Source organism: Paenibacillus sp. AD87 (genome assembly GCF_001659845.1).
In the GTDB taxonomy this organism is placed as follows: domain Bacteria; phylum Bacillota; class Bacilli; order Paenibacillales; family Paenibacillaceae; genus Paenibacillus; species Paenibacillus marchantiae.
The window spans coordinates 4,367,902-4,483,244 of the sequence record NZ_LXQN01000007.1; the positions used below are offsets into that span (position 1 = coordinate 4,367,902).

Below are 115,343 nucleotides of genomic sequence, written 5' to 3' on the forward strand. Positions count from 1 at the left end.
ATCCGAGGTTAATAATGTATGGCGCATGGACAACGATATCTTCCATTCCGCCCTCTTGCATCGCAAGCTTGCCTTCCTCAATAAACATGGACTCAATAGGCTTGCGACGGGTATTTTGCGGTGCACCCGTATATATCATAAACGAACTGGAACCGTACGAGGACGCTTCCTTCGTTGCACTCAATAATCCCTTGTCCGAAAAGGACACATGGGAGCCGATTTTAAGCATCATTAATCCCCCTTTTTCTGAATTATCCCTTATTCTAACGCGATTATCGAAATAAATCTAGAAATGCGCTATAATTCGGGATATAGGCTATTTTTTACAGCTGTAATTTGGAACATGGGTGGGCGGAATCCGTCTTTCCGTGAAAATCAATAAACCGAGGTGACTCCGCAATGATTTTCGGCTCCTACGCTTGGACGTTGACTAGTAGTTCCCCCAGCAATTGGTTTATGAACACGATCGCATTCTGGACCGTTCTTTTGCTTGGAAGTATGTGTGTTGGCGGATTTTTTATGATGCGCAAGTTTTTGAAAGTGCTTCCGAAGGCAGACGGGAAGTCGAAACTCGATTGGCAGAACCATTGGGTTGAAACCAGCCGTCATTTATGGACAGATGAAGCAAAAGCTTTTCTCGACCAGCTTGTGGAGCCTGTTCCTGGCCCATTTCGAGATATCGCCAAACATTCCATTGCAGCAGAAATCGGAAAAATTGCGTACGAAAATAATGCACCTGAAGTATCCAGAGATCATTGCATTAAAGGATACATTATAGCCACACCGAAGCGGGATAATAAGTTTCTGGTGAAATTTCTGGAGAAGAACCAAATTGACTATTCGCCTTATAAACATTTGATGAATAAATAGAAAATGGAATACAGCCGAACATGTATTAGGCTTACATATTTGCAAACATGCTCCGTCAGGTAAGTCATTCCCAGCAAGGCAGTGCTTACCGCCCGGGGCTGTTTGTCGATCCAATATTACATGTCAGCATAGTCAAAATAACAAGGAGGTCGCCAAGATGAAGATTGCGATTTGCGGAGGTACCGGTTTTGTCGGAGGAGCGCTCGTTGATTACTGGCTTCAGGCAGGCCATCATGTGAAAGTTATTACACGTAAATTGCCGAATTTACATAATCCCAGCCAAAACCTTACTTATATCTCATGGGAAGAGGTAGAGGAACAGCCTCATTTGCTGGAAGGAATGGATGCCTTGGTGAATCTCGCCGGAGAAACGTTGAATCAACGTTGGACAACCAAAGCGAAACTGGAGATCGTTGAATCCAGAGTGACTACAGTAGCGCGCGTAGCCAAATTGATAGATTCGTTGGAACACAAACCGGAGGTTGTCGTACAGGCTTCTGCCATGGCGATCTATGGGACCTCTCCCACAGAAACATTTGATGAGAGTAGTCCTCAAAAATCGGTGAATTTCCCATCCCGCGTTTCTCAACAATGGGAAGTTGCTGCTGATGCCATCAAACATGTGAGACTCGTGAAAATCCGCGTTAGCCTCGTGCTTGGTCATAAAAAAGGTGCCTTTCCATTAATGAAACTGCCTTATATGCTTGGTGTTGGGGGCAGGGTGGGAAGTGGCAAACAGTGGACCAGTTGGATTCATATTATGGATATTGTGCGTTTGATTGATTTCACGATCCAAAATAAAGAAATCTCCGGTCCGGTGAACGCCTCTTCGCCGAACCCAGTTACCAACGATGAATTCGGACGTACGGTAGGCAAAGTGTATCATCGTCCGCACTGGTTCCCTGTACCCGGAATTCTGATCAAAACACTGGTCGGTGAACTCTCTGTCGTGCTGCTTCAGGGACAGCGGGTTATCCCACAAAAAGCGTTGGATCACGGATTTCAGTTCACCTTCCCTACATTAACCGATGCATTGGAAGATCTAAAACACCGGGGTCTATCCGACTGATCGATACGTGTAAACAGACTCAGCCAACGTAAAGGTATCTCCATCTTCCAGTGGATATTCTTTGTACGGAGCAAGAACGTCGCCTTTGAGAATGGTTCCATTCACAGAACCCAAGTCCTTAATAACATAGCCGGATTTGTTCCGGCTCAATTCCACATGAGCACGGGACACACCGGTTGCTGAATCTACCCACTGGACCATGTCCGCCGATCGGCCAATAACAAACGATGCTCCACGGACATCCATCCGTTCATTTTTGTCCCCTGTTGCTGATCTGCGTTCAAGATAAAAAGAAGGTACTACTGAACCTGCTCCTGCAATGCTTCCTCCAGCAACATTTTGCAAGTTTACAGTTGCATCAGCCGCCGCATTGTGACGGATGAGCTCCGATGTTGCATCCACGGCTTCGACAGTATGCTGAACAAAAGGTTCATCAGATACTTCAGATGGTACATGTAGATTTTGAAAGCGAGAATTCCCTGCTACAGATGACCTAGATTCAAAAGAATGCCCCCGTCCTGATTCAGAACTTTGCATATCACCAGAGCTCTGTTGACTCGTGTAACCTTGTCCATAGGTGTTACCTTCTGGTGACATTTCAGATGCATTCCAACGCCAGCTCTCCTGAAACATCTCTTCTTCGCTTTCTTTCTGCTTATCTTTGCCTCTTCCCAAGCCAAAAAAAGCAGATTTCTTATTGGTAGAGCCCTCTTGTAATTCGCCATCTGTATATTCTTCATTCGGCATCTTTTTGCTTAGCAAATTGGATTTCAAATTTTCGAATTTCCCTTTGGTCACCCATGCCCAACCCGCGATCCCAAGCAACCCAGCACTTAATGCTGCAGATAGAATCATTTGTGTCTGCCCTGGTTGTTCCATATAGATGAATCTCCATACCAGCGCCATGGCAATCATACAGCCCAGAATGATATAGGTCGTTTTGGAAGAATCCTGCTTCTTGTCCTTCTCATCCTTTTCCATATCATCGTCCTGTATTGAATCAAACGTTTGGAGCTGTGACGGATTTTCAGCACCTTTCGCTTGCAATGAGGACTCTATCAGTGAACGTCTGCCGGAAAATCCTGAAAAGGGTTTGTTAAGTGGTTTTTCATCCTCCGTTCTAGATATCCTCGGTAGATGATTTGATTTCAACTGCTGCCCAGCTTCGCCATTTCGATCCAACTGACGATACTGATCTTGCCCATTTCTATTGGAAAATAGATCATTTCCCTGCTCTGGAACTGCAGAAAGTGGCATCCCAAATTGACTGTCAATTGTGCCGGATGACCCGCGTGAAGACATAAACGATGCCTGGCTTGAACCACTCTGCTCATCTGCATATAATTCAAGCAAAAGTTCACGCAGTTGTCTGATATCCCATTGTTCACTGTCACATAGTTGAAGGACACGCTGAATTCCTTCGCCCTGAAGTTCCTGAACATGGGCCATTAGCCTAATAACCAGTTCGCGGAATTGCTGAGGGGTCGGATCGACCTCAACTGCATCGATAATCGGGATGTATACCAAACCAAGTTCTCCCAGTTCAAGTGAACCATTAATGAATATGTACTCTTCCTGAATCTGTAGTTGGCGTGAATCCAACATATATTGTCTACATTCCGTAAACGTATCTGCCAGCTGAAACAATAGACCATACAACACACGCAGCTTCATTTTTCCTGATTTCAACATTTGAGGTAACATCTTATATCCCGAAATATCATATTGTAACGTTACATTTCGGTCTACCTCTCGAAAATGAACGGGAAGAAGACGGGGAATTTGATTGGAAGACAACATACCCATCTGTACACGGCTCAGTTCGTCCATTCGCAGCCCTTCCGCTTTCTCCAAAACCATAAATGATCCGCCGTTTCGAATGAAATCTCTCGTTAATCCATACATGCCAATCCTCTCTTTCCATTGCTTAGTTAAGTCATGTAGATATAGGCGCTAATGAATCCCGGCAATACGGCCAGCATAAAAGGAAACTTCAATGTCTTTTCCTGATTGACCAGCTTGAGCGAACCGAGCATGAAGAAACCGGCAAGATTTCCTGCCATCCCGCGAATCCGCTTCGCAGAATCCCTTCTGAACAATAGAATGACTAATCCAATTGCCCCTGCGTACAAAACGGAGTAAATAATAACGTGAACACCAAAGGCCAGTCCTGTCCAAGCTCCAATTCCTCCAAACAATTTCACATCTCCCGCACCCACTGCCCCGATTAGATACATTAGAAATAAGACACCGAACCCCATCGCGAATCCGGCTGCGGAGAACAGAACCCCCTCCCATCCTCCCCAGATAATATGGACCAGCACTCCCGCGACAGTCACTGGTAAAGTTAAACGATTTGGAATTTTCATCGAACGAACATCTGTAACAAAAGCTGCAATCACATAAAGACCACAGGCCAGGTAAAACCACTCCACCTCCACCATCTCCTTCCTTATTTTCTGGAAGCCACATTAAACTCGGTCACCGTCTTGGCACCATCCCCAGTCTCTACAACAAATGTCCATGTGCCTTCCGTTGTACGTGTACCGACAAACCAGTTCCACTCAATCACACCGTTTTCATCGGCAGTCGCCCACCCGATATGCTTGGCTGAACTTTCACCGGACTTGTAAAATATGGTCAAGTTCGCTGTGACTCCGGGCTCAACTTTGACCTTAATTGTTGCATTGTTGCCTATGTATGCTGGCTCCGGCTTGGATAACACGGTTACTGTTCCTGCAGAATCGGCGTCTCCCCCACTACTATTGGAGCCTTCTCCGGTATCTCCGATCCATACCCGTTCTGCCGCAGCCGCTTGAATACGTAAAGATTTCCCTAGAAAGGGGACTTTAACAGGCAATTCATAGCTCAATTCAAGCCGAAAGTAAGGATTCGTTTTATTTTTGAGATCAGGTATGGAAACACCGTTAACATGCACACGCTCTACATCCAGTACAGAAGTATTAATAAAAGGCTCAAGCAGCGGTTTAACGGTAGGATCAAGTACTGTCTCAAGAACGGATGTCTTCACCTCCTGTAACGGTTGTTCACCCCTGGCAGCAGCTGCACGTACCCAATCACTTAGCGGCTCTGGCAGTGAAGAGGCGTACTCTTCGGCCCATTCCGTCAGTGACAACTCCGGTATTTTCCACCCACCCTCCGAGCCTTCACCACCTGCGGAATCAGAGGGGCTGAATACAAGGGAGACCGGATATATTTTCGTGGATAACTGCTTTACTGCCTCTCCTGCCGTGCTCTGCAATGCTGTTGATACCAACGTCATCTGTACGATGTAAATGAGGAACATGACAAAGAACAGGAATACAGGTAAAACCAGTGAGGCTTCCAAAACGATGCTTCCCATTTCCTTTTCTGATGAACCCGTCTTTTTTGGAGAACCTTCTTTTTTTGGAAAACGCACTTTGGAAATAGAATGTATCTGCTCAGTCAGAGACTTTAATCTTTCCAGTCTACGCACTCGTGTAAGTCGACTCTGTAATCGTGCCAATATTTTTTCCTGCAGATGCTGCTTATCCATAATCCCTCCACCGAAACGACCCAGATTACTCAATAGGAATAATCGGCCTTTCGATCAATGAAAAATCGCCCATCCTCTACCTGGTCTGCACTACCCATGAGAGCACCTATACTTCTTGTGACTCCTGGTAAAAACCACAATTTAATACTGCTGCGCATGTTTCCTGAAGCGTATGTCTGCTTCTCATCCGGATTCACGCCGGTATTCAATCGGATCAAAGCCAACATTCTGGACATTTTGCGTTCATTGTTGCTATGCATTAATAGGAACAAACGCAGATGGTCTCTGTATGTAAGCTTGACTTTGATATATTTGGACAATTCCACACTGCCGTCTTTAGCCAGTTTCACCATATCTGCTATAGCGTTTGTAATTCCGTATAAAATTGCAGCAGATAATACAAGTAGTGGATTCCCAAGCTTGCTATTCTCAATTAATCCTTCTGCAGTTCGAATCGCCAGACGCATGCCAAAGATCTCCGCATATGCAGCAGCAATGTTCCCCGAAGGATTATGAAAACCATATACGATGTACTCCAATTCCTGATTTTGCAGTTTGAACACTTCACCAGCATCTCCACTGCCTTCAGTCCAGCCCAACAATTGCCCAAAATCCATGGAATTGAAATACGCCACTGCGTACTCATTCTGAAACAATTCATCACCAAGACTATCTAGTAAATTGGACATCCCGCCGAACAAACTGTCCATTCCGTTCATGGCATCACCACCAGAGTCATACGGATCGCCAGCAATCTCTGCCTTTTTGGCTTCCTCACGGCTCGCTTCGTTAAAAGCGATGTTGGCGTTGTAGTACTCCTCCAGCTGTTTGAAGGCTTCCATGGAGCCGGAGCTCCCCTTTTCGATTTGTGACAATATGCGTTTAACTTCCTTCAACTTCCCTTTGGATTCCTTATCATTCGCTTTGCGCTGGGCATCAGATCCGCGACCGCTCTCCAACAGCTGTTTGCTTTGGAGAATAACATTGGAGGGACCACTTCTTACATAAGTGTCCATGTATCGTTCCGTGACCTGACTAGCCTGTCTAACCGCTGGTTTAATGGAAACACCACTCATTACCGTAACAGTGCGAAGCTGTGTATTAAGCTCCATACTGTCATTTCTGACATTGGTGAAATCCGAATTTTGTGAGCGTACATGTGCATTTAACTGATCAAACAGCGTGTCAGCTCTTACAAGTTCCGAAGCAAGGGAGCGTGTACTCTTGGCTTCACTTCCCGATCCGGTAGACGGAGGGCTCGTCCCAGGCAGCGTTGAGTTGCCTACGTTTTCATAACTGGCATTCTGTGAACGGTTCTCCCCTTCAGCGATTACCCGCTTCATTTCCTCATTGATCTTGCGAGCTTCTTCAATCTCGACTTGGGCTTCCTCCAATTTTGTCTGGTGAGCCTGCAATGCTGGTTGTATGATCGTGCTTATGCCTGTCGCCACATTCCCTACACCTGTCCGATAACGAGCTAGCTCTAGCATGTACTGCTGCTGGTTAAATGGCAGCCCCTCATCCATTTGTTTTTTGTTAAGATAATCCGCATAACGCGCCGCTGCTTCGGCAGCTGTCTCTGGCGTCTCTCTTAACATCTCATCGTAAATGGCAGAGGAAGGCGGATTCATGATCAGTGCAGGCAGACCCTTCAGCTTATCGGCGGATTCCGTCTGATTAGCTATTGCTTCGTCCAGCAATTCCTCACGTTTGTCATACAGTTTTTGCAATTTTTTGAGCAGATCCACGGTATGAGCAGCTTCTTTCATCTCTTCTGACATCGGCTTAAAACGGTTGACCACTTCCAGGGTAAAATCAACCGGCGCACGATATTTCATATCCTCCTGGATCTGGCGATTAAAAATATCGTATCTGCCCAGTTCACGCTCCATGCTTAGTGAAGTCGTATCCCATTGGATATCCAGAATTGGAAACCCATCTTTCACAGCCGAGGGCTTCACACTATCATTCAGCACCTTGGCCATAATGGACTCACCACTGCTGTCACCGTATCCAAATAGACCATACTCCCGCAAGGAAGTATCGTAGGCTGACATCACAGATCTCATCGTTGCATGCGTCATTCGTTCTGCCTGTACTTTGAAAGCAGCAATACGTGCATAATCAATGAAAATGGAAACAAACATAAAGATTCCAGCCAAAATCAAGATCAAGAACACGGTTACGGCTCCAGATTCACCATCTTTTTTTCTGAACAGTGCTTCCTCCTCCTTTCCTCATTTTTTGGTTTTGCCAAAATGCTGTACAACCTGTCCCGCTTCAGCGGCAGTACTGGCTGCGGCTCCGCCCTTGCCTTTAAACTTGGCTGCATAATAACGGACCAGATCCACCGTTCGGATGAATTCCGTCGGCTCTACAACTGCAGATGATCCTTGTGTAAGTACGCTGTTACCTGATTCAAATAAAAAAGAAGGCAGCGGTAAAGAAATTACCTGCTCCAGCTTGGTTGTAACTTTTCGCTGGATCAGCGAGTTCTGATATTCAATTGTCCCGTTCATGCCAGAGGGCATGCCTTGTGCGGCTTGGGACAGCTTCTTTTCCGATAGACTTCCGCCTTCTCCCGCAGGTACAGAAACAATAACCTCATTGTCCGCTCCCGCCCAACCAAACAGTGCTCCGAGCAATCGATCATCGGTCAGTCTCCAGTACAAGTTGTCATGTTCCCCAGCAACAACTTCTCCTGTCATCGCCTGCTTGTGGCTGTTATCCCAGCTGTAGGCGGCACGTTCAGAAGCTGCATACGCATGCTGGTTCAGAAATGTTTTCTGATACATGTACATGGAGAAAAATAAAAGTAACACGAGAATAAACAACACAATAGGGAAGACCAGGGAAGCTTCAACGGTGAAGCTCCCTTCTTCCTTTTTGAATCTACTAACCCGGGAAAAATTCATTACTTTTCGTGTCCACTTTACTAAGGAGGCTCGTAATTAGTTCAGTTATTTGTTTCTTGAATATTAATGCAATAATGATAATAACGCCGATGATCAGAATCAGCTCCAACGTACCAAGCCCATCCTCTTCCTTCCAAAATCCAGTTGCCTTGCTTTTCATCAATTCCAGCATCCCCAATTCCTCCTACATATTCATCATCATAAAAGCAGGTGCCCCGATCATCACCACAATCGAAAAAAAGATCAGTACCATCGGAAACACCAGTTTGGAAGAAGCCTGTTCTCCCTTAGCCCGACTAACGGCCTTGCGTTTCTCCCACAACACATGGGACAGATCCCGCAGCGCCAATACAAAGTCACCTCCCCCTCGTCGGAAATTCAGCAGCACTGTTGTAGTAAAAATCGTTACTTCCTGTACACCACAGCGACGACTGAACTGTTCAAAGGATTGTTGAAACGAGTAACCGTTATTCCAATCCCCGACCGTCTTTCGCAGCTCATTATAGAGGGGGTGATCCCGTTCTCCCTGACTTGCTACACAGTGAATAATGGCACGCTGTACCGTTTCTCCCGCACCAACCAGCAGGACAATCCGGTTCAATAACTCCGGCAGCTCCATGAGTATGTCCTGATCTCTTCGCTGTACTTTAGTGTTAAGATCTTTGTAAAGGGCGAAGGGCAGTGCAACACTGAGTGCCAATCCACCTACCATACCGCCAAGCCCCATGTCCCCAACGAGCGCCAAAAGGCAGCCTACGAGCAACATCAGCCACGAATAAGTCAGCATCTCAGCACAGTAGAGCATCGTTTTCTCTCCACTATGCTGTATGCCATACATTTTCTGAATGGCATGCTGCATACGGAACATGAGCACAGGCAATCTGCGGCCCACCTCGAACTTGTCCAGTAAAAACAAAAAGGGGCCATGCAGCTTCCTCAGACGTATTCCTTCCATATCCAGTTTGCGCAAATGTCGGTAGGTCTGCCCTCGCGTTCGATCAAGCACCAGCCACCCTGCTCCGAGCACCCCTCCGAAAATAACGGGAAGCAGCATCGTGTCAGCTCCTTATACTTTGATATCCATAATGCGTGTAATCCACAAATAACAGCAGGCAAGTAACGCCAATGCCCCGCTGGAGATCATATATCCCATCCCGCTGTATAACGGCTCCATAAAATCCTTGGCCGTAAAGTTTAGAAAAATCAGAAAAATAAATGGAGCGGCAAACATTACTTTGGATTCAAACTTCTTCTGTGCCACCGCTACCATGATGTCCTGCTGAATATCCAGCTTCTCACCAATCACCGCAGAGGTTCGCCTTACCACTTCGACCAGATCTCCACCCGTTCGCTTACAAGTGATGAACACATCGGCAAAGTTTGTGATATCCTCAATTTTGGCCCGATCCGAGAAGTCTTGCAGCGCCTCTTCAATAGGCTGACCATATTCCATACGCGTCCTCAGAATGGTGAATTCACGGATGAGATCTGTATCCGCCTCAGGATTCAGCATGCGCAGATCCTCCACGGATTCCTTAAATCCATTCTCTACCGATTTTCCCGCAGCCAGCGCAGAGGACAACGCGTATAATGCCTGCTTAAAATGTAAACTTAGAGTCATTCTTCTTCGTTCCAGCAGTACTTTTGTCCAGTGTTTTGGTACCCATATACACCCCGCAGCCAATATCAGTCCGGCCAACCACTGATGATAGAACAAAATACCGACACCAAAGAACAACAAACCACTAATCAACATGCAGACAATCCGCTGTCTCCGGGATAGCGTATATACGGTGTAGTCCGTTAACGCCTGTCTGGCCTCACCCAACTTCATCACCTACCAATAAAATCAACTAATTTACGTTGTTATCCGATTCATCTAACTCATCACTATTTAGTTCTATGTACTCGTTCAACCATTCCCCTAGCCCAGCCATCTGAATTTTATCCACTTGTCTCAGCGTTCCAACTTGCATGAGTCCGCCAATAATCTTGCCTTCTTTTTCTTCGATTTCCTGGAAACGAAACAGTGGATTGAGCAGTACTTCTCCGTCCTGCATGCCAATCACTTCACTAATCTCGGTCACCCGACGTGAACGGTCCCGCAGCCGAGATAAATGTACAAAGATATCAATGGCCGAGCTGATCTGCTGCCGGACAACCTCAATGGGAAGATCCGCTCCGCTGAGCACCATGGTCTCCAATCTGCTGATCATATCGGAGATCGTATTGGCGTGACCCGTGGACAACGAGCCATCATGTCCAGTGTTCATGGCCTGCAACATATCCAGTGCTTCTGCTCCCCGCACCTCACCAATGACAATTCGATTTGGACGCATCCGCAAGGACGACTTGATCAGGTCCCTAATAGATATTTGCCCCTTGCCCTCGGTATTGGCATTGCGCGTCTCCAGCGATACCAGATTGGGTACCGTTACAATCTGTAATTCAGCAGAGTCCTCAATCGTGATAATCCGTTCATCCGCAGGGATAAACTGAGATAATGCATTTAGGAAAGTGGTTTTCCCCGACCCGGTTCCCCCGCCAATAAAAATATTGTATTTGCTGCGTACCAACTGCTGCAGCAATTCTGCCGCTTCCTCATGCAGGGCGCCTTTACCAATCAGATCGGACATCTTCATCGGTTCACTTGGGAATTTTCGAATCGTCATAGTGGGACCCTTCAATGCAATCGGAGGCAGCACGATATTGACCCGCGAGCCGTCTTTCAACCGCGCATCCACGATTGGAGAAGACTCATTCACAATCCGGTTCACCCCGGATACAATCATCTGGATAATGTCTTCCAGTCGTTCTCTGGACTCGAACTCCAGCGTGATCTGTCTGACCTCACCTTCCTGCTCAACGAAAATCTCCCGGTGGCTGTTAATCATAATCTCCGTAATCTCGGGATGATCCACCAATGGTTGCAGAATATCCAGCCCTCGAAAGGAGTCAAATAACCGTTGCACCAGCGTATGTCGCTCCCCGGAGGTCAGATCATCCAGTTTCGGATCAGAGAGCACTTTACGCTCAATTCCCTGCCACAGTTCTTCGTCTCCCGCAGACGACGTTAAATCGAGGCCTGCCCTGACCTCGCGACGCATGATCTGAAACTGCTCTTCACGTTCCAGTATCATCTTGGATGAATCCGTCATAGTGACCAACCATCACCCTTCTGGATTCGTCCTGTCTGCTTCAGTTCTTCTTCCCCATCCTGTACAATCATGGCGCATAGTCTCTTCACTTCGCGTTGAAAGATCGGTGAGCTGAGCATCACTTCCTCCTGGCTTAGCTGCTTCCAGGAAGGGATATACGGCAGCACAGCATCCAGATGCAGATCAGGCCTTGGCAAGGCATTGATGACGCTGTCTCGATACTTGTTGACAATGAAACGGGCACGATCCAGTACACTTTCATGCAGATCCGGCATCGTACGTTCCAGATGCTGCATCCATTGGCCCCAGCGGTGCATAGAAGAAATGTCATCCTCAACCAGCCACACGAATGCATCTGCAGCATCGAAAATCCCCTCACTGCGTCCATCCCAACCTGAGTCCCCATCCAGAATGATCACATCATATTGCCCGCAGTCAGCCAAATAACGGATCAGGCTCTTGGTATCTTCACGGGACATTTGCAGCAATTCCTTTCGATTCGATAACGGCCAGAATACATCCGACTTCAGCGCTTCGTGACGAAGCACATATCCGTCAACCCCTTTGGAGGAAGACAGCAATTGTCCTTGTTTGCCTGATTCCTTCCTGCCCACCTTCAAATCGTAAAGCAGACGTGACAGCCCTGTTTCTGCGTCAGCTATACGCTGTCCACTTCTAGACAGACCCTTCTCCAGAAACGGCAACGAGCTATCCAGCGTCTCCAGATTGAGATACAGAACAGCGTAACCTGCAAGCCCCAGTTGCTTCGCCATATGCATCGCCACCGCAGTCTTGCCACTCCCGCCGGAAGCTGATACAACTCCAATAGAAAGCGTCTCCTGTCCTGGACGATGGGCCTTCTTCCGACGCGGCTGCCGACAAGCATTGAGAACAGCGTCGATCAGTGTAGGCAAAGGTTGATACTTCATCAGCCGTTTATCCTCATCCACCTCATCTAATCCTTCACTAAGCATCAGCCATGGAATACCCGAAGTTTCGCCACCGTTACCCAGCCAATTGTTCAGAAACTCCGCTTCCGCAATCACCAGATCCGGCAGTTCCCTGCCTTCCTGTTCATTCATGTGATCCCTGAACGCTTCCCATTGTGAAAAGGCGGTAAATCGTATACCGGAGCCGGACGGCCTGCCTTGTACAAAATCAAGCCAGGCGCTGATATACTCTCTGTCTTTGGAAGCCAGCACTGCCTTAAGAACAATCAATTCTTCTCCCCTCCCTGCAAAAAAAAAGCACAAAAAAGCACCGTCCAATAACCGCAAAAATATGCAGTGTATGGACGGTGCTTCCGTCACGTGCTATGAATGTATGGATAATATAGCATACAATTTCTGGAGGAGCAAGGGATTTATTCAAACGCAAATCATTCAAGAATGATAAGGGGCATCGAACTCAATAATATTGCGGTCAGGATCAAGTACAAAAATCTGTGCAAACCCGGCAACACTATCTGGTCTTGCCTCATATTCAATTCCCTGCTGTTCCAGCCAGGCCAAAGTCTCCTTGTAACTCTTCACCCAGATCGCAAAATGTCCATCTGTTGTATCGATGCCAGCCTCACGAAGCGTATGTCCCTGCGGATGCTGTAATAGATGAAGCTGCTGACTACCAAGGGCATACCAAGTGCCTGTGGAGTTGAAAGGCGGACGTTCAACCTCCTGCATACGGAGCAAACCGGAATAGAATTTCTTCGCAACTTCCAAATCACGTACAGCCAGACTCACATGGTGTATATGTGCATATTCAATCATTTCTTTTGACCTCCTGCCTGAAATAGCCTTCCTTCAACTTCCCATCAACTCTAAATTTAATCGCTTACACGACTATACTATAACACCTTGGACTCTGACCACAACGCATACAAAAAAAGAAAAACACCCCTGATTGAATTCAGCGAACCTGTCGGTTCATACAAATCCATATCAGAAGTGCCATTTCAAGAAGATCCACATCTTTAAGCTACTTTACCAGGTTAACTTCTCATCGGAGAGTTACACCCTCTTATCCTTGCGCTTCTTATTTAGCACTATCCAATGCTTCTTGCGGGATCTTGATCTCTTTCACGCCATTATGGTTAGAGAACGTGCTGGTCATCTTCATGTCCATCGAGATTTTCTGTCCTTCCTGCTCCATATTCATAACCATGTTGACATCCGTACTTGCAGGCAGGTAGGTTACTTTGTTGATCATATATTTCATTTTCATGCTGGTAATATTCATTTGATCAAGCATCGCTTGAGTTTGGGCATCCGATCCATTTTGCTCCATAACCGCTTTGGCCAGTTCCTTCACGTTATCACCGGATACGTCAGCGTTAATGACGTAGTTGTCGTTTTCTTCCGTAATTTTGGTGTCTTCGGCAATCTTTTTGAATTGCTCCAGCTCACCTTCCGGATTCATGCTTGCCTGCATCTGCTCAATCAGTGGTTTCGTTTGTTCGTCAGGAATTTTGACCCACTGGTTCCCCACCTGCGAATAAATCTTATCCGAAGTGATGTACTGCTTCACATTCTGCGCTTCCTGTCCGGACATTTCCATTTTCATCTCCTGATAGATCATCATCGGATCTTTGATGATATCCATCTTCAGTGATGTTTTCACCTGTTGATCCTGGGACTGCTCACCAGCCACCAGTTTCAAATTTTGATCGATATTGGCTTCCGTAGTGAAGCTTTTCATATCTTTAGTAGCTGCATTCGTTTTCTCAATTAACTCGTCCAATGTAGGGATCTTTGTCTCCTGCTCCGCAGTTGTATTCCCCTCGTTAGACGTTTCGTTTCCAGCTGGCGGCGTTGCTGTACTGTTATCTGCATCGCTACTGCAAGCTGTCATGCTTACTGCTAATAATGCCCCAATAATTAATGTAGTCCACTTCTTCAAGTTATTTGCCTCCCAAAATAGAGTTGATCCGTACTCATTACCCAATTATTTCCGTTATTAATCAATCGTCACCGATAAAATATGTCACACTTCAGCCTTTCAAAGGAATCGATCCTTAATTTCAGGTGTAGGCAGCATGCACGCTTCATCTTTACCGAACCAGCGATATCGGTTGCGAGCTACAGTGTTATATATGGCATTTCGAATAAATTTCGGTACAATAATCAACACGTACAATAATGGATAAGGGAATTTCAAACCTTTGGCCAGACGCAGCGCTGCGGTTGAACGTGTATAATATTTTCCATCCTCAATGAGTACAAAAGTATCCATGCTGTCCGTGGACAGATTGCCCTTCTCCAGCAATTTTTTCGCTACATCCGATTGGAGTGATGCAAAATGATATTTCCCCTCAGGGTCACGCTTGATAATCCACTTCGTTAATCCTTGGCAGAAATGACAGACTCCGTCCACAAGCACAATCGGGTGTCCCTGATGCTGATCCGTTTGATTTGCTGTCATAATCGTGGCCTCCTCATGTGTGCTATTAGCATAACTTACCCGTTTTGAGTCATCCCGGTCGCTTTTTTTACATTTTATTTAAGTGTAACGGAAAATAGAAAAAGAGCGCAGGCTCTATGCCCACGCTCGTATCTGTTTTGGCAATTACTCGGCAATTGCCTTTTCCATCCATTGGTCGTCGATCATCTGTTGATGCAGGTCACCAGCCCACTGGTCCATGCATTTGCAAATGAAATCTTTGCGACATACCGGACAAGGTGTTTTCTGTAGACGGCTGATATTGGTCAGCTTCCATTCCGGGGAATGGGAGTAGAATACACGGCATTGTGTACCGTCTACCAATTTCATTTTAAATTCATACAATCCGTCTTCCTTGTTGCCACTAGCTAATTCTAAATTTGCAATACGCGGTCTATAAGACATGGATATCACCTGTTAATTCAAATTTGGTTCATGCAATGACACTTCTTAGTACTAAATCATATTAAAGAAATTTTAGTTCGATGTCAACTCACGCACATTTACCCACCAAATAGAATATCAAGAATGGTACCCACCTGACCCTGTTTTTTCCCTTTCAACACATCCGGATCGAATACTTCTACATATCCACAGGAAGAACAGGCGACGAAGAGATAATGATTGTGCTGAATATCAAACATTTTGCTAAGTCCTGCTCCTGACATGGATACTTCCTTAATATTGCAATCCGTACCCCTGCATTTGGTACATACAAATCGTCGTTCTATCATCTCTTCAATACTCATTGTCGTTCCCCCTTATTCGAATGTATGACTTCAAGCAAGAGTAGATTATGTAAAATAGTACGCTGTTCAACATGCAATCTCCTGCATCTCATCTGTATTATAAAATACAAAACCCTGCCGAAGGCCAGCAGGGTCTTGTACTCGAACATCAGGTATCCAAAGATACCCTGCTCTATATGTTCCCTTTACTCCTACGAGTCAGGTCTTAAACTACATTAAGTACCACATCAATATTGCCGCGTGTTGCTTTGGAGTAAGGACAGAAATCATGTGCCTTGCGAGCAAGATCCTCCGCTTGACTGTGATCCACGCCAGGCATGCTCACATCCAAACGTACAGACAGTTGGAAACCATCATCCGCCGGATCTTTGCCGATGGATACATTACTTGTGACCACCACATTCTCCAATTTCACGCCTGCTTTGCGTGCCACATTGGCAAGAGCACTTTCATAACATGCACCGTATCCCGCTGCAAAGAGCTGCTCAGGATTGGTTCCTTCACCACCGGAGCCTCCAAGTTCTTTTGGCATTTTCAGATCATGCTTGAGTACGCCATCCGAAGAAGCCACAGAACCTGTACGTCCACCTTTAACTGTCGCTGTTGCTGTATATAAAGCTTCCATTAAGAATCTCTCCTTCACCTTTAAGTTTTTTGTTGCCTACAATTCAATTTAAACTTCTGGCTCATTTTGAAACGTTGTTGGTCCTTATTCAGCTTTTACATCTTTATCTTTTTCATGCATTGGGGATGAACACAGGTAATTTATCCAGGGTTGGGTAATATACTAAGGCACAATTCACTCTTCGGTAAATTTTGTCCTCATACACAAAAGTTGCACTAGACAAAAATAATTGAAGTAGTACAATGTAAGTATCAACATAAACGTTTAGACATATGTGAAGTCGTTTAATTACGCTTTTAAGATTTTGGTTTCAATGTTCAAATTTAATCAAAGGAATGACACCGTTCCTCTTCATATAGAATATCAATACTTCAAAGTCGGGTGATTATATTATGAGTAAAAAAAATCCGTTCAATACTCCTTCAAATGAGCCATTGGCTGCGGGTATGGCCCCATCTCTCGGGGAAGCCCACAGCTCCATGAAGGTGCCTCAGAACGCTGCTTGGTGGAAAAAGTTCCTTGCTTTTGTTGGACCAGGTTACCTGGTTGCCGTTGGATATATGGACCCCGGGAACTGGGCAACGGATATTGCTGGTGGTTCACAATTCGGATACACGTTATTATCCGTTATTCTGATTTCAAACCTGATGGCTGTTGTATTACAGTCTCTCGCTGGCAAGCTCGGGATTGTCACAGGACGGGATTTGGCGCAAGCCTGCCGCGAACGATTTAGCATGCCTGTTGTGATCGTGTTATGGATTTTGTGTGAGCTTGCGATTGCAGCCACCGACCTTGCCGAGGTTATTGGTTCAGCCATCGCGCTCAAGCTGCTGTTCAACATCCCCATGTTATACGGCGTCATTATTACCGCTGTCGATGTACTGGTCATTCTTTTGCTGCAAAATAAAGGCTTCCGCGCATTGGAATCCCTCGTAATTGTACTGATGGCTACCATCGCCCTCTGCTTCGGAATTGACCTGTTTCTCGCTAAACCGGATATGGGTGGCGTCATGCATGGTTTCGTACCGAATGTTGAGATTTTGCAAAATCCAGCTATGCTCTACATCGCCATCGGGATTATCGGTGCAACCGTCATGCCCCATAATCTGTATCTGCATTCTTCCATTGTGCAAACCCGTCAGATTGAACAGACGCCCAAAGGGAAAAAAGAAGCGATCCTGTATTCCACCATGGATTCAACCATCGCTTTAACGCTAGCTTTGTTCATCAATGCAGCCATTCTGATTGTGTCTGCTGCCGTGTTTCATAGTGCGGGTATGACCCAGGTCGCGGAAATTACAGATGCTTACCATCTGTTGACACCTCTGCTGGGAACCACCATCGCCAGCATCCTGTTCGGTGTAGCCCTGCTGGCTTCAGGCCAAAACTCAACACTCACAGGCACGTTATCCGGACAGATTGTAATGGAAGGCTTCCTGAACATTCGTATTCCAGCGTGGCTTCGTCGACTGGTTACACGTCTGATCGCTATCATCCCGGCCGTCATCGTAACAGCCATTGCCGGAGAGCACGGAACAGAGGAACTGTTGATTCTTAGCCAGGTTGTGCTGTCTCTGCAGCTACCCTTTGCCGTCATTCCGCTGGTAATGTTTACGAGTGACAAAAAAAGCATGGGGGCTTTTGCCAACAAGCTTTGGCTCAAAATCATCTCCTGGATCATTGCCGGAGTTATCGTTGTCCTGAATGTGTATCTGATTATCCAGACCATTCTGTTGTTCTAGGTTAAACGGGATTACGCCGTATTTTGTCTAACTCAAAAAGGCTGATCAACTCAAGTAACGTACCCCTTGAGACGATCAGCCTTTTATATGTTTGAGCAGCAGCCTAATTATACCGATTAGATCTTAAACACTGCTCTTATTTAGTTGTCTGAATTTTGAGTTACCATTAACAATGGAAGAAGTTCCTCCAGTGATTCAATAGTCCAGTCTGGACGCTCTGCATCCGCAAGCTCCGGCTGGAACCTGCCATAACCCTGCAAAATCCGGATCGTGTGCATACCCAGCTTCTTAGCCGGAATAATATCATTATCAATCCTGTCGCCGATCATGACCGCTTCCTCAGGTTTGCATCCCGCCTGTTTCAACGCTACAGCATACAATTCAGGATCAGGCTTGGACACTCCTTCTTCAGCCGAACAGGCCAGCACATCCACATACTTGCGCAAGCCGTAGCTATCCAGCCGATTTTCCGTCCCCGGACTCTGATTGGCAATGATACCAATCTTATAGTGTTGCGACAACGTCTGGAGAACAGCGTCGGCTGACGCAAAGGGGCGCTCAAGCTCTTTGCGGAACTTCAGCTTCTCCTGTATCTGTTCCCGGTGCCCCTCATCGCTGATAAGGGTACGAATAGCCAATTTCATCGGCCATTGCTCGTAATTTCGGTAAGAGGCGGCAAATATATCTCGCACCGTCTGCATCTCCACCTGATAACCAAGCGCACAAGCTTCACGAACGAACTGACCGATAATATCATCTACCGGCTCCCATTCGTCCACGAGCGTATCCCCCACATCAAAGAACAACCATTGTATTCCACGTACATCCGGCACGCCTATTCCTCCTCGTTAGCCACAGGAAATCCATATCCCTATTTCCCAAACCATAAAAAAGAAGACCCACCAACATGCATGAGTCTCCTCAAGTTTCCGTTTATTTATGATTTCAATTATAACAGGCAGCTGACACTGGATCAATCACAGGAATAGTACTAGCCACTAGCCATTCAGCAGAAACCCAACTTCCCCATTCAAGGAATATACAATACGGTCTGCTCCCATTCCCCGATAGATCCCTTTGGGGTGGCTTTGTTCCGTAATGACACACAAGGACTTGGATGTCCATGAGCGGCAGATCTGCAAATATCGACAGGTCAGGTTAAGGCTATTTTCAAAAATAAAAACATTGCCGACACTACCTTGCGGCAAAAACCATTTCTGAGCTGCAGCCGTGTTCATGCGAATGACATGCTCCACACCGATTCTCCGGAGCCTGCGCTCTTCCCCTGCACTGTTGGTCAGAACGGCAAACGGCATTTTTTTGTACATCAGCAATTTGATAAATTTACGTCCTGCTTCATTTGGAGCAGTCACTAAGATCATCTCTTTATCCATCATTCGTTCCTCCCTTGGCGTGAAAAGACAACAAAAAAGAAGCGTGGGGGACCAAGGCCTCCCGGACGCTTCTTCAATAATCCATAGCAAAAAGACACTATGAACCAGCGTACGGCTTGTTGCCTCTCCCTTTAACGCTTACGAGGTTAGCTGACGGATTCGGGCGCGAGAGTCGCCCTATTTCCGGCTGTCACCGGAAAATTCACCCCATGGATGCCTACTGTCTTGGACAGTTCATCCTGTTGGTTCCCCCGTTTCCCACCCATGAATGAATGGAAACTCAGCGATTAAAACATCGTTCTTTTATAATCATTAATCAGAGCGATATTATCGTTTGTTTCGTTTTTCATGTAAAATTTAATTTAAATTGGAATTACGATATGAATCATACACCCGTGCCATATTGGTGTAAAGTCTGCGCAGATCACCGAATCGACGGATTTTTGCCATTTCACATCAATAATAGCGCTTACAACGCATCCATTCTCTACCCATCTCATCAAAGCTCTCTAATTCTCTCTTTAGCGAAATTCAGGTAGCAAATCAGTCACAGATCATACACGACAGCTTCAAATTGAGTTAAAAAAGCAATATTAATTTTGCATTATTTAATTGTAATCAATATAATAGAAGAAAGAAGAATATGAAATGGAGGCGATTTTCATGTCAGTCTACGACTACAAAGTAAACACCCTTCGCGGTCAGGAAGTTGAAATGTCCAACTATCGTGACAAAGTACTGCTTATCGTGAATACAGCAAGCCAATGCGGCCTCACACCTCAATTCAAAGGTCTGCAAGAGCTTCAGGATAAGTTTAAAGACTCCCCATTCGAAGTTCTTGGTTTTCCAAGCAACCAGTTTGCACAGGAAAAAGGCTCTTCTGATGATATTGCCGAGTTCTGCCAGATGAACTATGGTGTTAGCTTCCCGATGTTTGAGAAGATCGATGTGAATGGTTCAAGCGCTCACCCTCTTTTCCAGCACCTTACCAAAGAAGCGCCAGGCGTACTCGGCTCCAAAGCCATCAAATGGAACTTCACCAAATTCCTTGTGGATCAGAACGGACGTGTTCTGAAACGGTATGCTCCCAAAACAACACCTGATAAAATTGAAGCGGACATCAAAGAATTGCTTAAATAACAAGTAAAGGCCATCCGACCCCAGCAGACAGAATGAGCATGCATTCAGGGGAAACGGGTGACCTTTTTTTGTCTGGCCCATCTGTACTGTAAATAAAACAAAAAAAAGAAGCTTCCCATACGGGAAGCTTCTTTTTTATCGTTCTTATGATGCGGTCGAGAGGACTCGAACCTCCACGGGTATACACCCACTACCCCCTCAAGATAGCGTGTCTGCCATTCCACCACGACCGCATGTCGTAAATAATCGGCAACAAAATTGATTATACCCGGTTCATGTTTAAAAGTAAAGCATTTTTCTTAATATCATTTTAACTGCGCTTTTCCTTCCATAAATCGTATAATCTCGTCATTTTCTCCTACGAAGTGCATATGATTAAATTTAATCCCGTTTGTATACCCGATTAGGCCGATCACTCTACTTTATTTGTATTACCATCCTTCATATCCCTTAGTATAAAGTAACTCATAAAGTTATATAAAATAACACTAAATAGATTTAATATTCAAAAAACAAAGAAACTATTGACAAAAAGCGGATATTTATGTGAATATATATATCATATAATTCGGATTCACAAACATAAAGCGAACCAAAAAGGAGTATAAATGTTATTTAACATAACATTTAACGAACGTAGGAGGCGAAAGATTGTGAACCGTGGGAATAAGCTGCTCGATTATGTCAAACTGCTTGATTCCTCTATCCAGGTCGGAGGGTTCACCCATTCCTTCGGTATGGATGCCCATATCGCTGAAGGTACCATTCGTAGTGTTGAAGATCTCGAATCATTCATGCGCTGTCAATTGCATCCCAGCATCGTGCGTCTGGAAGGTATGGCGATTAAAGGCATATACACCGCCGCAGATCACAAGGACGCATGGCGTACAGCCCTCATCGACAAACTCGTTCATGTCCAGCGCACCCCAGTCAATCTTAGAGAACATGCCTCCATTATGGGCAAACGACTAATTAAGCTAGCTCGCGCACTACACCCCTGGATTGATTTTAGCCATCTCGAACAAACGCTGGCTAAGTATGAATCTGTTGGCTGTCTCCCCACTGTTCACGCCTGGATTAACCACCACCTCGAAATCCCTGTCGAGGAGGCGGTCCTTGGTTATCTGCATTCAGCCATGAGTGCCTGCATAACCGAAGCCTCCAAAGTGATTCCTCTTCATACCGATACAATCCAGGACCTGCTGGTTCGCCTGGCCGCAGATCTGGAGCATGAATGGCATACCGTCAGCGCCTCCGCTGCCGATGGACCGGTACAACCAACCTCAATGTCCATGAAAACATTGTTCCCAAGCTTCCACATGCTTGGAGCAGGGCTTCACGCCTACAGAGCCTAATCTGTCCCCATCCCTTCATAACCCGCCTCCTCACACTGTAAAAATATAAAAAACACGCCGCAACCTCCTGGTCAAGACCCCATTTTGTAGACATTATAAAAAGACCCTAGGCTGCAAACTGGCGTCGGTACTCTACCGGCGTCAGTTTTTTTAGTTTTCGTTGTGGCCGTTTTCGGTTGTAAAAACGGATATATATTTCGATTTTGCTTTGTGCTTCAGCAACCGTTCGGATATGATAAGGATAGAGTCCTTCCGTTTTGAGATGCGAGAAGAAACTCTCCATAGAGGCATTGTCATAACAATTTCCTCGGCGAGACATGCTGATCCGGGCGCCAACCTTTGGCAGCATGTCGTGGTAAGCATGAGACGTGTACTGGAATCCTTGGTCGCTGTGAACGACCAGTCCGGTCATGTCTTTTTGCTTCACAAACGCCTTGCTAAATGTGCGGAGCACCAGTTCATTGTCGTTGCGTTCGCCTATTTCGTAAGCCACAATTTCGTTATTAAACAGATCCTTTATGGCTGAAAGATAAACCCAGCGCTCGCCCACACGATACTGGGTAATGTCGGTTACCCATTTCTGATTTGGCTTTTCCGCACGGAAGTCGCGCTTCAAGAGATTCTCTGCTACACGCTGCGCAGGTGCATACGAGCTGCTGGAGCGTCGTTTACGACGGATTCGAGATTGAATACCGAGCATTTGCATCAGGCGGAGCACCTTTTTGTGATTCATCCAAATCCCTTGATCTTGCCAAAGGAACAACTGGATCTGTCGATAACCATATTTGCCTTCATATCGTTGATACGTTTGAAGCACCTGTTTCTTCGCCTTTGCATCGCGATCAATTCGTTTACGTTTTACATAGGCATAAAACCCACTCCGGGACACGCCAAACACATGGCATAGACTCTGGATATCACCGTAAGCCGCTACTTTTTCCATGATCTGAAATCTCTCTTGTTTGCTTCCTCCTTCCAGATTACCAAGCACTTTTTTAGCAACTCATTCTCCCGTTTCAGGTTTTGCACATAGCGGTCTTGATCCATGTATTCTTTTCGACGACCTCGTTGATCCATCAGTCCGAACTCGCCTTGCTCCCGGTATTTCCGCATCCATCTCTTCATTCGTCCCGGGTCATGAATCCCCAAATGTTCATTAATCTTTCGATAAGTCCATCCTTCAACAATATGTAGACGAATGGCCTCTTTTTTAATTTTCTCCGAATATGTATTAAACTTTTGTCCCTTTATCGCCATAAAAAATGCACCCCCTAGAATTTCATCGGTTAAACCTAGGGGTTTTTCCAATGTCTATTCTAAGGGGTGCACTTCACTCCTTGCTGGCGTGTTTTTTATGTCATTTATTTTGTCTATTTAACGTATTTACGCCATTTAATATCTTAAAATACACTTTTTTACGTCTTTTTTAATTGTTAGATGACGTAAATACGTATATAATAAAACATACAGCTCGCATATCTATATATTTTACACCAAGAATAACCAGCTGAACACTACATTCCAACGAGGGGTGAACCCTTTTGAACAAAAAGAAACCTGTGACTCCTTTCGGATGGGCCATTAAACGACGACTAACCGAACTCCAGGTCGACCAAAAGACATTTTGTGAACAGTATGGCATTCCGCCATATCGTCTGTCCAATCTCATTCACGGTACCCGCAAAGCAACCCGGTTCAGGAACCAGGTCGCAGACATCTTGGAAATTCCAGATGATTTAAGATAAGATTTCTGCCAAGGAGGAGCTCATTTCATGAGATACTTAATATCCGATCTGGAGAGATTATCGTTCCAGTCCATTCAACACCAACTTATCATCGTCGATCACAACTGGATCATTCGAAGCTGCAACACCGCTTGGCAACATGGACTTGGGCAACTGCTTCCCAAACAGAGCGTAACAAGCCCCTCCAGAACAGCACCTGAACCGCCTCATTACCTTCATCTTGTAGAGGGGTGGACATTACGCGAGGAGAAAGCAAAAAATGCGAAGATTGTTCAGGAGTTAAAAAGTATCACTGCACCTTTTAAAGACAGTTATACATACGATATCTCCGTTCAAACCGCTCATAGCGAACAGCGGTGGTTCCGTCTGGAACTCACCCCATTGATTCAGGCCGACCCATCCCTGCTGTCTGATCTTGCACTGATTGCACACACGGATGTTACCGAACAGAAACAGACAGAACGCCAATTGAAGAAGGCTCTGTCTGAAGTGCGTACTTTGCGTGGACTGCTTCCCATCTGCGCTGTCTGCAAACAGATTAAGGATGAACAGGACAGCTGGAACTCTGTTGAAAGTTATTTGGAGAAGCACACCCATGCCGAATTCACTCATGATATCTGCCCGGATTGCATCCGAAGACTATATCCGAAGTACTCCAACATTCTGGACAAGCGCTCCTGAACTCATCCTACGCCATGAACCTTAGCTACACAGACAGATGGTGCTCAAACTGCGACATATCCAGCTCTCGCGGTGCTCCTTGCAGTGCAATTGCCCCTTTGTCCATTACATAGATATAATCTGCAGCACCGCGTACAAAATCAATGCTTTGCTCCACCAGCAAGATGGAGATCTCACCCTTTTCCTTAATTTGCAAAATGACCTGCCGGATGTCCTCTACGATGGAAGGCTGGATACCTTCTGTCGGTTCATCCAGAAGCAATAATCCCGGCCGGGCAGCCAGCGCGCGGGCAAATGCCAACTGCTGTTGCTGCCCACCACTTAGATCACCACCCTGTCGACCATACATCGTGGCAAGCACCGGAAACATCGCCAGCACATCCTCTGGGAACGTCTTTACACTCGCTGCACTTGTCTCCAGACCCAGCAGCAGATTTTCCTTTACTGTTAGCTGCGGGAAGATTTCTCGCCCCTGCGGCACATATCCAATCCCCGACCTGGCCCGTTTGGCCGGATCGTGGGTGGATAATTCCTGACCTTTCCACTGAATACTTCCTTTGCGCGTTTTAAGAAGCCCCATCAACGTCTTCATCAAGGTGGTTTTCCCTACACCATTACGCCCCATCAGGCATACCACCTGACCAGGCTCAACATCCAGATTTACACCGCGCAGCACGTTGCTCTCCCCGTAGCCGGACTCAATTCGTTGCAGCGACAGCATGGTCATCCCTCCTTTTGCCCAGATACACTTCAGCCACTCTCGGATCTTCCTGCACTTCCGCCATCGTACCTTCCTTTAGAAGCTTGCCTTCATGCATCACTGTCACTTTGGCTGCATACTCACGAACAAACTCCATATCATGCTCCACTACCACAACAGACCTTTCTCGCGCAATCTCTTGCAGTAGGCGGCCCGTCTTGTGTGTTTCCTCGTCCGTCATCCCCGCTGCCGGTTCATCCAGCAGCAATACACGGGGTTCCTGCAGGAGCAGCATGCCAATCTCAAGCCACTGCTTTTCCCCATGTGATAGCGCCCCTGCACGTGCGTCCACACGGTCCTGCAGACCAATCTGGAGCGTAATCCGCTCCATGGCCGGACTTATTTTTGAATACCGTTGAATACCCAGAGCCTGTAAAGGAGAACGACGATTCTCCGCAGCCAGCATCAGGTTCTCCTGCACGGTCAGACCAGCAAAGATGGACGGAGCCTGGAACTTGCGCCCTACCCCTTTTCGAACAATCTGGTGCTCCTTCAGACGTGTCAGATCCGTACCATCCGCCATCTTCACTGTACCGGACAAGGGTTTGGTTTTGCCGCAAATCACATCCAGCATCGTTGTTTTCCCCGCACCATTGGGGCCGATCAGAAAATGCAGATCATGTTCATGCAGCTTCAGATTCATACCTTTGACCGCAACAAAACCGCCAAATGCCACCGTAATTTCCTCGGCGACCAGGACTACCGGAACGTCAGTAGACTTTTGGTTTTTCCTGATTGACTGGAACATGCACAACCTCTCCTCTCCGTTTCAGCAAGCGCACCACATGACGATATACACCAACAAGTCCATTCGGCATGAACAAGACCACTGTTACAAAGAGCCCACCAATGACAAACAACCAACCTTCCGGATAAGCTTCACTGATGCCCGTTTTGGCTGCGTTCAGTACCACAGCTCCGATTACCGCACCAATCAGCGTCCCACGCCCGCCCAAGGCAACCCATAATACCATTTCAATTGATGGCACGATCCCCATCATGGAAGGTGAGATGATCCCTACCTGGAGCACAAATAACATACCTGCGATTCCCGCCAACGCTCCGGAAAGGGCGAAAGCCAGCGTCTTGAACCCTGCCGGGTCATAGCCAAGAAAGCGAACCCGATTCTCCCCATCCCGCGCAGCTTCAAGCACCTGACCAAACCTGCTGTTCACAACCCGGCGACAAAGCAGGTAGGCGAGCACCAGAACGGCAAGCGTTATATAGTAGAGAGCAATCGTTGTCCCTGCCGAATGAACGGTAAAACCAAAGATGGCGTTATACCCCGTTATACCGTTGGTCCCTCCCGTCCATTCCTGTTTGCCCACAAATAACGTTACGGTAATGAGGACTAACGCTTGGGTCAGGATTGTAAAATACACACCGGTGATTCGGTTACGGAACGTGAACCACCCCAGGGCAAAGGCCAGCAATGCCGGAAGGGCAATGCCCAGCAATAGCGCCACTGGGAATGACCTGAACGGCTCCCAGAACCACGGCAGACCACTAAGACCACTCCATCCCATAAAGTCTGGAAGTGTTGTACCGCTGGCTTGCAGCTTCAGATACATCGCCATGGCGTACCCACCAAGTCCGAAGAATACACCATGGCCCAGACTAAGCACCCCTCCATATCCCCAGATCAAATCCAGACCGATCGCCAGAATGGCCAGTGCCAGGAATTTCGCCAATAGACTAAGCCGGAATTCCGTGGAAATGAGTGGAGCCAGACACATCATGATCAGGACAACCGCCCAGATGATCTTCATTTTCAGACTACCCGTCTTGAGAAGTGCCGACATCATATAACCCCCTTCTTCGCATTAATCCAGACTCCGAGTCCGTATGGCAACGAGCCCACGCGGCTTCCATTGCAGAAAAGCTACTATACAGACAAATACCAGCACCTTACCGATAGAGGCTGAGGTATACGTTTCGAATAACGTATTGAACATGCCAATTCCAAGCGCACCACACACTGTTCCCACCAGTTTCCCCACACCGCCCAGTACAACCACCATGAACGCATCCACGATATAATACGTCCCCAGCGAAGGGCCAATCGGGCCAATGAGTGTCAATGCACATCCAGCGATGCCGGCAATGCCCGAACCAATCGCAAAGGTCATGCCATCCACCCGCCTGGTGGAAATCCCGAGACAGCCCGCCATGCTTCGATTCTGCATCACGGCCCTCATCCGTCTCCCGGAAGAAGTCCGATAGATGTACAGATACATGCACAGCAGAACAACAGAAACCAGCGCGATAATGAAAAGACGTTTATACGGAAACACAATACCGTCCGCGATGGTCAGACCTCCGTTGAGCCAAGCCGGACTGGATACCCCTACATTTGGCGCCCCAAATATCGTTCGGGCCAATTGTTGCAGCATCATACCTACGCCCCATGTAGCAAGCAGACTGTCGAGCGGCCTCCCATACAGATGCCTGATCAGCACCACTTCCAGCAACCAGCCTATAAGAGCCGTCACACCAAAGGCGATAGGCAGAGCCACAATAAAGTAGACATCGAACCACGCTTGCGGAGCATACGAAATGAACAGGTTTTGCGTCACATATGTAGCGTAAGCGCCGATCATGATCAATTCACCATGAGCCATGTTAATGACATTCATCAATCCAAATGTAACTGCGAGTCCCAATGCAATCAGCAGCAAGATGGAGCTGATGCTTAACCCATTGAACATTTGCAGGACAAACATATCCATCGCCTTTCCCTCCTCATGCTGTGAACATCTGAAATTTTATACAAGACATCAATTTACGTTTCGCATCAACGCTTTACCGTGATGTTGTAAGAGGGTGTGTTGTCTCACCCTCGTCTGTTATTCAGCAGTTCTGACGTGAGATGCCCATGCTATTTGGTACTAAGGGAAGCGCCCCAATCGTACGTTTTCAGATACGGATCAGGTTTGACGGGTGCTCCGGAGTTCCACAATTCCTTGAACTGTCCATCTTCCTGCACTTCACCAATCCGCACCGTTTTGTAGATATGCTGGTTCTCTCCATCCACCGTCACTTTTCCTTCAGGCGCATCGAATTCCAGACCTTTGGCTGCCTCCTTCACTTTTTCAACATCAGTTGATCCGGCTTTTTCCACGGCTGCTTTCCACAGATAAACGGCCACATATCCCGCTTCAATCGGATCGGCCGTCACCCGGTCAGCTCCATATTTTTCTTTATATTTCTCTACAAATGTTTTATTTTCAGGTGTATCTGTCGTTTGATAATAGTTCCACGAAGCCAAATGCCCTTTCAGCACATCCGCACCAATCCCCCGAATTTCTTCCTCCGCCACACTCACTGACAGAGTTGTCAACTGTTCCGAAGAGATCCCGGCATCCTTTAATTGTTTGAAAAAGGCGACATTGCTGTCTCCATTCAGCGTGTTGTATACAATATCCGGCTTGGCAGCCTTGATTTTGCTGATAATCGTACTGTAATCCGTATGTCCCAGCGGTGTATATTCTTCGCCTACGACTTCGCCACCCTCAGCTGCAAGCTGAGCTTTGATGACCTGATTGGCCGTTTTTGGGAAAACATAATCGGAACCAAGCAGATAAAACTTCTTGCCCCTGTTCTCCAGCAACCAGGTTACGGATGGAACGATCTGCTGATTCGTTGTGGCTCCTGTATAAAAAATGTTGGGGGACGATTCCAATCCTTCATATTGCACCGGGTAAAACAACAGACCCTTGTTCTGTTCAAACACTGGCAGCATCGCTTTCCTACTCGCAGAGGTCCATCCACCGAATACAGCGGCTACTTTATCCTGCTGCAGCAACTTTCCAGCCTTCTCCGCAAATGTAGGCCAATCGGAAGCACCGTCCTCGACCACAGGCTCGATCTGTTTACCCAGAACTCCGCCCGCTGCATTGATCTCTTCAATGGCAAGCATCTCCGCATCCTTAACCGACACTTCACTGATTGCCATCGTTCCACTTAGGGAGTGAAGAACACCTACCTTAATCGGTTCTCCGGACGAAGTTGATTCTCCCGCCCCACCAGAGCCCGATGCTTCCGGCGGCGTTCCACCCTCCACACATCCTGTCAACGCAATGACTGCACCGAGCAAAACACTCCATAACTTGACCGTCCTCTTCTTCAATAGCCTACACTCCCTTTTTTTAGTCTATTGACGAACATTAAGGTCATATATGTCCGAAATGTTCGTTGATCCAAATTATGGAGGGTCACACTCACCGTGTCAATAATGCTTACACAATTTTATTTTATGCATACTCATTTCATGCATGCTGCTAATATAATTGGAACCATATTGACAAAGGGTCCACCCTGTGTGAGTATATTTAACATATAACATGATCCATGACGACATAGACTATCTAAGGGAAAGGTCGGATTACCTTGCACTGGACTGAGCAGGAAAAAGAAAAACTCCTGATTACCGTGGCTGCTAACCTCGCCCGCGAACGCAGAGGACGTGGACTTAAACTGAATGTTCCTGAAGCTATCGCATTGTTGACCTCCGAACTCATGGAACGTGCACGCGATGGGATGAGTGTTGCAGAGTTGATGAGATACGGCGGCACGATCCTGACACGCGAAGACTGCATGGAAGGTGTATCCGATATGATTCCTGAGGTACAGGTGGAAGCCACTTTTCCTGACGGAACAAAACTGGTCACTGTCCACGAACCTATACGCTGAGAAAGGCAGGAGAACTCCATGATCCCAGGTGAATATCGCTTAAAACAGGATGATGAGATCGTCTGTCATCCCGATCGCTTAACCGTGCGTCTGATTGTACTGAACCGCGGCGACCGTCCGGTTCAGGTCGGTTCTCACGTTCACTTCTATGAAGTCAATGCTGCGCTGGACTTTGATCGCCTTTCCGCTTTTGGGCACCGCCTGCATATTCCGGCAGGCACCGCTGTTCGTTTTGAACCTGGTGAAGAAAAACCGGTCGAACTCACCACATTTGGTGGCAAACGTCAGATTTATGGATTTAACGGATTAACCGAAGGATCGGCAGATCAGCCACCTGATCCACAGAAACTAGAAACATTTCTGAAGACATTTGCACCCCCTATGCAGGACGGAGGGGACCCTTTATGAAACGAATGAGCCGCGAACAATACGCGTCCATGTTCGGGCCTACAACCGGGGATGCCGTCAGATTGGCGGATACGGAACTATGGGCGGAGATTGAGCATGATTACGCTGTCTATGGGGATGAAAGCAAATTCGGTGGCGGTAAGGTTATTCGTGACGGGATGGGTCAGTCCACATCTGCCCTTCGCAGTGATGGCACACCTGATACCGTCATTACCAACGCCGTCATCATCGATCATTGGGGGATTGTAAAAGCGGACATCGGTATTCGCGATGGCCTCATCTGCGCAATCGGCAAATCCGGCAACCCGGATACGATGGATGGAGTCGATCCCGCGCTGGTTATTGGCGCATCGACCGAAATCATTGCCGGAGAAGGCATGATTGTGACCGCTGGAGGCATTGATACCCATATTCATTTTATTTGTCCACAACAGATTCAAACGGCATTATCTTCAGGAGTAACAACCATGATCGGCGGCGGTACAGGACCTGCAACTGGCACCAAAGCCACCACCTGTACACCCGGAGCCTGGCACATTCACCGGATGCTCGAGTCCGCAGAGGCATTTCCCATGAATATCGGTTATCTAGGTAAAGGCAATAGTTCCAGCACCGCTCCATTAATTGAACAGATTGAAGCCGGTGTCATTGGACTGAAGCTGCATGAAGATTGGGGCACAACGCCAAGCGCTATCGATGCCTGTCTGACCGCAGCCGGAGAACACGATGTTCAAGTAGCCATTCATACCGATACGCTGAACGAGACCGGATTTCTCGAAAATACACTGGCGGCCATTAACGGACGCACAATCCACACCTATCATACGGAAGGTGCTGGCGGCGGACACGCGCCGGATATTATTCGCGCTGCCGGAGAGTCTTACGTCATCCCCTCTTCAACCAACCCAACACGTCCTTACACACGCAATACCGTAGAAGAACATCTCGATATGCTGATGGTTTGTCACCATCTGGACCCGTCCATCCCTGAAGACGTTGCTTTTGCTGATTCGCGGATTCGTCCCGAAACGATCGCGGCCGAAGACATTTTGCATGATCTTGGCGTATTCAGCATCATCAGTTCCGATTCGCAAGCGATGGGCCGGGTTGGCGAAGTCATTATTCGTACCTGGCAAACCGCCGACAAGATGAAAAAGCAGCGAGGCAAGCTCGAACTGACCTCAGGCTCCCCGTCCGATAACGATCGGATCAAAAGGTATGTCGCCAAATATACGATCAATCCAGCTATCGCTCACGGCATAGGCCATCTCGTCGGTTCCGTGGAGGTTGGCAAGTTGGCAGACCTGATCGTTTGGAACCCGGCTTATTTTGGTGTTAAACCCGAGATGGTCATTAAGGGCGGCATGATCACCTTCGCCCAGATGGGTGACCCCAACGCATCGATCCCTACGCCGCAGCCCGTATTCGGCAGACCGATGTTCGGTGCTTACGGCGGTGCACTTACCAAAGGGTCGATCACTTTTGTCTCTCAAGCCGCAGCAGATGCAGGAATCAAGGAGGAGCTAGGTTTGAACAAGCGTGTGGAACCCGTCAAAGGCTGCCGATCAGTGAGCAAAAAGGATATGATCCATAACGATGTCACACCCGTCATTGAAGTTGATCCCGAAACCTATGAGGTACGGGCTGATGGCGAGCTTCTCACCTGTGAGCCCGCAGACGAATTACCGATGGCACAACGCTATTTCATGTTTTGACAAAGGGGGCCACGCATAATGATGCACAGCGGCACGAAGTTACTCCGTTATGTTCAACTGCTGGATTCGGCCCTGCCCATTGGCGGGTTCTCCCACTCGTTCGGTCTGGAGGCATACACTCATGACGGCAGGATACGGACCACCGCCCAGCTTGAACAATTCATTCGCGGCCAGCTTCATTCCAGCCTCGTACGACTCGATGGTCTTGCCATCAAGGGTGTCTACCAAGCCATTGAGCAACAGGATGCCGCCCTTCTAGCCCTTTACGACAAACGTGTACACGCCCAGCGAACCCCCAGGGAACTACGGGAAAGTGGGCACAAGATGGGTAAGCGATTACTCAAACTCGCGAGATCACTATATCCGTGGATGGACTTTTCTCTAATCGATGAAGCCGTACAGGAACACGGTGCATTTTGCGGCATTACAACCATTCAAGGCTACATCAATTATCAGCTGGAAATTGGACTGGACGAAGCCGTCACCGGACATCTGTACACCTCAGTTAATGCTTATGTAAATAGCGCTCTGCGTCTTCTGCCCATCGGGCAAACCGAAGCACAGATGCTTATCCAAAAACTTTTGAATGATATTGATTCTGAATGGTCTCAAATTCGGGATAACGACCCGGAAGACATGCACAGCTTCGGTATTGCCCAGGAAATCTATGCTATGCGGCACGAGAGCCTGCCAGCCCGTCTGTTTATGTCCTAACTACATTAATTCAAAACCAAGGAGGAATTTGTTATGTGTGGAGGAGCTAATCATACGCATCATGCGGAGTGGGAACGTAAGGTATTTGATCGGAGTCGCCCGATGCGAATCGGAATCGGTGGGCCGGTAGGTTCAGGAAAAACGGCCTTAGTAGAGAAGCTGTCCAAGGCATTGCGTACACGCTACAGCCTGGCCGTTATTACCAATGATATTTACACAAAGGAAGATGCCGAGATTTTGCTGCGTCAGAATGCACTCGCACCGGAACGTATTATCGGTGTAGAGACAGGAGGCTGCCCACATACCGCTATTCGCGAGGATGCTTCAATGAATTTTGAAGCCGTTGATGAGTTGATTGAACGCTTCCCGGACTTGCAACTGATCTTTATCGAAAGCGGCGGCGACAATCTCTCTGCTGCATTCAGCCCTGAACTGGCGGACGTATTCATTTACATTATTGATGTGGCTCAAGGGGAAAAACTGCCTCGCAAAGGCGGTCCAGGTATTACACGTTCTGACCTGCTACTGATTAATAAGACCGACCTCGCCCCTTATGTTGGCGCAAGTCTGCAAGTGATGAAGGATGATACTGAACGGGTACGCGAAGGACGGCCTTATGTGATGTCGAACCTGATGAGTGGTGAAGGGGTATCCGAAATCGTCCATTGGCTTGAACATCAATATATGGATGACGATGCTTCCGCTGCGCATCTGCATACCCACACTCATGAGCACGGAACGACTCACAGCCACTAATCCTTCTTCCTCTTCACATGGAGTTGAACATGGACCGAACCGCAGTACCGGAGAGGCCGTGATACGCCGCAGCGAGCTTCGGGCCACTTTCGCCCTCCAAGGCGGGCGCACCGTCATGACCGATCGGTATTATAGCGCCCCTCTGCGTTTCAGTCGATCCTTTCGACCTCCGGGTGGCGGAGATGAATTATGTGTATACACCTCAGACGTCTCTCCAGGCGTGCTGAACGGTGATCATTATCGATCCGAATGGCAATTGGGCCAGAATACTCACTTAATGCTAAGCAGTACATCAGCCACGAGGCTTCATCCAACACCTACTGTTCCGTCATCTGTGAACCATCACTTTCGGCTGGAGCAACGAGCGGTGCTGGAGTACTTCCCTGAATGCGTTATCCCGTTTAAAGGCAGCTCATCATCACTCACCACGACCTTTGAGCTGGGTGAACAAGCAATACTTGCGTATGCGGATATCTGGTCCGCTGGACGGATTCATCGGGGAGAAGTCTTTCAGTTCAAGCGATATCGCAGTCTGACAGAAATCTGGCAAGGGAAGCAATTGGCCGTATGGGATCGCTTCGGGCTCGAACCAGAGTCGGACGATCCAAAATCATCCGCAGCGTTGTTAAACTACACCCATACTGCAGCTTTATGGATGATTGCCCCTGGATTGGGCGCAGCACAGTTGGAGTCCGTACGGTCCATTCTTCCCCCAGATGGTCGCATGCTTGCCGGGGCTAGTTTGCTCGCTACAGGCGGGATTGGTGTTCGTTTGCTCGGAATGGCTGCTTGGGAACTTCAGGAGCAATGCCTTCAGATCTGGAACACCCTTCGCTCCGATCTTTTGGGCAAACCTAGCCTCACATTCCGCAAGTAAAGGCTATACATCTATCAGACTAACAACTTTCGGAATCGCATGTTCATGTTGCAACGAGTTTCAAAGAAAAAAACCTCTGGACCACTCTCCGACGGGTTTTGGATGTGTTCAGAGGTTTTTTTATATACGCAGATAATCCAGTCAAGTCGTAGCTTCCACTAACTTGTACTACAACAGATCGTCTCCTTTGGGCTTATCTTCTCCCTTGTAACGAAAGTCGCCTGAATCTCTGCTTTCCTTGGATTTGCGATAACGGGTAAATTCAATATATTCACTGATAAAAGACTGTTCCACAGTCGATAATTCGCTTTCTTGGCAATTCAATTGCCGCAACACGTCAAAAAAATAATCCTCCCGTTTTTCCCGTACCATCGCCTCCTTGGATGGACGCCCAATCATGAGCCAATCAAGGCTCACATCAAAAAACGAAGCAATCTCAATTAGTTTATTCGTACTCGGAATAGATTTACCGCGTTTCCAGTCACCCAGATTGCCCGTGCTGATCTTCAGCTGTTGGCAGAAAGCCTTCTTGGTCATTCCTCGTTCGGCAATCAGGTGTTCAATTCGCTCATAGATCGACTGCATACAGAACCGCCTTCCAACCGTAATAATCAATACATGTACCTAAATTATACCACAACCTTCCTGAATCCTCAGCCTTTTAATCCCAGGAATACGTTCCGGTATTTCTCATAACACAAAGATAGACTCCCATGAATAATCATGAGAGTCTATCTTATAACGTTTGTTGCTGTGATGCGGTCGAGAGGACTCGAACCTCCACGGGTATACACCCACTACCCCCTCAAGATAGCGTGTCTGCCATTCCACCACGACCGCATATTCAATTGTAAAAATGGTGAGCCATGAAGGGCTCGAACCTTCGACACCCTGATTAAAAGTCAGGTGCTCTACCAACTGAGCTAATGGCTCTTGCTGTAACTTCACCGGATGTGCCATGCGTAACTCTTTTGTTTAGGAGCTATGACTTTTTGAGGATTCCTCATAAGGATTGTACATCCCTGAGGGGGTGAAGATAATGACCCGTAGGGGATTCGAACCCCTGTTACCTCCGTGAAAGGGAGGTGTCTTAACCCCTTGACCAACGGGCCTTGTAAACAAGTTGTCTTTCTTGGCGACAAGAATGAGTATATCATAGGCCAACTTAAATGTGCAACACTTTTTTTCAAACTTTTTTATGCACTCCTTTTCACCCCTTCTTCATGAGGTCAAGAGCATGCTCACGCCTGATTTCTCTTTCACATATTTATCACCGTAATCATCGTAATTTGTAAAATTAGCATCAAAAAACTTAAATACACTTACATTCACTTATAATATTGCAAATATCATTATTATTACTTATAATTAACCTATCAGTTATATACACGGTCAGCTACGTATAAGGAGGCGGCACGTTTGTTTCAGGAAGAACGAATGCAGCTGATTATTGAACATTTGCGTAAACACAATCGCATCTCGGCTGATGATATTGTATCCCTCTTTGACGTATCCCGGGACACAGCACGAAGGGATCTGATCAAGCTCGAAGAACAGGATGCCATTATCCGAACGCGCGGAGGTGCAATTCTCCCCATTCCACCAGATGAGCACCGATCCTATAAAGATCGTTTGCTCCACATTTCCGATGAAAAAAGAGCTATTGGCAAGCTAGCCGCTGCTATCGTCCGCCAAGGCGAACACATTATTCTGGATTCTTCCACTACAGTGCAGACTTGTGCCGAAAATCTAAATGGCAAGTCCTGTACTGTCATCACCAATTCCATTTATTCAGCTGATCTTCTCTCCAATCATACTGCTGTCGAGATTCGTTTGCTGGGCGGCAAAGTCGATAAGGAGCAACGTTATGTCTATGGTACTTCAGTGATTGAAACTCTTTCCCATTATTATGTAGACAAAGCCTTTATCGGCATTGGCGGAATTACGATGGATGGCTTCAGTGCCTCTGAAGAAGAAGGAAAGATCAAGCACAAAATGATGCAGGCTGCAAAACAGGTTATTGTACTCGCTGACCATTCCAAGTTTGATAAGCGTTATGGTTATCGTTTTGCGGACTGGTCACTCGTTGATATGTTAATTACAGATCAATGGCCTTCCCAAGATTGGCGGACTTTTCTAGCCGAGCAACAAGTCGAGATTCTCATTCCTGAACCTACAATTGAAAAGGAGTTGTAACATATGAAATTATTTGCTACCGATTTAGATGGAACCCTATTGAACAGAGATAGTCAGATCAGCCCGGAAAACGCAGCTGCAATCCATAAGGCGCAACAAGAAGGATTGAAGATTACGATTGCTACAGGTCGGGTCTATTCCGACGTATTAACTATAAGCAGCGAAGGCGGAATTAACACACCAGTCATCGGCTCCAACGGAGCTACCATCCACGATGCCAACGGTGAACGCCTATTCCATCTTCCACTTGAGCGTGAAACGGCCGCATCCGTCATGCAGTGGCTGGAGGATCATCATTGCTACTACGAGGCCTCCACACAACAGGGTATTTACGCTCCTATAAGCAGCCACGAGGCGATGCTCGCTGAGATGGATCGCATCCTGGGTTCGAGTCCTGGGGAGGATATTGAACGCCTTATTCGAGCTGTTAAGAAGCACTATGACAAGAAAGACTATCACCGCGTAAACTCCCATCAGGAAATCCCTTCCGAAGCTTACATTTACAATATTATGGCCTTTTCAATGGATCCGGCTCAATTGCAGCAGGGACGCGAATACTTTGCTTCTCGCTCCGATGTAGCCATGGTGGTGTCCTCTGAACACAACTTTGAAATGCAGCATCCTGATGTATCCAAAGGTAACGCCTTAAGCAAACTGGCAGCTCATCTGAACATTTCCATGGAAGATACAGCAGCCATTGGTGATAACTTCAACGATGTATCCATGCTGAAAATGGCAGGACTCGGTATTGCCATGGGCAATGCTGAACCGGAGATTAAGGCGCTTGCCAAGGCTATCTCTTTGACCAATGTGGAGCATGGTGTCGCACATGCCATTCAGTGTGTTCTTGAAGGCAAGCCCGTTTCCCGGCCGGAGACCGTCGTTGAAGGCGGTCAGTAATCGATTGTCGTGATAGCTCGGCATTGCGCGACATAACGAACCAGCGATAGCCTGGGCTCACCTCATATCAACGGATCGAACGTGAGGCACATCCTGTAATAAAACAATTAATTGCTCGGCCCTATATGATCCAGGCAGTTGCAGAGTGAATTCAAGTACAGTCTCCTCCCCGGAGTCTGTGCTTATTTGCTGTTCTGTTTTGAACCCAACCACCGAGATTTTCTCCTGTCCAAGCAAAGCCAAAACGGTTTTGAGGGTGTCCCCTTCCTTTAGCAGTCGAATGGTCAGCGTCTCTGTTCTCGCGGACACCAACCAGCGTGTCGGCCGATGCAGCAGCATCTGTGCCACTACAATAAGCAGCGTTACCCCAGCCCCAGTCCAATACAATCCCGAACCCACAGCCAGTCCCATTCCTGCAGTCGCCCAGATTCCCGCCGCTGTCGTCAATCCCCGGACCGTGTGGCGCTGTGTGAAGATCATCCCGGCTCCAATGAAGCCAACCCCACTGACCACCTGTGCGGCAATCCTGGATGGGTCAAGCGAGAGATTCGCCCAGCCTGCCTGATCCTGAAAGCCATACTTAGATACAATCATCATCAATGCTGCACCCACCGCAACAACAAAGTGTGTACGTATCCCCGCTTCCTTCATTCGGTTCTTGCGCTCATATCCGATCAACACGCCGCATATGCCAGCTATGAGTACACGCATTAAGTATTCCATTTCCATGTTCATCACCCCTCTTATGTATATGCTTACATGTATCTTTCTTTACTATTTACCCAATCCCTGCCTAATAAAATAACCGAATTCTTTGATTACTCGCATGAAACCTTAATGAAGCCTCATATAGACAGAAAGAAGTAGCACCACAACTGGCCCCACTTCATATATTCTGGATTACTTATTGGTAGTCTATGCTATTTCAGAATCCACAAATCACTTCTCTGCCCGAAAACTCTCCCCATACCTTTCTCCAAGTCCATAATAGTGTCGGAAATTATAAATTAAAGGGTTCCACTTCTCTGGGTTAATCTTGTTCAAACCTGAAATCAGTCGGGTATGTGCGTGTACATTCAACGCTTTCACTTCCACAATCGCCATGAAAGGTGTATGTTCGGGAATACGAATGTGTTGTACCGCGGCTTCAATCTGGAGCGGACATTCCTCTATTTTATCCGGCTCAACCTGAACTGAACTTTGGGGTGTCAGTCCAGAGACGGCAAATTTATCATCGCAAAACTCAAATCCCATCCTCCTTTTCTCCTCAGGAACGGGATATATTCCGGTATAACGCCCCAGTCCCTCAACCTGCTCCCACATGGATGCATCCGGCAGATTAATCACACATTCGGGATGACGACTCAGGTTCTCAAAGGCTTTGCCCTGAATACCGACTCCAAGTACCAAGCAGTCTCCAAGTGCCCATGATGAAGAAAGGGGCGACAAGTTTGTCGTTCCATCTTCATTTAACGTGCTCAGCAGCAATACCGGTGTGCCATAGTACAAAATACTTGGATTTATCACCTCGTGCTGTATCAGCTCTCTGTTCAAGCCCAGATGCTTCACCGGTTCAAACTCTTTTTGCGTTCTATCATTGGTATACAATGCTTCTTCCTCCATTCTGTAATCCATCCCTTCCATCTCTTAGGTTGTAATTCATGCATGATTGAATTGTAATACACCAATAGTTAAGGTATCATCGAAGTATGAATACCTATCCGAATATTTCTGTGATTGCATCGTTAATTGCTGATCCCAGTCGTGCTATTTTTTTGGAAGCTTTGTTGGATGGTCGTGCGCTTCCTGCCGGCGAACTTGCATACATGGCGGGTGTTACTCCTCAAACAGCAAGCAGTCATCTCGCCAAGCTGGTCGAAGGCGGGCTGCTCGTCGTTGAACAGCAAGGACGACATCGATACTATCGTCTCGCAGGCAAAGAGGTTGCTTTTCTGATTGAGACGATGGGAAGTATCGCCGCACCAGTACAAGTGAGATCCCTCAAACAGTCCAACCAGCTTCAACATCTAAGCTTTGCTCGAACCTGTTATGGGCATCTTGCCGGAAAATTGGGGATATCGTTGTGTGAAGCTTTATTACGGGAAGGTTATCTCGAAGAACCTGAGGATGAGCAGGCCAAGGATTACCACATTACAGAGAAAGGGGTTCAATGGTTCACTTCTTTTGGAATTATGCTTGAAGGGAAAGCTGGATCACGCCGCGCTGTGGCTCGCAAATGTTTGGATTGGAGTGAACGTCGTCACCATATCTCCGGAGTACTGGGAGACGAACTGGGGCGCCGCTTGTCTGAGCTGGACTGGACCCGCCAGAAGGCAGGCAGCCGTTCAGTTGAAGTCACAGAAGCCGGCAAGAAGGGTTTGTACGAGGTATTGGGCATTTCATTATAGGGACGCAATCGGGCATTCTTTCTTGTACATTGGCAAAATGACGATACATCAAAAATCCCCCTCCTCAGTATCCGTTAAAGGTTACTGAGGAGGGGGATTATGTTTTGTTCAGAACGGAGAGAGAGGGATACTCTCACTTCATTCGAGACTGCGATGTATTGCTTACGAAGCGTATGCTCCGACGAACCTTTAGGGTTCTCATCCCTTATACAGAGAAGTAAATCAGAACGGAGAGAGAGGGATTCGAACCCTCGCACCACTTACGCAGTCTAACCCCTTAGCAGAGGGTCCCCTTATAGCCACTTGGGTATCTCTCCAAGAATGGCTCCCCGAACAGGGCTCGAACCTGTGACAACTCGATTAACAGTCGAGTGCTCTACCAACTGAGCTATCAGGGAATAATAATCTTGAATAACCTAAATTTATCATGATTAATATTCCAAGTCAACATGCCTTCGGTGACTTTCTTTATAAGCTTCAGATACTCCCATAAATGCTCATCAGGGAGCATATTGCATATAGTCTTGTGGTCTTGTGGTAAGAAGTGTTGTTTCCAAAAAACGTTCACCTCAGATGGTATGAATCCCCAACTTGCCGGCACATCGACCACAGCGGTACCGCTTCGGATCAACTTTGCGTTTACGCAAATATTCCGTGCCACAGCTCTTGCACACCAGCTTATAGCGATACGGTAATGGCTTTCTGCCCTTTCCATCCGGAAGGGACTGGCAGAATCGAGAACCGCCCACCTTCTGCAACAAGGCCTTGAATTCAGGGTCTCGGTGTTGGTAGCCGCGTCCACGAATGTGCAGATGGTAGTGACACAGTTCATGCTTGATGATTTTTTCAACCTCTTCCCGCCCATAAGCTTCGAGCTGATGAGGATTAATCTCTATCCGGTGACTCTTGAGCATATAACGCCCACCTGTAGTGGTCAGACGACGGTTAAACAGCGCCTCGTGAGTGAATGGAACCCCGAAATGATCGAGTGACACCTGCTCAATCCATTGCTGCAATTCCTTATTCTCCATCGGTTTTTCCTCCTTTCACACCTCTTGGGCCATTTGTTTTTCCGCCATAATACTTGAATTTTAACCGTTTCGTAGGCTACACTGTCAAGTAGAATGTATGAGGGGAGATTATTACTCGTTATGCCTACAATGCGCTACGTCATCCTGCAGCAGGAACAGCAATTGCAGTTTGTGGAAATGCCTGCCGATTACGCTTATCAACTCAGTGCGCTCAACCTGCGCCTGCACAAAGAAATTGACAAACTTACCGCAGCAGATGTACCTGTTCTGCCTTGGGCAATCGCCGAATGTGACAATCTTGATCTTCTGGACGAGCAACTCTCCGTCATCGGAGGCCTTGATTATATCAATGCGCTTGAACAAAGCTTTGCAGCACTAAGAGAGAGTGAATATCCTTTGATTTCCCTGCTCACTGAGATCCGGGCGCTTCAAGCTCAATTAGAGCAATGGTATGAAGAAGAGATGGAATCATTCTAATCCACCTATGGACTTATTATTAATGCAGGATGGAACCAAAAGCGCATCTCCTAAAAGCGGAGGTTGCGCTTTTTTTCATTTTTTTCAATCCTACATTCATGGGCCCCGCCCCTCATATATCCGTATACATATTGAATTTTCCGTGTTCATCACGGGTTATTCGCACAGTCCAGGCTATTGCCACATATGCTAACGTACAGATGAATTATGCAAGAGGAGGAGATACCCTTGCCTCAATGGCTTTGCAATCAACTGATGCGTGCATTTCACAAAAAGGACAGCAGACAGATCAAGCTGCTGAACGAATGCTGGTTCTTTTACCGAAACAAACCGACAAGTGGCACCCCGCGCAGCGCGGACAGCGAACTCTAAAAATCTGACGCCACTCTCTCCGTCCACTTCAAGCTCTTACTTCTTTCATAAAATCCCTTCGAAGAATACAGTACGGGCAACAGTACTATGATAACTGACAACAAACAGCCTTCCCATTACAGGGAAGGCTGTTCTCCGATCATTGTGTTGGATATTAGGAAGACTGCTTAGAAGAAGCAGGCTTTTTCATCGTGAGGCCGACACGGCCCTTTTTGTTATCCACGTTCATCACCCAAACCGTTACATTATCCCCGACAGATACAACATCCATTGGATGTTTGACGTAACCATTACTCAGCTGTGAGATGTGGACAAGTCCGTCACTCTTGATGCCGATGTCAACAAAAGCACCAAAGTCAATCACGTTACGAACCGTACCTTGCAGCTCCATGCCTTCCACCAAATCATCAATTTTGAGCACATCCGTGCGGAAGATCGGTAGCGGCATTTCCTCACGCGGGTCACGACCCGGACGCTGCAAGCTGTCTAGAATGTCACGCAGTGTAGGTACACCCACATCCAGCTTCACAGCCAGCTGTTCCGGTTGTTGCTCCGACAGGAGAACAGACAGTTCCTTGCTGCCCAGCTTGTCCAGTGCAACCTGAAGCTCCTTAAAGAGCTGGTCAACGACCTTATACGATTCAGGGTGAATTGGTGTGCGATCCAGCGGATTCTCACCTTCGCCAATCCGCATAAAGCCTACGCATTGCTCATAGGTTTTGGCACCCAGACGCGGTACTTTTTGCAACTGGCGACGATTCGTAAACCGGCCGTTCTCTTCCCGGTATTTCACAATATTTTTGGCAATGGTGGCATTTACACCCGCAACATAGGAAAGCAATGAAGGCGAAGCCGTGTTCACATCCACGCCCACATGGTTAACTGCGGATTCCACAACAGCCTTCAGGCTTTCTTCCAATATTTTTTGAGATACGTCATGTTGGTATTGGCCTACACCAATGGCTTTTGGATCGATTTTAACGAGTTCAGCCAGCGGGTCTTGCACCCGACGGGCAATCGAAGCAGCACTTCGCTCAGCAACGTCAAGATCCGGGAATTCTTCCTGCGCCAGCTTGGATGCAGAATATACACTGGCTCCAGCTTCATTGACGATCAGATATACGAGACTTTCGTCCCCGTTCTCCTGAATAATCTCGGCAACAAACTGTTCTGTTTCACGAGATCCCGTACCATTACCGATGACAATCAATCCGATATCATATTGCTTGATCATCCGATGGAAAACCTCAGCAGCTTCACGCTTCTTGTTGTGTGGTGGCGTTGGGTACGTAACAGCCACTTCCAGTAGCTTGCCCGTATCGTCGACCACAGCCAGTTTACAACCGGTACGATAGGCAGGATCGACACCAAGCACACGTTTGCCATGAATCGGCGGCTGAAGCAGGAGATTACGAAGATTAGCCGAGAATACGGATATCGCTTGGTTTTCACCTTTTTCCGTCAGCTCTGCACGAACCTCACGCTCAATCGAAGGGGCAATCAATCGTTTGTATGCATCTTCAATCACAGCACGCAAAACGTCCTGGACCGCAGATGCACCCTTAATGATTTGTCCTTCCATATGACGGTGAGCCGGTTCAGGCTGCACGTCCAGACCCACTTTCAAAATGTTTTCACGTTCACCGCGGTTAATGGCGAGAATACGGTGAGGAGGCATTTTTTTGGCTAATTCACGATAATCATAGTAGTTCTCATATACAGACTCCTGCTCAGCATCCTTCGCTTCCGAAGTCAGCATGCCATGATCGAGCGTATAACGACGAATCCATGCACGAATAGCAGCATCATCTGCAATATTCTCAGCCAAAATGTCTTTGGCTCCCTGAAGTGCAACCTCGGCATCTTCTACCCCAAGTTCAGCATTGATATAACGCGCAGCTTCCTCCAGAGGGTCCCCTTGCTTTGGTTGACCCCAGATCCAGACAGCGAGTGGCTCGAGACCTTTTTCCTTCGCTACACTGGCACGGGTTTTCCGCTTCTGACGAAACGGACGGTACAAGTCCTCCACTTCCTGCAGCTTAACTGCCTGAGTGATAGACTGTTTCAGTTCTCCAGTCAGCTTGCCTTGTTCCTCTATAATACGGATGACTTCCACTTTGCGGTCTTCCAGATTGCGCAAGTAAACGATGCGCTCTTCAATGAGCCGCAGCTGGTTCTCATCCAGCTCTCCAGTCATTTCTTTACGGTAGCGGGCGATAAATGGAATCGTATTGCCTTCGTCCAGAAGCTCCGACGTGGTGCGGACCTGCTTCAAGGACAGTGACAGTTCCTTGGCTACCTGTTTGATGATTCGTTCATGGCGTTCTGCCTTTATTGTTTCTTCATTGGGTTCCAGAACCGTTTCCTGTTCAGACAAATAAATCCCTCTTTCCTTCCTGAATCGTTCAGTTGAAGCTTGTTCAGGGCAGCTTTGCTGCTGTAATCACAGTATCGAACCTGCATTCATGCAGATTCCTCTCCCTTATATTATCACAAAATCCCGTTCAGATTTCCAGCATTCGTCCAGGTTACAAGTTCTTACAATTGAGATTACGTATCAAACCTTCATCTCAGTCATAAGGAAAGACCGAAAAACGTCTTCACGACGTCTCCCGGTCTCCCCTGACAAACACTGCTTTCACGCCAGTTTATTATACCCGTTCGAAGCGGAACATTTCACTCAGATAGTCTCCCGATGCACGGCCTACAGAGATCCCACCATACATCAGCGCATCCCCGGTAAACGTCTCGGAGCCACCTTTCAGGCGGTAATCCGCATCAGGGTCCAGGCCCTTCAGCTTCAGACGTTGGAGCGGTGCATTCGGTTCAGACAGCACACGGAAGTAGAATACAACGGCTTCGCTGCCATCTGGGGCAATAAACATCCATGCCGTTTCATTTCCCTCAAACGGACTTAGCAAGCGCCGGAACGTTCCGTATTGGATGGTTCCCCGAATTTCTTTGTACAGCTCAACCTGAGCCTTCACGATAGCATTCTCTTCCTCTGTGAAACGAGTCAAATCCAACTCGTATCCAAAGTTACCCGACATCGCGACATGTCCACGAATCTCTAGAGAAGTAATTCGGTTGACCTGGTGATTTGGAACCGCTGAGATATGCGACCCCATTGAACTTACCGGATATACCAGGCTTGTACCATACTGAATACGCAGACGGGATATCGCGTCCGTATTATCGCTGGTCCACGTTTGCGGCATGTAATACAGCATACCTGGATCAAAACGGCCGCCACCACCTGAACAGCTCTCGAACAGGATATTCGGGAACCTTGAAGTAATACGTTCCATGACTTCGTACAATCCAAGCATATAACGATGCGCAGTCTCACGCTGTCTGTCTGGTGGAAGCAATGCAGAACCCACTTCCGTCATATTCCGGTTCATGTCCCATTTCACATAAGTGATCGGCGCAGATCCAAGCACATCGCTTAGCATGCGTACAATCTCATCACGCACATCCTGACGGGAGAAATCGAGTACCAATTGTTGACGCCCTTCCGTCCGGCGACGATCCGGCACATGCAGACACCAGTCCGGATGAGCACGGTACAATTCGCTGTCTGGCGAAATCATCTCAGGCTCGAACCATAATCCGAACTGCATGTCCAGACTGGTTACCCGGTTGGCCAAATCATCCAGACCTTGTGGCAGTTTGTTCTTGTCCACAATCCAGTCACCGAGTGACGAGTTATCGCTGTCCCGATGTCCGAACCATCCGTCATCCAGTACGAACAGTTCAATGCCAAGCTTCTTCCCTGCCTGGGCGATCTGCTCAATCTTATCTGCGTTGAAGCCGAAATAGGTCGCTTCCCAGTTGTTGACCAGTACCGGACGCTCTGCATTACGGAACTTGCCACGTGCAAGGCGTTCGCGATACAGATTATGATACGACTGAGACATACCATCGAGACCTGCGTCCGAATAGACCATGACCGTCTCAGGCGTCTGGAATGACTCCTGCGAATCCAGCTTCCAGCTGAACTCAAACGGATTGATTCCAAGCGATACACGAGTGGTGTGAAACTGATCCACTTCTGCCTGTGCAGTAAAGCTGCCGCTATATACAAGACTGAACCCGTAGACTTCACCCTGATCTTCGCCTGTACCCGGTGTCATCAGTGCAATGAACGGGTTCTGCTGGTGACTGCTTGAGCCCCGACGGCTCTCGATGCCTTGCAGGCCGGAAGCAAGAGGTCTGCGAACGATGTCCCGTTCACGCGTCCATGCTCCTGACAATTGCAGCAATTCGTAATCGGCATGTGGGAAATCAACGGAAGAGCTGAGCGCACGTGCAATATTCACCGAGGTAGCGCTCTCATTAATGATACGCATGGAACGCGTAATCGCATTAAAGGCCGTAAAGGCCGTGTAGCTAAGTTCAATCTTGATCCCTGCAACACGGTCCTCCAGCTCAACGATGAGTGTCTCGGCTTCATCGTCGGACTCAACATAAGTTGCAGGCAGTCCGGTAAGCGCTGTCTTTCCTTTGATCAGTCGATGGCCTGTATACGTAAACTCGGAAACGGTTGAACCATTCTCAAGCTCCAATTGGATTGCCGGATTACGGAAATCACTTGTACCATACACCGGCAGTTCTACTGCCAACGTGTCGAAAGAGATCGTCCGATCTTCCGGCACCGGATTTGGGCTGAACGAAGCACGCTCTGTACGCACATGAAGCCAGCTCAGATCGGTATCACGCAGTTTTTTGCCATAATATAAATGTACCAAATATCCCGAAGGCAGGACCTGAAATACATAGCTTGCCTTTTGAGTCTGTAGATGAAATTGAAGCTTCTCCTGATCAATATAAATGCTCATATGTCTCCTCCACCTCTATATATGTCGATTAACGTAAACGGTTTCTCAGGTATCATTATAACGAAAAGCTTCACAATGTTCTACGCTTTCATGAAGCTTTAATCAAAAGAGCGTACCCCAGCCATTAGGCTGTTGTACGCTCTTTTGATTGCTGTCTGAAATTGTGTGTTCCTGCAAGGAACATCCATTGTCTACGGATGGCACGGCAGAACAAAGAAACAACTGCCTGGTGCCTTAAAAATCGATTAAACCCAGGCTGATCTGTAAGGCTTCGTTGACCAGTTTCATGGTCTCCTCGTCCAGATGGGTAATCTTGTCGGTCAGCCTCTGCTTATCAATCGTCCGTATTTGTTCGAGCAAAATAACCGAGTCCCGGTCAAAGCCGTGTGCCGCCGCATCAATCTCCACATGCGTCGGCAGCTTTGCCTTTTGGATCTGGGCGGTGATCGCCGCCACAATACAAGTAGGACTAAACCGGTTGCCGATGTCATTCTGGATGACCAGAACCGGCCTGACTCCACCTTGCTCGGAACCAACAACGGGAGAAAGATCCGCAAAAAAAACGTCACCGCGTTTTACGATCAATGTCTACACCCCGCTAACTAAGCGGTCCAGAGTGCTGTCCGCATCTTCCTCCGCGTGAAAGGCCTCGGATGCCATGGTGAGGTTAATCTTCGCCATCTCCATGTACCCTCGCTGCATCGATTCACGGATGTAACGTTTCTTACGCTCCGTCAAATACAGCTTCATGGCCTGCCTAATCAATTCGCTGCGGTTGGAATTCTCCAGCGCTACGATGCCATCCACTTCTTGCAAAAGATAATCAGGCAAACTGATCATGATCCGCTTGGTGTTCTGCAAGTTGGCCACCTTTCTTCCACCCCCACAAACCTTTCGCCATTGTGAACCAGTATTACGTTTTTCCAGAACTTTTATACAAAGGAATATATATGCCCCGAGTATATCAAGTATGCTGTACTCCATTATAAACACGGGGAACAATATTCGTACAGACCAAACATCTCTTTTCAGGATTTTTCATCCCAGTCATCATTCATAATTCGAGATGCTCCGACAGTTTTCCTTCTGTTCTGAAAAAAAGTTTATTGGTAATAGCGTCCAGTCGAGCTATCAGGATGTCAAAAGAGGGTTGATTCTGGCGACTACTGCTCCATTACGGGTATAAACCCGCGGGATTCGATGCGCCATCATGCAGATCACTTCGTAGGGAATCGTACCGAGCTGAGATGCCACTTCGTCTGCAGTTATGACTGCACCCGATTGGTGGCCGATGAGAACAACCTCTTCGCCGGCTTGAATTTCTTCTGCTTCTGCTGCAAAAGATTGTAGCGACACCATACACTGATCCATGCAGATCGTACCGACGACGGGAACGCGGCGGCCGCGCACAAGTACTTGTGCTTTACCTGACAGCATTCTTGAAAATCCGTCTGCATAGCCTATAGGCAGGGTCGCTATTCGTTCGTTCCCTTGTGTTACATAACGGGTTCCGTAGCTGACACCCCAATGAGGTGGCAGCGTTTTGACCAGAACCGCCTTCGTCTTCAGTGTCAATACCGGGGACAGCTTCACTACCTGATGATTCACCTCTCCCGAAGGATACAATCCGTACAGACTAATGCCCACACGTACCATATCGTAGGACAACTCCGGCGTATCAATGGTAGCGGCGCTGTTCGCCGTATGTATAATCGGGATGACACATCCCTGATCCCGCAGCGCATCAACCACGCCTCGGAACCGTCGATACTGCTCCAGTGTATAGGTCTTGTCTTTTTCATCCGCCTTGGCAAAATGGGTAAACATGCCTTCAAGCATCACCTGCTTCAGCTTGGCTGCTTCCTGAATAAAAGCAACTGCCTCTTCGCCAGGCAACAGGCCAAGTCTGCCCATGCCGCTGTCGATTTTGATGTGAACCTTGAGCTTACGAGAGGATGTGCCCGTCTCCAGATGTTGAATGGCTTCGAGTACTTCCTTACTGAACAGCGTAATGGTTACATCATGTTTCCATGCTTCAGCGATGCCTTCTGGCGGCGTGTAGCCCAATACCAGAATCGGAAGGGTAATTCCGTGTTGTCGCAATTCAAGCGCTTCGTCAAGAAAAGCTACACTTAAGTAATCCACGCCAACTCGTTCCAGTTCTCTGGCCATCTCCACTGCCCCATGTCCATAGGCATTTGCCTTCACACAAGCGAGCAGTTTCTTGCCTTGCGGCAATGTTTCACGGAAAGCGTCTACGTTGTTGCACAAATGATCCAAATTGATTTCCGCTTGGGTCGGCCGATATTGTTCTTGCACGTTAAGTCACCTTCTCTAATCATCTTAATCCGGCTCACGTCAGACTCCATCGTAATGCTCAAGCATGTGACTGTCAAATGAACGGAAGATCTGCAGTCCAAAACACATACAGGAGCGCTATCCTGAAGTCGGGAGCAAACGCGGAATAAGACCCATAAGCCAGACCATGAATGAGATATTCATCTCTCCATAACGTAACTCATCTGCTTATATCGTATTATTTACCCGGTTCCTCCCGCGTAGAAGCGTGTTTTGCATTATTGAGTGCACTGGACCTAATCCTTGCTTATCTTACGCAGGGTCATGGGCTGTTGATACTCATAGCTTCAACCGAAATCAAATTCTGCGAATCATTGCTATAAAACGGAACGAAGACTTGTATATGCAGTAAAGCACCGGAGAATTCATCTCCGATGCTTCTTAGCATTCCTTATGTTAAGACGACTATACTTTCCAAATCATTTCCCTGACTCTTCCTGCATTGAAGTCGCAATCTGTATCATCTCGTTATCTGGCAAATCTGCGCTTGTAATCCTGTACTCCACTCCGTCTGACATCCATGTGAGTGTCTGCAACGCATCTCCACTTATCATTCCGAGGGTGAATCCAAGATCCAGAACACGCGATGGGGCAAGTGATACGGCTCTGTCCTGCGGCCGCGCTTCAAAAATCGTGTAATTATATGTTCCTTCGTAGCGAAGCATAACCGAATAGTCTCCTGATCCTTCCACGATCTGATCGTCTTTCAGCTTAACGCCTTCCGGTGCATAGGTCGGCTGAATAACCCCGAAGCTGCCTGTACCTTCCGGCTCGGCCGATGTCGGTTCTTCGGTTCCTTTCCCACTGGCTGGATCTTCTGAACCTTGCTGCTCGGCGTTATCACTCACACCCGTCTGCCCATCACTAACGGTTCCGCTTGGATTCGATGCAGAACCTTCCTCTGTTGCAGCTTGAGGATTGGTAGTCTCTTTACCCTCCCCAGCAGGAGCCGCGCCTGAGTCAGTACCAACCTTGCCACCATTTTCAGTAGCAGCAGTCATATTACGCTGCATGTCAAACGCGTCTTTCTCAAATTCGGTACCAAATTTAAAGCTATCGAACTTCACATCGACCACCACATTGGCATTCGAGTCGGATACTTCTACCTGTTTTGGAGCGTAATCGCTTTTGTTTAACCATATTTTCTGTCTGACCAATGCATGTGTATTGTAGTTGGCAGCTACATCGAATACATAGCTTTCCTTCTCATCGGCAAACTGGCGGGTCGAATCACCTGTTATGCTGCGGATCAGCGTCTCGTAGAGGTAAACTTGGCCTTGGTTATCCGGCCAGTTACTCTGGAAACGGAAGCTTTTGTTCTGACTCGGTGTCAGGACAAATACGCCCTCATCATTGCGCAGTACAATTTGTGTTACATCCTTTTTGGCATTCGTTAACGCGATACGATAATATGAAGGCTTTTGATGCCATACCTCGACCTTGTACTGCTGCGGCGTATCTCCGGTATGCAGCGTCATAACGCCTGCCCCCTGATAACTTTCCATTTCTCCTACGACTTCGTTCAGATCTTTGACCACGGCTGCCGCATCCTTCTTCCCGCAGGCGGCAAGTAAGGTCGATAAGACCAATACCATGGCAAGCATCCATGATATTCGGCGCATGACATCATCCCCTTTAGCACATGTTTTCACTTCAGGATTGTGCGTACAGCAGAACCCCTACTTGATTAGTACATGTTATGAGGGACTTGTTCGATATATGCGGACTAGTTTGACAAGCATTCCATCAATCAGTGCCGCAATACCCTATCTGGTAACAAAATCAGTCTCGGGTAGGATGTAAAATCCAACCAGATTCTTCATAGTAAATACAGATAACAACCCAACCAATGTAATTACATACCACGATTATGTAGCTTAATTGATGTGCAACTCTATTTTAAATTGGAGGAAAATAATGAACACAACCTACCTTCACTCATTGCTGAATGGATTGGATGATTTTGTGGAAGAGCAGCTTCAACGTTGGAAAGGAGTAGGTGTAGCGGTAGCCGTTATTCACAAGGATGAAGTCATTTTGCAAAAAGGATACGGTTATCGCGATCTGGAATCCAAGCTTGAAGTTACACCCCATACCCTATTCGCGATCGGTTCAAGTACCAAAGCCTTCACAGCATCAACCGCTGCCCTGCTCGTCGATCAGGACATTCTGAAGTGGGACACACCTGTTAGAACGTATTTGAAAGACTTCAAAATGTTCGATCCGGTAGCTACAGAACGCCTGACCATCCGCGATATGCTCTGTCATCGCTCCGGACTTCCAAGGCACGAGATGGCGTGGTATAACTCACCACGGAGCAGAGAAGAACTCGTAAACGCGCTTCAGTACCTGGAGCCTAATGAGGACTTTCGCAACAAGTGGCAATATCAGAACCTGATGTATATGGCCGCTGGTTATCTGGTGGGGCAACTCAAAGGAACTTCATGGGAGAATGTTGTCCAGGAGTCCCTATTTAATCCACTTGGTATGAATTCAAGTGTCTTCTCTGTTGATGAGATGCAGAATCAACCTGACTTCGCCTTCCCTTATATGGATCAAAACGGTGAGAATACGCGGATACCTTTTCGGAAAATAGATGCCGTAGGCCCTGCTGGCTCCATTAACAGCAATCTGGTCGATATGATCGCCTGGGTACAATTTCAGTTGAATCAAGGGCAACAGGGTGGGAATCAACTGATTTCCAAAGAACAGTTGGCTGTTACACACAGCCCGCAAATGGCTTGTGATTCACCATTCCACAGCAAAGAGCTGCCTGTTAGCACGTACGGTCTGGGCTGGATGATTGATTCTTATCGCGGACACGCCATGATCCATCATGGTGGGGCAATCGATGGATTCGCTTCACAGGTCGCCTTTTTACCAGAGGAACAGATCGGTGTTGTAGTCCTTTGCAATACGAATGGGAGCATTCTTCCCTACACGATTTCTTTTAACGTTATTGATCGTTTGCTTGAATTGGAACCAGTAGATTGGAGTGGGAGATTAGCCAAATTAGTGACTGGAGATTCAACTGATTCCGAAGCAGCAACAGACACCATTGAAACACCAACGACTTTAGAAACCTCGGTTGAGGAAAAACCAGTGGAGACACAGGTTCATCCCCATGATCGTCCTATCCATGCGTATGCGGGAAGTTATAATCATCCGGGTTACGGCGAGATCGTTATTCAACAGACGAACGATGGGTTACAGGCCACATTGAATGCCATTGAAATGCCTATGGAATACACTGGAAAAGATACGTTTTCCGTAGAGCTTGTCCTGTTTGGCTTGAAAATCACTTTTACGTTTAAGACGGATGAAGAGGACACCATAAGCTCTCTCTCCATTCCGCTGCTGCTGGAACCAGGTACGAATCCAATTGAATTTATAAAGACACCTTCAGTATAAAAGTATCCCCACCGGCCTATCCCATTGTAGTAATTACACTCTTTACCACAATGGGATATACGCCGGATAACTCGCAGTATCTTCTTCTGTATTTGGACTTCTCTTCACCCACAATCGACGCAGATCAGGCATACCGTATGCTACGACACGGTAATCCTGAAGCGAAACGTGGTGTGCATGTTCTTCCCTGAAGCTGTATGTAGGCAAGAGTAAGGCCTCTTGAATGAGTCGCCCCTCCAACGTCATTAGCGTACGCAACCGCTCAGCACTATCCTGAATCATAACGACGTGTCTGCATTCACGTTCTAGCTCGCTTTTTCGTTCGTCATCCAATGCCATAAGGAACAGCGTATTTTGGAACGTATACATCGTTAATAGACTCAGCGTCACATGCTCATCGAACACTTCACCCGTGTAAATCAAATCATAAGAGGCGAATTCATCATGGTATACGGCATCTACCGGATTACCTAGCGTAACACTCACTTTCAGTCCAATAAGTGCACAACGCTGTGCGAACCAGGCCATGTCTGTCTCCATTTTCTCGCCTTCCTCTACCCACACATTCATGATCTGGCCTGCGTAGCAGCTGCGTTGTAACAGCTCTGAAGCTCTTACGAGAGATAAGTCAGCAGAAAGGGCTGTTGGCTTCGATTCTATTCGTTCAAGTATCTGCTTTTCCTTGGACTTGTCCCGAATCAGGCTATATGCAGCCTGTACACCTGTGTGTGCCAATGCCCCCATCATCTCTTGTGGATCCATCAGTTGCTGAACAGCCTGACGAAAGTATAAATCCTGTTGTGGGCCTTCTTTTCGCATATTAAAAGTCATAAACACACCGCCCTGAACCTCATGTTGAATCAAGCGAGCCAGTCCGTCTGGAAACAAGTCCTGTTTGATCACTGACTCCACTAGACCCGTCTGAGGAAGCTGCCATATTTCAACCCGATCAATAAACGCCCGCCCCCTGAAATAGGAAGGGAACACCTCCAGCACAAGCAGCTTGGGATGATTGCGTGTCAATCGGTAAGGCCCCGTACCAATCGGATGCATCGGGTCAAGCTCCACATCACGGGGTAAGATGGATGCATTCATGCTGCTCATCAGATCCGGGAACATAAAGTTGGGAAACCGCAACACAAAGCGCACCGTTAGCTCGTCGAACGTTTCTATGTGATGAATGGAGCCAAACAGTGACTTGCAAGGGTTCTCCTGATTGGAAAGAATCCGTTCAAACGTATATCTTACGTCCTCTGCATCAAGCATCCTGCCATGGTGAAAGAGTATGCCTTTGTGCAAATAAAAGGTCCACTCCGTTCCTTCAGGGTTGCTCTCCCATGCAACGGCAAGACTCGGTTCACAGACTTGGCGTTCAGCGTTGTACTGCACCAAGCGATCAAATACCTCCGCAACAATTCCAACTTCTCCCCACATGTAAGCCCGGGTCGGGTCCAATGTCTCAAAGGCAGTCTCCTGTGGAATTCGCAGCGTATCAACTCTACCTCGAGCGCCGTGATTGGAACGCAGACCGAACTGGCCTTGTAATCCTTGCATCAATATTTCTCGCATCGAAAACGGCATTGTTGAAGCCAGCATATAGGCCTCCTCCAACTTGTTTCCCTGCAACAGTCGATCAAATCGTTCCTGAACAGCCTGTAACAGAGGATGGCAAAAAACGAGCACAGATGTCTTCCCTCTGCCGCGCTGTGGGCTCCATCTGATCCAGCCATGATCCATAAATTTGTTCATAATCAGATTCATATTGCGCATCGTACAACATAAATGATTAGCCAACTCACCAATTGTTGTATGTATTTCTTCCTCTTCGCCTACATTCGAAAAGGCCATGCGAAGCTGAATATAATGATCCATGACCTCCACAACTATCCCTGCCTTTCCTTCCCCTGCGTAAAATACGAAATTGACTCGTATACTTCTACAGTTTTTCTTCAGGTTTTCCTCCATTATACTCAGGTACATCGACAACACCAGCGGGAAGGAAGAGAACTGCACATGAAATATACTGATTTGCATCGCAACATCAAGATTCGTATCATTACTGATTTTTTTACGGATCTAACTCAGAAATCCATTATTCCTTTTATGGCGATTTATCTGAGTGTCCAGATTGGTGCAGGCTGGGCAGGTATGCTGTTAACCGTTAATATTGTGGCCTCCATGATCGTTGGCTTGGGCGCAGGATACTGGTCTGACCGAGTCGGACGCAAGAAACTGATGGTCATCGCCCAAATATTGCAGGTATTCGCCCTGTTCTGGCTGGCTGCCGCCAACTCCCCGTGGATGGACTCCGTTCCTTTAACTTGTGTCATGTTTCTGCTTAGCAGCATCAGTTCGGGCATCACTGGGCCCATTGCCAATGCCATGATTGTAGACGTGAGTAGTGAGCATGAACGTCAGTATGTGTATGGGCTGCAATATTGGACCACCAATGTTGCCGTTACGATTGGTGCGCTGATGGGCGGGTTATTGTTCGAGTCCTTCCGCTTCATTTTGTTCAGTCTGGTATGCATGGAGAGCTTGGTTACACTATTTATTCTCTTGTTATATATTCACGAAACAATGGATATTAAACACTCGAATCAGCTTGATGCCCCGATTAATAGGAACATACTGAAAACGTATGGCGGTGTATTTAGGGACAAACGTTTTATGGTGTTTTTCACCGCAACAGTGCTGGCTGTCTCTCTGGAATTCCAAATGGATAAATACATCGCCGTTCGTCTGAAAAGTGAATTCAACGCCCAACTGTTCCGTTGGGACATCTCAGGTCTGCAGATGTTCAGTCTGATCATGGCGATTAACACTGTGCTCGTCGTAATCATGGCCATTCCTTTCTCCAAATGGCTGGGGCGTTTCCAGTCCAGATTTATTATGACTGTCGGCATGTGTCTGTACACTACTGGTTTTGCCGTGCTCGCTTTCAGCAATTGGGCCTGGCTGCTTATTACATCCGCTGTACTGCTAACCATCGGTGAGCTCATGTATGCGCCCGTCCGTCAGGTCATGCTTGCTGGCATGATTCCTGAATCCGACCGTGCTGCCTATATGGCTGCAGACGGCATGAGTTATAACGCGGCCGCTCTCCTGGGTAGTCTTGGCCTAACGATGGGGGCCTTTCTGCCTTCCTATGCAATGGCTGGCCTGTATGTATTGATGGGGATCGGTGCTCTCGTATTTTTCCGTCAGTCGCTCCGGACGTCAACGGTTCAAAGTGAACCACGACCCTGTGCAGATGCCTCATAAATTCCAAGCTCCTCTATGCTGGATTTTCTCCTGGTAGTTTTGAGTTCTATTGGAAGTGTATATCACAATCTACTATCTTGAAACTTATCGGGCCAGTAATCAGTAATAACAGGAGAGTCCTATTTACAAAATTTTCTTTTGAAGGAGTGTTTACATGCATTTATCCAATCGAAGCGCCCGCTTCAGGCTCACCTCCATAACGGGGGCGTTCATGGCGTTTGTCCTATCCCTCAGTCTATGGGCACCCGCCGTGCAGGCGGAGACTGCACCTGCTGCGGTCAATGAAAAAGGAAAAGTGACAGCGCTGACAACGGAGTCCGCGACAGCCTTTCTGGATACATTTTTTGATTCCGCCGAAGCGAAAGCACAATATGTTGGTGCTTCCGTAGTCGTTGTCAAAGATGGAAAAGTCGTGGCAGAGAAAGGGTATGGATATTCCGATTTGGAGAGTAAAACGCCCGTTGATCCGAAAAATACCACCTTTCGTATCGCCTCGGTCTCCAAAACATTCACATCAGCCGCTGTCATGCAGCTCGTAGAGCAAGGCAAGGTGGATTTGAAGGCTGATTTCCAGACCTATGTGAAAGGACTGGATTTCGATAATCCTTTTGACAAACCTGTAACGGTAGAGAATCTGCTCACACACACCACCGGATTCGAGATTCGCGACCCGCAGCAGGAAGACATCCATGATGACTTTGACAAAAGTGTATCGATGGAGGATTATGCCAAGTTACATATGCCACCTGTCGTTAGAGAACCTGGTAGCGCATACATGTACGACAACTTCTCCTTCCTGCTGCTTGGCATGATTGTGGAGAATGTGAGCGGCGAGCCGTTTGAATCGTATATGCAGCAGCATATCTTCAAACCTCTCGGTATGGATAACAGCAGTTTCTTGCTGAACGGCAAGTTCAAAAACCAACTTGCAACAGCCTATGATGCGGCCCATAATCCACTCGACCTGTACACCCTTTCCCCAACACCTATGCCTCAAGGCGGCATGCTCTCAACGGCAGAGGATATTGGGAATTTCATGATTGCTTTCCTGAATGATGGCGTGAAGGATAACGAACGTATTTGGAAAGAATCTACGGTAAAAAGCATGGAACAATACCGTTCTTCCATTCATCCGCTGCTCCCCAATACCACTTATGGATTTGAAGCTGCTTTTCAGCTTCCGGGTGCAGGCAGCAGTTCCAAAATTATCACCAAGGCTGGTGACCTAATCGGATTCAGCTCTTATCTCTTCCTTATTCCCGAGCAAAACACAGGTGTCTTCCTTACTTACAACCAAACAGGAGCACTTCGTAATCTCTTCTATCCTGCCTTTATCCAAACGTTCTTCCCGCAATATGCGGAGCCCATCAAGTTCAAGGATTATACACCTCAAACTGCGGATGAGCTGCAACGCTTCGCTGGGCTATACGCGGATCTGCGACTGAGCACCATTGTTAGTTCCCTGAAAGATGACGGCAAAGAACCTGGACAATTGAGCATTTCCGACGTCTTCCTTGGCCCACGTACCCTGATTCAGGTTGAAGATAATCTCTTCAAGGACGAATTAACAGGCCAGTTCACGGCGTTCAAGGAAAATGCTGATGGAACCATCTATATGAAAGAACCTTATCTCAACCCAATGGGTTATGAGAAAAAAGGGAAGAAACCCCAAGGCTTCCGGGATGTCCAGGCGAATAGTCCTTATGCTGAAGCCATCTATGGTTTGCAATCCCTTGGATACTATACCAATGATGCAAGTGAAGCTTTTCAACCCAAAAATGCCGTTACACGGGCTGAATTCATTGAGGATGTCCTTAAAATGAGCGGGCTGAAAGCCAGCAAAACGACGCCACCTGCGGATACCGACTGGGCAACTCACCCTGCTGCCGGTTACATTCAGCTAGGTTATGAATCCGGCATGATCGCCGGTGCGGATGAGAAACAGTTCAAACCGGATCAGGTCATCACACGTCAGGAAGCTATGGTGATGATTTGGAGAACTCTCCAGCTGCAATATCCAAATGAACTGTTCGAGGATGTGAAGCTGGCCGGGCAGACAGATGCCTGGGCTGTGCCTGCGATCCAAATGATGGTCAAGTTGGGCATTCACGGCCCGGAAGTGAAGGTGCTGGAGGATGGGTCGGTTGACTTCCTCTCCCGCAAACCACTGATCCGCCAGGAAGAGGCAGCGATTATGTATAAATTGTTCACGCAGCCAACCGATAAAATCGTAGCTGAGTTGATGGCAAAACAGTCAAAAGCGGAGGCTTCCCCTGAAGACGAAAAACCTGCTGAAGATGCTTCGGCTGCACCTGCAACCGTGAATCCTGAATAACCTGAACACCAGATTGCAATAACAGTATTACTCTCGCACTCATAACATAAAAAATTAAACAGGCTTGTTCGAAGGAGGAGCTTCCTCCCTCTGAACAAGCCTGTTTTGGTTTGTACGCTGACCATTTGTAGCCGGAATGCTCTGCTGTCTTCCTCTTCTCCTATACCTCGCTTAACATGGAAGAGACATGTTGATTGCCATTCCGCTGGTCATATTTGTCTGCGGCCGCTTTGGCATATGCCGCAAAATAGTCGGCCAGTTTACGCAAATCTCCTGGATCTCCTTCATAAGAGAATGAAGCAGGAAGCCGCAATCGGTATCCTGGAGATTCATCAGCCCAGCGGCGCAACAGTTGTGCTGCTCTAGCATAGAACATCATTTTGGCAAACGGATCTTCATGATCCATCGCGAGCACTATACTTTCTTCCAGTACATCGATGCCCTTCGCCGGGTTCGTGCGTGCAAGATAATCCATCTGCTCAGCAAAGCTCTGCACAAAATCATTATGTCCTTTGATCATGCGATAGCCTTTGGCCTGATGTTTGTCAGCTTCCTCAATCTTGCCAAGTCGGTATAGTGGCATCAAAATCTCCGATAAGGTCAGGTGCGGAATTTCGGCACAACTCATTCTCCCTTTCAAAATGGGCTTCGCCGCTTCCAATACCTTCTCATCATCACCTGCCAATAACCAGTAGCGCATGATCTCGTCCTGCTCACAGGCTTCACAATCACTCATAAAGTCACGGTCCATACTTCTGAACTTCGTATAGCTGGTACCCGCCTCCTCCAGATCGCCAAGATCCATGGATATGCGGAATCGATAATACCAATACGAACGTTCACTGTACCCAAATGATTTGAAGCGACGTCCAAAGTCCTCCAGTAGTTCCATCATTTTATCGCGAGACACTTCCGGGAAGCTGGATAGTTCTCCCAAAATCCATTTATACGACCACATTAACGTTTCTTCGTCATAGTGTTCTGGCTGTTGATCAAACTTGCCCAGCTGCCAGGAAAAAGCAATCAGTGCTTTCATCGGATAACCGCAGAATGTCGCGGTCTCGACGATCTCTGAACGTGCTTCGTACGCTTCCTCCTCCATGCCATTCACATCGGCGACTCTTGCCGCTTCCTCTAGCATGCCAAGCTTCGCTGTTCCATTAGGCAGGCCATAGGCCTCATCCATCAAATCCTCAAAATCCATTTCGGTCTTCATCAGGCATCCCCCTTACGATCTGTATTCGCACGTAAACCCCAATCAATAAAACGAACGATGCCCTGATTCAGCACCTCAAGCTCCTGTCGATTCATCGCATAATGCCCCATCATTAATGCATTGACATACAACATCTCAATGGCAATCGGAGTCATTTGGGCATCCGGTGAATTCAGGACCCGCTGAATAATTGGATTGCTGATGTTCAGGTACAGGGTCGAATAACCTGCGGAACTAATGCCGGATGACAATGATCCAAGGACGGAGGAGAATAATTCTGTACTCTCCTCACTTGCTTTTTCCAATGCACGCAGCGTGGAAGACTCCTGCGAGAGCGTGAACAGCACCGGCAAATCGGCTGGCTTGAAGCCCTTGACCTCTGCACGGCAGCGGAAACGTTGCAAAGCAGAATCAGCAAGGCGCAAGGCATCATAATACTGATTTCGTTCAGCCGGCGGCACGTCGGTGAAACTCATGGATAACTCATCCGGCTGCAACCGTTGCGTCTGTACATGCTGCACCACTTGTGGCAGCATTGCCATCAAATCGCTGTCGTAGATGTATCCACCGTTAATGACCAACATCGATTGGGCTGACGCGACATGATGAATCTGACGATACTCATCCACCGTGGTAGTGAAGTACAACGTCTCTCCCTCGCTCATCAACTCGCCCAGTTCCCGATGACCACGTGTACTTTCAAATGGAAGCCAGCGGTGAATCATCGCGTAGAACTCCTGATCCTGCACAGCCAGTGCTTTCATCGACAGCGCATGCAGACGAATCAGCTTTTGCAGCCGTTCTGTCTGGCTCTCAGCCATGTCGGCCAACCCTTTACGAAGGGCATCTCCAAGTTCGGAGCGAACCTCTTCCAGCTTTTCATTTTCATAAAAATGTTCCCGTGAAGCTGTCGGTTGAAGCTCGTCTGTCCAAATAAGGCATTTCACGAAAAAGGCCCAATCCGGCAAAATATTCTCCGCCTTCTCCGAGATTAGCATTCGCTTCAGATACACCCGGTGAGAACGCTTGGCATTCAAATTAACTGCATGCGGAAGAACAAATGCGATGCCTCCTGTACGGCCTGAAGCCGTCGTCAGTGGGATGAAATCCTGAAACTTCTCTCCCAGCAATCGTTCACCAAAAGCCAGCACTTCCGCTCTGCGTCCACGTGCAAGCTCAGGCTCCATCAACCAGATCGGTGACTCGCTATTGACGATATGTTGAACACCGTCACTATGCAAGATGACTGGATAAGGCAGCAGCGCTCCATAATAGAACAAGGCTTCTTTCACATATTCCGTTTCAAAATAATGCGCTGCGTCCGGCGTACAACGCAGATATACTTTTGTTCCAGGAGACAACTGTGTCTCCAATTGCCGAATCGTATACGTTCCATCGGGCTTACCCCGCCACTCCATCGAAGGTCCACCCTTCGCGGATTGCGTCAGCATGACGATTTCATGACTCACCATGAAACAGGACAATAATCCGATTCCGAATCGCCCGATAAACGAAGTCTCTCCATCCAGCAAGGCCTGCTGCCCACGCTTCGAGGATTGACCTATCATCGCAAGAAACTCATGGATATCGGCTTCCGTCAAGCCAATGCCGTTGTCCTCCACCATCATGGTCAACTGCTCACCTGTTCCGGTCAGTTCTACACGTACTTCACCCTGATATCCTGGTTCCGCTTCTGTCCGAGCTGTAATGGCATCAGTCGCATTTTGCATTAATTCACGTAAAAATACTTTAGGGCTACTGTATAGATGGTTCGATAGAATCTGGATCATACCGCTTAGGTTTACCTGAAAGCGATACTCATTGGATGCTGTCATTTCGCTCACCTTCCTCTGGTCCAAACACATCTGATGTTTCCTACTTGGAAGTGTTCATATGATGTGTTAGACGAAATAGTTATGTAATTACAAGAAATGAGGCGTTCCATTGGATGGATACGCCAAGTAACGACGTTAAACCGGCCTTGGCTAACCAAGACCGGCGTTAGATGAATATTCAGGCATTCATGATATGTAAGAGGCCTTAAGTCTAATTACCACGTTATGGATGGCAATGAAACGAGATATTGCATCCTTTTAACCAGAATACATGGTATAGACTACTGTGAAAACAAACCTAAGACCCGATTTCTCCGGACTTTAGGGTGAAGTTGCTGCTCAGATTTGGGACTAAAGACGGAGAATCTTTATTTTCTGACCCTCCATTTGAACGATATTGCTCATCTGGACGTATAATCTCCAAACTCAGATCGGACGGTGAATGTACATGATTGAAGTTCGCAACATTTCTAAGCAATTTAAAGTGCATCAGGCACTGAACGATGTCAGCTTCACGGTTGAACAAGGCAGCGTTACCGGGCTGATTGGTCCCAACGGTTCGGGCAAAACCACCCTGATCCGCATCATGAACGGTGTTCTCGGCGCTTCGGGTGGGCAAGTGAGTATTAACGGCCTCGATCCCTTCCGTGAGACGGAGAACGTACTCGCCATCTGCGGCACATTAACCGAGCAGAGCGGATTGTATGAAAATATGAGCGGGCGTGACAACCTGATCTTTTTCGCTGAAGCTTTCGGTGTAAAACGCGCCAAAGAACGGATTGACGAGCTCGTGGATCTGTTCGAATTGCAGGAATATCAACATCGAAAAGTAGGCACTTACAGCACAGGTATGAAAAAACGCGTAGGTCTAGCACGAGTGCTGCTACACCGCCCCTCCATTCTCTTTCTGGATGAACCAACCAACGGGCTTGACCCGGATGGGATTCAGATGGTCCTCCGAATCATCCGTCGGCTAAATCAGGAGGAACAGATGACGATTCTCGTATCGTCTCACGTGTTATCCCAGCTTTCGGCCGTGTGTGACCGGTATATTTTTATGGAAAAGGGGCGCAAGGTTGAGGAAGGTACGGAGCAGGAGATCGTCAACCGATACCTGACCTCACCCCGAATTGAAGTTGAAGCAACCATTCCGGATGGCTGGCAAACAGTGACAGGGTATACACCGGAGATCGTCTCCGCGAACAAAGCCGTTTTCCAGCTTCAAACTCGTGAAGATATTCCGTTGCTGCTGCGACAATTGACTGAGCGTGGACAAGTCTATCAGGCCCGAATTACGGGCAGCGATCTGGAAAGTATTTATTTTGCCATTAGGGAGGCACATCATCATGAATAACCGACAAGCCATACGTGCACTTGTTCGTAAAGATATTCGAGCTATCACAGCCAGCGTGCAGCTCTGGCTGCCCATGTTGATCGTTCCGCTAGTTATCGGGATCATCATGCCTGGGATACTCATTTGGGCAGCCTCAAGGATGGAACTTGCTTCCCTCGGCAATATGAGTTTCCTGCTTGATACACTGGATAACCTAACCCGTGCCGGGCGGATTCCGCAGCTTGCTTCGATGCCTACGGATAACCATCGTATTGTCTATTACCTGGCCTTGTACATGTTCGCACCCCTGTTTCTCATCATTCCGGTGATGGCATCCAGCATTCTGACGGCCAACAGTTTTGCAGGCGAGAAGGAGCGCAAGACTCTGGAAAGTCTTCTGTTCACTCCGATGAGTATGGATACGTTGTTTAAAGGCAAGGTGTTAGCTGCCCTTATTCCTTCCCTGCTGTTATCCTGGATTACCTTCATTATCTACGGAATCATTGCCAATATCCTGTTGTATCCCATGTTCGGGGCATGGATGTTTCCCAATCTGAACTGGATCATTCTGGTTCTATGGGTTGTTCCAACGTGCAGTCTTGTGGTCATTCTGTTAAATGTACTGATCTCGGCGAAGGTACGTGGATTTCAGGAGGCCTATCAACTCGGAGGACTGGTCGTTCTTCCATTGCTTGCGCTGATTGCTGGTCAGGCGAGCGGCATGCTGCTTATCAGTCCTCTCATGTTAATCCTGGTCGGAGCAGTACTTCTGCTCATCAGTTTCATTTTGCTTCGTCTGGTTACTTTGTGGAACAGTCGTCAACAGCTGGCTGAAAGTCAGATTTAGGCTGAATATGGTTGAATATAACGGCAGAAGATCTGATCTTCTGTCGTTTTTATCTGACTGAGATGTGTAACATATTTTCCATAGTTTACCGATATAACGTAAGGTGATAATGTGTTACTTACATACATAAAAAGAAGGGTGACGATTGATTTATGAACAAATGGTCTACACGTATGCATCGCACGGTTTGCACCTTGCTGCTGTTCACACTGATCACGGCAGCAGTGCTTGGAGGCGGAGCCAATGCTCATGCAGCTTCCCTCAGCCAAACTACGGTATATTATGAGTCCGATGGTGTATTGTACAAAGTATCCGGTGACGGAAGCGGAACTACAGAGGTATTGCTTGATTTTGAAGGAGATGGTCTGTCTGCGGCTGGAACCTATCTCTATTACACTCGTTCCGAGTCTTCCACAACGCTGCTTCGCGTTCCCAATGACGGTTCTAGTGATTCCGCTGAAACGTATGCGACAGATGTATTGAGCTACTTTACGGATAACGGGTTCATCTATTATATGGATTCCAAAGGAACGATCTATCGTGGAAATGGCAATAGCGAAGCTTCCGCTGCCACCAAAATTGCAGACAAAGCAGATACAGATTTCCCGCTGCTCGCCGTAACGAAAGGCCGTGTATATTATAACGGGCTCGTTAATGGAAACCCATGGATCGTTTCTAAGGCATCCAATGGAAGCGGAGCAGTGCAACGAATTGCTGCTGGTGCAGTAGAGAGTCGTTATTTTATGAACGTGGCCAAAAACGAACTGCAATTGATGGTGAACACTGACCCATACGAGCAGTACTACTCTACCAACGCCATTATCATGTACAAGGTAAACTACAATACAGGCAAAGGTACAGCAGTTAATCCCAAAGCAAAACTGGATGTGAACGCTGTTTATGCCGGTGGCTGGGGCAACAATCTGTATGTGTACAACAAAGGCATCAAGCTGGATAGCAACAAGGATTATGATTATTCAACAGGCAAAGCCTTTGCATTAACCACTTCTGGCAAAACACTTCAGATTCATAGTAAGAGCATCCGGGAGGTCAATCCACTGGGTACGGATAAGGTTGTCGTTGTGGATGCAGACAAAAAGGCGTATGCCAAAACCATCGCCGGGAACAAGGTATCCAAATCTGCCAACCTGAATTTGAACAGTGTCACTTTCGTAACTGCTCAGTTGACCAACGGAACACCAACTATTGCATATCTTTCCGGTACAAATGGTCTTTATTCCGTGAGCGCTGCTCTCAAAGTAACCAAGCTTGCTGGAGAGGAATGGTCAACGTTCCAGCTTCATGACGATGTTCCGGGCATGTTCTATATCAACACAAATGATCTCTATCGTCTGTATCATGTGCAAGCCAATGGGACAGGCAAAAAGGTGCTAAGCGACGTTTTCCTGGATGATATCCTGTTGGTCGTGCCAAACTAACCCAAGCATGTGGGTATAGACTTATAGAGACTTATAGCTATCTCAACATTCTAGTTTCAAATAAAGAGGATAACCCTAAAGCCATCACGGCTCTGGGTATCCTCTTTTTTTCATGTCCAAAACTATTTTTCAAAAACATCTTCCATATGAGAATGATAATTGTTATCATTAAGAAAATAAGACAAAAGGATGGTCCGTATGACTGAACAGCTTCCCTTCATTTCTGAAACCTCATCTCTACCGCTCCTCTCTTCCATGTGCCGTGTACGGCGCGGGGAGCATTTCCGTGTGCAAGGCAAGACGGTGTCCCGGCCCATGCTCTGTCTTATTTTACAAGGAGACGGTGTTCTGGTCTTGAACGATACAGTCTATACCGCCGAAGCCAATCAACTGTATGTTCTGAAGCCAGGAACAACGATTGAGGCGGCTGCACGCTCGGCTGTTACGGAGTTCATAATACTTAGCATGGATACGGTATGTTTGCAGCAAGTGCGTGGCCAATGGAAAATGTCCTCCTCTTCTGGTTTCCCGCTGGATTGGGAGACAGGCAGACTAATGGTTCGTCATGACCAACAAGCCAGAGCGCGAGTTGAACAATTGTATGAAGCCTATCGCGGCGTTCACCCCGATCACTTTATCAGTATACATAGCCAGCTGCACGAGCTTTTGCAGTATCTCTCGGAGAACCGGCTTGAAGAAAATTATGAGAAGGTCGATCCGGCGCTTGAACGCAGCATTATGTATATGAAAAGGTTCATGAGTGAAGGTATCAGCATGGATCAACTGGCCAAAATTGCCGGATTGACGCCAAGCTCATATTCCCGCAGTTTCAAGAAAGCCAAGGGCATGTCACCTACCGATTATCTGAATCGCTTACGGATTGACGAGGCCAAAAAACAGCTCAAGCAGGAATCATGTGTACTCAAAGACGTCGCCGTATCTGTTGGCTATGGCAATGAATATTATTTTAGCCGCAAATTCAAACAAACCTTGGGGATCGCACCCAGCCTATATATGAAAAAAGACCAAATTCGCGTGGCTACCGCGTCCAGAATGGAACTTCAAGAGAACCTCTCATCGCTCGGACTACATCCCGTAGCTGCAATGGACGGATTCCATGATCGGGAGCTTGATGAAGTCGAACAGCAGCAGTGGCTAGCTAGACAATTGGAGAAATTACGTCAGGCCAAGCCGGACCTGATTATCGGTGACTTTCATCATAAACCCTTTTACGATAAGCTCAAAAGTATTGCACCTACGGTTATCCTGGATCAGGCCCATGAATGGAAAGAAAATCATGTACGCTTGGCTGAACTGGTCGGACGGGAGCAGCAGGCCTTACAGAATTTCAAACAGCTTGAGCTTCGCAACCTTGATATCGGACTCCGTTTGAAGCATCATTTCGGGCAAGAACGTATTATGCTTATGCAGGTTACGAATCAGTCTATCCGGCTCCAGGAAAATATCGAGCATCCATTGAATCGTCTTATCTACGGTGAACTTGGACTGAACCCTGCACAGATCATATGTACAGACTTAATGACAGATGAGTATGCGGCAGATAGCATCCCCATGCTGGATACGGATCATCTGTTCATGAACCGCGTCTCCAATACTCCTGCCAGTGAGAAACTGCTTCGGCGTATGAAACAAACTACAGCCTGGAATCGATCTCCAGCCGTGTTGAAAGGTAACGTACACGATATATCCGATTGGTCTGTACTATCCTGGACCCCCAGCGGACGCCATCAGATCATGGACGAACTGGAACAGATCGTTCAGCAGCTTGTGACCTTATCACGTGTGGGATTAATCGGCCAATTGTAAAGCATGTGTTTTTCTTCATTATAAATGTACAAGTGCGTAACCCCCCAAGACAAAAGAGCCCTCTCCAATTCGGAAAGGGCCCTTTGCTTTTGCTGTTATTAATGTTCCTTAATCTCTTCCTTCGGAACCAGTTTGTATATTTCTTCATCTTCCATGGTATCAATCAAGCGATCCAGCCATTTGTAGTAGGCCTCTGCTTGAAGCACCTTATGCTTGTCTTCCTTAAGAATGTGAAGAAGTTCAGCATCTGCTTGTTCATCCAGATCAGCAATCAAACGATTCAGTTCATCAACGGATTTGCGCAGTACCTGAAGGTTACTCTCCACGGCTTTTCTCCATTTAATCACAAAATAATCCGTAAACGTCTGATGCCAGTCATACTCCACTTCATATAGGTCTTTCCGGGAGCCTTTGCTCCATACTTTATTCACCATTTTTAGATCCAGCAGTGTACGTACGCCGGTACTCATGCTCGTTTTGCTCATTTCCATTTCCCGGCCCATATCGTCAAGGGTCATAGGTTTGTCTGCAAAAAAAAGCAATCCATATAAGTGTCCCGTGGACAGCGTAACGCCGTAGAGATCCATATTACGCCCAATGGCTTCAATGACGCGTTTACGGATCCTAAGAACGGTTGCCTGCTGTTCCTCTTGTAAATGGTCCAAGCTCATGCTTGCAACCTCCATTCTCAACATTCCCAGTCTCGGCAAAATAATTGCAACTGTTTAAGATCCGGCTTACATGGGAAAGTATCCGGCAGGACATCCTATATGCCAACAGGCTTTAGGTTACCCCATGTATTTCATGGGAGCTTGACCAAGTTGCAAACGCCTACGACTATCTTTTAACCAAAAAAAACTGCTTAGATTCAGCACATTTTCTATTGTAGAAAAAGCGATATCAAATGTAAAGGTGTCTTATTAGCCAGAATAAGGAGAATGACGGAGCATATGGACGGAAAACTTTGTACAGTTTTTACTGTACAAACATTATGTACTGTTTATTCGGTTGCTATACGGGTTAAGTATTGTTAGAATACAAAACGTTACCCAGAAAGACGGGAAGCGAAGCAACGATTACCGGATTTCGTGGCTGGGCGCACAAGTGTATGGGCTTGTGGATGCTGAAAGCCGTTCGAAGTGCACAACACATCAGAAGGGGTGAAAACATGACCATACTTGAAGTAAAAAATGTAAGTAAACTGTTTGGACCCCAAACCGAGCAAGGTCTACAATTACTGGAGCAAGGTTGGGGCAAAGAAAAGTTGGCCAAAGAAAAACAGATAACGGTTGGTGTCAACCGGGTCAACATGGAAATTCAGGAAGGTGAAATTTTCGTCATCATGGGACTGTCCGGAAGTGGTAAGTCTACACTTGTTCGAATGTTCAATCGTCTGATTGAACCTACATCGGGAGAGATTCTTGTCCATGGTAAAGATCTACGTAAGATGAACAAAGAACAATTGCGCGAAGTGCGTCGGAAAACGATCAGCATGGTATTCCAGAAGTTTGCGTTATTCCCGCACCGTACCGTTCTTGATAATGTGGAGTATGGTCTCGAAGTTCAAAAAGTAGATAAAGATGAACGTCGGGAAAAAGCAAAAACGTCGCTTGAACTGGTTGGCCTTAAAGGCTGGGAAGACAAAATGCCGGATGAGCTAAGTGGCGGGATGCAGCAACGTGTAGGTTTGGCCCGTGCGCTGGCGAATGACCCGGAAGTACTGCTAATGGATGAAGCATTCAGTGCACTTGATCCACTGATCCGTCGTGATATGCAGGATGAGCTGATTGAGCTTCAGGATAAAATGAAAAAGACCATTATTTTCATTACCCATGACTTGGACGAAGCGCTGCGCATCGGCGATCGTATTGCCCTCATGAAAGACGGCGCAGTCGTGCAGATCGGTACTCCGGAAGAAATCATGATTCAACCGGCCAACTCATATGTGGCCCGCTTCGTCGAAGACGTGGACTTGTCCAAGGTCCTTACCGCATCTCATGTTATGCGACGTCCTGAAACGATTACGCTTGACCGTGGTCCTCGTGTTGCCCTCGAATTAATGCGCGAACGTGGTATTTCCAACCTGTTTGTCATTGACCGTTCGAAGAAGCTGCTTGGTGTTATAACAGCAGAAGATGCAACCCGCGCGATGCGCGAAAACAAAGTGTTGAACGATATTCTGATTACGGATGGGCCGACTGTAGCGCCTGAAACCCTGATTCATGAATTGTTCGAAATTGTAAGTTCAGCCCATGTGCCGCTCGCTGTTGTTGGCGAAACCGGCCGTCTGCAAGGTGTTATCGTCCGCGGTGCCCTGCTTGGAGCACTAAGCGGTGAAGTTGCAGTAAAGGAGGAACTTGTGAATGATTCCCAAAATACCACTAGCATCGTGGATTGAAGCGATTGTTGACTGGATGAGCACCTCGCTCTCCGGATTATTTAAAGTCATTTCTGTTGTTATTCAGGAGGTTGTCGGATTTTTCTCCGGGCTGTTCATGCTCCCCCATCCGCTCCTGTTTATTGTAATACTTGGTGTATTGGCATATCTTGTTGGCCGAATACCACTGACCCTGTTTACAGTTATCGGTTTCTTGCTCGTAGATAACCTCGGATATTGGTCCCAATCGATGGATACTTTGGGCCTCGTTATTACGTCAGGATTAGTCTCCATTCTGCTTGGTGTTCCCATCGGTATCTGGCTCGCATACAGCAAAACTGCAGCCCGGATTATTACACCATTGCTTGACTTTATGCAGACCATGCCTGCATTTGTCTACTTGCTGCCAGCGGTAACCTTCTTCAGCCTTGGTGTGGTTCCCGGTGTTATCGCGTCCGTTATATTCGCGATTCCACCTACAATTCGCCTGACTCACCTCGGAATTAAGCAGGTATCTGGCGAACTGGTCGAAGCAGCGGATGCTTTTGGTTCTACGTCCATGCAAAAGTTGTTCAAAGTACAGCTTCCACTCGCATTGCCTACCGTAATGTCAGGGATTAACCAAACCATCATGCTGTCGCTGTCCATGGTTGTTATTGCTTCCATGATCGGTGCACAGGGTATTGGTGCGGAAGTCTATCGTGCGGTAACACAGTTGCAGATTGGTAAAGGTTTTGAAGCAGGTCTGGCTGTCGTGGTTCTTGCGATCGTACTTGACCGTTTCACTCAAAATCTGTTTATGCCAGGCCGTAAGAAAAGCTCACGCTTCTCAGCGAAACAAAAAGCCTGGATTACTGCTGCAGCCACATTTGTTGTGCTCGTAGCTGGTTTCTCACAATACTTTGTTGGCGGCAACAGTACTTCTGCCGGCGGTAACAACACTCCAGCGAATGCTGTAGGTGAAGAAGTCAAATATCAGATCATTGGTATTGATCCGGGTGCAGGCATTATGAAATCCGCTGCCAAAGCCATTGAAGATTATCATTTGACGGACTGGACCCTGATTGAAGGATCTGGTGCAGCGATGACTGCCACACTGGACAAAGCCCTTAAAGCGGAAGAACCGATCATTATTACAGGCTGGACTCCACACTGGATGTTCAACAAATATGATCTGAAATATCTGGATGATCCCGAGAAATCTTTCGGTGATGCAGAAGAAATTCACACCATCGCACGTAAAGGATTAAAAGGAGATCACCCAGTTGCTTATGAATTCTTGTCCCGTTTCCAATGGACATCAGATGAAATGGGCGAAATGATGAGTGCCATCCAAAATGGTACATCTCCAGAAGAAGCCGCAAAAGACTACGCTGAGAAACATGCAGACCAGATTGACGAATGGACCAAAGGTCTGACGCCAGTTAACGGTGATGCATTTAAACTTAGCTATGTAGCCTGGGATTCTGAGATTGCGAGTACTAACCTGTTGAAATATGTCATGGAAAGCAAACTTGGCTATAAAGTTAACGCCCTGCAAGTTGAAGCTGGACCTATGTGGACGGGTGTCGCCTCAGGCGACGTAGATGCCTCTCCAGCAGCTTGGCTGCCATTGACTCACGCTGACTACTGGGAACGTTACAAAGACCAGGTGGATGATCTGGGAGCCAACATGACCGGTGTACGCACAGGGCTCGTTGTTCCTGCATACATGACAGACGTTAATTCGATTGCAGATTTGGAAACAGGTGCTTCTTCCTCCACTCCATCGGCGAATGCCAATGTGGGAAATGAAGTGAATCACCAAATTATCGGTATCGATCCAGGTGCCGGAATTATGAAATCCACAGCGAGTGCCATTGAGAAATACGGTTTGTCTGATTGGAAACTGGTTGAAGGTTCAGGAGCCGCAATGACAGCTACGCTGGATAAAGCGGTTAAGAATAAGGAACCGGTTATCGTTACCGGTTGGACACCGCATTGGATGTTCAATGCATATGACCTGAAATACCTGGACGATCCGGAAGGCGTCTACGGTGAAGCAGAACAAATTCATACCATTGCCCGTAAAGGGTTAAAGGAAGACAAACCTGTCGCTTATGAATTCCTGGATCGCTTCTCCTGGACACCTGAGGATATGGGTGAAATCATGGTTGCCATTCAAAACGGAGAAGATCCCCAAAAAGCCGCAGCAGCTTTTGCAGAGAAGCATAGCGACAAAGTGGCTGAATGGACCAAAGGTCTGACTCCGGTGAATGGAGATTCCATTAAACTAAGTTACGTAGCTTGGGACTCCGAGATTGCAAGTACGAACTTGCTGGAGTACATCCTTAAAGAAAAACTGGGTTACAAAGTAACCTCTCTTCAAGTGGAGATCGGTCCAATGTGGACCGGCATTGCCAATGGTGATGTAGATGCAACTCCAGCTGCATGGTTGCCGCTCACCTCTGCAGATTATTTCAACAAATACAAGGATCAGATCGATGATCTCGGTCCAAATATGGACGGTGCCAAAACAGGTCTGGTTGTACCAACCTATATGGACATCAATTCCATTGAAGATTTAAAAGATAATTAAACCAGATTGAGATGGATAAACCTGAATTTGGCAAAAAGACCACCGGAATTTTTTCGGTGGTCTTTTTTAGTGTAACTTTTAATTGATTAGGTAAGCTAATGGGTTAAAGCTATCAGGTGTTTAAAGCTGTGAAACTGAATTATGTACTCAGACTCTACAAATTTCTTTTCTTTTTCTACGCTTACCCAATCAGCAACAATAATACGCCAATGGTAATCAGCACAATACCAAAAATCCCATACACCACTCTTGCACCCTGACGTCCAATGGTTTTCACAAAGAGACCTGCTCTAAAACTCTTCATAAACCAATCCCAATTATTGATTCCACCCAACAAACTGAAAATCCCTGCGGCAATAGCCAATAGTGCGATTAAAACCGGTTGATCTTGCATTTCAACACTCCTTCAATATAATCCTGTCTACTATACCTTCCTCTGGTAAAAATGAACAGTCATTAATTAGTAAAAAAACAGCTTGCAGATGAAGGTCTGCAAGCTGTTCTCATTAGAGTATTGGCTCCCTTTTCATAGGAAGATTGATTAGTCTTATTACTTCGCCTGAAACTCACTCGCTGACATCAACAGGGCTACAACTTCAGCACGAGTTGCTTCAGCGAGCGGGTTAAACATATTCTTGCCTGTACCTTTCACCAGTCCTGCATCATATGCAGCTGCGATATAAGGTACGGCCCATGCAGGTACTTTATTTGCATCTGCAAAGGTTAAAGTGGCATTCGATTTAACTGGAAGTCCGAGCGCTCTTACGAGCATAACCGTCATCTCTACACGGGATACTTTGCCGGGTGCACGGAACGTCTCATCCGTATAGCCACTAATGATCCCTTGTTCTACAGCTTGAGCAATAAAGGATTGTGCCCATGCTGGAATTTTGGAAGCATCCTTAAACGTCAACGCCTTGCTGCTGGCTGGAAGTTCAAATGCTCTTGCCAGCATTACAATGAACTCAGCGCGTGTTGTCGGTGCATTTGGACGGAAATTACCGTCCTGATATCCATTCACAATTCCCCGGGAAATGGCTTGCTCAATGGCAGTTGCTGCCCAGTGATTGCCGATATCTTTCAAAATCACACCCGGATTGGTTGGTGTAGTACCTCCTCCATTCCCATTACCAGGGACGGAAGGTGTTGTAGGCGTGATCGGAGTTGTTGGATCCGTTGGTGTTACAGGTGTGGTTGGTGTCGTTGTACCTCCACCACTATTACCACTGCCCGGATTACTTCCATTATTTCCACCGCCATTACCAGGGTTGCTTCCATTCCCATCACCCGGAAGTGGAGCTCCCTTCAGATCAGTACTGCGTCCTTCTGCTGTCTGGTTTACCGTACCTACGCGGTCCAGATGTTCATGGAAGATTTCATAATCGACCAAATTGAGTTCATAGTACCGATTATCATCCTTCGCTGCTCTCATGGACCGATAGAAGTCTCCACCGTTAGCCATAAACGAGTTCGTCGCTACGATGTAGTATGCGTTTGGATCGATATCCGTGTACGTACCATTAGCATTCTTAATCTGTACTTTGAGTACGCGTTGACCAACTTGGGTCACCGTATTGGATATGGCATCAATTTTCTCTCCCGGCTTCGTGGAATCGTAGTAGAAACGCATGCCTGAAACTTGCGGGAAGCGCCCTTCGCCTGTTTCTACACCGCTCACGCCGTTTTCCAGCGCAGCCGTAATTTCCCTGCCTGTCATTTTTAGCGCAGACAGGTTGTTTCCATTTGGCATCATTTTCAGCAATTGTTCCAGGGTGATGTCTCCCTGCTTGAACGATTCCCGAATGCCTCCACCATTTTGAATGGCGATATATCCTTTAACATTGTTTTCCTTCACAATAGATTTCACTTTCTCTAGCATGCCGTCTGCTACCAGGTTACCGAGATTGGTTTCCTGCTTACGCACACTGCCGCGTTCTCCATCGAGGAATACATTTGTTTTACCGATAACTTCTTTTTTGAACTCAGCCAGAGGTTTCGCATAGGTTGCCAATTTTTTGGCTGCTTCCTTATCATCTGCGTAAACATAATTACCGGTGGCATCCTTCGCATCCAGCTTCAGCAATTTGCCGTTCCATGTTTTCAGTACGCCTGCTTCGTTGAACGTTACATCCAGTTGACCCAGGGAAACGTCATATTCTCCCGTCTGTACGACCAGCGTCGGATCGGTGTGCGTATCTACAACCACCGGTTTGTTCAGAATAGTGTGTGAATGACCACCGACCACGATGTCGATGCCTTCCACCGCTTCCGCAAACTTCAGGTCTTCCGAGTAACCCAAATGCGTCAGCGCGATGATTTTGTTGATGCCTTCATCTTGCAGCATGTTCACTGTCGCCTGCGCACTTGCTTTGAAATCCTTAAACTTCAGATCATCTCCCGGTGATGACAGGGATGCGGTATCCGGTGTCGTCAAGCCAAAGATTCCGACTTTCTCGCCGTTTACTTCCGTGATAATGGCCGGATAGATTTGGGAATTCTCGCCTGGATTTCCGATAGTACTGTTGTACAGGCCGCCCAAACTCGCATCCTTGGTATAGTTAATATTGGCACTCACAAATGGGAATTCCGCTTGTTCAATAAACGCCTTGAGTACACTTGGCCCTTTATCAAACTCGTGGTTTCCGAATGTCATGGCATCGTACCCGATCATGTTCATGAACTCCAGATCCGCCAGACCGTTAAAGAGGTTAAAGTACAATGTACCAGAAAATACGTCCCCTGCATCCAGCACCAGGGTGTTATCATTGCGTGTTTCTTTAATAGCGGTTACGCGGCGCGGGATGTTATCCAGATGCGCGTGTGTATCATTGGTGTGCAATACACGCAGGTTGAAGTCGCCCTCTTCTGAGGTGCTTCCAATGCTTAGCTGGGCAAGCAACGGATCATGGTCGCTGACACGCCCATGTGAATCTTCGAAATCAGCATTCACATGAACCGCTTCGATAGCAGCTGTTTCGGACAGATTTTTGCTCACCAGAATGTGATCCAGTGTCTGAGAGTTTCCGTCATAGATGTAGGAATAACGCTTGTTCTCTGGCAGTTTGTTTACCAGATTGTCCAGTTCATTCCCTTCGATAATATTCAATGTTTTGGAAAACTGAAAGTCATTGAAGTCGCCAAGAACAGCGACATTTACCTCAGGGTCTTTGTTTAGCAGTTCGTTAACAAAACGGTATACAGCAGTTGCCTGTCGTGCACGTTGAATTTCACTACTTCTTGTCGCAGGCTGTATACTTCCGTAAGGCTTCAGATCGCCGCCTTTGGAATTCAGATGATTTGCAATCACAACAACACGTTCTCCGTTGAACTCGAATTCAGCAGCGAGCGGCTTACGCGAGCTTGCAAAAGCATCATTTGTTGGATCAATCCGTCCAGGATTCAGAGACAAGCTCCCGTCCGTTCTCACTTGTATACCCGTTACTGCATCCCCTTTATTTCCTTGTTTCAGGGTTACACTTGACTCATTATATAGGAAGCCTACGCGGATGTTCCCCCCCGGAGCTCCACCATCCTTATTGTTTTCTGGAGCAATATCCGTGTATTTATAGGTAGGACCACCTTTAGATGCAATAGCATCAATCAGGGTTTGGAAACTTGCATCAGCAGCAGTTGTTCCACTGTCTGTAGCTCCATCATTATCTTGTACTTCCATTATGCCAATAATATCCGGATTCTTTAGATTATTGACTACAATTCCACCGATTTTGACAGCTCTCGCTGTATCCTTCTTGCTGAAATTTTCCACATTAAAAGTTGCAATCGTCAACTTACCATCGGCTTGCTGAATCGTCGTTGTTGCTTGCTCAAGCCCGCCGGAAGTGATGACTGGAAGATCCCCCTCCGGATTAACCTTGAAATTGCCGTTGGAATACGTCATAACACCTTTGACGGACTCAGTGAGCTTGTCACCCGTTTTGACCGCCTGAGAGGGCTTTTTGTTAATGAACAATCGTTGCGGATTAAGCGCACTCTCGTAGGATTCTGTACTATCCGCAGTCAGGATAACACCTCCTGCTGGTGTGCGTACCGGATTATTCAAACCATTATCAACGACAACTGCCAGGCCCGGTTCACTGGAATATGGACCGATAATTGTTGCATTATCAAGTTGTACTCTCATGCCTTCCAAACTCTCATAAAAATCGATCGCATCCGTTTCCGGGTTAAACTCCCCGAACTGATCTGAATCAATTACAGTAGGGATGATTCGACCGTTAGTTCCCAGAATCACAGGTTCAGGAAGTTCTTGGTTGTTGTCTTCAACCGTAATAGTTGTTGCAACGATCTCTGTCGTAGACAGCTCAGTCGTCGCTGTTGCATATTCTTTGACTTGACCCGATACCTTCACCTTGTTGCCTACTGTCATTCCATGAGAAGATTTATAGATGAGTATACCTTCGGATGTTTTTACATCGTCATCTTCCATTCCAGGAATCTCCTGTATGTAGAAGGAGCTTGCATTTACAACATAAGTCACAATACCTTCGACATTCTGAACAGCTAAACCATCATACAAAGAGTTATGGGAAGCTCCTTGAATATCATGGATTCTAAGATTGTCCAGTTCATGAAGAACTTTGTAAGTAAAGGTATATACCTCACTTGTATTTCCACCCGATACAGCAATAGCTTTAACATTCGTGTCCTGGTCTACTGTAATCGGAGCACTATACTTTGTGGATGTTTGGGTTGGTTCAGTACCATCAACCGTATAATAGATTTCTGCTCCTGCCGTTGGCGAGGACAATGTCACTGTTGATCCTTTGACAAGACCGCCTGATGGTGCACTGGCTGTAACAGAGAGCAGATTTTCGACAACATCCGATGCTGTACGTGGAATCAGTTCAAGACCATAACTTGTATGATAGGTCATAACCCCTGTCACTTTTTCGTATGTTTTGCCTGTTGCCAGTGCAGTAGGGCTATTTTTGGCATAGATCGTGATCTCTCCACCATCGGCATCTGTCGCATAAAAGGTGGAACTGCTGCTTCTTGTCACTGTAACAGCGTTGACTTCGACAAGCATCCCTTCATAAATGCCACCTGTACCCTTTCCTCCGCCTTCAGCAGGTGTGAAGTCTTTGGATGTCAGTGTAACAGGTTCAGGGATATCTTGTGTTTTATCCAAGACCTTAATATAACCGCCTGGAAATCCGGTCTTGTCCTTCTCTACCTGAAGCAAACCGTTATAGATCGTCAGCGGACCATAAGCTTCGATACGGTCACCTGGCTCCACGGTGGCATCTGTTCCACGAATGACGATTCCTGCTTGATCATCCTGAATGTACAGATTCGCCAGTCCTCCGGATTCTTCGCGATAAGTTACAATTCCTTGTACAGTAACCGGTGTATTCTCAGATTTATTTCGTGCTTCGGAGATTGAAATGGGGGTGTTGTCGACGAGGGTGTAATCTAAACTCGTAACATCACTATTTTCGATCCCCTCTTTGACTGCGTAGGTTTCAATGTGAATTGCATCATTCACTGTAATAGGCACGGTGTAGGGAAGATAATCAGTGTCCGTATTCTGCTTGTAGTATACAGTTGCACCGACTGTGGTTGTTTCCAAGGCCACCTGGGTCCCTGTTGGAACTGCGCCTGAAGCAGGATTGGCTGTGACATTCGCCACTTTGGTTACAGGAGTCTCATCGATCAGTTGGAAGGTTGTTGAAGTGGTACTTTTAATTCCGTTAACAGTAAAATATGTTTCCAATGCAGCACTGTTAATTCGAACTTTTGAATGATATAAGGATGTATTGCTTTGTAGACCAAAAGTGCTGCGAGGAGCAGAAGTGGGTACTTGTACTGGCATCATTTTGCTTACATCTGTTTCATCAGGACGATCCGCCAGTGCAAAATTTGTGTCAGAAGTAAACGGAGGATTTAGCTGAATAGAGGTTCCACTGTTGTAATAACCAACAACATATCCTTCAACAGTCGCTGTAGATTTGTCAGAATTCTTCGCCTGTGCCTGAGCAACCGTTAACGGCTCGTCAGCCGCGGCTACTTTGTTGCTGAACAAACCGGCTGGAATGGCACCTGTAATCAGCAGGACCATGGCTAAGAATAATCTGAACCAACTCTTCACTTGCAGAACATACATCTTTTTCCTACCCCCATGTTTTGAATTTGCAATCATTTGTTCATGAAGCTTGTACATTAGTTCAAATATAAGATAACTGAACTTCTATTATGTGTAAACAATATTCTTTTAAAATGATATAAAATAGAACATAAACATCACAAATTTGATGATTATAAATAAAAATAAGTAGAAAATAGCTACTATACAGCTTTTATATGTCATATTCATGACATTTACATCAATTTTTCTGTGTATAACAGCCTATATTAAGTCATTTAAACTAACATCAAAAGACCCAAATCTCTGTATTCGACATATATTGATAGATATCCCCATAGCCAACTCACCTTAAAGCGATTTTGTTCAAGATCTTTTCACAGCAAAACGATGCGACAGTCAAGATTGACCATCGCATACGTCTCACTCATTTTGACATCCTAAGTTAAGCCATACATTTCAAACTTTGCTATCTCCAGCTTGACGTTTGTCCTACTACAAGCAAAAAGTTATTTCTTCACCGTGCTGTTATACTGTCCAATCTTGTCTGTAATTTGTTTCGCTGCTGCATCCAATACGTCTTGCGGTGTACCTTGTCCATTCAAAACTGTCTCGATCGCTCCTTCGACAATTTGACGGGCTTCGGGAAATACACCCATTACGGCCCCGGATGTTGCTGTCGAATCTGCGGAAGCGTGCAATTGGTCGACTGCTGTCTGGAATTGCGGGTACTTCGCCATATTATCCTTTAATACTTGCTCATCGTAGGCTGCTGTCGTAATAGGGAAATATCCTGTCGCAACACTCCAGTTGGCTTGTACCACAGGGGTAGCCAAGTACTTGATAAACTCCCAAGCGGCTTGCTGTTGAGCCTCGGATTTATTGTTCATGATATACAAGCTTGCGCCACCAACAACGACGCCGCCTTCTTTGGCATCTGCTGGACGTGGCAGGAATCCTGTTCCCAGCTCAAACTTGCCACCAGCACCCTCTACAATTTTGCGCAATCCAGCGGTGGAATCCAGCGTCATACCGATTTGCTGTGCGGTAAACGCAGCGGTCGTATCGTCAGTGCTACGTCCCAGATTGGAGACGGTTTTCTCGTCCATCATCTTTTTCCACCATGTCAAAGTCTTCACACCAGCTTCGGAGTTCAGCATGGATTCAGTCGCTGCACCGGTTCTTCCGTTACCATTGTTTACATAATCTGCATTCTGGTTCGCAAAGAACTGTTCCATAAACCAGCCATAGATGGCCATGGATGCACCTGGTTTACCGTCTTTCGCCAGTGCTTTAGCTGCTTGCTCAAACTCTTCATATGTCTTAGGCGGGTTCTCAGGGTCCAGACCAGCAGCTTTGAACATATCTTTGTTGTAATACAGAATCGGGTTCGATGTGTTGAACGGCATCGCATTTAATTTGCCATCGATGGTGTAATAACGGATGATATTGGGCTCCAATTGGGACAGATCGAACTTATCTTTATCGATAAATTGCTGTACCGGCGTAATCATGCCCGAATCGATCATGAACTTGCTGCCGATCTCGTACACCTGGATAATATCCGGACCACTGTCCGAACCCATGGAAGCTTTGAGTTTGTTCAGGCTCTCATCATATTTCCCTTGATAGATTGCCTTCACCTGAATGTCCGGGTGACTTGCGTTGAAATCGGAAGCGAGTTGATTAATGGCTTTCTCCCCTGCACCCGACATCGAATGCCACCACGTCAGTTGTACCGGTTCAGCAGCTGCAGCATCTGCCTGCGCTCCGCCCGTTGTGCTTGTTGTTTCGGTTTTTCCGCCACAAGCGGACAATACCAGCATAAGTGCAGCCAACATCAATGCAAATGTTCCTCTTTTTTTCAAACGAAACCCGATCATAATCGCTCTCCTTTTTTTTAGGCTCACTTCAAAATAAAACCTTGGAGATGACACGGCGTGGCCGTTACGGGTCCGAATCGTTCTTTCGATCGCTGTTATCCCCGGATTTTATTCAATTCCCTTCAAAGGGGAAAATCCGGGGATAAAGGCGAACGCTTCGCTTCTACAGAATCGATTTCGTTCCCTCTACTACTACCGTGGCATATCTTCTCAACATCTTATTTCAAGAGTGAGCCTTGTTTATTCGCTCCTGGGTATCCAAACGCCAACCTTCCAAATCCTTAAAACAAATCTTAGTACCTTACCCCTTCAGCGCGCCTGCGGCCATACCGCGGACAAGCTGTTTCAAACCAAAAACCAGAAGCAGCAGCGACGGTAAAATAACAAGCGCTGTGCCGGCAAACACCAGATTCCATGCTGTGGATTCCTGGAACTCCAGCATCGAGATCCCGATCTGTACCGTCCTCATCTCTGGAGTATTTGTAACAAGCAGCGGCCACAGATAGGAGTTATACATGCTCAGGAACGAATAGATTGCCAATGTTCCAAGTGCCGGGCGGGACAATGGCAGGACATGGGAAACAAAATACCGGATATGCCCACAGCCATCGATCTTCGCTGCTTCAAACAGTTCCTTGGGCAGCTGCATAAAGAATTGTCTCAGCAGGAATGTACCGAACGCTGTTGCCAGGAACGGAATGGTCAGTCCCTGATACGTATCGAGCCAGCCCCAACTGCGCACCGTCAGATAGTTCGGGATCATGGTGACTTCCCAAGGAATCATCATCGTCGCCACAAACATGCTAAAGATGACGTTCTTGCCCTTAAACTCCATTTTCGCGAATGCATAGGCCGCCATGCTCGCTGTAACAAGCTGACCAAGCATCGTCAGTCCTGCCACCAGGAACGTATTGCCGATAAACGAACCAATCGGAACGATATCGAATACTTCCGTGAAATTGGACAGGTCTATCGATTGCGGGATGATATGAGGCGGATACGCACTGGCATCCTCCGGCGTCATGACCGCCATGAAAAAGGTGTACAGCACCGGATACAGTACAAGTGCCGCACAGATTGTAAGCAACACATACAGCAATGTTTTGGTCCATGGTGTCCTCATTGGTAATGCACTTTCCTTTCCACCCATTTGAACTGAATCAGGGTCAGCAGCATAATGACCGCGAACAGGATAAGCGCCTGCGCACTGCCCGTCCCAAAGCGGAAATTAACAAAGGCTTCCTGATAGATGGAATATACGAATACATTGGTACTGTCCATCGGTCCACCACGGGTTAGAATGTTGATTTGACCAAACGATTGGAACGCACCAATGATCGATACAACGGTGACGAAAAACAGGGTTGGCGACAACAGTGGCATCGAGATTTTGTGAAAAGTAAGCAAAGGACCTGCGCCATCAATCTTCGCGCTCTCATAAATTTCATCCGGGATGCCCTGTAATCCGCTGGATAGAATAATGTAATTGAATCCGAGATTCATCCAAATCGTCATAATGGAGATCGATATTAAAGCCCAATCCGGGCTGGTCAGCCAGGGAATTGGATCGATCCCAACTTTTCCCAATAAATAATTCAGCATGCCCAAGGTCGGATGGAACAGGAACTTCCAGATGACCGCCGATGAACCGACAGACAATACCACGGGCAGAGAGAATACAAACTGGAATATACGCATTCCCTTGAAACGGTTGTGTGTTAATGCCGCTAGAATCAGAGCTGCCAGCATGCCGGTTGGCACGGTAAACAGGACAAATAGCAACGTCACTTTCATGCCTTGCAGGAACAGTCCGGACTGGAATACCGCCTTGAAATTGTCCAGTCCCACATAAGCTGCAATCTGTCCGGTAGGGTCAGTGGAATGCAGACTCAGGTACACCGACTTGAACATCGGATAAAACAGAAACACTGCAAATAAAAGCAGCGATGGTGCCAGGAAACCATAGGCCAGCATATTCTCCCGCATCCGCTGCACACGCAGCGAAGCTGTCCGGCGCTGACTTGTACCCCATACGCGCCGTCTGGCAGCAGGCAAGCCGATCCGGTTGTCAAGCTCACTCATCGGATTTTCTTCCCCCTTGATCTACGCATTCGGTGTGTGAACTTCATCACCCACATCTAGTGTAAAAGCCAACTGTCACAGCAGCATCCGTTCTGAATCAACGCAGCGTTAATCGTGGACAAGCGATTTACCAAACAAGGGATGTTAAATAGACTTCATGACAAGCTCAGCAAACAGCAAAAAAACCGCAAGAACTCCCTTGATTCGGGAACGTTCGTGCGGCTTTATGTGTTAAGGGAAAATGAACAACGATTAGATATCAACTCAATCAATTTAACAGAAAACTGGATATTTAATGTTAACGCAAAATTTCCGGTAGAGAATCCCAAAGAAAATGGATGGCATATAAGCATATGACATACTCTTTTCATGCCATTGGCCAGTGTAGACGAAGCCTTTTAACGATTGAGGTGATACGGCACAGTCGTGACAATCACGTCTTTGTAATTGATCAGATATGCACGGATCATGAAGCTGGTCTGGTTGTGCAGTACATTTTGCCACCAATGCTTGGTGATGAACTGTGGAATTAGAATCGTGATATGGTCCGTCTCGGCCGTTTTCCATTCCACGGTATCAATGAACTTCTTGAGCGGTCCCATAATACTGCGGTATCTTGATTTAATGACAACCAGGCGAACGCCAGGGTTCCACTCTTCCCACTTCTGCTCCATCTTGCGGATGGCTTCATCATCGAACCCGATATACAAGGCAACCACATGATCTGACATCGTCTGGGCGTAAGAGATTGTATTCATGACCACCCTTGTAATGCCAGCCACCGGAATGACGATCGTATTGCCCTTTCTCACCGGTTTCTCCAGCTTGATATCAATCCTCAATTCATCCGCGATGTTACAGTAATGACGGTGAATGCGCATGAACACATAGACGACGAGTGGCAGGAAAATAAAGATAACCCATGTTTGTGTGAACTTGGTGAATATAAAAATCAATGTAATCGACAGTGTCGTCAGCATACCAATCGTATTGACGAGCAGCTTCACACCCCATCCGGATGGTTTGACTTTGATCCAGCGAATCATCATGCCCAGCTGTGACAGGGTAAATGGAATGAACACGCCCACAGCGTAGAGTGGAATCAGGCTTTCCGTATTGCCTTTGAATCCGACAACCAGTAAGGCAGACATCACACTGAGAAAAATAATACCGTTCGAGAAGCCAAGGCGGTCTCCTCTAACCATAAACATATGTGGCATATATTTATCCTTTGCCATCATGAAGGACAGCAGCGGGAAAGCAGAATAGGCCGTATTCGCTGCCAGGAACAGAATCAAGGCCGTTACACCCTGAATAATAAAATACATCGTGCCCCTGCCAAACGTGGCTTCGGCAATCTGGGAAATGACTGTGGCTTTCGGATCAGGCTTCACCCCGTAACCATAAGCAAGTAACGTGATCCCGATAAACATGGCTCCCAGAATACATCCCATAAGCATCAAGGTTCCCGCTGCATTTTTCTCGGCAGGCTGCTTAAAGTTTGGGATCGCATTACTCACCGCCTCAACCCCGGTCAAAGCTGAACACCCCGAGCTGAATGCCTTCAGCAGCAGAAACAAACTCACATGGGACATACTCGTTCCAAATTCAGGGGCAGCAGATTCCATGCCACCAGCGAGAAATTTGATACCCCCGGATATAATCAGAATCGCAATCGAAAAGATAAACAGATATATGGGGATCGCCAATACGGAAGCAGATTCCGTCACCCCTCGCAAATTCATAATGGTCAGAAATACAATCATGATCAGTGCAATAACTATGCTGTAATCATGAAGCATTGGAAAGGCAGATGTAATCGCATCGGTCCCTGCGGACGAACTTACTGCAACAGTCAGAATATAATCGACCAGCAAAGACCCTCCGGCAATCAAGCTCGGAGCCGTACCGAGATTATCCTTGGCTACGATGTACGCGCCGCCTCCTGTTGGATAAGCAAAAATCGTCTGGCGGTAGGAAAAAATTAAAATGACGAGTAATCCCAACACGGCGATAGAAATTGGAACAGAGTACCACAAGGCGGCAAATCCAGCCGCAACGAGCACCAGTAAGATCTGCTCCGTACCGTAGGCAACGGACGATAGTGCATCGGAGGACAGGATGGCAAGTGCCTTCCATTTCCCCAATTTTTCTGCATCCAATTCAGCCGATTTCATAGGCTTGCCTATTAAGATTCTCTTCATTTTGCCAAGCATGATCATAACTTCCTTCCGTCTTTCATCTGTGAAGCATTGTTATTATGCAAAATCGCCGAGCCATTGACAATACGTCATTTCACCCGAATTTCGCCAGCGTGTGATAATGCATTCTACGATTCAATAATCGATAACAAAGCCGCGCTTTATCAGTTTTTTGAACGTTTTTGAACCAAAATGGCGTTTGTTCGCCGAAAAAAAGGAAATGGCCTTCGGTTTAATAAACCAAAGACCATTCATATTAGGCTGTGTTGTAGCTCTTTCTTTTATACGATTTCGATCCGTCAAACTTCTATGCCCAATATACCAGGACGTGGAGTGACACCGAAAGCTTGGGCCAATGTAGCTAGCTGCTCATCCGTAATTCTCTGTCTGATCTCATGACCTGCAACCAGCATATACACCTGAGCCGCTTTCTCAATAGTCTCAATGAGGCCAAAGGCTTCATCAATCGTTGTACCTGTTCCAAAAATCCCATGCTGCGGCCAAATGACCGCATGGTATTCCTTCATTTTCTCAGCCGTTTCCCGTCCAATTTCATTCGATCCAGGCACCATCCACGGAATAATACCAACACCGTCAGGAAATACGACAACGCATTCCGTACACATCTGCCACAGCGTCTTTGTAAATTTCATTTCATCCAACTCATGTATAAAGGTCATCGCCAGCACATTGGTCGCATGGTTGTGCATCACAACCCGGTGTTTCGAGTCGACTTTCAGACGTTCGATATGACTCATAAAATGCGTAGGCAATTCACTCGTTGGGTTCGCTCCCGACTTTAGCCCCCACAGCACTTCCAGCTCCTGTCCATCATTCGATACTCGTAGCAACCCCAGATTGCTCTCCGGATCAGCCAGTACATTTTTGAAATATTTGCCCGAAGCAGTCACAATAAAATACTTGCCTGCCAGCTCATGCATCGAAAATGCTGGTTTGATCTTGCGGATCACATGGTTGATATCGATATATTTGGCAACTTCCTCTTCCCCCAGCAGATAGCTGACATTGCCACCATTGCGTTCATCCCACCCGTTTTTCCACATATGTTGAGTAATCTCCGCCATCTCACGAACAAATGGGATATGGAAGCCCGCAGCCTGCGTTGTTTCATTGGTAAGGGTCACGTTCATTATCATTCTCTCCTCATGATAAAAAATAGAATGCCCATCACGTACATAGTAAGTTCCTTTTTTCACATTCATTATACCTTTGTTTATCTTTATAAGTCAATGATTCACAGATAAAAACACTTCATTTATTTTTGTTTATGTTTGTTTTGTGTTTTTTTTAAAAATAAGCAAAAAAATACCTCACCGGCGTCCGGCGAGGTCAGTCACACATCTATCTAACACGAGAAGGGGTTTACAAGAATTATCTTACCTCTGCTACCTTAATAGAAGCTGAAAATGAAATAAAAAAACGATGAAAACCCCTTTACCAAAAAATTACGGTCACCGCTGCTATCCATCCATTTATGCTATATATTTAAAGACGTTGTGCTGCATTTTGGAACATATTTATTCCTTTTTCAGCAAATAGGACGGGTGCATCAGTCCTGTCGGTTTATAACGCTCGTCCCGTACATACTCAAAGCCCAGCTTGGACAGCAGGTGACGTGACACTTCATTATCCGGATGATGCCCGGCAAACAACGCTTTAGCCTTCAGTTCTCCAAATGCATAGTCAATCACCGCTCGTGCCGCCTCCATGGCGTAGCCCCTGCCCCAATGATCCCGGGTTAGATGAAATCCCAGTTCATATATCTCTTCTTCCGGAGAATACGGGCGCAAGCCGCAGCAACCAACAAACACTTCCGAATCTTTCTCAAAGAGTGGCCAGTATTGCACTCCCACATCTTCTTGCCTTTTTAATTCCTGAGTCAATCTCGCTTCCACTTCATCCTCGCTCAGAAATCCTTTGCTGCTAATCCACTTCGATACCTCATGATCTCCCCATAGAGCGGAAGCCAGAGCACGATCTTCTTCATTCCATGTCGAGAAAACAAGCCGCTCGGTTTCAAGAAACGTTGGTCTTTTCATCGTCCAATACCCTCCTGTTTCACAACATTAGTCTTCACGATGTTCCTAATGTAAATTACTCGAATAGTAACCTATTTAAACAAAAATTTGATCTAAACCTATTATATCACTGGGGTCGCACATACAATTTCTGAGGCTGTTTCTTGATTGAATCGATATGATGCATCCATAAAAAAAAAGAAAAACCTCTGCCGACAACATGTCCGACAGAGGTTCACAAAGCACGCTACATTCATTAGAAATCAGATGTTGCGATTTGAATCGTGCCTGTTGAAGCACCTGACGGAGTAGTCAACAAAGCAGCTACGAGCAGCAAATCAACAGACAACGTAAGGCTGTTGCCAGCAGGGATCAAATACGTGATTACTGGAGCGTTAACACGAGTTACAACCAGGTCTACCGGAAAAGGACCAAAGTTGTTCACCGTGATGCTGGCATTCGTGCCTCCAGCGAGGTTTTCATAATACGATTTACCCACGCTTGCATCTAAAGCATAAAATTGTTGCGGTAAAAGGATGGCCATGGAAATCACCTCCTTTTGCTTTGATACAGTATTCTATGTTTGGAATCTATTAATGTAACGGTAAAATGACCGTGTGATAACGTCCATTTTAATAGAGACGCTAGAATACTAGACACAAAAAAAAAGCCCCGCCAGTCATTAGGCGGAGCTAATTACACAAAACTCATATTCTAAGATTTTTAAGCATACAGCATGAAAAAGTTCAACTCATGCCCCTGTTGTTTGAGGTAATTATACAACTGTGAACGGTGATGGAATACGTGAGTTAGCGTTTCAATCTGCCATTGAGCCTGTAAATGACCGTGCTCCATATAGAAAGCTTTGGTTGAGCGGTTCAACAGATCTTCTTCGTTGAGTGATACAATATAAGCTTTGTAGGCTTCTAAATTGCCCCAAAGTATTGCCTCCAGTTTTTCAATATCCTCGATCCCTGACAGGCTATTCTCTACCACACCAACCTCAGCTTCGCTCTTCTCCTGCATAATGGCAAGGTCCGATGCCGTGATCTGAATAAAATGATGGACCAGTTCCACCAGTGAACGCATATTGTCCTGCGGGCGGTATACCCAATCCTCTGGACGAATCAGGCGGATCAGACTCGCCCCCGTACGTACTCCCGTCTCCAATTCATTGAGCAGATGATCCCGAATTTGCAATGTTCCATTCATATATGATATCTCCTTTACTATTATTCTCACGATCTCAGTATATCTGAAGGGGCAACCGACTTATTGTACAAATCGGACAACCTTTGTTGATGTTCCTTGGCAGCGGTCAGCGGGGTTTCCCCATAAAACTTGCGGAATTGACGAATCAAGTGGGCTTGGTCAAAAAAACCATGATTCAGGGCCAGCGCTACCCCATCCGCCGTATGCCCCTGATGAATACTGCCCAGGACACGATGAAAACGAACCACCTCACTGAATCGCTTCGGACTGATTCCGATCCATTCTGCAAACTTCCGATGCAGCTGGCGTTCACTGACAACTTCTCGCATTGCCAGCTCACTGACGCTCATACGTCCCCCATCGATAAAGATGCGATGCAGCGCGTTTTTCATCAAATCATTCTCGTATGTATTGGTTTGCACGGATAGTGGACTCAGATAGGCATTCATTACCTGCACCCGTTCTTCAAAGATTCTTGTTCCAGCTATCCGCTCCTGAAGCTCATTCAACCTGACTGGCCAACATTCCTCAAGCGGAATTCGCATGTCCGTAAATCCTTCCAATGGCAAACCATGAAAGACGTACGCCCCACCCGGAAAAAAACGTACGCCAAATGTGTAATCTGCGGAAGGACTTACATCGAATGCCTCGGGCACAGCAAATGGATGCGTATAATTGCCACAGTATACATAGGAATGAGCCGAACGGACCGAGTCGTATGTAATCAGCATGTCCGTGCAGCCATCCGGCAATACCCTAGCGGGCACTGATATAGGTTCCTGATCTTGCTCTCCTGTGTGCGGAATAGAACCGGATTCCCAATAACAGGCTACATGAGCCATTAGGGAAATAGAAGGTATTTGTTCAATATAATACGTGTTCCGATCTGTCCCATTCATCTGAATGGGTCTGAACAGCGGATGCAGGCTGTGGTCCATGAACCATCCCTCCGTTACTAGCATTTATGTATTTATCTATCATACCATCAACCGATGAAATGAAGAAAAAAAGTACCCCGCCGGACGATCCGACGGGGCTAGTCACACATCTATTTAACACGAGAAGGGGTTTACAAGACTTATCTTACCCCTGTTACCTTAACGGAATCTGAAATGAAGATGAAAAGAACATCAATTTTTATGGACAACTCCGGAGACATTTATTGCTCCCATGAAGGATTAAGCGCTCTAGCCATGGCACGGATATAATCCTGACTAGCCCGCTGGCTAACTTCCGCATCAGGCACAAATACTTCGAAGCAGTGATAAGCACCGGGATACAGGTGCATTTCGACATCCACTCCCGCTGCCGCAAGGCGTGTCACATATTCAATAGTTTCATCTCGAAACAGATCAAGCTGGCCAATACACGTATACATTGGGGGTAGCCCTGCCAGATTTTCAGCTCTTGCTGGGACAGCGTAAGAAGGCATGTGGTGTTCTTCGGTATCCCCCAATCCCTCCATCTCTCCTCCAAGGTACATACTCCATGCCTCCAGGTTATTCGTCCGATTCCATGTGGCATTTTGTTCCGTAATTTCATGGCTTGAAGCCGAAATATTGCGATCGTCCAGCATCGGGTACAAAGGCATTTGGAAGATCAGGCTCGGCCCACCTTTATCGCGGACCATTTGTGCAAGTGCTGCAGTCAGCCCTCCACCTCCGCTTGCTCCGGCAATTGCGACTCTGGTGAGATCAATGCCGAGCGACTCCGCTTCGTCCGTCATCCATACCAGACCTGCATAGCAGTCATGAAGGGCAGCAGGATAAGGATGCTCAGGAGCCAGGCGATAATCAACCGATACGACTACACAGTGAGCCGCTTGTACAAAGCGCTCACATAACGCATCATCCATATCCGGATGTCCCAGCACATAACCTCCTCCATGAATCCACAGCATCGCCGGCAGCTTATCTCCAGTACGCTCAGACGGTTCATATAGTTTGACCAACATGTCTCCTGCTGCCCCAGCAATAATTCGATTTGTGGTGCGTACGTCGTTCGATTTCACAATTGGTGGGTTCACGAGCATCGCCCGGCTAACCTGCAATGCCCCCTTCAAATTAAAGCCCGGAAACTGTGCTAGTGTATCTCTTAATTCAGGTACCACCCGATCCACAAAACTCATATGCAATTCCTCCTTCAGTGTATGTTCTTTATGCTTTTTGTCCATTCTCAGCTTCCCACTCAGCCAACTCTGTCCGCACTCGAGGTGCCACCTCTGTTCCGAGCAATTCAATCGCTCTCATCACCTGATCATGTGGCATCGTGGCAATCGGTACGTACATCATGAAACGTGTAATGCCCACATTCTTGCGAAGGTGAATGATTTTCCGGGCAACCGTCTCTGGATCACCTACGTACAAAGCACCCTCATGGCTACGTGCAGCATCAAAACTGGCACGACTGTAATGTCCCCATCCGCGTTCCTTGCCAATTTTGTTCATGCCCGCCTGGGTAGAAGGAAAGAACAGATCAGCCGCCAGTTCTGTATTTTCAGCCACAAATCCGAGCGAATGCGACCCTACAGTAAGCTTCGAAGCGTCATGTCCGGCATGTGCCGCTGCCTGCTTGTACAACTGTACAAGGGGGCCAAAATTCCTTTCCGGGCTCCCGCCAATAATAGCCAACGTCAACGGAAGCCCCAGCAATCCTGCACGCACCACCGATTCCTGATTGCCCCCGCTGCCAATCCATATGGGCAAAGGGCTCTGCACAGGCCGTGGATATACGCCCAGATTATGTATTGCAGGTCTGTGCCCACCTCGCCAGTTGACTATTTCGGACTTTTGCAGGTTAAGCAGCAGTTCCAGATGTTCATCGAACAGCTCATCATACTCACCTAGCTCATATCCAAACAAAGGGAATGATTCGGTAAAGGAACCCCGCCCTGCCATAATCTCCGCACGTCCATTCGAAATGCCATCCAGTGTGGCAAAATCCTGAAACACACGTACCGGGTCAGCGGACGAAAGTACCGTTACTGCACTAGTCAGCCGAATACGCTTGGTCATGGATGCAGCTGCGGACAGCACCATCGCAGGGGAAGAAGCCGCATAATCTTTACGATGATGTTCTCCTACGCCAAATACATCCAACCCCACCTGATCGGCAAGCACGATTTCTTCCACCACTTCACGCAATCGCTGTGCATGACTTATGACCTCACCTGTCCGAAGATCGGGTGTTGTCTCCACAAACGAAGTAATTCCTATTTCCATAACTGATTTCTCCTTATTCAAAATTGGACTATCACTACTCGTAAAATAAATTACCGATCGGTATGTTATTTAGGTAGTTAATATATCTCACTGTTTCGCTTAATGTCAATCTATTTATTTTGATTAAATATGTATCTCATTTCTTAAATACATCATCAAAAAGACGTTGGTTTGACAAATTATTGAGAGTTATATATTATATATCATACTGATGAGTACGAAATGTAATTAGCAAAACACGATCTATATGATCCAATACAAAAAAATCTATACTTTAGAAAATATAAGTAACAAGGAGTATTTATTATGGCGAGAACTCGCGAATTTGACGAAGAGAAAGTACTGGATGCAGCGATGCAGCTTTTTTGGGAAAAAGGATATGAGGCCACTTCATTAAGTGATCTGACTTCAAGAATGGGCATCCAAAGACCCAGTATATATTCCACTTTTGGAGATAAAAGAGAACTGTTCGAAACGTCGCTACGGAAATACACCATGGCGCGTGCCGCAGAGATGCGAACCAGATTGGCGGGTATTGCATCGGTAAAAGAGGCTTTCCATACTTTTTTTGCAGAAATCGTGGATGAAGAATACAACGCAGAGCGACTCAGTCGTGGATGCTTTTGCATCAATACGATGGTTGAGCTTGCACCCCATGATGAGAAATTTGAAATCCTCACCCGGGAACATCAGATGTACCTGTCGGTCATCTTTCAGGAAAATATTGAGCGGGGAATGCGATCAGGTGAACTTAACCCTTCCATGGACGCCAAGGCTGTCGCGCAAGCACTCATTGTATCCCTAATTGGACTGACCGTTTTCATGAAGTCCCGTCCCAATCGTTCATTTATAGAAAACTCGATTCGAGTCACACTTTCCTTGCTGGATTAAGTCCAAGTGATGATAAGAAAAAATAGCACTGCTGGCTAAACGCCGGCAGTGCTTCATTCATTTCACTGAAAACTTGACCCTCTGCGATTGGCTGACAAACATAATACCTCATTCGGATTTTCCAAAAGTATATACTTTGGTCAAACGCCCAGTCGTTCGCGTGGGCAATCGCATAGGATGCCGTATAAATGATTTGGGAGGTTTTTTCTTGAATAATTATCAAATGATGCATCCAATGGCTAACTCACATTATGTGCCCCATATGCCCCATAACATTGTCGTTCATCCAGTGGATCATTGCGTAGTCGAAAGTCTGATGTCCCTGGTTGGAAAAGTGGTTATCCTGGAAACGACTCGCGGTAGACTGGATGGATGTGTGGTCGCTGTTAAACATGACCATGTTGTGCTGGAGGAAAGAAACAGAAAATTCTTCGTGCGTATTGCCGAAATCGTCTGGATTATGCCTGACTAAATACTGATTGAGGGCTAACGGACCAAACTCCTCTTAAAATGGAGAATTAGACCACACTTAAGAGATGATTCCTGTACTGCACAGGGGTCATCTTTTAAGTCTGCTCGATCTACTGTTCATATTTTTTAAGGAGACGAGTACAGGTTTAAAGTTTCTCGAAGGAACATTATAATGAAAGTACGAAATAACGATGCATTACGAGGTGAGAATTTGCAATATCTGTTTACAATACTATTCATCCTAGGCTTTATGGCTTTCTTCGTATTTATTGTTTTGATGGTCTTATCCATACGAAAACATAACCGGATACCGATAAAGCATGTTTTGCTAACGGCGGCATGTTTTGCAATTGCTTCGATAGGAATGTATGGCATGTTGGCTTTACCTTCAAATACTCCGCAATCATCTGGGACAGAACACACGGAGAAACAAGAATCTGGCGCTGTTACAACAGAGGAAGATCACGCACCTCTAACTCAAACGAATGCCTCTGGCTTCCATATGACAACGGAGGAATTCAAAAACAAGTTTAATGGCGCCGTGGGCAAATACCGACTAAATGGTTTGAGTATTACCCGCTTGAATATGAAAGACTCTTCAGAGCAGGGCACTGGCGCTTTCGAGTATGTATTCAATGATAAATTACGATTGGTTGGTACATTAAATTCAGATCAAAAAGTACAAGAAGTCAGGTTGTACGAGAATGGTGATGTCAGCGAACCAACGGGTGGAATCTTATTGACTGCTATCGCTACACTTATTCTGACAACCAATAACGAGTACACGTATAATGATGCGCAAGACGTGATTCAGGATATCGGCATATTGGATCGCGATGTAAGTCAGAGTAATTTTGATGGAGCGACGGTTCGAAATGGATTTGAATATCGCTTCAGCGTACAGGATCATGATCACTCTACTTTTAAAATAACTGTTGCGAAATGAGACCCCATTGTGTAAAGAGGCCGCTCCATGAAGGAACGGCCTAACGTGTGATATGTACTGTTTGGATAGTTCAGTAATAATGAACACCTCCACAATGCGAGAGTTACTCAATGATGTGTCTTACCTTTGAATCACATGATTAACGATTCTCTGAGCATCGTATTTAACCCATCCCAACAGTGCTGAACCTCGTGATGTTTGCCAAGGCAGCCCTACAAAATACAGTCCAGCAACCGGTGATACTCCTCTCTCGTGTAAAATTTTACCTTGGGAATCAAAAGCAGTAGCGATATCAATCCAACCATCATTTCGTTTAAACCCAGTAGCCCAGATAATATTGTCTATTGGTGCCTCACTCCCATCCTCATATAGGATGCGGTTATCTATTGCATTCATAGCACGTGGACGCTTGTTAACTTTCCCTTTAGTGATCAACTCTTTTAACTCATAGCCATATACGTACTCAGGCTGATTTCGTAACCATTTTCCGACCATACGATCTGCACTTGCACGTAATACTCCGAGCTTTTCGAAATACCAGAATATACTTCGTTTCATGATATGCAAAGGTCTAAATGTTATATTTCGAGCTATGGATATGTATACGGTTTGTCTATCATCTGATGCTAACTCTACAGCAATTTGGGCGCCTGAATTCCCTCCGCCTACGACTACTGTTGTTCCAGGAAGCAATTGAGAGCGGTTTTTATACTCTGATGAATGAAGTTGAATTACATTCTCGGATAATGATTTCGCAAAATGAGGAACATTCTTGGTCTGGAAAGGTCCCGTCGCAACGATAATATTGCGCGCTTCTATCATTCCATCATTGGTTTCAGCATAGAACATCTCATCTCGTTTCGAGAGACGAGAGATTGAACAGTTTAACTTTATTGGAAGCTCCATTTGTTTAGCATAGTTTTCAAAATAATCTGCAATTTCATCTTTGCTTGGCAGGCTATTTTTATTTCCACTAAGAGGCATTCCGGGTAATCTGTCATACATTCGTGGGGTAAAAAGACGCAAGGAGTCGTACCGTTTACGCCAAGATTCCCCGACAGATGAGACAGCGTCAACGATTAAAAAGGTTAACCCCGACTGTTGAAGATAGTAACCTGCCGCCAAGCCTGCTTGCCCAGCCCCGATAACTAATACATCATACATATGTATCATCTCCAATATCGCTTATGCATTAATATATGAGCAATTATTCATATGTTTATTTTACTTAACTACTGTCTATTTAGCAATAGTAGAGACTATCATCATACTAATCAAAATTAAAAAGACTCCCTCACGGGAGCCTTTACTCATTTAATCCTAGTTTGCTTGTAACGTATCTTTAATGCTATTCCTGATATGCTGGTTAGTTTTACCTGGTGTATTGATCGATGTCATCGATCGCAGATTGATGCTCTCTTCTATGATGATCTTCATGCTGTCGAACGTCGTTCTTTAACTTGGCTAAGAATCCCCACCCCATAAATACAAGTAAAAGCACGGTAATCAGCGCATAAGCAAAGCTATATAGATTCATATAGAAGTTGATAAAAATTGCAGCGAGCATCAAGCCCAGAATCCACAATGTCCACTTCGTACCCTTTCTCAAATGATTTCCTCCCCTCGATCTTAGTAAATGAAAAAAGGCTCCCTTTCGGGAGCCTTCATCTATCGGCATTACAAAAGGTTTTTACACCTTTATTACATCATGCCGCCCATTCCACCCATACCGCCCATGTCAGGCATTCCGCCACCAGCACCTGCAGGTTCTGGTTTGTCAGCGATAACTGCTTCAGTAGTCAGGAACATTGCTGCTACGGAAGCAGCGTTTTGCAATGCATAACGAGTTACTTTCGCAGGGTCAACGATACCTGCTTCGATCATATTAACCCATTCGCCAGTCGCAGCGTTGAAGCCTACGCCAGTTTGTTCTTTTTTCAGACGTTCCACGATTACGGAACCTTCTTCGCCAGCGTTAGCTGCGATTGTACGGATTGGTGCTTCCAGAGCGCGCAGGACGATGTTTACGCCCGTTTGCTCGTCACCGGACAGGACTACGCCTGCAACCGCGTTATATACGTTCATGAGCGCTGTACCACCACCGGATACGATACCTTCTTCAACCGCAGCGCGAGTTGCGTTCAGGGCATCTTCGATGCGAAGTTTGCGTTCTTTCAATTCTGTTTCAGTAGCCGCACCAACTTTGATTACTGCTACACCGCCGGACAATTTAGCCAGACGCTCTTGCAGTTTCTCTTTGTCGAACTCGGAAGTTGTTTCTTCCAGTTGTGTACGGATTTGGCTAACACGTGCATCGATATCGGATTTGTTACCAGCACCGTCAACGATGATTGTGTTTTCTTTCGTTACACGGATCTGACGAGCTGTACCCAGTTGTTCCACAACAGCGGATTTCAGGTCTAGACCCAGTTCTTCCGTGATCAATTGGCCACCAGTGAGGGCAGCGATATCTTGCAGCATTGCTTTACGACGGTCACCGAATCCTGGAGCTTTAACAGCTACAGCATTGAAAGTACCACGCAATTTGTTCACAACCAGCATAGCCAGTGCTTCGCCTTCGATATCTTCAGCGATCAATACCAGCGGTTTGCCTTGTTGAACGATTTTCTCCAGCAATGGCAAGATTTCTTGCGTGTTGGAGATTTTTTTGTCTGTGATCAAGATGTACGGGTTGTCCAAAACAGCTTCCATTTTGTCCGTATCCGTGATCATGTAAGGAGAGATGTATCCACGGTCGAATTGCATACCTTCAACCACTTCAAGCTCAGTAGCGAATCCTTTGGATTCTTCTACTGTGATTACGCCATCTTTACCTACTTTTTCCATAGCTTCAGCGATCAGTTCGCCTACTTCTTCGTCAGCTGCAGAGATTGCTGCAACTTGTGCGATGGATTGTTTGGAATCAATTGGTTTGGAGATCGATTGCAATTCAGCAACCGCAGCTTTAACCGCTTTGTCGATCCCTTTACGGATACCGATTGGGCTAGCGCCTGCAGTTACGTTTTTCAAACCTTCTGTGATCAGCGCTTGAGCCAATACAGTTGCAGTTGTTGTACCGTCACCGGCAACATCATTTGTTTTGGTTGCTACTTCTTTAACCAGTTGTGCACCCATGTTCTCGAATGCATCTTCCAGTTCGATTTCTTTAGCAATCGTTACACCGTCATTCGTGATGAGCGGGCTTCCGAATTTTTTCTCCAGAACCACGTTACGGCCTTTAGGACCGAGTGTTACTTTAACTGCATTAGCCAATGCGTCCACACCACGAAGCATGGAACGACGAGCGTCTTCACTGAATTTAATGTCTTTAGCCATGGTAAGAAAACCTCCCTAGTATATTGTGTAAAATGGTGTTGCTATATGGTTCGGTTAACCGATTAAATTTGAATTAGTCGAGAATCGCGTGAATATCGCTTTCTTTCATAATCAAATATTCTTTACCTTCGAACTTGATTTCTGTACCGGCATATTTGGAGAAAATAACGCGATCTCCTTCTTTCACTTCCAGAGCTACACGTACTCCGTCTTTCAATACTCCTGCGCCAACAGCAATAATTTTACCCTCTTGCGGTTTTTCTTTAGCGGAGTCCGGCAGTACGATCCCGAAAGAAGTTGTTTGCTCTTGCTCCAGTGGTTCTACCAATACGCGTTCACCTAAAGGTCTGATCATGAAAAATAGCCTCCTTTTGAAATTATATAACGTTACATTGTAGGTTGTAGCCATATGTATTAGCACTCGACAGTGTTCAGTGCTAACAACCAACTTTATGATACTTCAACTTGAAGCATGATTTCAAGTCCTTTTCATGAATTCCTGCGAGATTTTACGTTGTATTTACACCAACCCAGCCAAAAAACTCCCGATTGGCCTGCGTAAATGCCATAATACCTCATTAACTTATTCCACAGAATCCGTAAGTCCTCCTGCATCGTTCTCAGGCAGCCCTTTTCCATTGTATCCATTGTTGAACATAATATGCCTGCTTGTCCCGTCCATCAGAATATATAACCGTAAAAGCTTGTCTCCCTTTAGTTCCCGGGTAAGAACTGGTCTCCTTATCCCGGGATGGGCACCATACAAGATTATCATAGTCATAACAATCAGATGGAATCTCTCTTGTTATACTGCGCTCTGCTTATCCTCGGCACGGATGTATCTGGATTCAGCCTCTGCATCAGCTGCAAGCTGTTTGCGATACACAAAGCCAGACAGAAACACACTGATCTCATATAACAGGAGCAAGGGAATCATCACCAGAAAATCGGAAATAAAGTCAGGTGGTGTGACCACAACCGCAATGAAGATCAGGACAAAATATGCGACTCTGCGCATTTTTCGAAGCCGGATGGGATTCAATATGCGCAGTCCTGTCAGGAACATAATGATTAGCGGAAGTTCGAACAACAGGGATACCGGCAGTACAATGCCAAACAAAAAACTGAAATACTGCTTCATTCCGTAAGTCTCAACAAGCCCCATTTTTTCCGTAATCGATGAAGTAAAAGAAAGTGCCATCGGGAAAACAACGTAATAGGAGAAAGCTAACCCGATCAGAAATAACAGAAATACATAAGGTACATACTTCAACGTGGCTTTTCGCTCACGCGCCCGGAGACCTGGACTGACAAACTTCCAGAGCTGAAACACCGTAAACGGCAACGTAATGACCAGTGAGAACAGACCAGCAATCTTCATGTAGATGCCAATCCCGTCCCAGAACGAGAATGCATGCAGTACAAAGCCCTGAGCGGTCTCTGCCTTCGTCAGATATTGATACACCGGGTCCGCCACAAAAAAGCCTGCCACCAGCCCCAAAATAAAAATACTCAACACATAAATCAACCGCTTGCGCAGCTCACTCAAATGTTCTGTAAGCGTCATTTCTTCCTTCTGCTGCGTCATGCCTGCCCCCCATTGTTGCCAGCTTAAAATACAAAACCCTTCCGGCAGGAAGGGATTTCTCTTTCATTGCCGTCAAAGTTATTCCGGCAGGCGTTTGTCCTCAGGCTTGTCTGCAGATGCAGTTTCAGATGCCAGCGGCTTCGCCTTTTCCTGCTCCTTGCGACTGGATGAATCATCATCCGAAATAATCTCACGTGCGCCTTCTTTGAATTCACGGAAAGTGCGTCCGACTGCCCGCCCCAATTCCGGAAGCTTGTTAGGTCCAAACAAAAGCAACGCGATAACGGCCAGCAAAATAAAACCTGTTGGTCCAATGGAACTAAACATTGATATTATTCCTCCTCGTTTCAAGCTTCAAAGATGCACACGCTTGGCCATAGGCTCATGGATGTCTTTGCTTCATTTTGAATTATGTCAATCATACCATAGATGTAACCACTTACATAACCCACATTATTCACAAAAGAGACCTCGACATCCAATCATTTTTCCCTGCTTGATTTCACACCCGCTACTATATGTTTCACTCTTATTGCTTGAACTGACCCGTAACCATCAGCAGCGCTTCCGGAAGCTGGTCCATAATGGCCGCCAAATGCTCATGCACACCCTTCGGTGTACCTGGCAGGTTGACAATCAATGTACGTCCGCGAATGCCGCATACGCCGCGGAACAGCATGGCAGAACGATTCTTGCCCATAACACTGTATCTCATGGCTTCAGCCATGCCTGGAACTTCCCGTTCAATAACCCGCCGGGTCGCTTCTGGAGTAATATCACGAATCGCAAGCTCCGTACCCCCAGTGGTCAATACCAAATCAGCGTGAAAATAATCTGTCATTTCAATCAAAGCCGCAATAATCTCATCGGGTTCATCCGGAACGATGCGGTACTCCACGATTTCCCCACCCAGTTCTTCTTCCACAAGTTCCCGGATCACTTGGGCACTCGTATCCTCACGTTCCCCGCGGGCCCCTTTGTCGCTGGCTGTCAGGATTGCTGTTCTCCACACCATAAAGATCACCCTTCTCCTCTATGAAAATAAATGTCCCTTATCGGCTGAAATCGCCGTTTTTGCCACCACTCTTGGAATTAAGCATGGTTGGACCGATAATCATATCTTTTTGCATGGCTTTACACATGTCATAGATCGTCAGTGCCGCAGCCGACGCCGCCGTGAGCGCCTCCATCTCGACACCTGTCTTTCCTTCGGTTTTGACCGTAACTTCAATCTGCAATTCATCGACACCGTTGTCATGAAAACGAATATCCACACCCGTCAATGCCAATGGATGGCACATCGGAATCCAGTCCGACGTTTTCTTGGCGCCCTGAATGCCCGCAATTTGAGCCACAGCCAGAACGTCACCTTTGCCGATGCGACCCTCACGAATCGCTTCAAGCGTAGCCGGATTCATCGTCACTTTGGATACCGCCACAGCTGTGCGCACGGTACTTTCCTTACCCGAAATATCAACCATCCGAGCTCGACCCTGTTCATTAAAATGAGTCAGTTTACTGCCCGAAGCCTGATCGTTATTCGTTTCTGAATTCAATCACATCACAACCCTTTATTCGATATGTAATATACCTTCGGTTGTTATCAACAGATCAATTCGCAGATCAAGTGGGTCCATCGGAATTTCATCCTGTAGCTGGCCTGGCAATACCAATGCAGCCATCCGTGGCTTTTTGTCCGTCATCGCACATTTCGCTGCAAGTGTCTCTGCAAAACGATCATAATAACCGCCGCCATAACCAATGCGCCCTCCATGAAGGTCATATCCCAGCCCCGGTACGATGACAAGATCGATATCCGGCCAGCTTTCAGGTTGCAGCACTTCAGAGGAATCCTTGGGTTCAGGTATCCCCCATATTCCCGGCTGAATATCCTGTTCACCCATGACACGTCGCAATTCCATGCGAGCCGGATTCGTCAGCACTTTCGGCGCGAGCATCCGATCTCCATGCTTCCAGCCTTCTTCAAATAAAAAAGCTGTAGATGCTTCGCTTCCATAAGACAAATAGCTGAAAATCATAAGCCGCTTGTTCCCCAGCTTCCATTTGTCCCGTCTAAGGCGCTCCAGCTCCCGCTTCGTCACATTATTAATCTCAGTCATCGCCTGCTGACGCATGCTTTCATCCATCAGATCCCGGCTCTGTCTCAGCTTGGAACGTAGACGGATTTTCTGTTCCGTATGATCCTGCATGTCCTTGAATAACCTCCTGTTGATCGGGAAGGTAAACTAGCTCTTAATTAAAACCATTTATATGTTATGCACCAGTTGTCATCGTGTTGGAATCGTTAAAATGATTCATTTTCTGCAAAATCCTCATGTATTAACATGCCTTCTTTCAGTTTATCATTGATTGACCAAAAAGACTACACGCCCCAGGCACTCCTAATCGGTGCATTTGCTCTGTATTTCATGTAAACTGGGATATAGTTGTCATATCAAGAACTGGACCTATGGAGGAACTTAATTTTATGCTGCTGCAAGTATCCGGAATTATCAAACGTTTTGGTGTCGATCCAATCCTGGACGGCGTGAACTTACAAATATTAGAACGCGAGCGCATCGGCCTCGTTGGTGTTAACGGCGCAGGGAAATCCACTTTACTCAAAATTGTGGCTGGAGAAATGTCCTACGATGGTGGACAAATTTTCAAATCCAAGGAAACAACGCTTGGATACCTCGCTCAGAACAGCGGACTGCAATCCGATCGCTCCATATGGGAAGAAATGATGAACGTATTCGGTCACCTGACCCAGGCGGAAGCAGATTTGCGTCAGATGGAACAGGATATTGCTGATCCCGCGCAGATGGAAGATGAAAAAAAATATGCAGATCTGCTTGAGCGCTATGCCAAACGCTCGGACTGGTTCAAGGATCATGGCGGTTATGAAATGGAAACCCGCATTCGCAGTGTACTACACGGGATGGGCTTCGGTGAATTCTCACCAGATACCCAGATTGCCACACTGAGCGGCGGGCAAAAGACACGTCTTGCGCTTGCTCGCATTTTGCTTCAGGCCCCTGACCTGCTCATGCTGGACGAGCCTACCAACTATCTCGATATCGCCACCCTGACGTGGCTCGAAGATTACCTGAGAGGTTATTCTGGCGCCCTGCTGGTTGTATCTCATGACCGGTATTTCCTTGATCGGCTTGTAACGAACATCGTGGAGATCGAACGGCACCGCTCCAAAAAATATACGGGCAATTACAGCCGGTACATGGAACTGAAAGCTGCCGAGTACGAAAGCCAGATGAAGCAATACGAGAAACAACAGGATGAAATCTCCAAGATGGAGGAGTTTGTTCAGAAGAATATCGTCCGTGCTTCAACAACCAAACGGGCACAGAGCCGCCGCAAGGCACTCGACAAGATGGATCGACTCGACAAACCGATGGGAGATTTGAAGAAAGCTCATTTCTCGTTCGAACCGGCTGTGATGTCCGGCAAGGAAGTGCTCCGTGTGGATCAGCTTTCCGTTGCCTACGATGAGGCTTCGCCGTTATTCCGCAATGTATCTTTTGATCTAAGACGCGGGGAAACGGTTGCTTTGATCGGTCCGAACGGTATCGGAAAATCTACCTTGCTCAAATGCCTCACCGGAAGTTTGCGCCCTGTAAGCGGTGAGATCCAATGGGGTACCAAGGTGCAGATTGGCTATTATGATCAGGAGCAGACGGGACTTAATCCTTCCAATACCGTATTGGAAGAACTGTGGAGCGCATATCCAGGTATGGAAGAATCACGGATTCGTACGGTACTAGGCAACTTCCTGTTCAGTGGAGATGATGTACTCAAAAAGATCTCATCTCTTAGCGGTGGAGAAAAAGCTCGTGTCTCCCTCTCCAAGCTCATGCTCAAGGAAGCCAATATGCTCATTCTGGATGAGCCTACGAACCATCTCGACCTGTTCGCCAAAGAAGTGCTTGAAGCGGCGCTGATGGACTATGAGGGCACATTGCTGTTCATCTCGCATGACCGGTATTTCCTCAATAAAATGGCTGAACGTATTGTCGAGCTGCATCCCGGCGGAACAGAGCATTACCTCGGCAATTATGATGATTATGTAGAGAAGAAACAGGAGCTTGAAGATATTGCGCGCGAAGCTGCTGAAGCACGCCAGGCCTCTAACAAAAACTCAGCCAAATCTGATCCAGGTCTATCCGCAACCGAAAAATCCGGTGCCGCCTCATTCGAAGCGGACAAGCAGGCCAAGCGCGAAGAACGTAACCGGCAACGCAAGCAGGAAGCTCTGGAACAACAGATTGCGAAGCTGGAAACGGAGATTACAGAGCTTGAGGCTCAGATGGCTCTGCCTGAAATATATCAGGACTACATGAAGCTGCAAGAGCTTCAGGAGAAAGCGGAGGATCACAAGCTTCAACTTGCCAAGGCTTATGAAGAGTGGGAAGAATTAGCTTTGGAATAAGAAAAAAAACAAAATAGACTGGATTTTATATCAAAAGCTGATTCCTTACGGGATTGGCTTTTTTTTGAGCATAAAGCGAGACAGATTTGAGTAGGATGATTCCCTATTTGTCAAATCCACTCGAATCAAGTAAAATATTTTTACGTTGTAAAGCCTCTAATTTATCCACAAGAAAGCAAGATAGCAAGCAATCCAATTCATTTAATTATACGGCGGTAGAATAGCTTTTTTTGCACAAAAACCATATTTATCCACCGAGTTATCCACATTATCCACAACTTTGTGAATATAACTCGACCATTTTATCCCCTAAAGCCTTTTATTTTCGAAAACATTACTGGTTTGACTTTGAGATAGTTACCCACAATTTACACTGAATATGTGGATAACTATAATCACACCTTGACAAACACATTCGTTCTTTCAAATTTTTCTCCTATAAAAGGACAAAAGCAGACCTCTGTATTTAAGGCCTGCCTCTGGTTTATTTTTGACATAAAGTTATGTGATTTACTGGAGTACTATTACGCGTGCACTGATTCATCACTTTCGGAAGACTCCGCCTTCAGTCCGGCCGCATTGCAAGCTGCTACATAAGCCAAACCGGCTGCCATGACAATATCATTGTGCGTGGCAGTTCCTCTGAATTCACGTCCTGCACGTTCCACAGTAACTGCAGCTTCTGCACTCGCAGCCTCTCCTCCACTCAGTGCGTGCATTTCCATATCGACAAAAGTAATGTCGTCCGAGATACTTTGACCAATCGCACGAATCGTTGCATCTACCGGACCACCGCCAACCGCAGAATAGGATTGCTCCCCTGCGCTCGTGCGAATACGAACTGCTGCCATTCGATCCGTCATGCTGCCGGCCGTAACCTGCAATTCAACCAGTTCATAATCCTGGGCAGGAATATTCATGGTCTGGCTCACCATCTGCAATAACTGGTCATCGCTGACCACCTTCTGTTGATCGGCGGTTTCTTTAAAAATCTCATACAGTTGTTCCATCTGCTGCTCATCCGGTTCAAAGCCATATTTGCGAACCCGATCCTTCAAAGCGTGACGCCCGGAATGTTTGCCCAGAATAATCATACTGCGTGGAATGCCCAGCGCTTCCGGATCCATAATCTCATACGTACTCCGATTCTTGAGCAAACCATCCTGGTGAATACCAGACTCATGCTGGAAGGCATTGCGCCCTACCACCGGTTTGTTGTAGGCAATTGGGAAATGCATCGCACGGCTAATCTGACGGGAAGTATCATACATCTGGTTCAGTTTGATATTTGTCGTTGCGCCAATTACATCTCCCCGCGTCTCCAGAGCCATAATCAGCTCCTCCAGGGCACAGTTACCCGTCCGTTCTCCCACACCATTAATGGTTACTTCAATCTGGGAAGCACCGTTGGCAATCGCAGCCAGACTGTTGGCAACCGCAAGTCCCAGATCGTTATGACAGTGTGCGCTGTAACGCACCTTGTCTCCGCCTCTTGCACCCTCACGCACCTGACGGAACATCTCTCCATATTCATGCGGCAGTGCGTACCCGACCGTATCTGGCAAATTGATAATACTTGCTCCTGCTTCAATGGCTACTTCAACCATCTCAATCAGATCATCCATCTTCGTGCGAGCCGCATCCATGGCAGTGAATTCCACAATATCCGTGAACTGACGTGCATAGGAGACCATCTCCCGGGCGGTAGCTACGACTTCGCTGCGCGGACGGCGCAGTTGATGCTCAATATGAATGTCCGAAGAGGAAATAAACAAGTGAATCCGGCGGCGCGCTGCGTCAGCCGTTGCTCGAACGGCTGCATCAATATCCCCTTTGACCGCACGCGCAAATCCGCAAATTTCCACGTTTTGCAGTTGTCTGGAAATCGCCTGAACCGCCGCGAACTCACCTGGACTTGAGATCGGGAATCCAGGCTCGATGACGTCAATGCCCAGAGAAGCCAATTGATGTGCCAGTTCAATTTTTTGTTCAGGCTGCAGACTCGCTCCCGGTGCTTGTTCTCCATCGCGCAGTGTTGTATCAAAAATCTCAATCATCCGTTTGTTATTGTTCGTTGTCATATTCATCAACCTCCATCAAATTTGAATGTATATTGGATTTTTGGGATCGGAACGAGGCGTTCACTTCCCGTTTTCTATGTTTATTCATTTTGCACTCCATGCCGGCGTGCACGTCGACTTGCACGCCAGTCTTATTTCTTTCTAAACCATGATTATGGATTCCCATCGCCCACCCTGCTGCCGGCAGCAAACACAAATAACCCGCCATCTCATCTAAGAGACGGCGGGTTATTATCCCTCCGCGGTACCACTCTTGCTTGATGGGTCAGGCTTGCGCCAGGCACCATCCACCTCGTCGTCTCCGGCCCAGATCCAATGCAGTTGCGTACACGCAACAATAACAACCGATCCAGCCGGAGAAACACCCTATAACGGAGGTTAGCCGTTGCTGTGTACCACGATGTCCTTTGGTTACAAGGACAAGGGATGAGACATCGTCTCACTGCTTCCACAGCTCCGTTCCCGGGCGAGATTCAAACGATTCCAGCCACTGCGTTGCACCAACCCGCAGCTCTCTGTGCGCTTTATCGTTCTACTGCTCCCGTTCATTACATTTATGATATGTGACCATGAATTCATCACCATTTTGAAAATCAAAAAAGCCTGCCATCTCCTGCAATAATGCAAGAGACGACAGGCTGTTCACCTTCGCGGTACCACTCTTGTTGACTTTCATTTCCTTCGAGCTGATCCTGTATGCGTCCATACCGTTATCATTGCCCAAAGTGACAAAAGCCCCCTCAGTTATTGTTGATCTTCTACAGATATGTCATCCGGATTCCATCAACAACGGCCCATTCACGGAGGCAACCCGTAACCATGTACTTTGGGCCATCATCGGCCTTCGGCTTCTCCCGGGGAGTTACCGTGTTCCATCGTTCCGCTTCCAGGTGAGTTTCAGGTTTCCTTCGACTGCGTTGCACCACACCGCAGCTCTCTAAGACCGGGAAATACCCTACTGTTCCTGTTCATTGCGTTTTTAGTTCAGGAATCATAATTCCTGTTTTAATTTGTAATTAATATACATTCTTCACTTGAGGCTGTCAAGTCTTCATATGCATGAATCATTTTATAGCGATTGTACAGACCATGCCTCAAGTGAAAGTCCAGGATCAGCTTTGGCATCGAATTCCGAGATTTCTCCCCGCTGCCATTTCAAATACGCCGCAGCTCCAATCATCGCTGCATTGTCGGTGCAATATTCCATCGGCGGGATCAGCAATTCGAGCCCTTCCTTCGCACAACGCTCCTGCAAAGCTGAACGCAATCCCCGGTTTGCCGCAACGCCACCGCATAACAGCAATTGACGTGATCCATACTCACGGACAGCCCTTACTGCTTTTTCTACCAGCACTTCGACGACAGCTTCCTGGAAGCCCCGTGCCACAGCCGATGGTTCAAGCGTTTCTCCGCGCATTTTGGCTTGATTCAGCACATTCAACACAGCAGACTTCAGACCACTCAGGCTGAAATCATACGAATCTGCTTCAAGCCAGACGCGTGGCAAAGGTACCGCCTGCTCTGCTTCAGCAGCCATCCGGTCAACATGCGGTCCTCCCGGATAGGGGCAACCCAGTGCACGCGCTACTTTGTCATAAGCCTCACCTACAGCATCGTCACGCGTACGGCCGATCAGTTTGAACTTACCTTCGGATTCCATATGCACAAGCTCGGTATGACCACCTGAAACCACCAGTGCCATCGCTGGATATTGCAGCTCATGGGTAAGTCTGTTGGCATAGATATGTCCCGCAATATGATGTGTGCCAATGAGTGGTTTGCCAAGTGCCATGGCCATGGTTTTCGCCGCGACGATACCGACCAGCAATGCACCAACCAGTCCAGGCCCTTGCGTCACGGCGATTGCACTCAGATCACGCGGACGGATGCCAGATTGTTCAATAGCCTGTTCCAACATCAGTGTAATGACTTCAACGTGTTTACGCGAAGCCACTTCAGGTACAACTCCGCCAAATGCCTTATGTGTCTCGATCTGACTGGAGATCAGATTGGACAGCACTTCCCGTCCATCCTTGACTACCGCTACGGATGTTTCATCACAGCTTGTCTCCACGGCCAATATATAAGATGGTGCTGAACTTACCTTTTCATTGAAATCCTTCATGAATCCGTTACGCTTCCTTCCTCTTCGCCGCTCCGGCTCGTAGGCGGCAAATTCGCCCACATAATCATCGCATCTTCCCCATTGTCGGAGTAATACCCTTTGCGAAGACCAGCCGATTCAAACCCTTTTTTCTGATACAAGCTCTGGGCAATCCGATTCGAAACCCTGACTTCCAGCGTCATTCGTTCCATCCCGAGATAAGCCGCCGTTTTCATCAATTCGTCCAGAAGCTTCTCACCGAGCTTGCGCCCACGATAAGCTTCCCGGACTGCAATATTGGTAATGTGGGCTTCATCCATGATTGTCCACATGCCGGCATAGCCGATCGCTGTACCTTCCAATTCCATGACCATATATTTAGCAAAATGATTGTGTGTCAATTCATTTTGAAATGCTTCTTCCGTCCAGGGCAGGGTAAAGGCTTCATGTTCAATAATCATGACATCGGGAATATCATCCAGAGTCATGAACCTGAACTGAAGCGTTGCTTCCTGCTCATCATTCTCCACGTTGTCCATCTGCTTCCCCTCCCCCTTTAGCCTTTGCGCAGCAGGTTGGCTTCCGCTTCAGCCAGCTGAGTGTAATTAGGCACGAGCGCATGCACGTCATCTCGCTGACCTGCAAGCAGCGCCTCGGCGCCTAAGCGCCCAACCCAGCGGCCCTCCAGCTCATAGGGTACGAGCTGGAGCGCCGTTCCTGCGGGGCAGCGAAGCTCAGCCGCTGCTGCCGCATGCGGGCCCGTCTCGCCGACAATCCAGACGGCAGCGGGCCGCTCTTCCGGCGCCGCTTCCGCCATGCGGGCGGCGAGGGCTTCCAGCCATCCGTCCACCATACGGATGGCATCTGGCGCCAGCCGCCGGGGCGCAGCGCTCCCGGCGGAGGCAAACAGCGCGGTATAGGCTTGACCGCGCCTTGCATCCACAAGCGGAACGATCCAGTGGACAGAGGCGGCACCTGTGCCGCCCTGGTCCGCGGATGGCGTTCCGCCAGCCCCTGCTGCGGCATCCTCTGCCGCAGCAGGGGCCTTGGCGGCGAGGCCGCTGTGCCAGCCGCCCCAGGCCAGGGCCTGAAGGCTGGACACCCCGACAACGGGGATGTCCCACGCCCAGGCTAGCGTCTTCGCCGCGGTCACCGCAATGCGGATGCCCGTGTACGAGCCTGGGCCAATGCCGACGGCAATGCCGTCCAGCTGTCCCGGCTGCGTGCTGCTGGCTTCCAGCAGCTGCTCCATTACAGGCACGACGTGTACCGAATGATTGCGTTCTGCCCGTTCATTGCGTTCTTCCAGAAGGGCGTGACCTTCCATAACTGAGGCTGCCATCACCGCAGTTGAGGTATCCAACGCCAAAAACCGCTGGCGCGGCTGTTTTTGTAAATCTTCCATCATCATTTGACTCCATTCTGTCTGAACTGTCGGCACATGGCAGCATAAGTCTCGCCATACCCATCCAGCGTAATCGTTCGATCCTCCGGACCCGTCGTCTCGATCTGCACATGCAAGTGTTCCTGCGGCAGTAATTCGGGAATGATGCTCGACCATTCCACCAGACTGACTCCGGTTCCATAGAAATACTCATCCAGTCCAAGCTCGTCCGCTTCTTCCAGCGATATGCGATATACGTCCATGTGATATAAGGGCAGACGCCCTTCGTATTCCTTAATCAGTGTAAACGTGGGGCTGTTGACCACATCACGTACACCCAAATACCAGGCAAACTTTTGTGAAAATGCCGTTTTGCCCGCGCCCAGATCACCGTCCAATGCAATCACCATGCCGGCGGTTGCCTGCTCAGCGAGTGCGGACGCGAGTACTTCTGTATCTGTAATGCCATGGGAGTGATACACCCACTGCTCATGCGTCTGATTCAATATACGCCCCACCTTTGGCGGTCAAGCCGCCTGAGTTCACTTTGAACTTTATTATATCGGTCCCATTCTCCCCCCGCAACATCGAAGGATCAGAAGCAGTACGGAAGACAGGCCACCATTCACACGAACGACAAATAAACCGGTACCTGACGGCACCGGCCTTCCTAGACATCCTTCACCATCACTTTACCTTTTACTCTTCCAAACGGTCTACACGTACCGTCTGAGTATTCCCCGGTCTGCTGCCCACCTGCACCGTTGCCATGCCATTAGCTTCATCCACATTTTCGATCCAGACCGGATCTCCTTCCAATGTAACTGCAATCGTATCTTTGGAATCATAAATGGCTTTCGCGCGTTTTACATCTAACATTATTCATACTCTCCTTCCGGATCATCATGCGATTCCCGCACCATGCTATCTGTCGTACTTTCACCGATATAACCGTTATCTTCCGTGACTTGTCCACCGCCCAGACCCTCATTCACCATCCGGTCAATGTCCAGCATGAACGACTCCCTGTCAAGCGGCAGCTCTTCTGATGTGATAGCCTCCCAGTTAACCGCCGTTGCAGGTGTATGAAAACCTTCAGACCCTTCCGACTCGGCACGAGGATACGGAGAGAACGTATGGGCGTGAGCTTCAGCTTCGTCTCGTTTGTTCTTCATAGGAGTACCTCCTGACGTGATAGTTAATAACTAACATCATCCTCTTGCAAAACCAGCGCCATACAGCACAGATCTTAAGGATGTTTCTGTTATCATCCCCCACTCTTTCTGAAGCATACCGCTTCCGGGGAAATACGGTTATCCCGCCCGTGAAATGCCCATACTATACATAAAATGTTCTCGGAAAGGAGCCGTTCATGCATACGGTCTGGAAAGGTGCCATTAGCTTTGGTCTGGTTCATGTTCCTGTCAAAATGTTTTCGGCTACCGAAGACAAAGACATCTCCATGCGTTACATTCACAAAGTCTGCGGCAGCCCACTCGCTTATGTACGTAAATGTCCTTCCTGCGAAGTTGAGGTTCAATGGGAAGAGATCACCAAAGGATATGAATATGAGAAAGGCAAATTCGTCTTGTTCGAAAAGGACGAGCTTGAAGCGTTGAATGATTCCAGCAGCAAAACCATTACCATTCTGGACTTCGTGGATTTAACGGAGATCGATCCGATTTATTTTCAAAAAACGTATTACCTCTCCCCCGATCAAGCGGGAGGAAACGCCTACCAGTTATTAATGACTGCCATGCGGGATACAGGAAAGATTGGCATCGCCAAGATATCCATTCGCTCCAAAAGCAGTTTGGCCGCGATCCGTGTATTGGACGATTGCCTCTCTATGGAAACCATTTTCTATCCAGACGAAATCCGTCCCGTCTCTCAGGTTCCCAACCTGCCCGAGGTCCTGAACGTAAACGAGAAGGAGTTGACGATGGCGAAACTGCTGATCGATCAGTTATCCACTCCTTTTGAACCTGGTAAATATACAGACGACTACCGCGCCAAACTGCTGGATCTGATCAATCACAAAGTAGCCGGTGAAGAAATCAAAATTGCCCCTGCCAAGCCTGAAGCGAATGTCATGGATCTCATGGCAGCGCTGCAAGCAAGTATTGAAGCTGTGAAGCCCATTCCAACTGATCCCGGAACCACCACAGCCAAACCCAAAAAACGTGCTCCTAAGAAAACTTCAGTCCAAGCAGTGGCTGGGGGAGAAACAGAGGCTCCTGCTCCTGCGAAAAGAAAGAAGGCTGCGCCTAAGCCTAAGGCTTAAGCGGTAAACAACAAAGAGATTCGTTTGTCACCAACATCAATATTGGAGATCCGGCCATGAAGCCGGATTTTTGTTTTGTATTCCATAATTGAAGTAATATTCAACCAAGAATGACTACACCAAAATCGAAAATACAATTGACGAAAGCTGATTTATATTTTATATTAACTTATGAAAAGTAACTTATTTATAAATGTACAGTTAAACCTCATAACTACATGAGCTACGACATAACAATAGCCCTATTCCATTGCCAATGAGAGTGAGCCGCAACAATTCAACTAATTTTTTTTCAGGAGGAATTCCCTATGACTTCAACTTATCAGATTCCTGCTACAACCCATCTGGGTGAAGTAAGTCTGCGAATCAGCAATTTGGATCGATCCATCCAATTTTATTCCGAGGTGGTCGGACTGAAACTGCTTGAGCGCAGTGACAAAGTCGCTAAAATGACAGCCGATGGAAAGCAGTCCCTTCTGCGCCTTGAGCAGTTAACCGATCCAGTGACGATGCCTGTTCGCACCACTTCAGGCCTGTATCACTTCGCCATCCTGCTGCCTGACCGCAAATCGCTGGGCCTTGCCCTCCGTAATCTAGCTGAATCCGGCATTGAAATTGGTCAGGGTGATCATCTGGTCAGTGAAGCATTCTACATTTCAGATCCGGATCAGAACGGTATCGAAATCTATGCAGACCGTGCCCGCGACACCTGGAAGCGAGATGCAGATAATAACTACATTATGTCAAGTGATCCCGTTGATGTAGACAGCCTGTTCGCTCTGGCCGCAAACGAACCTTGGCAGGGATTGCCTGCCGGAACGGTCATTGGTCATGTTCACTTCCATGTACGCAGTCTGGAAGAGTCACGCCGTTTCTATACAGGAGTGCTTGGATTCGATATCGTTGGTAACTTCGCCAACATGTCCGCCCTGTTTGTATCCGCAGGCGGTTATCACCATCACATCGGGCTGAACATTTGGGCTGGTACAGGCGCGCCTGTAAATCCGGACAATGCGACAGGCATTGACTACTTCACCATCATTTATGACGGAAAAGAACAATTGGAACAAGCTGTAGAGCAACTGCGTCAATCGAACGCATCTATCGAACAGCAAGGTACGGACTGGTTTACTGTAGACCCACAGAATATTCGCATTCGCTTGACCACAGGGAACTAACACGGGAAATCCGTGGCGTGAATATTGTGTATTAAATTGAGTACTCTGATTAGCCCGGACACAAATCCCCTCTCTCCATATAGGGAATTCAGTTGTCTGGGCTTTTTTTGCCAACCTTTTTTATGTTGATATATGCCTTTATCCATTTCCTAATATAATTGGTGCAATTGGCGCATCCTAACCAAATATATATCTAGATCGACATGCGAAGGAGAACCCACATGATTGAAAAGGGGCGTTTAACTGTAAGACAACTGGGCTCGCTGATGTTCTTATGCACGATTGGTGAACAGATTATCGTCTTCCCCTCGATGATCACCTCATATGCAAATCAGGATGCATGGTTGTCCGCATTATTGGGCGTTGCTGGAGGAGCAGGCGTACTGTCTATTATGCTCGTTGTATACAAACTGCAGCCCCGGATGAATCTGATTCAACATGCATTACATACGCTTGGGCCCTGGATCGGGGCCTTCATCAGCTGTTTTTATCTATTCTATTTTCTAATGGGTACCTCCGCGTTTATACGAGAAATTGGGGATTTCATGACGACCCAGATCTTGCCTGAATCCCCGCTCTTCATTGTGAATTTGCTCTTTGTCTTTACTCTTGTCTGGGGGCTCTTATCTGGTCTGGAACCCATAGGCAGGAGCGCCGAGGTATTTCTTCCCCTGATCGTGCTATTTCTGCTCGTTCTGACCGTCTGTCTGTTCCCGCATTCGCATCTGGACAACATCAAGCCTGTTCTTGCAGAGGGCTTTCTGAATCCCTTTAAAGGCTTTGTCGCTGTGCTCACCTATCCTTATTGTGAATTGTGCATCTTTCTTATGCTCTTTCCTTATGCCAAAAAGGAAGCTCATTGGGAAAAGGATATCCTTCTGGCAGCCATTATAGGCGGATTGATGCTTACCCTAACACTAACCATCTGTCTGCTGGTCATGGGTCCATTTATGACGCAGCACCATTGGTTCGCAGCATTTAATCTGTCGCTGAAGATCAATATAGGCAACTTTTTGCAGCGAATCGAGGCCTTAATGGCCTCCGTCTGGATTATTGCCGTCTTTTTCAAAAGCATTCTGTTCTTCTATAGCTTTGTACTCGGAATCACTCATCTCTTCAAATTGTCAAGCTATCGTCCACTCATTTTGCCTGGCGCCATGTTGATTCTGGCCATGTCCGTTGTTCTAGCTCCCAACGAAAATTTCTATCTCAAAGTTGTTATTCCGTATTGGATTGATTGGGATCTGACCTGTGGCATTGCAATTCCTTTGCTGCTCATTATGGTACATAAACTAAGGGTACGACTTCGGAAGGGTTAAACTTGCGACACTCAACTTAGGGCATCAACCTCCAGACAAATTTGAAAGAGGAAAGGAGTTTTAGGCACATGTTCAATCCTCTGGTTCCTTTTGAACCTATATCCCGAGATGTGATCCCTACCGGACAAAACTGGATTGCCCAAATCAAATGGGATGGGGTCCGCATGCTTGCTTACGAGGACGGACAGGGAATTCAATTAATTAATCGCAGATTGCACAACCGAACTGCGCAATATCCTGAGCTGGTTCAGCCACGCAATCTGTGCTCCGTCCCTTCTTATATTTTGGATGGAGAGATTATTGCCCTTGACCCGGATACGGGAAAACCGTCCTTCTATCACGTGTTGCGGCGAGATCGCATGAGCAGACCGGATGGCATTGCCCAAGCAGTAAATCAGATTCCGGTGACTTATATGATATTTGATATTCTTTTCTGCGATGGGGTATGGGTCACGGATCAACCACTTGCAAAACGTCAGCGTCTGCTGCATCAAGTTCTGAATCCTGCTCCCCATGTTCAGGAGGTGACCAACACGTCAGATCCGGACGCCCTGCTCACTGTGATGAGACAGCACCAGATGGAGGGAATTGTATGTAAAGACCTTTCCAGTACCTATGGAATCAACGGTAAGGATCAACGCTGGCAGAAGGTCAAGATTTCCCACGATCTATATGCGATGATTGGCGGGGTTACCTACCGCAGTGGTATCGTCAATGCAATCGCAGTCGGTGTATATGATGGGCCTAACTTTGTCTATATTGGTCATGTCGGCACTGGTAAACTGAACTCGGACTCCTGGCGTAAACTAACCGAAGAAGTACAGCCTCTCATCCGAAAGGATAGACCATTCCATAACATACCTGAGAGAAGCGCGGAGACGACATGGGTTGAACCACAGATCGGCGTCAAAGTGCAATTCATGGAACTCACCCACCATCTTACCCTACGTCACCCAAGCATCCAGGCTTTCGCTTCGGTAAAGCGAGATGAGTGTGGGATCAGCCAGATCAGTCATCTTATCCCTGAACGATAAACTACTTTTTCCATCCACCTGAAACATTAAAAAGGCTTTCCATTTAAAATTGTACTTGTTCACCACAGGAGGTGTAGTTCATGGCCCATACAATAAAGGGCACCATAACGATTAATGGAATGGAACTTACTGTGACTAATCCAGACAAGTTGTTATGGCCCGAAGCAGGTGTAACCAAGGCTATCTATTTGCAAAAGTTGGCGGCACTGGCTCCCTACCTACTTACTTACACCCGAAATCGGCTGCTCACCACGATACGTTATCCGCATGGTGCAGGTGGGGAGTTTTTCTATCAGAAAAATGCCCCAGAGCCTGTTCCTGAGTTTGTGCGAACCGAGATGCATGACGGGATACGATATGTAGTGATGAACGACCTCCCTGATCTGTTATGGCTTGGCAATCTGGCCGCTCTGGAGTTTCATCCTTCCTTGCATGCCGTAGGCAACCACCTGCCTTGCGAGTGGATGATTGATCTCGATCCTTCGCAGGAAGAAGAACCTCGCATTATGCAGGCGGCCTTAATCGTGGGGGAAACGCTAACTTCACTTGGTTTGAGATCGGTACCGAAAACATCCGGTGCCACAGGTGTACAGATTATTGTTCCGATTCGCCAAGGTGTAACCTTCGATGAATTAAGAGACATCGGTTATTTTGTAGGCAAATACGTCACTCAAAAACATCCGGATCTATTTACACTGGAACGACTAAAAAAAGACCGGGGGGATCGCATTTATTTTGATTACCTCCAGCATTATGGTGGCAAAACGCTCGCAGCTCCTTACACTCCCCGCGCCAAGCCAGGTGGCACTGTGTCTACTCCACTCACATGGGATGAAGTGCGGAACAACGTTTCGATCAAGGATTACCACTTGATGAACATCGTGGAACGCCTGACGAAGACCGGGGATCTGATCGCAGCTGTCGAACCCCAGCCTGTTGAACTGATCATCCAGCATTTAAAACAAAAATAGCCGGTCACCCTCAAACCAAGGGTACCGGCTATCTTTTCGTTTACGCGCGATGAGATTCGCTAATGTATACCTTTTTTCTTGAAACGTCCGCCCTTCACATCGTGAATGTTACCAATCGCCACAAAGGCATGTGGGTCCCAATCTTCAACAATGGACTTCAGTTTAGCTTCTTCCAAACGAGTAATAACCACAAAGATAATTTTCTTCTCGTCTCCGCTGAAGCCACCCTCTCCATCCAGGAAAGTGACGCCACGACCCAGACGGTCGGTTAAGGCTGAACCAATATCACGATACTTCTCGCTGATAATCCATACCGATTTGGATTGATCCAATCCTTCATTCACAATATCAATCATCTTCATTGCAATATAATAAGCAATCATGGAATACAGGGCGTTTGGCCAGCCAAACACAAAACCTGCACCTGCAAAAATAAATACGTTAATGAACAATACGATCTGACCTACAGACAATGGTGATTTCTCACTCAACAGTATGGCTACAATCTCCGTACCATCCAGTGAACCGCCAGAACGAATGACGAGACCAACACCAACCCCCAAGATCAATCCACCAAATACAGCTCCAAGCAGTGGTTCACCTGGCGTCAGTGCAGGAACGTGGTGTAACAATGACGTTCCAATGGACATTACGACGATCCCGAGCAGTGTAGATAGCGCAAACGTTTTACCAATTTGTTTATACCCCAGAATCAGGAAAGGCAAGTTCAGCAAGGTCAGGAAAATTCCGAGTGGCAGATGTGTAAGCTCTGACACCATAATCGAGATCCCTGTTATTCCCCCATCAATAACGCCATTCGGCACGAGAAATACTTCGAGTGACACAGCCATCAGTGCAGCACCGACCAGAATCATCACGATGCGCTGCAGAAGCTTCAGTGAAAACACCGAACTCTTCACATTGCGGTCCGGCTTGGATGTTAGTTCTTTAACCGATACATTGGACATGGTATCCCCCCCGTTTTGATCAAGATGTGAATCCATTTCATAAATCATTTAAGTACCCCAGAGGAACCCTACATACAGAGGAACAACACCGTCCCAACGCTATATGCACCCCGTTATAAAAGCACCTAAAGGCTATATGAAATGTATTCAAGTATGTCTTAATTCCGGTTGACACTTCCAAAAGAGAGCAAAAGGGAGCCTGTTTTCCCGCAGACTC

Annotated in this window: 109 protein-coding genes, 6 tRNA genes, 1 pseudogene, 1 riboswitch and 1 other annotated feature (1 of these 118 running past the window's edge); of the genes and pseudogenes, 36 read left to right on the top strand and 80 right to left on the bottom strand. The window is 47.1% G+C overall.

What is annotated here, in order from left to right; translation table 11 throughout:
* Nucleotides 1–229 carry the beginning of a deoxyribonuclease IV gene (locus tag gpAD87_RS19285; RefSeq protein WP_064639974.1) on the bottom strand. 899 nt of this gene lie to the left of the window's left edge, so only the first 229 of its 1,128 coding nucleotides appear in the window; the start codon lies at nucleotides 227–229; the stop codon falls past the left edge of the window.
* 170 nt (nucleotides 230–399) lie between these two features.
* Here gpAD87_RS19285 and gpAD87_RS19290 point away from each other — a divergent pair, with 170 nt between their 5' ends.
* Complete coding sequence (locus gpAD87_RS19290; protein WP_063564408.1) at nucleotides 400–870, top strand: DUF2621 domain-containing protein; 471 nt, start codon at nucleotides 400–402, stop codon at nucleotides 868–870.
* A gap of 157 nt (nucleotides 871–1,027) precedes the next feature.
* Complete coding sequence (locus gpAD87_RS19295; RefSeq protein WP_064639975.1) at nucleotides 1,028–1,939, top strand: TIGR01777 family oxidoreductase; 912 nt, start codon at nucleotides 1,028–1,030, stop codon at nucleotides 1,937–1,939.
* Here gpAD87_RS19295 and gpAD87_RS19300 read toward each other — a convergent pair.
* The 16 genes from gpAD87_RS19300 to gpAD87_RS19375 all read right to left on the bottom strand — a co-directional run bounded on the left by gpAD87_RS19300 (nucleotide 1,928) and on the right by gpAD87_RS19375 (nucleotide 16,359).
* Nucleotides 1,928–3,844, bottom strand: a complete 1,917-nt coding sequence (locus tag gpAD87_RS19300; protein WP_064639977.1) for a DUF6382 domain-containing protein — start codon at nucleotides 3,842–3,844, stop codon at nucleotides 1,928–1,930. The genes gpAD87_RS19295 and gpAD87_RS19300 overlap by 12 nt on opposite strands.
* A gap of 26 nt (nucleotides 3,845–3,870) precedes the next feature.
* Nucleotides 3,871–4,383, bottom strand: a complete 513-nt coding sequence (locus tag gpAD87_RS19305; RefSeq protein WP_064639979.1) for an A24 family peptidase — start codon at nucleotides 4,381–4,383, stop codon at nucleotides 3,871–3,873.
* A gap of 8 nt (nucleotides 4,384–4,391) precedes the next feature.
* A complete protein-coding gene (locus tag gpAD87_RS19310; RefSeq protein WP_082935179.1) occupies nucleotides 4,392–5,477 on the bottom strand; it encodes a TadE/TadG family type IV pilus assembly protein in 1,086 nt (361 codons plus the stop codon).
* Nucleotides 5,478–5,506: 29 nt separating this feature from the next.
* Nucleotides 5,507–7,639 (bottom strand): hypothetical protein, encoded by a 2,133-nt coding sequence (locus gpAD87_RS19315; protein WP_231952664.1) that lies wholly within the window; start codon nucleotides 7,637–7,639, stop codon nucleotides 5,507–5,509.
* A gap of 75 nt (nucleotides 7,640–7,714) precedes the next feature.
* On the bottom strand, nucleotides 7,715–8,392 hold the full coding sequence (locus tag gpAD87_RS19320) for a TadE/TadG family type IV pilus assembly protein (protein ID WP_064639982.1): 678 nt from the start codon (nucleotides 8,390–8,392) through the stop codon (nucleotides 7,715–7,717).
* Entirely contained in the window at nucleotides 8,373–8,564 is a 192-nt protein-coding gene (locus tag gpAD87_RS19325; RefSeq protein WP_064639984.1) for a Flp1 family type IVb pilin, read from the bottom strand. Before gpAD87_RS19325 ends, gpAD87_RS19320 begins: the two co-directional genes overlap by 20 nt.
* A 12-nt stretch (nucleotides 8,565–8,576) precedes the next feature.
* Nucleotides 8,577–9,446 carry a type II secretion system F family protein gene (locus tag gpAD87_RS19330; protein ID WP_064639986.1) on the bottom strand — a complete coding sequence of 290 codons (870 nt, stop codon included), beginning with the start codon at nucleotides 9,444–9,446 and terminating at the stop codon, nucleotides 8,577–8,579.
* Between the two features lie 12 nt (nucleotides 9,447–9,458).
* Nucleotides 9,459–10,226: a type II secretion system F family protein gene (locus gpAD87_RS19335; protein ID WP_064639988.1), complete on the bottom strand. Its 768-nt coding sequence runs from the start codon at nucleotides 10,224–10,226 to the stop codon at nucleotides 9,459–9,461.
* 19 nt (nucleotides 10,227–10,245) lie between these two features.
* The gene (locus gpAD87_RS19340; RefSeq protein ID WP_064641044.1) at nucleotides 10,246–11,532 is read right to left on the bottom strand and encodes a CpaF family protein; all 1,287 of its coding nucleotides are present in this window, start codon (nucleotides 11,530–11,532) and stop codon (nucleotides 10,246–10,248) included.
* A 14-nt stretch (nucleotides 11,533–11,546) separates the two neighbouring features.
* Complete coding sequence (locus gpAD87_RS19345) at nucleotides 11,547–12,770, bottom strand: nucleotide-binding protein (RefSeq protein ID WP_064639990.1); 1,224 nt, start codon at nucleotides 12,768–12,770, stop codon at nucleotides 11,547–11,549.
* A 162-nt stretch (nucleotides 12,771–12,932) separates the two neighbouring features.
* Nucleotides 12,933–13,316: a VOC family protein gene (locus gpAD87_RS19350; RefSeq protein ID WP_064639991.1), complete on the bottom strand. Its 384-nt coding sequence runs from the start codon at nucleotides 13,314–13,316 to the stop codon at nucleotides 12,933–12,935.
* A gap of 265 nt (nucleotides 13,317–13,581) precedes the next feature.
* Nucleotides 13,582–14,445 (bottom strand): DUF6612 family protein, encoded by an 864-nt coding sequence (locus gpAD87_RS19355; protein WP_064639993.1) that lies wholly within the window; start codon nucleotides 14,443–14,445, stop codon nucleotides 13,582–13,584.
* Nucleotides 14,446–14,544: 99 nt separating this feature from the next.
* The gene (locus gpAD87_RS19360; RefSeq protein WP_064639995.1) at nucleotides 14,545–14,967 is read right to left on the bottom strand and encodes a thiol-disulfide oxidoreductase DCC family protein; all 423 of its coding nucleotides are present in this window, start codon (nucleotides 14,965–14,967) and stop codon (nucleotides 14,545–14,547) included.
* A gap of 144 nt (nucleotides 14,968–15,111) precedes the next feature.
* A complete protein-coding gene (locus gpAD87_RS19365) occupies nucleotides 15,112–15,390 on the bottom strand; it encodes a hypothetical protein (RefSeq protein ID WP_024629327.1) in 279 nt (92 codons plus the stop codon).
* A gap of 98 nt (nucleotides 15,391–15,488) precedes the next feature.
* Nucleotides 15,489–15,734, bottom strand: a complete 246-nt coding sequence (locus gpAD87_RS19370; RefSeq protein ID WP_024629326.1) for a zinc ribbon domain-containing protein — start codon at nucleotides 15,732–15,734, stop codon at nucleotides 15,489–15,491.
* A gap of 205 nt (nucleotides 15,735–15,939) precedes the next feature.
* On the bottom strand, nucleotides 15,940–16,359 hold the full coding sequence (locus gpAD87_RS19375; RefSeq protein ID WP_063564421.1) for an organic hydroperoxide resistance protein: 420 nt from the start codon (nucleotides 16,357–16,359) through the stop codon (nucleotides 15,940–15,942).
* A gap of 446 nt (nucleotides 16,360–16,805) precedes the next feature.
* On the opposite strand from gpAD87_RS19375, the gene gpAD87_RS19380 reads away from it, so the two are divergent.
* A complete protein-coding gene (locus tag gpAD87_RS19380) occupies nucleotides 16,806–18,101 on the top strand; it encodes an Nramp family divalent metal transporter (protein ID WP_063564630.1) in 1,296 nt (431 codons plus the stop codon).
* A gap of 140 nt (nucleotides 18,102–18,241) precedes the next feature.
* Here gpAD87_RS19380 and gpAD87_RS19385 read toward each other — a convergent pair whose 3' ends face one another.
* The gene (locus gpAD87_RS19385) at nucleotides 18,242–18,934 is read right to left on the bottom strand and encodes an HAD family hydrolase (RefSeq protein WP_161490571.1); all 693 of its coding nucleotides are present in this window, start codon (nucleotides 18,932–18,934) and stop codon (nucleotides 18,242–18,244) included.
* Between the two features lie 165 nt (nucleotides 18,935–19,099).
* Nucleotides 19,100–19,498, bottom strand: a complete 399-nt coding sequence (locus gpAD87_RS19390; RefSeq protein ID WP_228469185.1) for a hypothetical protein — start codon at nucleotides 19,496–19,498, stop codon at nucleotides 19,100–19,102.
* 117 nt (nucleotides 19,499–19,615) lie between these two features.
* A riboswitch (cyclic di-AMP (ydaO/yuaA leader) is annotated at nucleotides 19,616–19,791 on the bottom strand.
* Between the two features lie 367 nt (nucleotides 19,792–20,158).
* Between gpAD87_RS19390 and gpAD87_RS19395 the strand changes: the two genes are divergently transcribed.
* Nucleotides 20,159–20,635 (top strand): glutathione peroxidase, encoded by a 477-nt coding sequence (locus tag gpAD87_RS19395; protein WP_024629320.1) that lies wholly within the window; start codon nucleotides 20,159–20,161, stop codon nucleotides 20,633–20,635.
* On the opposite strand, the pseudogene gpAD87_RS32990 reads toward gpAD87_RS19395, so the two are convergent.
* Nucleotides 20,614–20,679 (bottom strand): annotated as a pseudogene (locus gpAD87_RS32990) (hypothetical protein); the annotation flags it as partial. The gene gpAD87_RS19395 and the pseudogene gpAD87_RS32990 overlap by 22 nt on opposite strands.
* Nucleotides 20,680–20,785: 106 nt before the next feature.
* Nucleotides 20,786–20,868 (bottom strand) — tRNA-Leu (locus gpAD87_RS19400).
* 420 nt (nucleotides 20,869–21,288) lie between these two features.
* On the opposite strand from gpAD87_RS19400, the gene gpAD87_RS19405 reads away from it, so the two are divergent.
* Nucleotides 21,289–21,990, top strand: a complete 702-nt coding sequence (locus gpAD87_RS19405) for an urease accessory protein UreF (RefSeq protein WP_064639996.1) — start codon at nucleotides 21,289–21,291, stop codon at nucleotides 21,988–21,990.
* A gap of 106 nt (nucleotides 21,991–22,096) precedes the next feature.
* Here the strand turns inward: gpAD87_RS19405 and gpAD87_RS19410 are convergent, their stop codons facing one another.
* Together gpAD87_RS19410 and gpAD87_RS19415 are read right to left on the bottom strand one after the other, a co-directional pair.
* Nucleotides 22,097–22,933, bottom strand: a complete 837-nt coding sequence (locus gpAD87_RS19410) for an IS3 family transposase (protein WP_064636168.1) — start codon at nucleotides 22,931–22,933, stop codon at nucleotides 22,097–22,099.
* Nucleotides 22,921–23,247, bottom strand: coding sequence for a helix-turn-helix domain-containing protein (locus tag gpAD87_RS19415; protein ID WP_064636170.1), 327 nt, complete (start codon nucleotides 23,245–23,247; stop codon nucleotides 22,921–22,923). The genes gpAD87_RS19410 and gpAD87_RS19415 overlap by 13 nt, the downstream gene beginning before the upstream one ends.
* A 284-nt stretch (nucleotides 23,248–23,531) precedes the next feature.
* Between gpAD87_RS19415 and gpAD87_RS19420 the strand changes: the two genes are divergently transcribed.
* Both gpAD87_RS19420 and gpAD87_RS19425 read left to right on the top strand, forming a co-directional pair.
* Nucleotides 23,532–23,735, top strand: a complete 204-nt coding sequence (locus tag gpAD87_RS19420) for a hypothetical protein (RefSeq protein WP_063564423.1) — start codon at nucleotides 23,532–23,534, stop codon at nucleotides 23,733–23,735.
* Between the two features lie 27 nt (nucleotides 23,736–23,762).
* A complete protein-coding gene (locus tag gpAD87_RS19425) occupies nucleotides 23,763–24,416 on the top strand; it encodes a hypothetical protein (protein ID WP_064639998.1) in 654 nt (217 codons plus the stop codon).
* Nucleotides 24,417–24,441: 25 nt separating this feature from the next.
* On the opposite strand, the gene urtE is transcribed toward gpAD87_RS19425, so the two are convergent.
* The 5 genes from urtE to urtA form a co-directional block, all read right to left on the bottom strand.
* A complete protein-coding gene (urtE, locus tag gpAD87_RS19430; RefSeq protein ID WP_064640000.1) occupies nucleotides 24,442–25,137 on the bottom strand; it encodes an urea ABC transporter ATP-binding subunit UrtE in 696 nt (231 codons plus the stop codon).
* Entirely contained in the window at nucleotides 25,115–25,924 is an 810-nt protein-coding gene (urtD, locus tag gpAD87_RS19435; RefSeq protein ID WP_064640001.1) for an urea ABC transporter ATP-binding protein UrtD, read from the bottom strand. Before urtD ends, urtE begins: the two co-directional genes overlap by 23 nt.
* Nucleotides 25,887–26,981 carry an urea ABC transporter permease subunit UrtC gene (urtC, locus tag gpAD87_RS19440; protein ID WP_064640003.1) on the bottom strand — a complete coding sequence of 365 codons (1,095 nt, stop codon included), beginning with the start codon at nucleotides 26,979–26,981 and terminating at the stop codon, nucleotides 25,887–25,889. The genes urtD and urtC overlap by 38 nt, the downstream gene beginning before the upstream one ends.
* 18 nt (nucleotides 26,982–26,999) lie before the next feature.
* Nucleotides 27,000–27,905, bottom strand: coding sequence for an urea ABC transporter permease subunit UrtB (gene urtB / locus gpAD87_RS19445; protein ID WP_064640005.1), 906 nt, complete (start codon nucleotides 27,903–27,905; stop codon nucleotides 27,000–27,002).
* A 149-nt stretch (nucleotides 27,906–28,054) separates the two neighbouring features.
* The gene (urtA, locus tag gpAD87_RS19450; RefSeq protein WP_064640007.1) at nucleotides 28,055–29,305 is read right to left on the bottom strand and encodes an urea ABC transporter substrate-binding protein; all 1,251 of its coding nucleotides are present in this window, start codon (nucleotides 29,303–29,305) and stop codon (nucleotides 28,055–28,057) included.
* Between the two features lie 260 nt (nucleotides 29,306–29,565).
* Between urtA and gpAD87_RS19455 the strand changes: the two genes are divergently transcribed.
* Genes gpAD87_RS19455 through gpAD87_RS19480 form a run of 6 tightly spaced genes read left to right on the top strand, consistent with a single transcriptional unit; the run spans nucleotide 29,566 to nucleotide 34,338 of the window.
* Nucleotides 29,566–29,868 carry an urease subunit gamma gene (locus tag gpAD87_RS19455; RefSeq protein WP_063564430.1) on the top strand — a complete coding sequence of 101 codons (303 nt, stop codon included), beginning with the start codon at nucleotides 29,566–29,568 and terminating at the stop codon, nucleotides 29,866–29,868.
* A gap of 18 nt (nucleotides 29,869–29,886) precedes the next feature.
* Nucleotides 29,887–30,276, top strand: a complete 390-nt coding sequence (locus gpAD87_RS19460; protein ID WP_063564431.1) for an urease subunit beta — start codon at nucleotides 29,887–29,889, stop codon at nucleotides 30,274–30,276.
* The gene (ureC, locus tag gpAD87_RS19465) at nucleotides 30,273–31,991 is read left to right on the top strand and encodes an urease subunit alpha (protein WP_064640008.1); all 1,719 of its coding nucleotides are present in this window, start codon (nucleotides 30,273–30,275) and stop codon (nucleotides 31,989–31,991) included. The genes gpAD87_RS19460 and ureC overlap by 4 nt, the downstream gene beginning before the upstream one ends.
* Before the next feature lie 18 nt (nucleotides 31,992–32,009).
* On the top strand, nucleotides 32,010–32,705 hold the full coding sequence (locus gpAD87_RS19470; protein ID WP_082935184.1) for an urease accessory protein UreF: 696 nt from the start codon (nucleotides 32,010–32,012) through the stop codon (nucleotides 32,703–32,705).
* A 33-nt stretch (nucleotides 32,706–32,738) separates the two neighbouring features.
* Nucleotides 32,739–33,461 carry an urease accessory protein UreG gene (ureG, locus tag gpAD87_RS19475; RefSeq protein WP_053781689.1) on the top strand — a complete coding sequence of 241 codons (723 nt, stop codon included), beginning with the start codon at nucleotides 32,739–32,741 and terminating at the stop codon, nucleotides 33,459–33,461.
* The gene (locus gpAD87_RS19480; RefSeq protein WP_197521441.1) at nucleotides 33,433–34,338 is read left to right on the top strand and encodes an urease accessory protein UreD; all 906 of its coding nucleotides are present in this window, start codon (nucleotides 33,433–33,435) and stop codon (nucleotides 34,336–34,338) included. The genes ureG and gpAD87_RS19480 overlap by 29 nt, the downstream gene beginning before the upstream one ends.
* Nucleotides 34,339–34,506: 168 nt before the next feature.
* Here gpAD87_RS19480 and gpAD87_RS19485 read toward each other — a convergent pair whose 3' ends face one another.
* From gpAD87_RS19485 to gpAD87_RS19500, 4 genes are all read right to left on the bottom strand, one after another.
* Complete coding sequence (locus gpAD87_RS19485; RefSeq protein WP_063564435.1) at nucleotides 34,507–34,923, bottom strand: helix-turn-helix domain-containing protein; 417 nt, start codon at nucleotides 34,921–34,923, stop codon at nucleotides 34,507–34,509.
* 172 nt (nucleotides 34,924–35,095) lie between these two features.
* A tRNA-Leu gene (locus gpAD87_RS19490) sits at nucleotides 35,096–35,178 on the bottom strand.
* Between the two features lie 17 nt (nucleotides 35,179–35,195).
* Nucleotides 35,196–35,271: transfer RNA gene (locus gpAD87_RS19495), tRNA-Lys, on the bottom strand.
* Between the two features lie 107 nt (nucleotides 35,272–35,378).
* Nucleotides 35,379–35,450, bottom strand: a tRNA-Glu gene (locus gpAD87_RS19500).
* A gap of 307 nt (nucleotides 35,451–35,757) precedes the next feature.
* Here gpAD87_RS19500 and gpAD87_RS19505 point away from each other — a divergent pair.
* Entirely contained in the window at nucleotides 35,758–36,534 is a 777-nt protein-coding gene (locus tag gpAD87_RS19505; protein ID WP_064640012.1) for a DeoR/GlpR family DNA-binding transcription regulator, read from the top strand.
* Nucleotides 36,535–36,537: 3 nt separating this feature from the next.
* Nucleotides 36,538–37,434: a Cof-type HAD-IIB family hydrolase gene (locus gpAD87_RS19510; RefSeq protein ID WP_063564437.1), complete on the top strand. Its 897-nt coding sequence runs from the start codon at nucleotides 36,538–36,540 to the stop codon at nucleotides 37,432–37,434.
* A gap of 57 nt (nucleotides 37,435–37,491) precedes the next feature.
* On the opposite strand, the gene gpAD87_RS19515 is transcribed toward gpAD87_RS19510, so the two are convergent.
* Nucleotides 37,492–38,163, bottom strand: coding sequence for an MgtC/SapB family protein (locus gpAD87_RS19515; protein ID WP_079695276.1), 672 nt, complete (start codon nucleotides 38,161–38,163; stop codon nucleotides 37,492–37,494).
* Nucleotides 38,164–38,373: 210 nt separating this feature from the next.
* Entirely contained in the window at nucleotides 38,374–39,069 is a 696-nt protein-coding gene (locus gpAD87_RS19520) for a flavin reductase family protein (protein WP_442950725.1), read from the bottom strand.
* A gap of 74 nt (nucleotides 39,070–39,143) precedes the next feature.
* Between gpAD87_RS19520 and gpAD87_RS19525 the strand changes: the two genes are divergently transcribed.
* Nucleotides 39,144–39,842 carry an ArsR/SmtB family transcription factor gene (locus tag gpAD87_RS19525; RefSeq protein WP_064640014.1) on the top strand — a complete coding sequence of 233 codons (699 nt, stop codon included), beginning with the start codon at nucleotides 39,144–39,146 and terminating at the stop codon, nucleotides 39,840–39,842.
* A 228-nt stretch (nucleotides 39,843–40,070) separates the two neighbouring features.
* Here the strand turns inward: gpAD87_RS19525 and gpAD87_RS19530 are convergent.
* From gpAD87_RS19530 to gpAD87_RS19540, 3 genes are all read right to left on the bottom strand, one after another.
* Nucleotides 40,071–40,159: transfer RNA gene (locus gpAD87_RS19530), tRNA-Ser, on the bottom strand.
* A 5-nt stretch (nucleotides 40,160–40,164) separates the two neighbouring features.
* A tRNA-Asn gene (locus gpAD87_RS19535) sits at nucleotides 40,165–40,240 on the bottom strand.
* Between the two features lie 171 nt (nucleotides 40,241–40,411).
* A complete protein-coding gene (locus tag gpAD87_RS19540) occupies nucleotides 40,412–40,873 on the bottom strand; it encodes a SprT family protein (protein ID WP_064640016.1) in 462 nt (153 codons plus the stop codon).
* Nucleotides 40,874–40,993: 120 nt separating this feature from the next.
* Between gpAD87_RS19540 and gpAD87_RS19545 the strand changes: the two genes are divergently transcribed.
* Together gpAD87_RS19545 and cmpA are read left to right on the top strand one after the other, a co-directional pair.
* Nucleotides 40,994–41,350, top strand: a complete 357-nt coding sequence (locus tag gpAD87_RS19545; RefSeq protein WP_064640018.1) for a hypothetical protein — start codon at nucleotides 40,994–40,996, stop codon at nucleotides 41,348–41,350.
* Between the two features lie 228 nt (nucleotides 41,351–41,578).
* Entirely contained in the window at nucleotides 41,579–41,722 is a 144-nt protein-coding gene (gene cmpA / locus gpAD87_RS31890) for a cortex morphogenetic protein CmpA (protein ID WP_090808144.1), read from the top strand.
* Between the two features lie 154 nt (nucleotides 41,723–41,876).
* Here the strand turns inward: cmpA and gpAD87_RS19550 are convergent, their stop codons facing one another.
* From gpAD87_RS19550 to gpAD87_RS19575, 6 genes are all read right to left on the bottom strand, one after another.
* On the bottom strand, nucleotides 41,877–44,099 hold the full coding sequence (locus gpAD87_RS19550; RefSeq protein ID WP_064640019.1) for a Tex family protein: 2,223 nt from the start codon (nucleotides 44,097–44,099) through the stop codon (nucleotides 41,877–41,879).
* Between the two features lie 274 nt (nucleotides 44,100–44,373).
* Nucleotides 44,374–46,563 (bottom strand): alpha-galactosidase, encoded by a 2,190-nt coding sequence (locus gpAD87_RS19555; RefSeq protein WP_064640021.1) that lies wholly within the window; start codon nucleotides 46,561–46,563, stop codon nucleotides 44,374–44,376.
* Between the two features lie 234 nt (nucleotides 46,564–46,797).
* Nucleotides 46,798–47,148 carry a type II toxin-antitoxin system PemK/MazF family toxin gene (locus gpAD87_RS19560; RefSeq protein ID WP_024630714.1) on the bottom strand — a complete coding sequence of 117 codons (351 nt, stop codon included), beginning with the start codon at nucleotides 47,146–47,148 and terminating at the stop codon, nucleotides 46,798–46,800.
* Between the two features lie 3 nt (nucleotides 47,149–47,151).
* Nucleotides 47,152–47,433, bottom strand: a complete 282-nt coding sequence (locus tag gpAD87_RS19565; RefSeq protein WP_024630715.1) for a CopG family ribbon-helix-helix protein — start codon at nucleotides 47,431–47,433, stop codon at nucleotides 47,152–47,154.
* Nucleotides 47,434–47,694: 261 nt separating this feature from the next.
* Nucleotides 47,695–48,882 (bottom strand): alanine racemase, encoded by a 1,188-nt coding sequence (gene alr / locus gpAD87_RS19570; RefSeq protein WP_064640023.1) that lies wholly within the window; start codon nucleotides 48,880–48,882, stop codon nucleotides 47,695–47,697.
* A 458-nt stretch (nucleotides 48,883–49,340) separates the two neighbouring features.
* Complete coding sequence (locus gpAD87_RS19575) at nucleotides 49,341–50,543, bottom strand: outer membrane lipoprotein-sorting protein (RefSeq protein ID WP_064640025.1); 1,203 nt, start codon at nucleotides 50,541–50,543, stop codon at nucleotides 49,341–49,343.
* 295 nt (nucleotides 50,544–50,838) lie between these two features.
* Here gpAD87_RS19575 and gpAD87_RS19580 point away from each other — a divergent pair, with 295 nt between their 5' ends.
* Nucleotides 50,839–52,332 carry a serine hydrolase gene (locus gpAD87_RS19580; protein ID WP_064640026.1) on the top strand — a complete coding sequence of 498 codons (1,494 nt, stop codon included), beginning with the start codon at nucleotides 50,839–50,841 and terminating at the stop codon, nucleotides 52,330–52,332.
* A 42-nt stretch (nucleotides 52,333–52,374) separates the two neighbouring features.
* Here gpAD87_RS19580 and gpAD87_RS19585 read toward each other — a convergent pair whose 3' ends face one another.
* Nucleotides 52,375–54,204: an ABC transporter substrate-binding protein gene (locus tag gpAD87_RS19585; RefSeq protein ID WP_064640028.1), complete on the bottom strand. Its 1,830-nt coding sequence runs from the start codon at nucleotides 54,202–54,204 to the stop codon at nucleotides 52,375–52,377.
* A 141-nt stretch (nucleotides 54,205–54,345) separates the two neighbouring features.
* Between gpAD87_RS19585 and gpAD87_RS19590 the strand changes: the two genes are divergently transcribed.
* Together gpAD87_RS19590 and gpAD87_RS19595 are read left to right on the top strand one after the other, a co-directional pair.
* Nucleotides 54,346–55,596: an MDR family MFS transporter gene (locus tag gpAD87_RS19590; protein ID WP_064640030.1), complete on the top strand. Its 1,251-nt coding sequence runs from the start codon at nucleotides 54,346–54,348 to the stop codon at nucleotides 55,594–55,596.
* A 154-nt stretch (nucleotides 55,597–55,750) separates the two neighbouring features.
* Nucleotides 55,751–57,931 carry a serine hydrolase gene (locus gpAD87_RS19595; protein WP_064640032.1) on the top strand — a complete coding sequence of 727 codons (2,181 nt, stop codon included), beginning with the start codon at nucleotides 55,751–55,753 and terminating at the stop codon, nucleotides 57,929–57,931.
* Nucleotides 57,932–58,091: 160 nt separating this feature from the next.
* On the opposite strand, the gene gpAD87_RS19600 is transcribed toward gpAD87_RS19595, so the two are convergent.
* Both gpAD87_RS19600 and gpAD87_RS19605 read right to left on the bottom strand, forming a co-directional pair.
* Nucleotides 58,092–59,147 (bottom strand): hypothetical protein, encoded by a 1,056-nt coding sequence (locus gpAD87_RS19600; protein WP_064640033.1) that lies wholly within the window; start codon nucleotides 59,145–59,147, stop codon nucleotides 58,092–58,094.
* Entirely contained in the window at nucleotides 59,147–60,982 is a 1,836-nt protein-coding gene (locus tag gpAD87_RS19605) for an HSP90 family protein (RefSeq protein ID WP_064640035.1), read from the bottom strand. The genes gpAD87_RS19600 and gpAD87_RS19605 overlap by 1 nt, the downstream gene beginning before the upstream one ends.
* 448 nt (nucleotides 60,983–61,430) lie before the next feature.
* On the opposite strand from gpAD87_RS19605, the gene gpAD87_RS19610 reads away from it, so the two are divergent.
* The 4 genes from gpAD87_RS19610 to gpAD87_RS19625 all read left to right on the top strand — a co-directional run bounded on the left by gpAD87_RS19610 (nucleotide 61,431) and on the right by gpAD87_RS19625 (nucleotide 66,428).
* Complete coding sequence (locus gpAD87_RS19610; protein WP_197521442.1) at nucleotides 61,431–62,336, top strand: ABC transporter ATP-binding protein; 906 nt, start codon at nucleotides 61,431–61,433, stop codon at nucleotides 62,334–62,336.
* The gene (locus gpAD87_RS19615) at nucleotides 62,329–63,162 is read left to right on the top strand and encodes an ABC transporter permease (protein WP_064640038.1); all 834 of its coding nucleotides are present in this window, start codon (nucleotides 62,329–62,331) and stop codon (nucleotides 63,160–63,162) included. Before gpAD87_RS19610 ends, gpAD87_RS19615 begins: the two co-directional genes overlap by 8 nt.
* Nucleotides 63,163–63,314: 152 nt before the next feature.
* Complete coding sequence (locus tag gpAD87_RS19620; RefSeq protein WP_064640040.1) at nucleotides 63,315–64,601, top strand: hypothetical protein; 1,287 nt, start codon at nucleotides 63,315–63,317, stop codon at nucleotides 64,599–64,601.
* A gap of 198 nt (nucleotides 64,602–64,799) precedes the next feature.
* Nucleotides 64,800–66,428, top strand: coding sequence for a helix-turn-helix domain-containing protein (locus gpAD87_RS19625; RefSeq protein ID WP_064640042.1), 1,629 nt, complete (start codon nucleotides 64,800–64,802; stop codon nucleotides 66,426–66,428).
* Nucleotides 66,429–66,526: 98 nt separating this feature from the next.
* On the opposite strand, the gene gpAD87_RS19630 is transcribed toward gpAD87_RS19625, so the two are convergent.
* Nucleotides 66,527–67,099 carry a GbsR/MarR family transcriptional regulator gene (locus gpAD87_RS19630; RefSeq protein ID WP_063564456.1) on the bottom strand — a complete coding sequence of 191 codons (573 nt, stop codon included), beginning with the start codon at nucleotides 67,097–67,099 and terminating at the stop codon, nucleotides 66,527–66,529.
* Nucleotides 67,100–67,596: 497 nt separating this feature from the next.
* Here gpAD87_RS19630 and gpAD87_RS19635 point away from each other — a divergent pair, with 497 nt between their 5' ends.
* A complete protein-coding gene (locus gpAD87_RS19635) occupies nucleotides 67,597–68,826 on the top strand; it encodes a quaternary amine ABC transporter ATP-binding protein (RefSeq protein ID WP_063564457.1) in 1,230 nt (409 codons plus the stop codon).
* The gene (locus gpAD87_RS19640) at nucleotides 68,792–71,383 is read left to right on the top strand and encodes a glycine betaine ABC transporter substrate-binding protein (RefSeq protein WP_064640043.1); all 2,592 of its coding nucleotides are present in this window, start codon (nucleotides 68,792–68,794) and stop codon (nucleotides 71,381–71,383) included. The genes gpAD87_RS19635 and gpAD87_RS19640 overlap by 35 nt, the downstream gene beginning before the upstream one ends.
* 181 nt (nucleotides 71,384–71,564) lie before the next feature.
* Here the strand turns inward: gpAD87_RS19640 and gpAD87_RS19645 are convergent, their stop codons facing one another.
* From gpAD87_RS19645 to gpAD87_RS19705, 13 genes are all read right to left on the bottom strand, one after another.
* A complete protein-coding gene (locus gpAD87_RS19645; protein ID WP_064640044.1) occupies nucleotides 71,565–71,777 on the bottom strand; it encodes an immunity 17 family protein in 213 nt (70 codons plus the stop codon).
* A 156-nt stretch (nucleotides 71,778–71,933) separates the two neighbouring features.
* Entirely contained in the window at nucleotides 71,934–77,507 is a 5,574-nt protein-coding gene (locus tag gpAD87_RS19650; protein WP_064640046.1) for an S-layer homology domain-containing protein, read from the bottom strand.
* 488 nt (nucleotides 77,508–77,995) lie between these two features.
* Nucleotides 77,996–79,369 (bottom strand): ABC transporter substrate-binding protein, encoded by a 1,374-nt coding sequence (locus gpAD87_RS19655; RefSeq protein ID WP_064640048.1) that lies wholly within the window; start codon nucleotides 79,367–79,369, stop codon nucleotides 77,996–77,998.
* A 301-nt stretch (nucleotides 79,370–79,670) separates the two neighbouring features.
* Complete coding sequence (locus gpAD87_RS19660) at nucleotides 79,671–80,492, bottom strand: carbohydrate ABC transporter permease (RefSeq protein WP_064640050.1); 822 nt, start codon at nucleotides 80,490–80,492, stop codon at nucleotides 79,671–79,673.
* Nucleotides 80,489–81,355 (bottom strand): carbohydrate ABC transporter permease, encoded by an 867-nt coding sequence (locus gpAD87_RS19665; RefSeq protein ID WP_442950742.1) that lies wholly within the window; start codon nucleotides 81,353–81,355, stop codon nucleotides 80,489–80,491. The genes gpAD87_RS19660 and gpAD87_RS19665 overlap by 4 nt, the downstream gene beginning before the upstream one ends.
* 494 nt (nucleotides 81,356–81,849) lie before the next feature.
* On the bottom strand, nucleotides 81,850–83,667 hold the full coding sequence (locus gpAD87_RS19670; RefSeq protein WP_064640054.1) for an APC family permease: 1,818 nt from the start codon (nucleotides 83,665–83,667) through the stop codon (nucleotides 81,850–81,852).
* Between the two features lie 284 nt (nucleotides 83,668–83,951).
* Nucleotides 83,952–84,803 carry a rhamnulose-1-phosphate aldolase gene (gene rhaD, locus gpAD87_RS19675; protein ID WP_063564465.1) on the bottom strand — a complete coding sequence of 284 codons (852 nt, stop codon included), beginning with the start codon at nucleotides 84,801–84,803 and terminating at the stop codon, nucleotides 83,952–83,954.
* Between the two features lie 387 nt (nucleotides 84,804–85,190).
* Nucleotides 85,191–85,712: a GNAT family N-acetyltransferase gene (locus tag gpAD87_RS19680; protein WP_064640055.1), complete on the bottom strand. Its 522-nt coding sequence runs from the start codon at nucleotides 85,710–85,712 to the stop codon at nucleotides 85,191–85,193.
* A 235-nt stretch (nucleotides 85,713–85,947) separates the two neighbouring features.
* Nucleotides 85,948–86,235 (bottom strand): hypothetical protein, encoded by a 288-nt coding sequence (locus tag gpAD87_RS19685; protein WP_064640057.1) that lies wholly within the window; start codon nucleotides 86,233–86,235, stop codon nucleotides 85,948–85,950.
* Between the two features lie 179 nt (nucleotides 86,236–86,414).
* Nucleotides 86,415–86,903: a DinB family protein gene (locus gpAD87_RS19690; protein WP_064640059.1), complete on the bottom strand. Its 489-nt coding sequence runs from the start codon at nucleotides 86,901–86,903 to the stop codon at nucleotides 86,415–86,417.
* A 26-nt stretch (nucleotides 86,904–86,929) separates the two neighbouring features.
* A complete protein-coding gene (locus tag gpAD87_RS19695; RefSeq protein WP_064640061.1) occupies nucleotides 86,930–87,841 on the bottom strand; it encodes a helix-turn-helix domain-containing protein in 912 nt (303 codons plus the stop codon).
* A 221-nt stretch (nucleotides 87,842–88,062) separates the two neighbouring features.
* On the bottom strand, nucleotides 88,063–89,031 hold the full coding sequence (locus gpAD87_RS19700) for an alpha/beta hydrolase (protein WP_064641049.1): 969 nt from the start codon (nucleotides 89,029–89,031) through the stop codon (nucleotides 88,063–88,065).
* 28 nt (nucleotides 89,032–89,059) lie between these two features.
* Nucleotides 89,060–90,124 (bottom strand): LLM class flavin-dependent oxidoreductase, encoded by a 1,065-nt coding sequence (locus gpAD87_RS19705; protein WP_064640063.1) that lies wholly within the window; start codon nucleotides 90,122–90,124, stop codon nucleotides 89,060–89,062.
* A 306-nt stretch (nucleotides 90,125–90,430) separates the two neighbouring features.
* Here gpAD87_RS19705 and gpAD87_RS19710 point away from each other — a divergent pair, with 306 nt between their 5' ends.
* The 3 genes from gpAD87_RS19710 to gpAD87_RS19720 all read left to right on the top strand — a co-directional run bounded on the left by gpAD87_RS19710 (nucleotide 90,431) and on the right by gpAD87_RS19720 (nucleotide 92,432).
* Nucleotides 90,431–91,015 (top strand): TetR/AcrR family transcriptional regulator, encoded by a 585-nt coding sequence (locus tag gpAD87_RS19710; RefSeq protein WP_064640065.1) that lies wholly within the window; start codon nucleotides 90,431–90,433, stop codon nucleotides 91,013–91,015.
* Between the two features lie 208 nt (nucleotides 91,016–91,223).
* Nucleotides 91,224–91,487, top strand: coding sequence for a DUF2642 domain-containing protein (locus gpAD87_RS19715; protein ID WP_064640066.1), 264 nt, complete (start codon nucleotides 91,224–91,226; stop codon nucleotides 91,485–91,487).
* Between the two features lie 171 nt (nucleotides 91,488–91,658).
* Complete coding sequence (locus tag gpAD87_RS19720; RefSeq protein WP_064640068.1) at nucleotides 91,659–92,432, top strand: hypothetical protein; 774 nt, start codon at nucleotides 91,659–91,661, stop codon at nucleotides 92,430–92,432.
* A gap of 120 nt (nucleotides 92,433–92,552) precedes the next feature.
* On the opposite strand, the gene gpAD87_RS19725 is transcribed toward gpAD87_RS19720, so the two are convergent.
* The 10 genes from gpAD87_RS19725 to gpAD87_RS19765 form a co-directional block, all read right to left on the bottom strand.
* A complete protein-coding gene (locus gpAD87_RS19725) occupies nucleotides 92,553–93,605 on the bottom strand; it encodes a flavin-containing monooxygenase (RefSeq protein WP_064640070.1) in 1,053 nt (350 codons plus the stop codon).
* 199 nt (nucleotides 93,606–93,804) lie between these two features.
* Complete coding sequence (locus gpAD87_RS19730; RefSeq protein WP_064640072.1) at nucleotides 93,805–94,041, bottom strand: hypothetical protein; 237 nt, start codon at nucleotides 94,039–94,041, stop codon at nucleotides 93,805–93,807.
* A gap of 92 nt (nucleotides 94,042–94,133) precedes the next feature.
* On the bottom strand, nucleotides 94,134–95,768 hold the full coding sequence (gene groL, locus gpAD87_RS19735; protein WP_064640074.1) for a chaperonin GroEL: 1,635 nt from the start codon (nucleotides 95,766–95,768) through the stop codon (nucleotides 94,134–94,136).
* A 73-nt stretch (nucleotides 95,769–95,841) separates the two neighbouring features.
* The gene (groES, locus tag gpAD87_RS19740; RefSeq protein ID WP_024630746.1) at nucleotides 95,842–96,123 is read right to left on the bottom strand and encodes a co-chaperone GroES; all 282 of its coding nucleotides are present in this window, start codon (nucleotides 96,121–96,123) and stop codon (nucleotides 95,842–95,844) included.
* A gap of 228 nt (nucleotides 96,124–96,351) precedes the next feature.
* Entirely contained in the window at nucleotides 96,352–96,549 is a 198-nt protein-coding gene (locus tag gpAD87_RS32225) for a hypothetical protein (protein WP_197521443.1), read from the bottom strand.
* A gap of 24 nt (nucleotides 96,550–96,573) precedes the next feature.
* Entirely contained in the window at nucleotides 96,574–97,356 is a 783-nt protein-coding gene (gene tatC / locus gpAD87_RS19745) for a twin-arginine translocase subunit TatC (protein ID WP_064640076.1), read from the bottom strand.
* 78 nt (nucleotides 97,357–97,434) lie between these two features.
* The gene (locus gpAD87_RS19750) at nucleotides 97,435–97,683 is read right to left on the bottom strand and encodes a twin-arginine translocase TatA/TatE family subunit (RefSeq protein ID WP_064640077.1); all 249 of its coding nucleotides are present in this window, start codon (nucleotides 97,681–97,683) and stop codon (nucleotides 97,435–97,437) included.
* A 202-nt stretch (nucleotides 97,684–97,885) separates the two neighbouring features.
* Nucleotides 97,886–98,371, bottom strand: a complete 486-nt coding sequence (locus gpAD87_RS19755) for a MogA/MoaB family molybdenum cofactor biosynthesis protein (RefSeq protein WP_024630749.1) — start codon at nucleotides 98,369–98,371, stop codon at nucleotides 97,886–97,888.
* A 37-nt stretch (nucleotides 98,372–98,408) separates the two neighbouring features.
* On the bottom strand, nucleotides 98,409–98,912 hold the full coding sequence (gene moaC / locus gpAD87_RS19760) for a cyclic pyranopterin monophosphate synthase MoaC (protein WP_082935190.1): 504 nt from the start codon (nucleotides 98,910–98,912) through the stop codon (nucleotides 98,409–98,411).
* Between the two features lie 15 nt (nucleotides 98,913–98,927).
* Nucleotides 98,928–99,566 carry a 5-formyltetrahydrofolate cyclo-ligase gene (locus tag gpAD87_RS19765; protein WP_064640079.1) on the bottom strand — a complete coding sequence of 213 codons (639 nt, stop codon included), beginning with the start codon at nucleotides 99,564–99,566 and terminating at the stop codon, nucleotides 98,928–98,930.
* Nucleotides 99,567–99,844: 278 nt separating this feature from the next.
* Between gpAD87_RS19765 and gpAD87_RS19770 the strand changes: the two genes are divergently transcribed.
* Entirely contained in the window at nucleotides 99,845–101,803 is a 1,959-nt protein-coding gene (locus gpAD87_RS19770; protein ID WP_063564481.1) for an ABC-F family ATP-binding cassette domain-containing protein, read from the top strand.
* Nucleotides 101,804–102,327: 524 nt separating this feature from the next.
* Here gpAD87_RS19770 and gpAD87_RS19775 read toward each other — a convergent pair.
* From gpAD87_RS19775 to gpAD87_RS19815, 9 genes are all read right to left on the bottom strand, one after another.
* Complete coding sequence (locus gpAD87_RS19775) at nucleotides 102,328–103,884, bottom strand: 2-isopropylmalate synthase (RefSeq protein WP_064640081.1); 1,557 nt, start codon at nucleotides 103,882–103,884, stop codon at nucleotides 102,328–102,330.
* Nucleotides 103,868–104,092, bottom strand: a complete 225-nt coding sequence (locus gpAD87_RS32230) for a hypothetical protein (RefSeq protein ID WP_064640083.1) — start codon at nucleotides 104,090–104,092, stop codon at nucleotides 103,868–103,870. Before gpAD87_RS32230 ends, gpAD87_RS19775 begins: the two co-directional genes overlap by 17 nt.
* A 5-nt stretch (nucleotides 104,093–104,097) precedes the next feature.
* Nucleotides 104,098–104,442, bottom strand: a binding site (T-box leader).
* A complete protein-coding gene (locus tag gpAD87_RS32995) occupies nucleotides 104,417–104,608 on the bottom strand; it encodes a hypothetical protein (RefSeq protein WP_063564483.1) in 192 nt (63 codons plus the stop codon). (Overlaps the previous feature by 26 nt.)
* A gap of 345 nt (nucleotides 104,609–104,953) precedes the next feature.
* Nucleotides 104,954–106,009 (bottom strand): tRNA (adenosine(37)-N6)-threonylcarbamoyltransferase complex transferase subunit TsaD, encoded by a 1,056-nt coding sequence (tsaD, locus tag gpAD87_RS19790; protein ID WP_063564484.1) that lies wholly within the window; start codon nucleotides 106,007–106,009, stop codon nucleotides 104,954–104,956.
* The gene (rimI, locus tag gpAD87_RS19795; RefSeq protein WP_064640085.1) at nucleotides 106,006–106,527 is read right to left on the bottom strand and encodes a ribosomal protein S18-alanine N-acetyltransferase; all 522 of its coding nucleotides are present in this window, start codon (nucleotides 106,525–106,527) and stop codon (nucleotides 106,006–106,008) included. Before rimI ends, tsaD begins: the two co-directional genes overlap by 4 nt.
* A gap of 17 nt (nucleotides 106,528–106,544) precedes the next feature.
* A complete protein-coding gene (gene tsaB / locus gpAD87_RS19800) occupies nucleotides 106,545–107,393 on the bottom strand; it encodes a tRNA (adenosine(37)-N6)-threonylcarbamoyltransferase complex dimerization subunit type 1 TsaB (protein ID WP_064641051.1) in 849 nt (282 codons plus the stop codon).
* Between the two features lie 2 nt (nucleotides 107,394–107,395).
* On the bottom strand, nucleotides 107,396–107,878 hold the full coding sequence (gene tsaE, locus gpAD87_RS19805; RefSeq protein WP_064640086.1) for a tRNA (adenosine(37)-N6)-threonylcarbamoyltransferase complex ATPase subunit type 1 TsaE: 483 nt from the start codon (nucleotides 107,876–107,878) through the stop codon (nucleotides 107,396–107,398).
* Nucleotides 107,879–108,071: 193 nt separating this feature from the next.
* Nucleotides 108,072–108,251 (bottom strand): H-type small acid-soluble spore protein, encoded by a 180-nt coding sequence (locus gpAD87_RS19810; RefSeq protein WP_064640088.1) that lies wholly within the window; start codon nucleotides 108,249–108,251, stop codon nucleotides 108,072–108,074.
* Nucleotides 108,251–108,547, bottom strand: a complete 297-nt coding sequence (locus tag gpAD87_RS19815; protein WP_063564487.1) for a hypothetical protein — start codon at nucleotides 108,545–108,547, stop codon at nucleotides 108,251–108,253. The genes gpAD87_RS19810 and gpAD87_RS19815 overlap by 1 nt, the downstream gene beginning before the upstream one ends.
* Before the next feature lie 197 nt (nucleotides 108,548–108,744).
* Here gpAD87_RS19815 and ku point away from each other — a divergent pair, with 197 nt between their 5' ends.
* The 5 genes from ku to ligD all read left to right on the top strand — a co-directional run bounded on the left by ku (nucleotide 108,745) and on the right by ligD (nucleotide 114,158).
* A complete protein-coding gene (gene ku, locus gpAD87_RS19820) occupies nucleotides 108,745–109,656 on the top strand; it encodes a non-homologous end joining protein Ku (RefSeq protein ID WP_064640090.1) in 912 nt (303 codons plus the stop codon).
* A 308-nt stretch (nucleotides 109,657–109,964) separates the two neighbouring features.
* Entirely contained in the window at nucleotides 109,965–110,834 is an 870-nt protein-coding gene (locus tag gpAD87_RS19825) for a VOC family protein (RefSeq protein ID WP_064640092.1), read from the top strand.
* A 221-nt stretch (nucleotides 110,835–111,055) separates the two neighbouring features.
* Entirely contained in the window at nucleotides 111,056–112,153 is a 1,098-nt protein-coding gene (locus gpAD87_RS19830) for a GerAB/ArcD/ProY family transporter (protein ID WP_064640094.1), read from the top strand.
* Between the two features lie 68 nt (nucleotides 112,154–112,221).
* Entirely contained in the window at nucleotides 112,222–113,187 is a 966-nt protein-coding gene (locus tag gpAD87_RS19835) for an ATP-dependent DNA ligase (RefSeq protein WP_064640095.1), read from the top strand.
* 80 nt (nucleotides 113,188–113,267) lie between these two features.
* Nucleotides 113,268–114,158: a non-homologous end-joining DNA ligase gene (ligD, locus tag gpAD87_RS19840; RefSeq protein ID WP_063564492.1), complete on the top strand. Its 891-nt coding sequence runs from the start codon at nucleotides 113,268–113,270 to the stop codon at nucleotides 114,156–114,158.
* A gap of 59 nt (nucleotides 114,159–114,217) precedes the next feature.
* On the opposite strand, the gene gpAD87_RS19845 is transcribed toward ligD, so the two are convergent.
* Nucleotides 114,218–115,126, bottom strand: coding sequence for a YitT family protein (locus gpAD87_RS19845; RefSeq protein WP_053783466.1), 909 nt, complete (start codon nucleotides 115,124–115,126; stop codon nucleotides 114,218–114,220).
* Nucleotides 115,127–115,343 lie beyond the last annotated feature (217 nt).

Coding starts and splice junctions, on each gene's coding strand:
- gpAD87_RS19765 (WP_064640079.1), bottom strand. CDS start 99,566: ATGCAGGATCATACGGAACAGAAAATCCGTCTACGTTCCAAGCTGAGA.
- gpAD87_RS19380 (WP_063564630.1), top strand. CDS start 16,806: ATGGCCCCATCTCTCGGGGAAGCCCACAGCTCCATGAAGGTGCCTCAG.
- gpAD87_RS19660 (WP_064640050.1), bottom strand. CDS start 80,492: ATGAGGACACCATGGACCAAAACATTGCTGTATGTGTTGCTTACAATC.
- gpAD87_RS19640 (WP_064640043.1), top strand. CDS start 68,792: ATGATTCCCAAAATACCACTAGCATCGTGGATTGAAGCGATTGTTGAC.
- gpAD87_RS19300 (WP_064639977.1), bottom strand. CDS start 3,844: ATGTATGGATTAACGAGAGATTTCATTCGAAACGGCGGATCATTTATG.
- gpAD87_RS19700 (WP_064641049.1), bottom strand. CDS start 89,031: ATGAGTTTTGTGGATCGGGTGGTACCTGAATTAAGAGATACACTAGCA.
- gpAD87_RS19670 (WP_064640054.1), bottom strand. CDS start 83,667: ATGCTTGGCAAAATGAAGAGAATCTTAATAGGCAAGCCTATGAAATCG.
- gpAD87_RS19845 (WP_053783466.1), bottom strand. CDS start 115,126: ATGTCCAATGTATCGGTTAAAGAACTAACATCCAAGCCGGACCGCAAT.
- gpAD87_RS19320 (WP_064639982.1), bottom strand. CDS start 8,392: ATGAATTTTTCCCGGGTTAGTAGATTCAAAAAGGAAGAAGGGAGCTTC.
- gpAD87_RS19585 (WP_064640028.1), bottom strand. CDS start 54,204: ATGGATCATTATATTCAGCTTCGCATGGCCTTTTCGAATGTAGGCGAA.
- gpAD87_RS19305 (WP_064639979.1), bottom strand. CDS start 4,383: ATGGTGGAGGTGGAGTGGTTTTACCTGGCCTGTGGTCTTTATGTGATT.
- gpAD87_RS32230 (WP_064640083.1), bottom strand. CDS start 104,092: ATGGCGGGTTATTTGTGTTTGCTGCCGGCAGCAGGGTGGGCGATGGGA.
- ligD (WP_063564492.1), top strand. CDS start 113,268: ATGGCCCATACAATAAAGGGCACCATAACGATTAATGGAATGGAACTT.
- gpAD87_RS19520 (WP_442950725.1), bottom strand. CDS start 39,069: ATGGATTACAGAATGGAGGAAGAAGCATTGTATACCAATGATAGAACG.
- gpAD87_RS19705 (WP_064640063.1), bottom strand. CDS start 90,124: ATGGAAATAGGAATTACTTCGTTTGTGGAGACAACACCCGATCTTCGG.
- gpAD87_RS19425 (WP_064639998.1), top strand. CDS start 23,763: ATGAGATACTTAATATCCGATCTGGAGAGATTATCGTTCCAGTCCATT.
- gpAD87_RS19295 (WP_064639975.1), top strand. CDS start 1,028: ATGAAGATTGCGATTTGCGGAGGTACCGGTTTTGTCGGAGGAGCGCTC.
- gpAD87_RS19410 (WP_064636168.1), bottom strand. CDS start 22,933: ATGGAAAAAGTAGCGGCTTACGGTGATATCCAGAGTCTATGCCATGTG.
- gpAD87_RS19815 (WP_063564487.1), bottom strand. CDS start 108,547: ATGAAGAACAAACGAGACGAAGCTGAAGCTCACGCCCATACGTTCTCT.
- gpAD87_RS19545 (WP_064640018.1), top strand. CDS start 40,994: ATGCCTACAATGCGCTACGTCATCCTGCAGCAGGAACAGCAATTGCAG.
- gpAD87_RS19525 (WP_064640014.1), top strand. CDS start 39,144: ATGAATACCTATCCGAATATTTCTGTGATTGCATCGTTAATTGCTGAT.
- gpAD87_RS19635 (WP_063564457.1), top strand. CDS start 67,597: ATGACCATACTTGAAGTAAAAAATGTAAGTAAACTGTTTGGACCCCAA.
- gpAD87_RS19810 (WP_064640088.1), bottom strand. CDS start 108,251: ATGTTAGATGTAAAACGCGCGAAAGCCATTTATGATTCCAAAGATACG.
- urtE (WP_064640000.1), bottom strand. CDS start 25,137: ATGCTGTCGCTGCAACGAATTGAGTCCGGCTACGGGGAGAGCAACGTG.
- gpAD87_RS32225 (WP_197521443.1), bottom strand. CDS start 96,549: ATGACTATGATAATCTTGTATGGTGCCCATCCCGGGATAAGGAGACCA.
- gpAD87_RS19580 (WP_064640026.1), top strand. CDS start 50,839: ATGAACACAACCTACCTTCACTCATTGCTGAATGGATTGGATGATTTT.
- gpAD87_RS19390 (WP_228469185.1), bottom strand. CDS start 19,498: ATGATGGATAAAGAGATGATCTTAGTGACTGCTCCAAATGAAGCAGGA.
- gpAD87_RS19655 (WP_064640048.1), bottom strand. CDS start 79,369: ATGATCGGGTTTCGTTTGAAAAAAAGAGGAACATTTGCATTGATGTTG.
- gpAD87_RS19680 (WP_064640055.1), bottom strand. CDS start 85,712: ATGAAAAGACCAACGTTTCTTGAAACCGAGCGGCTTGTTTTCTCGACA.
- gpAD87_RS19325 (WP_064639984.1), bottom strand. CDS start 8,564: ATGCTGGAATTGATGAAAAGCAAGGCAACTGGATTTTGGAAGGAAGAG.
- gpAD87_RS19515 (WP_079695276.1), bottom strand. CDS start 38,163: ATGGAAATGGAATACTTAATGCGTGTACTCATAGCTGGCATATGCGGC.
- gpAD87_RS19595 (WP_064640032.1), top strand. CDS start 55,751: ATGCATTTATCCAATCGAAGCGCCCGCTTCAGGCTCACCTCCATAACG.
- gpAD87_RS19615 (WP_064640038.1), top strand. CDS start 62,329: ATGAATAACCGACAAGCCATACGTGCACTTGTTCGTAAAGATATTCGA.
- gpAD87_RS19350 (WP_064639991.1), bottom strand. CDS start 13,316: ATGATTGAATATGCACATATACACCATGTGAGTCTGGCTGTACGTGAT.
- gpAD87_RS19575 (WP_064640025.1), bottom strand. CDS start 50,543: ATGCGCCGAATATCATGGATGCTTGCCATGGTATTGGTCTTATCGACC.
- tatC (WP_064640076.1), bottom strand. CDS start 97,356: ATGACGCAGCAGAAGGAAGAAATGACGCTTACAGAACATTTGAGTGAG.
- gpAD87_RS19690 (WP_064640059.1), bottom strand. CDS start 86,903: ATGAATGGAACATTGCAAATTCGGGATCATCTGCTCAATGAATTGGAG.
- gpAD87_RS19685 (WP_064640057.1), bottom strand. CDS start 86,235: ATGGCCATCCTTTTACCGCAACAATTTTATGCTTTAGATGCAAGCGTG.
- gpAD87_RS19725 (WP_064640070.1), bottom strand. CDS start 93,605: ATGATACATATGTATGATGTATTAGTTATCGGGGCTGGGCAAGCAGGC.
- gpAD87_RS19710 (WP_064640065.1), top strand. CDS start 90,431: ATGGCGAGAACTCGCGAATTTGACGAAGAGAAAGTACTGGATGCAGCG.
- gpAD87_RS19605 (WP_064640035.1), bottom strand. CDS start 60,982: ATGACAGCATCCAATGAGTATCGCTTTCAGGTAAACCTAAGCGGTATG.
- gpAD87_RS19370 (WP_024629326.1), bottom strand. CDS start 15,734: ATGAGTATTGAAGAGATGATAGAACGACGATTTGTATGTACCAAATGC.
- gpAD87_RS19775 (WP_064640081.1), bottom strand. CDS start 103,884: ATGACAACGAACAATAACAAACGGATGATTGAGATTTTTGATACAACA.
- urtD (WP_064640001.1), bottom strand. CDS start 25,924: ATGTTCCAGTCAATCAGGAAAAACCAAAAGTCTACTGACGTTCCGGTA.
- groL (WP_064640074.1), bottom strand. CDS start 95,768: ATGGCTAAAGACATTAAATTCAGTGAAGACGCTCGTCGTTCCATGCTT.
- gpAD87_RS19590 (WP_064640030.1), top strand. CDS start 54,346: ATGAAATATACTGATTTGCATCGCAACATCAAGATTCGTATCATTACT.
- gpAD87_RS19340 (WP_064641044.1), bottom strand. CDS start 11,532: ATGATACTGGAACGTGAAGAGCAGTTTCAGATCATGCGTCGCGAGGTC.
- ureG (WP_053781689.1), top strand. CDS start 32,739: ATGTGTGGAGGAGCTAATCATACGCATCATGCGGAGTGGGAACGTAAG.
- gpAD87_RS19650 (WP_064640046.1), bottom strand. CDS start 77,507: ATGTATGTTCTGCAAGTGAAGAGTTGGTTCAGATTATTCTTAGCCATG.
- gpAD87_RS19290 (WP_063564408.1), top strand. CDS start 400: ATGATTTTCGGCTCCTACGCTTGGACGTTGACTAGTAGTTCCCCCAGC.
- gpAD87_RS19480 (WP_197521441.1), top strand. CDS start 33,433: ATGAGCACGGAACGACTCACAGCCACTAATCCTTCTTCCTCTTCACAT.
- gpAD87_RS19625 (WP_064640042.1), top strand. CDS start 64,800: ATGACTGAACAGCTTCCCTTCATTTCTGAAACCTCATCTCTACCGCTC.
- rhaD (WP_063564465.1), bottom strand. CDS start 84,803: ATGAACGTGACCCTTACCAATGAAACAACGCAGGCTGCGGGCTTCCAT.
- tsaB (WP_064641051.1), bottom strand. CDS start 107,393: ATGGAAGATTTACAAAAACAGCCGCGCCAGCGGTTTTTGGCGTTGGAT.
- gpAD87_RS19470 (WP_082935184.1), top strand. CDS start 32,010: ATGATGCACAGCGGCACGAAGTTACTCCGTTATGTTCAACTGCTGGAT.
- gpAD87_RS19330 (WP_064639986.1), bottom strand. CDS start 9,446: ATGCTGCTTCCCGTTATTTTCGGAGGGGTGCTCGGAGCAGGGTGGCTG.
- gpAD87_RS19665 (WP_442950742.1), bottom strand. CDS start 81,355: ATGCGGGAGAATATGCTGGCCTATGGTTTCCTGGCACCATCGCTGCTT.
- gpAD87_RS19335 (WP_064639988.1), bottom strand. CDS start 10,226: ATGAAGTTGGGTGAGGCCAGACAGGCGTTAACGGACTACACCGTATAT.
- gpAD87_RS19555 (WP_064640021.1), bottom strand. CDS start 46,563: ATGAGCATTTATATTGATCAGGAGAAGCTTCAATTTCATCTACAGACT.
- gpAD87_RS19360 (WP_064639995.1), bottom strand. CDS start 14,967: ATGACAGCAAATCAAACGGATCAGCATCAGGGACACCCGATTGTGCTT.
- gpAD87_RS19835 (WP_064640095.1), top strand. CDS start 112,222: ATGTTCAATCCTCTGGTTCCTTTTGAACCTATATCCCGAGATGTGATC.
- ureC (WP_064640008.1), top strand. CDS start 30,273: ATGAAACGAATGAGCCGCGAACAATACGCGTCCATGTTCGGGCCTACA.
- tsaD (WP_063564484.1), bottom strand. CDS start 106,009: ATGAAGGATTTCAATGAAAAGGTAAGTTCAGCACCATCTTATATATTG.
- groES (WP_024630746.1), bottom strand. CDS start 96,123: ATGATCAGACCTTTAGGTGAACGCGTATTGGTAGAACCACTGGAGCAA.
- gpAD87_RS19825 (WP_064640092.1), top strand. CDS start 109,965: ATGACTTCAACTTATCAGATTCCTGCTACAACCCATCTGGGTGAAGTA.
- gpAD87_RS19510 (WP_063564437.1), top strand. CDS start 36,538: ATGAAATTATTTGCTACCGATTTAGATGGAACCCTATTGAACAGAGAT.
- gpAD87_RS19485 (WP_063564435.1), bottom strand. CDS start 34,923: ATGCAGTCGATCTATGAGCGAATTGAACACCTGATTGCCGAACGAGGA.
- gpAD87_RS19365 (WP_024629327.1), bottom strand. CDS start 15,390: ATGTCTTATAGACCGCGTATTGCAAATTTAGAATTAGCTAGTGGCAAC.
- gpAD87_RS19600 (WP_064640033.1), bottom strand. CDS start 59,147: ATGAAGACCGAAATGGATTTTGAGGATTTGATGGATGAGGCCTATGGC.
- gpAD87_RS19610 (WP_197521442.1), top strand. CDS start 61,431: ATGATTGAAGTTCGCAACATTTCTAAGCAATTTAAAGTGCATCAGGCA.
- urtB (WP_064640005.1), bottom strand. CDS start 27,905: ATGGATATGTTTGTCCTGCAAATGTTCAATGGGTTAAGCATCAGCTCC.
- gpAD87_RS19460 (WP_063564431.1), top strand. CDS start 29,887: ATGATCCCAGGTGAATATCGCTTAAAACAGGATGATGAGATCGTCTGT.
- rimI (WP_064640085.1), bottom strand. CDS start 106,527: ATGGACAACGTGGAGAATGATGAGCAGGAAGCAACGCTTCAGTTCAGG.
- gpAD87_RS19620 (WP_064640040.1), top strand. CDS start 63,315: ATGAACAAATGGTCTACACGTATGCATCGCACGGTTTGCACCTTGCTG.
- gpAD87_RS19540 (WP_064640016.1), bottom strand. CDS start 40,873: ATGGAGAATAAGGAATTGCAGCAATGGATTGAGCAGGTGTCACTCGAT.
- gpAD87_RS19375 (WP_063564421.1), bottom strand. CDS start 16,359: ATGGAAGCTTTATATACAGCAACAGCGACAGTTAAAGGTGGACGTACA.
- gpAD87_RS19755 (WP_024630749.1), bottom strand. CDS start 98,371: ATGGTGTGGAGAACAGCAATCCTGACAGCCAGCGACAAAGGGGCCCGC.
- gpAD87_RS19830 (WP_064640094.1), top strand. CDS start 111,056: ATGATTGAAAAGGGGCGTTTAACTGTAAGACAACTGGGCTCGCTGATG.
- gpAD87_RS19695 (WP_064640061.1), bottom strand. CDS start 87,841: ATGGACCACAGCCTGCATCCGCTGTTCAGACCCATTCAGATGAATGGG.
- gpAD87_RS19630 (WP_063564456.1), bottom strand. CDS start 67,099: ATGAGCTTGGACCATTTACAAGAGGAACAGCAGGCAACCGTTCTTAGG.
- gpAD87_RS19750 (WP_064640077.1), bottom strand. CDS start 97,683: ATGTTTAGTTCCATTGGACCAACAGGTTTTATTTTGCTGGCCGTTATC.
- gpAD87_RS19645 (WP_064640044.1), bottom strand. CDS start 71,777: ATGCAAGATCAACCGGTTTTAATCGCACTATTGGCTATTGCCGCAGGG.
- gpAD87_RS19770 (WP_063564481.1), top strand. CDS start 99,845: ATGCTGCTGCAAGTATCCGGAATTATCAAACGTTTTGGTGTCGATCCA.
- gpAD87_RS19310 (WP_082935179.1), bottom strand. CDS start 5,477: ATGGATAAGCAGCATCTGCAGGAAAAAATATTGGCACGATTACAGAGT.
- gpAD87_RS19415 (WP_064636170.1), bottom strand. CDS start 23,247: ATGGCGATAAAGGGACAAAAGTTTAATACATATTCGGAGAAAATTAAA.
- gpAD87_RS19395 (WP_024629320.1), top strand. CDS start 20,159: ATGTCAGTCTACGACTACAAAGTAAACACCCTTCGCGGTCAGGAAGTT.
- ku (WP_064640090.1), top strand. CDS start 108,745: ATGCATACGGTCTGGAAAGGTGCCATTAGCTTTGGTCTGGTTCATGTT.
- gpAD87_RS19720 (WP_064640068.1), top strand. CDS start 91,659: ATGAAAGTACGAAATAACGATGCATTACGAGGTGAGAATTTGCAATAT.
- urtC (WP_064640003.1), bottom strand. CDS start 26,981: ATGATGTCGGCACTTCTCAAGACGGGTAGTCTGAAAATGAAGATCATC.